Source organism: Streptomyces sp. NPDC001668 (assembly GCF_042893155.1).
Taxonomy (GTDB): Bacteria; Actinomycetota; Actinomycetes; order Streptomycetales; family Streptomycetaceae; genus Streptomyces.
The window spans coordinates 213,474-328,816 of sequence record NZ_JBIAUQ010000003.1; the positions used below are offsets into that span (position 1 = coordinate 213,474).

Sequence of the window (115,343 nt, forward strand, 5' to 3'; positions counted from 1 at the left end):
ACGCCGGCCTGCCGGGCACGGTCGCCGGGGTGCCGGCCCTGATCGCGCGCACCGGGTACACCGGGGAGGACGGCTTCGAGCTGTTCGTGGCGCCTTCCGACGCGGAGGCGCTGTGGCAGGCCCTGTCCAAGGCGGGCGAGGGCGTCGGCCTGATCCCCTGCGGGCTGTCCTGCCGGGACACCCTGCGCCTGGAAGCGGGCATGCCGCTGTACGGGCACGAGCTCTCGCGGGAGCTGACGCCCTTCGACGCCGGGCTCGGCCGGGTCGTGAAGTTCGAGAAGGACGGGGACTTCGTCGGGCGGGAGGCGCTCCAGCGGGCCGCCGAGCGCGCCGCCGCCGCGCCGCCGCGCGTCCTCGTCGGGCTGGTCGCCGAGGGGCGTCGCGTCCCGCGGGCCGGGTACGCCGTCATCGCGGACGGCGAGGTGATCGGCGAGGTCACCTCCGGCGCCCCCTCCCCCACCCTCGGCAGGCCGATCGCGATGGCGTACGTCGACGCCGCGCACGCCACGCCGGGCACGGCCGGTGTCGGTGTGGACATCCGGGGCAGTCACGAGCCGTACGAGGTCGTGGCTCTGCCCTTCTACAAGCGCCAGAAGTAGCCGCCCAGAAGTAACCGCCGTAGGTGATGCTGAGCACAGAGTCGCTGCTCACGCACGCCTTTCGCAGTCCCCCTTCATCAGCACTCCCCCGCGTACAGGAGAATTCAGGCCATGAGCAACCCCCAGCAGCTGCGTTACAGCAAGGAGCACGAGTGGCTGTCGGGCGCCGAGGACGGCGTCTCGACGGTCGGCATCACGGAGCACGCGGCCAACGCGCTCGGCGACGTCGTCTTCGTCCAGCTCCCGGAGGTCGGTGACACGGTGACCGCGGGCGAGACCTGCGGCGAGCTGGAGTCGACCAAGTCGGTCAGCGACCTGTACTCCCCCGTCTCCGGTGAGGTCACCGAGGTCAACGAGGACGTCGTCAGCGACCCGGCGCTGGTGAACTCCGCCCCCTTCGAGGGCGGCTGGCTGTTCAAGGTACGCGTCGCGGAGGAGCCGGCCGACCTGCTCTCCGCCGACGAGTACACCGCCTTTTCCGCCGGCTGAGGAGTCCGCACCTGATGTCCGCACTGAACACGCCCCTGCACGAGCTCGACCCGGAGATCGCCGCCGCGGTCGACGCCGAGCTGGTCAGGCAGCAGTCCACCCTCGAGATGATCGCCTCGGAGAACTTCGCTCCGGTCGCGGTCATGGAGGCCCAGGGCTCGGTCCTCACCAACAAGTACGCCGAGGGCTACCCCGGCCGTCGCTACTACGGCGGCTGCGAGCACGTCGACGTGGCCGAGCAGATCGCGATCGACCGGGTCAAGGAGCTGTTCGGCGCCGAGTACGCCAACGTGCAGCCCCACTCCGGCGCCTCCGCGAACCAGGCCGCCCTGTTCGCGCTGGCCCAGCCCGGTGACACCATCCTGGGCCTGGACCTGGCCCACGGCGGTCACCTGACCCACGGGATGCGGCTGAACTTCTCCGGCAAGCAGTTCGACGTGGTCGCGTACCACGTGGACCCGGCGACCGGTCTGGTCGACATGGCCGAGCTGGAGAAGCTCGCGCGCGAACACCGGCCGAAGGTGATCATCGCCGGGTGGTCGGCGTACCCGCGGCAGCTGGACTTCGCGGAGTTCCGCCGGATCGCCGACGAGGTCGAGGCGTACCTGTGGGTCGACATGGCCCACTTCGCGGGTCTGGTCGCGGCCGGGCTGCACCCGAACCCCGTCGAGCACGCGGACGTGGTCACCTCCACCACCCACAAGACGCTGGGCGGCCCGCGCGGCGGGATCATCCTCGCCAAGCAGGAGTTCGCGAAGAAGCTGAACTCCTCCGTCTTCCCGGGCTTCCAGGGCGGTCCCCTGGAGCACGTGATCGCGGCGAAGGCGGTGTCCTTCAAGGTCGCGGCGGGCGAGGAGTTCAAGGAGCGCCAGCGGCGTACGGTGGACGGTGCGCGCATCCTCGCCGAGCGTCTGACGGCCGACGACGCCCGGGAGGCCGGGGTCAATGTGCTCTCCGGCGGCACCGACGTCCACCTCATCCTCGTCGACCTGCGCGAGTCCGAGCTGGACGGGCGGCAGGCCGAGGACCGTCTCCACGAGGTCGGCATCACGGTCAACCGCAACGCCGTCCCGAACGACCCGCGCCCGCCGATGGTGACGTCGGGCCTGCGGATCGGCACGCCCGCCCTGGCCACCCGCGGCTTCACGGCCGAGGACTTCGCCGAGGTCGCGGACGTCATCGCCGAGACCCTGAAGCCGTCGTACGACGTGGAGTCGCTGAAGGCCCGGGTCAAGGCCCTCGCCGACAAGCACCCGCTGTACCCCGGCCTGAACAAGTAGTTCGAGCAGTTCCACGGTGGGGGCACCCGACGCCGTGTGCCCCCACCCTTTGTGAAGGAGTTCCCGTGGCCATCTCGGTCTTCGACCTGTTCTCGATCGGCATCGGCCCGTCGAGCTCCCACACGGTCGGCCCGATGCGCGCGGCCCGCATGTTCGCCCGCCGCCTGCGCAACGAGGACCTGTTGCCGGCCGTCGCCTCGGTCCGCTGCGAGCTCTACGGCTCCCTGGGCGCGACCGGCCACGGCCACGGCACCCCGAAGGCGGTGCTGCTGGGCCTGGAGGGGGCGTCTCCTCGTACGGTCGACGTGGAGGGCGCGGACGGCCGGGTGGCGGAGATCAAGGCCGCGGGCCTGCTGAAGCTGCTCGGGGAGCACGAGATCCCCTTCTCCTTCGACGACGACCTGGTCCTGCACCGCCGAAAGGCCCTCCCGTACCACGCGAACGGCATGACGGTGTGGGCGTACGACGCCTCGGGCGCGGAGCTGCTGTCCAAGACGTACTACTCGGTCGGCGGCGGCTTCGTCGTGGACGAGGACGCGGTCGGCGAGGACCGCATCAAGCTCGACGACACCGTGCTGAAGTACCCCTTCCGCACGGGTGACGAGCTGCTGCGCCTGACCAAGGACACCGGCCTGTCGATCTCCTCCCTGATGCTGGAGAACGAGCGCGCCTGGCGCACGGAGGACGAGATACGGACCGGGCTCCTTGAGATCTGGCGCGTGATGCAGTCCTGCGTGTCCCGGGGCATGGCCCAGGAGGGCATCCTGCCGGGCGGTCTGCGGGTGCGCCGGCGCGCCGCCATGACGGCCCGTCAACTGCGGGCAGAAGGCGACCCGTTGGCCCACTCCATGGAGTGGATCACGCTGTACGCGATGGCGGTCAACGAGGAGAACGCCGCCGGCGGCCGGGTGGTGACGGCCCCGACGAACGGCGCGGCCGGCATCATCCCCGCGGTCCTGCACTACTTCATGAACTTCGTTCCCGGCGCGGACGAGGACGGCGTGGTCCGCTTCCTCCTCGCCGCCGGCGCCATCGGCATGCTCTTCAAGGAGAACGCGTCCATCTCCGGCGCCGAGGTCGGCTGCCAGGGCGAGGTCGGCTCCGCCTGCTCGATGGCCGCGGGCGCCCTCGCCGAGGTCCTCGGCGGCTCCCCCGAACAGGTCGAGAACGCGGCCGAGATCGGCATGGAGCACAACCTGGGCCTGACCTGCGACCCGGTCGGCGGCCTGGTCCAGATCCCCTGCATCGAGCGCAACGGCATGGCCGCGGTCAAGGCGGTCACGGCGGCCAAGATGGCGCTGCGGGGGGACGGCTCACACAAGGTGTCCCTCGACAAGGTCATCAAGACGATGAAGGACACCGGGGCGGACATGAGCGTGAAGTACAAGGAGACGGCGCGCGGGGGGCTCGCGGTGAACATCATCGAGTGCTGAGGAAACGGGCCCTGACCAGCTCGTTCGTGTCTTTCAGCGCTGTCGGGGGCTTCCCTGCTTACGCGGCGGAAAGTCCCCGGAATGTCCCTGGGACAGACGTGAAAGTCCCCGAAAAGTCCCCGTTAAATCCCACGGGATGGGCGCTTGACCTGGGGGTTCGCGGCACCCTCGATCACTGTTCCGACCCGCCACGACCGCCGACCGTCGCCAGAACGTATCAAATCGATCCCCTGATCTCACCTGAGGGGTATCATTCGATACATGAGTGCTTCGGCGAACTCGCGCCTGGAGCAGCGGCTGGCCGGCCTGCCCCCTACGTTCACGACGGCGCAGGCACGTCAGGCCCTGCTCTCCCCTCGTGATCAGGCGTTCTTGGTGGCGGAGGGGGAGATAGACGAACTATCCCGTGGGGTGTACCGGCGGGCAGACGCCCCAGAGACCGCACATTCAGACCTTTTGGCCGTGTGCGCGCGGGCTCCTCACGCTGTCGTGTGCGGCGAGTCTGCCTTGGCCCTGCATGAGCTGATCGACGACATCCCCGCAGCGGTACACATCGCCGTGCCTCGCGGAACACGCCGCCCCACGATTTCGTACCCGCCGACCGTGGTGGCGCAGTACGCCTCGACGACCTTCACCCTCGGCATCGAACGGTTCGAAGCAGCTCCGGGAGAGACCGTCCCTGTGTACAACGCAGCCCGCAGCGTCGTCGACGCGATGCGCCACCGCAGCCGCATCGGCGAGACCCTCGCCCTGTCCGCACTCGGCCGCTACCTGCGCCGAGACGGACGCAGCGGTGTCAGCGAACTCCAGCACATCGCACGCGAGTTGGGCGCCCTCTCCGTCATCCGCCCCGCCGTAGAGGCGGTGCTCGCCTGATGGCCAACCCCACACGCGACACCACCGCCGGCCGCGTCTACAACGACCTGCGTAACCTGGCCCGCCGCACCGGCCGGTCCACGGACGAGATCATGGTCGAGTACATCCTGGAACGGTTCCTCTATCGCTTGGCCGCATCGCCGCTTGGCCGGGACCACTTCGTACTCAAGGGCGGCCTGCTCCTCGCCCAGTTCGGCGCACGCCGGATGACCCGGGACATCGACATCCTCGGCCGCTCGTTCCCAGGCACCGAAACGGAGATCGTCCACAGGATCGCAGTCATCGCCGCCACCGAGATCGACGACGGAGTCGTATTCGATCCCGCGACGCTCAAGACCGTGCCCATCCGCGAGGAGGACGAGTATCACGGTCTACGCCTGTCCTTGGCTGCATCCATCGCCCGAGCACGACTCAAGCTCCAACTCGATGTCAGCTTCGGCGATCCCGTCACCCCCGCCCCGCGGATCATCGACTACCCGCAGCAGCTCGCAACGGAGACTGAAACCGCTCAGCACCGCCATCACCGACCTCGGCGAGCGTCGCCAGACCTCGTACACCGCCTGGCGGCGTCGGCAGGGCTCCGCTGCAACTGGCTACCCTGAACACTTCATTGACGTCGTCCGGCAGGTCACCGAGTTCGCAGACACTCTCCTCAACGGCGAGGCCGCCACCCGTACATGGAGTGCAGCAACCCTCACATGGTCATGAACCAGTCCTGACTGGCCGAGTAGAGCGTCAGGGTTCGAACCCGAGACCTACGCATTACGAGACCGTGAGCGTTCGTGCCGCGTGGTGCCCGGTCGTGTTGCTGAGTGACGTTTCACCTGATCAGAGCATGCGCGGCTGGTTAGTCTGCGCTACTTCGTGTTACGTCGTCCAAAGGCGTCCGGCCACCGGATGGCCACCGGGAAGGGCACCTCGGGTGACAAAGAGCCGAGGTACCGGGGCTGTCTTCTTCTCACAGACGGCGAAAACCCTGCGGGCAATCGTCTGCCACCCCATGGCCGGCTCCACTCGAAATCCTCTTCAGGAATCCTGCAGCAACCGAGACGGTCAGGTTCACGGCGCCTGCAACAGATGTCCAGCCGTTCGGCGCGGACTGGCCGCCGTCATGGCGGCGAAGCTGTCCGGGGCTTGAGTACGGCACCCGCGCCGGTCGGGAACCGCAGCACAGCGGACCGAGCAGTTTCGAGGGGAGTTCCTGGCCGACCACCACGACGTCGCGCTCCGCGGCGATGGCGTGCTGTACGAAAGAGGACTGGCCGAGCCACCGGTTCGTGACCGGCTGTCCGCGCTCGTCGGACGCGCCGGTGCTGCCGTCGGGGTAGCGGCCGCTGAGATTTCGGGCGTCGAATTCCTCGCAGTAGACGGGAGCACCCTGGAGGCGTTCGCGACAGAAGGAACCGACGGCTGTCACGACCCCGCTCCCCCTCTCACGACCCCGCTCCCGTCGTGGCGAGCACCATCGGTGTGAGCGTCTCTCGGGCAGGGGAGGGAACATCGACGGCCGGCTGCCGATTCGGACACGTTCAGACCGGGACCGCGGTTTCGGCGGCGGACCACAGGCCGCGCTCGGTGATGAACCTCCGGTATTTCATGATCTTGCGGGGTTCGTTGAGGGTCGCGGCGCCGACGAGTCGGTCACCGCGTCGGTAGAGGGCGACGAGGTGATCCGATCCCTCGTCCGGTCCGCCGCCGACGACAACGCTCACGTCATCCGCGTCGGCGGTGCCCACGAACTGGATCCGCTGGCCGTACCAGTCGCTCCAGAAGTAGGGCACGGTCTCGTAGGGCCGACGCCGGTCGGGCCGTACCGCGTTCTCGGCGGCGTGTGCGGCCTGCGACGCGGCGTTCGTCCAGTTCTCCAGGCGCATGGTGCCGTCGCCCTCGAACACTCCGTTGGGCCAGTGCGCGACGTCTCCCGCGGCGTAGACGCCGGGGATGGACGACTCCAGGTACGCGTCGCAGACGACGCCTCCGTCGCGGGGGTCGAGGGCGATGCCGGAAGTCTTCAGCCACTGCGTCGCCGGAGCGGCGCCCACGCCGACGACCACGGCGTCGGCGCGCAGGACCTCGCCGGTCGACAGACGGACGCCGCTCACGTGTCCGTCCCCGATCAGTTCCTCGACCGTCGTGCCGCAGAGCAGGCGTGTGCCGTGCCGTTCGTGCAGGGTGGAGAGCACGCGGCCGACCACCTCGCCCACCGCGCGGACGAGCGGTACGGCGGCTGCCTCCACGATCGTGACCCGGGCACCGCCCGCCCGCGCCGAAGAGGCGATCTCCGCCCCGATGAAGCCGGCCCCGACGACCACCACGTCAGCCGCCCCCCGGAGCGAGGCTCGGAGAGCTGTCGCGTCGTCCAAGGTGCGCAGGGTCCACACGCCGTCCAACGCCGGCAGGTGGGCCAGCGTCCGGGCGTGCGCGCCGGTGGCCACGAGCAGCCTGCGGTACGGCACAGGCCCGGCATCAGTGATCACCGTGCGGGCCTGTGGGTCCAGCGCGCGGGCGGTGACTCCCAGGCGAAGGTCGACCGAGAGGTCCCTGCGCAGGACGTCCTCGCCGAGGTAGTAGGTGGCCTCCACGTCGCCGGTGAGGAACGCCTTCGACAACGGCGGCCGGTCGTACGGCAGATGCGGCTCGGCTCCGATGAGAGTGATCGCGCCGCCGTATCCCGCCCGGCGAGCGGCCTCGACGGCGCGCAGGCCGGCGAGCGACGCTCCGACGACCACCAAGCCCGGCTCGTCGCCTGTGCCGGCAACGCCCGGCGTCAAGGCACCTGAGGTCACTGTTCCACCAGGGTCAGAGCGAGCGCGGGGCAGGCGCGGACGGCCTCGGTGACGTCCTCGGCGGTGCTCTCGTCGGTCGTCTCGCGGTGCAGGACGAGGCGGCCGTCGTCTCCGACTTCGAAGAAGTCGGGGGCGACCGACTCGCAGATACCGATGCCGGTGCAGCGCCCGCGGTCGACGTGGATCTTCATGGCTGTCCTCTCTGTATGGCTGTGTGGCTCTGCGGTTCCCTGGCTCCGCTGGTGCGCGGGCGCAACTCGCGGGCAGGGCTCAGCGGGTGCTTGCGGGCAGGTGGGTGACGCCGTTGATGAACTCGCTGCGCATCAGTGCGGGCTCACCTGTGATCCGCAAGTCGGGGAGCTTGGTGAGGATCTGCCGGAACAGCGCGCGAAGCTGGGCCTTGGCCACGCCGTTGCCGAGGCAGAAATGCACACCACCGCCGCCGAACCCGACGTGCGCGCTGCGAGGGCGGGTCAGGTCGAACTTGTGCGGGTCGGGGAACACCGACTCGTCACGGTTGCCGGAGCAGTAGAAGATCACGACCTTGTCCCCGGCCGTGATCTTCTGGCCGGCCAGTTCGGTGTCCCGCGTGGCGGTGCGGGCGAACTCGACGACCGGCGACGCGTGCCGGACGAACTCCTCGATCGACGCCATGATGCGGCCGTCGAAGTCCTCGGCCAGCCAGGCCCGTTGATCTGGGTTCCGGTCCAGGTTGTACGCCGTCCATGAGGTGGTCTGCTTCGTCGTGTCGTTGCCCGCGACGCTGAGCAGCACCATCAGCGACTGGATGTCGTCCTCGCTCAACGGCCGACCGTCGATCCGCGCGGTGGCCAGGGCCGTCGCGATGTCGTCGGCAGGGTGCTTCCGGCGGTGCTCGACGAGATCGACACCGATCTGCCGGAGCACGGTCATCTGCTGGAACATGTACTCGAGCAGGTTGGCGCCCTCGGGAGGACCGCCGCCCATGGCCGAGATGAGGTCGTCGCCGGCGCGCGCGAACTCCTCGGTCAGGCTCTCCGGCACACCCACCATGTCTGCGACCGTCAGCATGGGCAGCTTCGCCGCCACGCGTTCCACGAAGTCGAAATCCCCAGCGCCCGCCACCGCGCCGACGATCTTCTCGGCCCGTTCCTCGATCTGCGCCGTCAGTCGCTTCACGGCCTTCGGTGTGAACGCGGCGCTCATGATCTGCCGGTAGTGGGTGTGCTCCGGCGGGTCCATCTCCAGGAAGCTGGGCGGCATGGGCAACGCCGGGTCGCGTGGGCGGAATTCGACACCGCCGACGGCCGAGCTGAAGATGTCCTGGTTCTGGCTGACGTAGCGGATCTCCTCGGCGCGTGTCACCGCCCAGAAGCCCTTCTCACCGTGTACATCGGCCGGAAGGGCCGGGTTCTCGAGCGGCGGATGCCAGCTGACGGGGGCGTTGGCCCGCAGCCAGGCGAAGGTCTTGTCCCGCTCGGCGAATGGCTGGTCCCAGAAGACCGTGCTCGAGATGTCCTGGTCCGTTGTGAAGGGATGTTCGGTGGCGAACGGCATTGTCATCTTTGACAGCTCCGAATTCCGGCGACAACTTGCTCTTGATCTTGCTGTGGGCCCTGTGATGCGGGAAACAGCTTCCGCCTGGCTCGGACCGACGACCCGTCAGAGCGGGGGAAGGGGGAGCCCCACTACCTTAGTAAATATTCACTAAGTAGGGAAGACGGGTGCCCCGATGCGGATGGCTTGCTGGGGAATCTGCTGCGGCCCGTGCGGGAAGGGGCACCGGCGAGCCCGTCGGATCGCGGACGGATTGAGGGGTTCAGGGGATGAGAACCGGCTTGATCGCCCCACCTGACAACGAGTCGGCCTCCGCCGCGTTGATTTCCGCGAGCGGATAGGTGCGGACGAGCCGGTCGAACGGGAACCGGCCTTCCCGCCAGAAACGGATCAGCTGCGGGAGGAACACCCTGGGAACCGCACCACCTTCCAGGACGAAGGTGACCTTGCGGCCCGCGAGCTGCGGCGGCGGCACCGACAGCAGTCCGGTGCCCACACCGACCAGCACCGCGGTGCCACGCCGCGCGAGGACCGCGACGGCGTCGGTGATGACCTTGCCGACGGCGGTCGTCTCCAGGCTGAAGTCCATGCCCGGGCCCGCGTCGATGACCTGCTCGACAACGCCTTCCCCGCCTCCCAGCACTGTGCGGGTGGCCCCCAGCTCCTTCGCCAGGTCGAGCCGGGACTCGTTCAGGTCCACCACGACGATGTCGCTCGCCCCGGCGAGCTTCGCCGCCATCACGGCGGCCAGTCCGACGGCGCCCGCCCCGAAGACGGCGAGGGACTGGCCCGGCGCGAGCCGCATCTCGTTGAGTACGGCACCCGCGCCGGTCTGGATGCCGCAGCCCAGTGGGCCGAGCAGTTCAAGGGGGAGATCCTTGTCGACGACCACGACGTCGCGCTCGGCGGCGATGGCGTGTTCGGCGAAGGAGGACTGGCCGAACCACCGGTTGGGGACCGGCCGACCCTGCGCGTCGGTCGCGCCCGTGCTGCCGTCGGGGTAGCGGCCGGTGACGTTGAGGGCGTCGAAGTTCTCGCAGTACGCGGGAGCGCCCTTGAGGCACTCTCGGCAGGCACCGCAGGACGCGAAGCTCAGCAGCACATGGTCACCGGGGTGTACGGCGGTCACCGCGGAGCCGACGGCCGTCACGACCCCGCTGCCCTCGTGGCCGAGCACCATGGGCGTGAGCAACGCCCCGAGGGCGGGGTCACGCGCCATCATGTCGGTGTGGCACATTCCGGTCCCGGCGATCTTCACCAGTACCTCGTCCGGGCGGAGGTCGGCGAGGGTGATCTCCTCGATGACGTGCTCTTTGTCGGCGGAGCGCAGCACAGCCGCTCGGGTTGTTGTCATGTCGGTGAGCCTTTCGAGCAAGGGTGCGGGTGGCGCGAGAAACGTGAGATCAAGGCGGTCGGGGGTCGGCGTGGCAGGCCGGGGCCATGTGGGGTCGCGCAGCGTCGGCGTAGGTGAGCTGTTCAAGACGCGGAAGAGGCTGTTCGCGACCGGTCGGCGGCCGGGGCGGGGCGCGCTCGAGGAACGCCTGCCGGGGCAGCTTCCTCGGTCGGCGCCGACGAGGCGCAGGTATGCGGCCGTCTCAGGCGGAGCTGGTCGCGCAGGTCGCGGCAGGTGGCGCGGCCTCTTCCCGCCGCGGAAGGCGAAGGCCTCGTAAGCGCGCAGCATGAGCGCATCTCGGTGAGCGCGACCCATATCGCCTCGCGAGGCTCGTTTGCCGCGTACCGCCCAGTTCGAGGTGGGTGATGTCGATGCCGTCACCGACCGCCGTCCGGTCGCTCTTCGTGCCGCCCTGGCCCGCGGTGACCATGCTCATCTTCGCGAACTCCTTCGTTCACTCCCCAAACTAGTTCCCGGCCGGGAATTGCATGGAAGCAAGCTAAGCTCGCCAGTACGGCCGGTCAAGCCCCCGGGCAGAGGAGAGCGAAAGTCGTGGTTGCCACAGAACGGACACCGTCCGCCGGGGGCCGGCGCCCCGTCGGCCACAGGGCCGGGCTCGACCTGCGGCGCATCATCGACGCGGCCCGCTCCCTCGGTACGGAGACGCTGACCGTGCAGGCCGTAGCCGACAAGCTCGGCGTCGACCGCAAGGCCGTACGACACCACGCCACCGACCGCGAAACCCTCCTGAAGCTGATGGCTCTGGACGCGTTCTCGGAGAACTCCTCGGACATCGACATCCCGGCCGACTGCTCGTGGCAGGAAGCGTGCCGCGCCTACGCCCTGGGCTTCGCGGACAACGTGATCGCCACGGACGCGCTCGCCGAACACCTGCGCCTCGACCACGCGCTCCTCGCGAAGCTCGGCGTACCGACCGAGGCCGTCGCCAAGAAGCTGACGGAGGCGGGCTTCGACGACGAGTCCGCACTGCGGGCGCTGGCCCTGCTGTCCAACGTCTGCATGGCGTACGCGCAGGACGTCGTCTTCGTGTCACGCAGCGGCGAGCGTCCCCGGCGACTCATGGCACGCGAGGCGCTCAGCGGGCATGAGCGGGAGTTCGAGAACTTCGCGCGGATGGTCGACCTGTCCATCGACACGTACGACCGGAAGCAACTCGAGATGAGCGTCGAGATCTTGCTGCACGGCATCGAAGCGGTCCTGCTGCGCGGACGGGACACCCGCGTCCCGACGCGCGACTGACGTCGGGTCCGGCCGAAGAACCACAAGCGCGCCCCTGGCCCGCCCTCGAGGTCAGCGCACCGGCGACGCGTCACGGGTCGCCGAAAAGTCGCCCTCAGGCCGCCGTGCGGACGCGGTCGGCAACCCGCGAGTCCTCCCGATCACCGGACAGTCATGTCCGTTCTGTGATGTTCGCGGCTTTTTGCATCTCAAGCCCTCGCGGGGGTTGACGCGGCACACCCCCGAGCATAGCTTGCTGGCGACTTGAGTTCCCGGGCGGGAACTCAAGTGGTGTCGAGTCAAGGAGTTCGAGATGAGCACTGTCGCCGCAGGTCACGGCAGCCAGACGGGAAAAGTGAAGATCACCAGGGAGGACCTGCTCGGCACGGAGAGGCGCTGGCGGCGCTTCGGCGAGCCGACCGCGGCAGGTGAGTCGCTCAACGAGGACGGCACGCCGGACTACGGCCTCTTCGGCCCGGGCAGCGTGGTCTGGGAGGTCCTCCTCCACCCGGCCACCGTCGTCTTCCTCAACGCCGTTCAGGGTGCGGTGCAGACGAAGGGCTACAACCCGATCGTCGCCGGCCTGCGCGACCGCGATCCGGTCTCCCGCAAGGCGCGGGAGGGGACGTTGAACATGCTGGACGTGTTCGACCGGCTCTCGCGCAACTCCGGCATGCACGCCCCGATGTGGCTCGGTGACTCCAAGACCGCCAAGCTGATGTACAAGCACCTCCACAACATCCATAAGAGGGTGGCCGGCGACGTCATCGACACCGCCCGGCCCGAGCTCGGCGGCTACGCCGCGAGCGAGCCGCGGGACGCCATGTGGGCGGCGCTGACGGAGATGCACCCCATGCTGCGTGTGTACGAGGCGTTCGCGTTCCGCGACGGAAAATTCCCGCACCGCCTCTCCCCCGAGCAGCGCGACCAGTTCGTCGCCGAGACCGGGGCGTACCTGAGGCTCGTCGGGGCGGCCGAGGAGGACATCCCCGCGAACATGGCCGAGCTGGGGGCCCTGTACGAGAAGTACGCCGACCTCTTCGAGCCCAGCACGACGGTGAACAACCTGCCGGACACCGGCGAGGACTGGACCGAGCTGGCCAAGGAGGCGGTGAAGAAGAACTTCCACATCTCACAGCTCCGCGCGCTCGTCCCGTATCTGCTGCAGACCACGCTGATCGAGCTGCCCGTCATGGGCACGCTCCCGGCCAGGATGCGCCGGTCGATGGGGCTCAGCCCGCGCAAGGACAAGGCCGCCGTCCGTGCCGCGAAGCTCTTCCTCCCGATCGCCTGGCTGATGCAGCAGGGCCCCTACGAGCGCTACATCCTGCGCCGCATGTGGGGCCCGGACAGCATCCGGCTGCTGGAGTCCGCCCGCCGCCTGCACGAGCAGACACTCGCGCGACGAGCCATGGACCAGCTCGTCGCAGGCGCGAACAGTGCGGGAGCGCCCGCCCCCGCCTGACCTGCCTGCCGAGCCGGGGGCGGTCCTTTCGCTGCACCGCCCTGCGCAGGCCGCCCTCTCGGGCACCGCACGCCCCTCGGGGGCCGCATCGAGACGCCGTGTCAGTCAACGATCCGAGGAGTACCCGCATGTCCTCTCTCACCCACGCCTCCCCACCCCCCGCGCCGACCCACGTGGACCGCAAGGAACTGGACCGGCTTGTCGCCCTGCAGCGCGCCGCCTTCCGGGCCGAGGGCGACCCCAGCGCGGACGTTCGCCGCCATCGCGTCGACCGGCTGCTGCTCGCCGTACTCGACGCCGCCGACGAGATCGCCGACGCGCTGGCCGAGGACTACGGGCGGCGACCGGCCACCCTGACCAAGGCCACCGAGCTTCTCGTCCTGATCGAGGAGGCGGCACACCTGCGCGACAACCTCGGCGAGTGGATGAAGCCGACCCCGGTCGACGGCCCCGTCCCCGCTTTCGTCCAGCACAAGCCGCTCGGCGTCGTCGGGGTCGTCACCGCCTGGAACTTCCCCATCGGCCTGGCCGTCCAACCGGCGCTGGACGCACTGGCCGCCGGCAACCGCGTCATCATGAAGTTCACCGACGTGCACCTCCGCACCGGTGAGGTCTTCGCCCGGGCCGTCGCCAAGTACCTGCGCGAGGACGAGGTCGCCGTCGTGTGCGGCGACGTCGAGACCGCGCGGGAGTTCGCCGACCTGCACCTCGACAAGATCATCTTCACTGGGTCGCCGGCCGTCGGCAAGCTGGTCGCCGCGGCCGCCGGCGCGAACCTCGTGCCCGTCACGCTGGAGCTGGGCGGGAAGAACCCCGTCGTCGTCGCCCCCGACGCCGACCTGCAGCTGGCCGCGCACCGCATCGCCACCACCCGCATGCTCAACGGCGGCCAGGTCTGCCTCTGCCCCGACTACGTCTTCGTGCCCCGCAGCCGCGCCGAGGAGTTCACCGCCGCGCTCCAGGCCGAACTCGCCGGGCTCTTCCCCACGTACGCCGACAATCCCGCCGCCGTGCCCCTCGTCAACGAACGCAATTTCGACCGCGTGCTGGGCCTGATCGAGGACGCCGTCGAGAAGGGCGCCAGGAGAATCACGCCCAACGCGGAGGAACCGTCCCGCGCGGACCGCTTCATTCCGCCGACGCTCCTGCTCGACGTCCCCGCCGAGGCGCGGATCGAACGCGAGGAGGTCTTCGGACCCGTCCTGACGATCCACGTCTACGACGATGTCGCCGAGCCGATCTCCTACATAGCCGACCGGCCGTCGCCGCTGGCCGCCTACTGGTACGGCGAGGACAGCGACGACTTTCACCGCTTCCTGCAGCGCACCACCTCCGGCGGCGTCACCCGCAACGACGGCCTGCTCCACCACTCCGTCGACGCTCCGTTCGGCGGAGTCGGCAACTCCGGCACCGGCGCCTACAGCGGCAAGGCGGGATTCGACGAGTTCAGCCACCGCCGGCCGGTGGCCGCCCAGCCAGGCCCCAGCGGCACCACCGACATCATCGTCGGCGCCCCGCTCCTCGACCCCGCGGTGAAGTTCGGGATCGACCAGGCGATCAGTGGAGCCGCGGCCGACATCCGAGCCCGGCTCGGGCTGTGAGCTGGTGGGCGGCTGTGTCCCCGGCCGCCCACCAGCCCGTTTCCCCTACGACGGACAGCACCCGGAGCATCGCGGCCCCGGCGTAGGGCATGGCATGGCACTCAACGGTGGGGCGAAGCCACGAGGGGCCGGTCGGCCGGATGGTCTTGCCTCGTTCTCCGTAGCAGCCCCGTCCGCTGGTCAGGTGAGCGACGAGGAAGAGGCCACGCCCCCTTCGGTCGGTGCTGCGAGCATGCCGTAGGCGTGGCTGCGTGTTGCTGGGGTGTGCCGAGCCGGCGTCTTTTCGCGGGCATCAACAACGAGTGCCGCGACGCCCGCGAGGCCGCCTCTCGCGTTCTCCGCCCACTGCGTGCTTCCGGCAATCGTCTGCCGAGGCGGGCGCCGCGATGACCGGCAGCTCTGGGCGTCCTGCCGGCCGCAGCGCCAGCAACGCGACATGGCCGGGCGCCCCGTGCCCGCCTCCATGGCGGAACGGGCACCCGGCACCGCCGAGAGGAGGTCCTGACCGGCTCCTTGCGGAGTCCGCGGAGTCTCCCCTCGGCTCTTCTATCAGGTGGTGGTCTTCGTGTCGGTCCGGCGGCCCGGCTGCGCGATCACCGGCCGTTTCGCCGATCGGTGACAGGGCGTGTGCACGCGGCAGCGAGGGAGTCAGCGGTACTGCTGGGCCAGTCGGCCCCGGTGGTGAAGTCGGCCAGATCGGGCCAGCGTTCGAGCACGGCGGCGGGAGTCAGCTCGGCGGCTGTGAATCGCACGCCGGCCGACCGCTGCCAACGCACTTCCGCCGCCCAGCCGCCGCCGGTCTCCACGACGGCGCCGGACCTGGTGCCGGCCGGATGGGCCAGCGCGAGGACGAAGGGTGACACCTGTGCGGCGGAAAGGCGGGCGCGCAGCTCGTCGTCGAAGACACCGTCGGTCATACCGGTGTGCGCCATCGGGGCGACCGCGTTGACCCGTACACCGTGCCGCTGCCCCTCGGCCGCCAGGGTCTTGGCGAAGCCGATGAGGCCGGCTTTGGCGGCGGCGTAGTTCGCCTGGCCGAAGTTGCCGTGCAGGCCCGCGCCCGACGTCGTCAGGACGATGCTCCCGCGCTGCCGCCGCACCATGTGCGGCCAGGCAGCCGCCGTGACCTCGTAGGCGCCGCCCAGGTGTACGTCGACGACGTCGGTCCATTCCTCCTTGGTCATCTGCTGGAACGTGTGATCGCGCACATGGCCGGCGTTCACCACCAGGGCGTCGATCCGGCCGTATGCGTCGACGGCCGCGGTGACGATCGCCGCCCCGTCCCGGGCGTCGGCCACCACGGCAGTGGCCGTGCCGCCGTCCGCCCGAATGCGGTCCGTCAGCTCCTCGGCTGCCGCCGCCCGGCGTGCGTGTACCACGACCCGGGCTCCTGCTGCTGCGAAATCCAGTGCGTACTGTCGGCCGAGACCGGATCCGGCTCCGGTGACGACCACCGCCAGATCACGGAAATCCAGCGGTCCCGGCTCGTCTGTCATGTTCGCTCCCTGCGGAGAGGTGGTGACCCGTCGGCGTCATCATGGGGTCCGAGGACTGTCTCCTGCGGATCGCGGAAGGTCCGCCTGCCGGACACAGGCGGCTTGGCCGCGGGCGGCCAGCTGCAGGCTTCGGTCGGGATCCGGCTCGGACAGCGCCGCCTTGGTGTGGGCGATGCCGGATCGCGGTACGCGCGCGATCTCTGCGGCGTACGCGCTCGCGGCGGATGGAACGTCCGCGTCCGGGTGCGAGCTCAGGGCGAGCCCCATCTGCACCGCCTGCGCTCCCGTGAACTCCCGGCCCGTGAGGATCAGGTCCAGCGCCCGTTCCCGCCCCACCGTCCTCGGCAGCGAGACCGTGGCCCCCATGTCGGGTATCAGTCCGTACCGCACCTCGCGCAGAGCGAACCGTGCCGTGTGCGCGACGATGCGTACATCGCACGCGAGGGCGAGCTGGCAGCCGGCGCCGAAGGCGACCCCGGTCACCGCGGCGATCACGAGGAACGGAGCCCGCTCCATCCAGCGGAACGCCTCCTGGGCCTTGGCGATGGACGGCAGCATCGGGTCGGGGTCGCCTTCGGGATGAGCGGCGAGGCGCTGGAGAAAGCCGGCCGGTTTGCGTATCTCGTCGAGATCGATGCCCGAGCTGAAGGACTTGCCGCTACCGCTGACGACGACGCACCGCACCTGCGGGTCCGCCGCCAGTTCCGCTCCGGCTTCCGCCAGTTCGGCCCACATCAAAGGGGTCTGCGCATTGTGACGGGCGGGCCGGTTCAGGGTGAGACGGCGGATCGCGCCGCCGCCGTCGACGCTGATGTGTCTGGTGGTCATCCTCTGCTCCTTCAGGTGCGGGGCCGGATCACCGGGCGTGGTGCCGTCCTGTCACGGTCGCGCTGACGCACTGCCGCCCGGAGTTGTCGGTTCCCGTTACCTCGACCACGCCGAACGACTGGCCGAGGTGTACCGGCCGTGCCACCGCGGCTACCGATGTCCTGTCGGTCCGCCGCAGGTAGGAGACGCTGACCGTCGCCGTTCGCAGGTCGCTCCCGTGGTGCGCGAGCGCGGCCGATCCCGCCAGTTCCGCCAGCCCCGCCCAGACGCCGCCGTGGAGCGTTCCGTATCCGTTGTTCCACGGCTCGGCCCGGGGAAGCTCGGCCCGGGTGTCCTCGCCGTCCACGGTCAGTCGGGCGCCGAGGTGGTCGGTGAAGTTCGCGGCGCCGCTGCCGACGGCGTCCTCCGTCGCGGCATCCGCGGCCGCCGGGTGCAGAGGGCCGGAAGCCGCCACGTTCTGGACCCAGGTGGAGCCCACCGCCACGAGCTCGCCTCGCTCGTCCGTCACCTCGCACTGGGCGAAGCCGCCGCTCCGATCACTTCGCGGCACCCAGGACGTGGCGTACAGCGCGGCGGTCCGCCACGGTGACGGGGCAACGATGTCGTACGCCAGCCGGGTGGTGAGCGACCAGCGTCCCGGTCCTGCCGCGTTGTAGATGGTCTCGGCCATCGAGTGGTCGAGGAGCACCGCCAGAGCTCCTGCCTGATGCCCGTCGGAGCCGTCCATCCACGGACCGGTGCGCATCACCGTTCGCAGAAAGCCGTCCTGGACGCGACACCCCAGGACGCCGAAGCGTCTTTCCGCCGCACCCGGGGTGCAGGCGTGGGGTGCGTTGTCCAGCCGCGCGTGCTCCCGGGGAGTGAGGGCGCTGGGGGCATGTGGTCTGGGCAGGAACAAGGACATCGGGCTCCTCGGGTGGATGTGCCGCCGGCCGTCCGCTACTTGTTCCTGATCTTGCGGTAGGCGTCGTTGATGCGGCCCACGATGTCGGGGTGCCAGATCACCTCGCGGTAGGCGAGGGTCTCGTAGGTGAGGGCGCTGACCGGGTCGAGTCCTGGCGAGGTCCGGGCCATCTCCTTGTTGTTGACGGCCGACTTGACGGTCGTCCCCGCGATGGAGGCGGCGAGGTCGCTCGCCTGCGCGACGACCTGGCCCTCGGGCGCCAGCCGGTCGATGAGGCCGATCCTCAGCGCCTCGTTCGCGTCGATCCGGTCGCCGGAGAAGGTCAGCAGCTTCGCCTGGCTCAGTCCGACGATCCTCCAGAGGGGGGAGAAATAGGGGGTGAGGCCGAACTTGATCTGCGGGTATCCGAAGAGGGCGTTCTCGCTGCCGATCCGGATGTCGGTGAAGACGGCGATGTCGCAGCCGCCGCCCAGCGCCGGGCCGCCGACCGCGGCGATGGTGGGCTTGCGGTAGTTCAGCAGGGTGCCGTACGCGCGCAGGCAGGCCTCGGAGTAGACCGCGCGGGTCTCCTCGGTGAACTCGGACTGCAGGTCCAGGTCCAGGCCGGCGCAGAAGATGTCCTCGCCGCCGGTCAGGACCACGGCGGCGACCTCGTCGTCGTACGCCCACGCGTCCAGCTGATCGCTCATCTCCGTCATCAGCTCGACGCTCAGCGCGTTGCGGCGGTCGAGGCGGTCGAAGGTGATGGTCCCGACTCCGTCCTTGACGACGGAGGTGATGTTTTCGAACGTGGTCATGTGCGTTTCCCTATCTCCGGGGAGTTTCCTGAGGTCAGTTCTCTTGGTGCGGAAGACGTGCGCCGATGTTGAGGTGGTGTTTCTGGACCTTGCCGGTGGCGGTCCGGGGGATCTCGGGGATCACTTGCCAGTGCGTGGGGATTTTCTGTCTGGCCAGCTTCTTGCCCTCGAGGTGTGCGATCAGCGCCTGGGGACCGTGCCAGACGGCTCCCGGTCTCAGGACGATCCAGGCGCCCACGCCCTCGCCCATGCGCGCGTCGGGCACGGCGGTGACCGCCGCCGCCTCGACGTCGGGGTGTGATGCGAGGGCGAGCTCGATGTCCATCGTGGAGAACTTCTCGCCGCCGCGGTTGATGATGTCCTTGACGCGGCCTGTCATCCGCACCCAGCCGGAGGGGTCGACCTCGCCCACGTCGCCGGGGTAGAACCAGCCTTCGCCGTCGATCTGTGCCGTTGTCAGGTCGGGGTCGGTGTAGCCGGACAGCAGCTGCGGTCCCCGGATCCGCAGCTCACCGACGGTTCCCGGCGGCACCGGCCGCCGGTCGGCGTCGACGGCCTGGATCTCCATGCCCCGCTGCATCCGTCCGTCCCACTCCCGGCGCCGGGCGAGCGGGTCGTCCGCGGAGGCGGCGGCGCACACACCAGCCGTCTCCGTCATGCCGTAGGCCCGGACCACCGCGACGCCGACGTTTCCGGCACGGTCGACGAGGGACGGCGGGATCGCGGCACCGGAACAGGCGTACGTCGGCAGGCGGTAGTCCGGTGACAGGTCTCGCTCGTAGCGCTCCACGAGGTCGGAGACGAACACGGTGGCCCCCATCATGAGCGAGACCCGGTGCTGCTCGATCAGCCCGAGGGCCTCGTCGGGCTGCCAGCCTCGTGTGATCACGGACCGCCCGCCGAGGAAGGCCGGGAAGATCACAGCCGCCAGGAAGCCGCCGAGATGGGAGAGCGGCGTCGGGGTGAGCGTCACGGTGTGTTCGTCGGCGCCGAGCACCTCCTGGAAGTTCCGCATGTGTGCGAACAGCGCGCGGCTGGAGAGCAGTGCGCCCTTGGGCAGCGACGTCGTCCCCGACGTGTACAGCAGCAGAGCGGGTTCCTCCGCCGCGAGCGGCTCGGGCAGCGGCCCGGCCTCGCCCGAGGCGTCGGGCACCTGCGCCCAGCCGTCCGGATGGCCGCCCACCACGTAGCGCACGGCCGGGGAGAGGCCGAGCTCGGCGAGCAGGCCGTCGAGTTCCTCGGTCGGCCGCCGCTTGCCGAGTTCGGCCGCGGCGGCCACCGCGCTGGGGCGGCAGTCGGCCAGGATGCGGCGCATCTCGTGCTCGCGGTAGATCGGCACCACGGGGACGTCGATCGCGCCGATCCGGAATGCCGCGACCTGGAGGACCAGGGCTTCGAGGCAGTTGGGCAGTTGCACGAGAACCCGGTCGCCCCGGCGGACACCGCGGCGGACGAGATCGGTGGCCACCGTCGTGGTCCAGAGGTCGAACTCCCGGTAGGTCAGGCTCCGTCCCTCGAAGGAGAACAGCTCCCTGTCCGGAAACCGCTTCGCCTGCGCGGAGAGCAGATCACCGATCCGGTCTTCGGTCCACAAGCCGATCGCCCGGTAACCGGCATGCCGGTAGGCCGTGGCCAGGTCGGACACCGTCGTCATCGAGGTGCTCCCTTCGGATGTGCGGGGCCCCGTGCGGCTAACGGGCGGGGCCAGAGACCCGTGTGGAGGGACGTTCAGCGGAAGATCGCTGAACGGCTGGCTGTCAGTTGTCAGGTCCTGACGAGAAGAGAGGAGCAGAGGCGCCCCGCGCGGAGGGCTGGCGACTCGCCATGGGTACGTGGCTGACTCGTTGCGCCGAAACTTACCTAGTTAATATTCACTAAGCAAGGTCTCCGGGTCGACCATCGGGTGGCTGTTTGCCCCCGAGGAAGGTCTCGGCGCGGCAGGCTGCTTTGCCCGGCGCCCTCGCCCGGACGGCCCCGCGACAGCCGGACCGAGGGCGATGGTCGGGGTTCGGAGGCAGTCCTACCGCCGAAGCCACTCGCCTGTCAGGCGGACTCGCCCACCCGTCAATCCAGTTGAACCGCGCCGTGTGGGCGGCGCACAGGAAGCCGATGGCCTCACTGACGCCGATGAGGTCTTCGACCCGGCGGACAACGGGTCTGCGTTGGTCGAAGCATCGGTACGGATCAGAACGATCACCCGTCGGCGTCCGGTCCTGCGGGTCTGTGCCGGGGCGGCGGCCCGACCCACTCTTCGCGATGCTCCACGGCGCGGGCACGCGCCATCGGTCATGAGGGACTTCACCGGGAGGCTGGGCCGGCACCCACTCCAATCCCCGCCCCGGCTTGGCCTTACGCCGCGTCCGCGTCCGCCAACCGGAATCCGCCGAAGGCCTGAGTCAGACCTCGTCAGGCGCGATCCGGGCCGGATCCGCTTCAAGCACCGCGCGCAGGAGTGCGCCGAGCTCGCTCTCTATCTGCCGTCGCCCGTGCAGGTCTCCGACGCGGACCACGTCATTGACGACTCCTCGTGCCGCGTAGACCAGTGCGCGATCCTCGCCGGCGGACAGGTCGGCACGCAGCAGCCGCAGTGCGGCCGTCCACTCCTCGACGTTCGCGTCCAGCTCGGCGCCGATCCTGTCCGCGGCCTCCCGCGGGAGGTTGATCGCCTCGGTCACGTAGACGCCGAAAAGGTGGCGCTGCTGGACGCCGGCGCGGATGTAGTCACGTACCAGATCCTCGAGCGGGACCCCCGCCCCTCCGTCCCCCTCATGCGCGGCGAGTCCGTGCGCGGCCTGGGCGAAGGCCGTCACGAGGATCTCGGACTTCGTCTCGAAGTGGTAGTAGATGCTGGGCCCCGACAGGCCCACCGCCGCACCGATGTCGTCGAGACTCACCCCCGTGTAGCCGTGCTCGTGAAAGAGCTCGATCGCCGTTTCCAGCAGCTCTTCGGCACGTGACCGCGCGTCCTGCGGGCGGCGGGGCTTGGCGGGCAGCCCTGCTTGGCCGTCCTCCCCCGTCGGCAGCCGTGTGTGGGCGGCGGCGATCGCGGCGGCGGCGAGAACGCGCTGATGTTCGGTGCGGGGCAGATGTACGCCGCTGACCGAGGCGCTCGCCAGCGTCGCCAGCGCGGCCGTGACGAGCAACTTGCTCTGGCCGAGGTCGACGTCGGGGCGAGCGCGCCTCAGCTGCTCGGAGAACCGCAGGGTGAAGCGGGCGAACCTCGCGTCGATCGCCGCCCGCTCCTCACCACCGAGATGCCGCTTCTCCCTCTGCAGCAGAACCCACAGGTCACGCCGGTCGAGGGCGGCGCCCGCCAGGCGGAAGAGGGTGTCGTCGAGCGACTGCCCGGCACCGTCGAGAGCCGCGTCCGCGACATCGAGCCCACTGTCGATGGCGCCTGCGAGCAGAGCGTTCTTGTTCCGGAAGTGCCGGTAGACGGCCGGGGCCGTGACCCCGACCTCGGTCGCCACGTCGGCGAGGGCGACCGCATGGAAGCCGTAGCGGTAGAACCGCCGCGCCGCGGTCTCCGCCAGCTGCCTTCTGCGCTCCTCCGCTCCCAGTCGGGGTGCGCGCTGACCACTTCGTGTCGTCGCTCTAGCCACAGCTCATCTTCCCATCGCCATGCCGGCGTGATTCGCCGGACCCGAAACGAACACACATCAGGGTCTTGTTTAGTGAATATTAACTAAGCTACGGTCCGGGGGACAACCTGCTCCCACTCCCGGAAGGAAGCCCAGGTATGTCCTCCCGCACACCGTCATCGCCGGAAGCGTTCATCTACGACGCCATCCGCACCCCGCGAGGCCGGGGTAAACGGTCCGGGTCCCTCCACACGATCAAGCCCGTGTCGCTGGTCGTGGGACTCGTCCAGGAACTGCAGGCACGCCATCCACGCCTTGATCCCGCCGCCGTGGACGACCTGGTCCTGGGCATCGTCTCGCCCGTCGGCGACCAGGGCTCGGTCCTGCCCCGTACGGCGGCGCTCGCGGCCGGTCTGCCCGACACCGTGTCCGGCCTTCAGCTCAACCGCTTCTGCGGGTCCGGACTGGAAGCCGTGAACACCGCCGCGCAGAAGGTGCGTTCCGGATGGGACAACCTGGTGATCGCCGGCGGCGTCGAATCGATGTCGCGCGTACCGCTGGGCGCCGACGGCGGCGCCTGGATGAACGATCCCGAGACGAACCTCGCGACGTCCTTCATCCCCCAGGGCGTGAGCGCGGACCTGATCGCCACGATCGAGGGCTTCACCCGCGAGACCGTCGACTCCTACGCGGAACGCTCGCAGCGCCTCGCCGCGGCCGCCTGGTCCGGCGGTTACTTCACGAAGTCCGTCGTGCCGGTGCACGACCGCAACGGCATCCCGGTCCTGGACCACGACGAGCACATGCGACCGGACACGACCGCCGCATCGCTCGCCCCGCTCACACCGTCCTTCGCGAAGCTCGGCACCCAAGCCGGCTTCGACGCCGTGGCCCTCCAGCGCTACCACTGGGTCGAGCGGATCGAGCATGTGCACCACGCCGGCAACTCCTCGGGCATCGTCGACGGCGCGGCCCTGGTGCTGATCGGCGACGAGCACGTCGGCGAGCGGTACGGACTGACCGCCCGCGGACGCGTCGTCGCCACCGCCACCTCGGGCGCCGATTCGACGATCATGCTGACCGGCCCCATCCCGGCGACCCGCAAACTCCTCGACCGCACAGGCCTGACCGTCGAGGACATCGACCTCTTCGAGATCAACGAGGCGTTCGCGGCGGTACCGCTCAAGTACGCCAAGGATTTGGCGATCCCGATGGAGAAGGTGAACGTCAACGGCGGCGCCATCGCGATGGGACACCCGCTGGGCGCGACCGGAGCGATGTTGGTGGGCACCGCGCTCGACGAACTCGAGCGACGTCAGGCCCGTCGCGCCGTCGTCACCCTGTGCATCGGCGGCGGCATGGGCGTCGCCACCCTCATCGAGCGTCTGTGACGCCCCCTCACCAGCCCACGGAGGCACACATGACCACGCAGCACGACCACTCCATGTTCCGCTGGGAACGTGACGCGGACGGCATAGTCACCGTCACCATGGATGATCCCGGCCAGTCGGCCAACACCATGAACGACCGGTTCATCCGCGAGCTCCCCGCCCTGGTCGACCACCTGCACGCCGAGCGCGAGGCGATCACCGGAGTCGTCATCACGTCGGCCAAGAAGACCTTCTTCGCCGGCGGCGACCTCGGCATGATGATGCGCTGCACCACGGACGACCTCGCCGACGTGACCGCCATGCTCGACGGGGTCAAGGAGGCCCTGCGACGCCTGGAGACGCTGGGGCGGCCGGTCGTCGCCGCGCTTCAGGGCGCGGCTCTCGGCGGTGGCTACGAGATCGCGCTCGCCTGCCACCACCGGATCGCCGTCGACCGGCCCCACGTGAGCGTCGGCCTCCCCGAGGTCACCCTGGGCCTGCTGCCCGGCGGCGGCGGAACCACCCGCACGGTCCGCATGTTCGGCGTGCGCACGGCCCTCCAGCAGATCCTGCTCCCGGGCCGGAAGTTCCGCCCCCAGGCCGCTCTCGAGGCGGGGCTGGTCGACGAACTCGTCACCGGACCCGAGCAGTTGGCGGCAGCCGCCCGCACGTGGATCGCCGCGAACCCCGAACCTGCTCAGCCCTGGGACCGGCCGGGCCATCAGATACCCGGAGGCACCCCGGACAGCAAGGAGCTGGCGGCCATCCTGCCCTCGCTGCCGGCCGTCCTGCGCAAGCAGACCCACGGCGCCCCCGCCCCCGCCGCCCGCAACCTGCTCGCCGCGGCGGTCGAGGGCGCCCAGGTGGACATCGACGACGCGATGGCCATCGAGTCGCGCTACTGCGCGGAGCTGATCTGTGGACAGATCTCCGCGAACATCATCCAGTCGATGTTCTTCGACATGCAGGCGATCAACCGAGGTGCCAGCCGGCCGGAGGGCTACCCGCCGTACCAGGCACGAAAGCTGGTCGTCCTGGGGGCGGGCATGATGGGCGCCGGGATCGCCCACGTCGGTGCGGCGGCCGGTCTGGAGGTCGTCCTCAAGGACATCTCGCTGGAGGCCGCCGAACGCGGCAAGGGCTACAGCGCCAAGATCCTGGACAAGGCCGTCGAGCGGGGCAGCACCACTCCCGAGCAGCGGGAGGCGATCCTGGCCCGCATCCGTCCCACCGACGACCCGGCCGACGCCGCCGGTGCCGACCTGCTCATCGAGGCGGTGTTCGAGGATCCGGGGCTGAAGCGGAAGGTCATCGAGGAGGCGGCTGCCCATCTCGGCCCGGACGCGGTGCTGGCGTCGAACACCTCGACCCTGCCCATCACTGGCCTGGCCGAAAGCGCCCCCAGGGCGGAGGACTTCATCGGGCTGCACTTCTTCTCGCCGGTCGACAAGATGGCGTTGCTGGAGATCGTCGTCGGTGAGAAGACGAGCGACGCCACCCTGGCCAAGGCCGTCGACATCGCGCGGCAGATCGGCAAGACGCCCATCGTCGTCAACGACAGCAGGGGCTTTTTCACCAGCCGCGTCATCCTGGAGTTCGTCAACGAGGCCGTCGCACTGCTCGGTGAGGGCGTACCGGCGGCGTCCATCGAACAGGCGGCCACCCAGGCCGGCTACCCGGTCGGCGCGCTCGCGCTCGTGGACGAGCTGACCCTGACCCTGCTGCGCAAGATCCGCGAGGAGACGGCCGCCGGTCACCGCGCGACAGGAAACGAGAGGCCCGCCCACCCGGCGGCGCCGGTGATCGACCGGATGATCGACACGTTCGACCGCAGGGGAAGGGCCGCGGGCGCCGGTTTCTACGACTACGCCGACGGCCGCAAGACCGGCCTGTGGCCCGGGCTGAAGGACGCCTTCGGCGGTACGAACACCACGATCCCGCTGATCGACATGCAGGAGCGCATGCTCTTCGCGGAAGCCCTCGACACGATCCGCTGCCTCGACGAAGGCGTGCTCCGCTCGGTCGCGGACGCCAACGTCGGCTCGATCCTCGGCATCGGCTTCCCCGCCTGGACCGGCGGTGTCCTGCAGTACGTCAACCAGTACGCCGACGGCGTGCGCGGGTTCGTGAGCAGGGCCCTGGAACTCACCCATCAGTACGGCGACCGCTTCGCGCCGCCGGACTCACTCGTCCGCAAGGCGCAGAACGGAGAGGACTACCGATGACCACCGCAGACCAGGCCCGTCCGCTGGCAGGCCGCACGATCCTCATGTCCGGCGGCAGCCGCGGCATCGGACTGGCCATAGCCACCCGGGCCGCCCGGGACGGCGCGAACGTCGTCCTGCTGGCCAAGACCGACAAGCCCGACCCCCGGCTGCCCGGCACGGTCCACACCGCCGTGGCCGAGATCGAGGCCGCCGGCGGCAAGGGGCTCGCCGTCGTCGGCGACGTACGCCGCGAGGAGGACGTCACCGCGGCCGTCGAGCAGGCCGTCGCCGCCTTCGGGGGCATCGACGTCGTGGTCAACAACGCCTCGGCCATCGCCCTGGCGCCGATCGGGAAACTCCCGCTCAAGCGCTACGACCTCATGCTCGACATCAACGCCCGCGGCACGTTCACCCTGATCAGCGCTGCCCTGCCGCACCTGTACAAGTCCGAGAACCCGCATGTGCTGACCCTGTCCCCGCCGCTGAACCCCGACCCCGTGTGGCTGCACCAGCACGCGCCCTACACGATCAGCAAGTACGCCATGACCATGCTGACCCTCGGCCTCGCCGGGCAACACCACCCCCAGCCGCTGGCCGCGAACTGTCTGTGGCCCCGCACCACCATCGCCACCGCGGCGGTGCAGAACATCGTCGGCGGCGACGCCGCGATGGCCGTGTCCCGCCGCCCCGAGATCATGGCCGACGCCGCCCACGCCGTCCTCTCCCGCAAGGCGGCCGACCGCACGGGCCACTGCCTCATCGACGACGACGTACTGCGCGACGAGGGGATCACCGACTTCAGCGCCTACCGCTACGGCGACGCCGCCGAAGCCGACCTCAAGCCCGACCTGTTCCTGCCCGGAGGCGAACATGCCTGACGCCACCCGCACGGTGTACGACGAGGATCACGAGCTGTTCCGGCAGACCGTGCAGTCGTTCATCAAGGCGGAAGTCGCCCCGTACGACGAGGAATGGGAGCAGCGCGGCATCGTCGACCGCTCCCTGTTCCGCAAGGCCGGCGAGGCAGGCCTCCTGCTGTTCGCCACCCCGCAGGAACATGGCGGGGCGGGCATCGACGACTGGCGCTTCAACGCGGTCCTGGACGAGGAGTTCGGCCGCGCCGGCCACGCCTCGGCCGGCCTCGGACTCGCCCTGCAGAACGACGTGGTCGGCCCCTACCTCCTGGAGCTGACCGACGAGGAGCAGCAGAGCCGATGGCTGCCCGGAATGACGTCGGGCGAACTCGTCGGGGCCATCGCGATGACGGAACCGGGCACCGGCAGCGACCTGTCCGGCATCGCGACACGCGCCGTGCGCGACAAGGACACCTACGTCCTCAACGGCTCCAAGACGTTCATCTCCAACGGGCAGAACGCCGACCTGGTCGTCGTGGCGGCCCGCACCTCCGAGGACCGGCATCGTGGGCTGACGCTGTTCGTCGTCGAGAGCGACATGCCCGGCTTCGAGCGGGGACGCAACCTGGAAAAGCTCGGGCTGCACGGCCAGGACACCAGCGAACTGCACTTCACCGACGTACAGGTCCCGGTGACGAACCGGCTCGGCGCGGACGGCGAGGGCTTCTTCCAGCTCATGCGCAACCTCCCACAGGAGCGGCTCTCCCTGGCCGTCACGGCTGTCTCCGCCGCGGAGGGCGTGCTGGCCCGCACCATGGAGTACGTCACCGAACGCCACGCCTTCGGACAGAAGATCGGAAGCTTCCAGCACAACCGCTTCCTGCTCGCGGAACTCCACACCGAGGTCGACATCGCCCGCGTCTTCGTGGACCACTGTGTCGCCCTCCACGCCCAGGCACGGCTGACACCCGTCCAGGCCGCCAAGGCCAAGTGGTGGTGCACCGAACTACAGGTCCGCGTGGCCGACCGCTGCCTCCAACTGCACGGAGGCTACGGCTACATGCGCGAGTACCCCGTCAGCCGCGCGTTCGCCGACGCCCGCATCCAGACCATCTACGGCGGCACGACCGAGATCATGAAGGAGATCATCGGCCGCGACATGGGCCTGTGAGGACGCCGATATGACTGCACCAGTCACCTTCGAAACGACCGACGGCATCGCGCTGGTCGGCCTGTCCCGGCCGACCGTGGGCAACGCGATCAGCCTGCCGATGGCGCGAGAGCTGCGGAACGTCGTCACCGAGATCCGTTCGCTGCCCGACGTCGGAGCGGTGGTCCTGTTCGGACACGGTGAGCAGTTCTCCGTCGGCGGCGACCTCGAAGAGTTCGCGGCAGCGGCCGCCCCAGGCGCGTTCCTCGCGGAACTCGCCGGTACCGCGCACGAGGCCGTCCTCGGGTTCCGGGCCCTTCCCATGCCGGTGATCAGTGCCGTCCACGGCGCCTGTGCCGGCGGCGGCATCGGATTCGCTCTCGCCGCGGATCTCGTACTGGCCGAGGACACCGCCCGCTTCGTGGTCGCCTACACCGCCGCGGGGCTCTCGCCCGACTGCGGAGTGTCCTGGACCCTGGCCAGGCTGCTCGGACCCGCCCGCGCCAACGACCTGATCCTGACCAACCGGAAGGTCACCGGAACCGAGGCGGAGACCCTGGGGCTGGCCAGCCGGGCGGTCAGGCCCGGCACCGCCTTCGAGGAGGCACGCCGGCTGGCCCGCTCACTCGCCGCCGGCCCCCGTGAAGCATTCGCACGGTCGCTCCAGCTGGTACGCGACGCCCCGGCCACCCCGCTGACGGAACATCTCCGGCGCGAAGCCGCGTCCATTTCCGCTCTGGTCGAGACACCGGACGCCGCAGAGGGCATCACCGCCTTCCTCCACAAACGGCGGCCGGACTTCACCCACACCCCATCGAGGAGCTGACACGCCATGAGCCCTGACGCCACCACCAGTCCCGCCTTCCTGCGCCGCTTCGCCACCGAGTGGCTGGCGGCCTGGAACTCCCACGACACCGAGCGGGTTCTCGCGCTGACGCATCCGGACGTCACCTGGGACGACACCGTCTTCTGGACGGAGGTCATCCACGGCCGAGAGGCCCTGCGGGGCTACGTCGACCGGATCTGGCGGGCGATGCCCGACGTGTCCTTCGACGAGGTCCAGCTGTTCACCGCGCCCGAGGACGGCCGGGCGGTCGTCCTGTTCCGTCAGGAGGGCAGCGGACCGCCCCAGTTGGACCCCTCCCGCCGGTTCTCCACCCACGGCTGCGACATCTTCCTCGAGTTCACCGACGGCCTGCTCTCCCGCTACCTGGCGCAGTACGAGATCAACGACATGATGCGCCAACTCGGCGCACTGCCTCCCCGCAACGGAAAGATCGGAGGCGCCTACCTCCTCTCCCTGCTCGGCGCCGGCCATGGCTGAGACCGCGCCGAACACGAGGGACTCTCCTCCGCGGGCTTCTCGCCGAGCTGATGACGGCTGAGCGGGAGGACCGCGACCGGCGTGGGGCGACCGCCCGGATCCGGTCCGTCACATCCCGCGGAGAGAAGTCCCCACGCCCCGCCGAGCGGCGGCCGGCACCCGATTTCAGCCACTCCCCCATGTCGTGCTCGCTCTGTAGAGGGCTCCCGTCCGCTGAGCCTGCCGGTCACCGGCCCGGCGACGACGGTCCGACCGTGTCCGAGGTCGGCGATCCCGTCCGCCTCGCCATGGACACCCAGCTGTGCGACGCAACTGCCTCTGCTGTCACGGCCTCCACGGCACCCCATCGCCTCCATGGGCATTACCTTCTGGCTGCTGAGCACCAACTGTTGCAGGCGCAGGAGCCGCTCTACGAGCGGGTTGCTCGATGGGGCCCCAGGCGGAGCGCGTTGATCCTGGGATTGTCCGGATGGCACAACCCCATGGCCTGCGCGGTCGCCTGCGCGCTCCCCCGGGTGCGCCCCGCCGATCGGAGGAGCGGCGCCCACCCGATCAGTCACCATCCGTGCGCCCCGCCGTCCTGGCTCCCGGTACGGCCAGGGGGCAGCGGAGATGCTGAGCCCTCCTGGAACACCCGTTCCTCACGGCGAACGGTCATCGGAGGCGACCATGGCGCAACTGGATCCCGTCGACCACAAGGTCAAGCACAAATCGACTGTCCCGGCGAACTCCGGCGAGGAGATCGAGCTCTTCGTACGGGAATACAAGAAGGCCACCGGGCCCGCCGGCACCCCCAAGCCGGTCCTCATGCTCCACGGCAGAAGCGTTCCGGCCCTTCCCGGCTTCGACCTCGTGCTCCCTCCCAAAGGCGGCTCCCCGAACCCGGACACCAGCTACAGCTGGGCACAGTTCCTGGCAGGCAAGGGCTACGACGTGTACGTCATGGACCTCCAGGGCTCCGGGCTCTCCCCCCGCCCGAAGATGGAGGACCCGTGCAACGCCAACCCGGCCCAGCGCGGCCTGCTGCAGACCAATCCCGGCACCGGGACCTGCTCCCCGACGGCGCCCTACCCGCATCAACTGGGCAACTCCCAGAGCGAATGGGACGAGCTGGCCACCGTCGTCAAGTTCATCAGGGCGCGGTGCAGCAACGAGAAGGTCTCCTTCATCGGCTGGTCTGCGGCCTCGTTCGTCATGGGCCCGTACGCGCTGCAACATCCCGGGGACGTGGCGGGCATGTTCCTTCTCGCGCCCATCTTTCCCCCGGCGGGCCGCTGGTCGACGCACCCCGAGGCACCTTTCGACCCGCCTCCCGGGACGGGACTGCCGACGCAGCCCGAGTCCAAGCCGGCGGCGGTCTTCGGTTTCCCGATGAACCTGACCAGCAAGGCGAGCCTGCAGGCCACCATCAGCGACAAGGACCTGGCCGGCCACGTGTGGCAGACCATCATGGACTGCGACAGCGTCGGGCAGAAGTGGGGCGGCACCACGGCGGGGACGCCCGAAGGCGTCATGCGGTGGCGCAACTCCTACTGGTGGGGCTGGAATACGAGCACCGTGCCGTACGGCTCCACGCTCGGCACCGCCGTGCCGGTGTGCATCGTCTACGGCGACCGGGACACGACGGCCAACACCGCGGTGGAGCTGGGGCCGGTGCTGCACTTCTCCGTTCCGGACCTCTACCAGGCGATTCCGGGCGCCGACAAGCTGATGATCCGGGTCGAGGGCTGGGACCACCAGCCGGTCTGGGAACGTCGGCCCAGCCAGACCCTCCAGCAGATGTCCTGGAAATGGCTCGACGACAAGAAGGTGTACGGCGTCGAGAGCGGAAGCTGGGTCATGGACGCGGACGGCGTGGTGAGCGAAGTGGAGTGAGGCCCCCGGGCCTCGGCGACACGAGGGTATGAGCCGGGGTCGGGCCGTGGAGACGCTCCATCTCCTGGCCCGGCCGGCCAAGAGGGACGTGGGGCCGTGCGAGCGTCGACGTGGTTCAGGTGCCAGTCCGTGGCCCCAGGCGGCTGTTCCAACGTTTGGCTTCGGCGTCCCACGCAAACACGAACGGGGCCCAATTCCCGTACAGGCCAGTCGTCGCCCAGTGGTCCCCGTGCCAGTAGATGGCTCCTCGAGTGCCAGGACTCAGCTCGTGTGCGGGAACCGGCGGGGCTGCCTGACACAGATCGAACAGCTGGACCAAGCCCTCGGCGGGCAGATCGTCGTCGAAGGCGACAGTCCAACCATGTTCCGTCTGCAGGTGGATCTGCCTCGGTCCGCTGGGATTGAGCGAGCGTGGTGCCGACCCGCTGACTCCATGCTCGTCCACCTGCCCGCGCAGGAAGCGCCGCACGATCCTGGTTGTTCTCTCATCTACGGCCGTCGCAAACCGGTTACCCAGGTGCGTGGCGACCGCCTGCAGAAAAGGGACGGCGGCCATGGAGGCCACGATGACTTCCCAGGAAGTAATCGCACGCTCTTGTTCACGCTCGTACCAGGGCACATCGTCGTCGGCCTCTGGCTCTACCTGGTCACCCATCCCGTACCCCCTCGTCTCCTGAGTGTGCCAGAGGCTGACGCTTCGATCCTGACGTTCAGGCTGTCCATCGCCCTCGGTACCCGTGCTCTCGCCGGGACCACAGAAGCGGGCATTGCGGGCCCTGACGTTCCAGCATCACGTCGGCGAGCCCGCTCCGAGCCGCAGCCCCAGATCGTGGTGCACACGACCTGATGCCGGCCGGCAAGTTCACTGCCGCGGGTGGCCTCGTGCATGGCGCGGGCGAGGGTACCTGCTCCAGGCGCCACCCGTGATCGTCGCGCGACAGACGGCCGACGGATTCTCCAGCTTGTCCTGCACATAGCCCCCTTGGCTGGCTATCGTCGGAATATGACGTGGTGGCAGGCAGCGCTGTGGGGCCTGGCCGGCGGTGGAGCTGCCTCAGTGGTGTCTCTGTGTGCGGCTGTCGTGTCGGCTGGGTACACCTGGCCTTGGGAGAAGGAGGGCCAGCTGGGACCGCGGCTGTTCGTCCTGGGCGCCGGGCTCGTGCTGGGATCCCTGGTGGCCGCTGCCGCGCATGGTCAGATCAGCGGGCCATGGCCGGCCTTCATCTTCGGGATCGGTGCCCCCGCTACGATCCGGGGCGTCCTGTCCGGCGTAGAGGTTGGACCGCGGCCCGATCCTGGCCGTCGGGCACCCCTGTCTGCACCGCTTCCGCCCGTGGCCGAGGAAGGGGGGGTCCATGAAGACGCGCCCTGAGACTCTCCTTGGCCGTATCGCCGAGGCTGCCCGCCCTTCCCGTCCCTGGCTGCGCATCGAGGCATCCGAATGGTGGACTCGCGTGCTTCTGGCTGGCGGCGCCCGCCCCCGTTCTCTGCTTGGTGCGAACCTGCCCGGCGCCGACCTGCGCGGGGCAGACCTGCGCGGCGCGAACCTGCGCGATGCCTGTCTGACTGGCGCGGACCTGCGCGACGCGGACCTGACCGTGGCGGACCTGCCCGGCGCGCATCTGACCGGCGCGGTCCTGCGCGTCACGGACCTGTCCGGCGCGGACCTGACTGGCGCTGACCTGCGCGACGCGGACCTCACCGCCGCAAACCTGACCGCCGCGGGCCTGACCGGCGCGGACCTGCGCGACGCGCACCTGCGCGGCACGGTCCTCACCGGCGCGGACCTGACCGCCGCTGACCTGCGCGACGCGGATCTCACCGGCGCGGACCTGACCGGCGCGCACCTGCGCGACGCGGATCTCACCGGCGCGGACCTCACCGGCGCAGACCTGACCGACGCAGACCTGACCGGCGTGACGTTGGTTGAGGCAGCCTGGTCTGAGCAGACGCGCTGGCCTACGGCCGTGGTGACGGTAATGCGGGAGCGGTCTGTGCCGATCGGGGGCGGCCGGTATCGGGTGCAGGGTGCCGGGAACAGTGGAGCGGATGTATCCGTACCTCCGGTACCGGTGTCCTGAACGCTGCGACAAACGATCAGAGCGGACGGCGCGGGGCGGGTTGGCGGTCGGCATCATCGAGTGCTGAGGAAACGGGGCTCGACACCTGGCCCAATTCGCCACACTCCGTGCATGGCGGACCTGTACGGCGTGTCTCCCGTAATCTGCTCCGCCGGCCGCACAGACATTGAGGTCGGCGCAGGCTGTCGGTCGCTCGGGGCGGGGCACTGGCCCGGTCGGGGTTCCCTCGCCGGGTATGTGGGGCATCATCAACTCCCGTCCCCCCACTCTCACTTCACTCTCACTCAGGGAGCCCCCACATGCTCCGCGGCATCGATGTCAGCGCCTACCAGTCCTCCAGCTTCAGCACGGAGGGGCTCTCCTTCGTCTTCATCAAGGCGACGGAGGGCCGCTCCTACACCAATCCGAAGCTGGCCGCCCAGACCAAGCACGCCCGTGACGCCGGGCTGGTCGTCGGCTTCTATCACTTCCTGTGGCCCGGCAACCTCACCGCCCAGGCCGAGTACTTCGTCAAGCACGCCCCGGAGAAGGGGGGCGACATCCTCGCGGTCGACTGGGAGACCACGGGCGAGGGCACCCACGCGAGCAACGCGGAGAAGGACTCCTTCATCCGCAAGGTGCGGCAACTGCGCCCGAACAACCGGGTCGTCCTCTACACGAACAGGCACTACTGGCTGAACGTCGACACCACGTCGTACGCCGGCGACGGCCTCTGGATCGCCGACTACGTCACGGCCGGCAAGCCCCGTATCAAGGCGAAGTGGCGCTTCCACCAGTACACCGACGACCCCGTGGACAAGAACGTCGCCGACTTCGCGAGCAAGGCGGCCCTGCGGGAATGGGCCACCGACGCCTGACCGGCGGCCCGGCTCATAGGCTGACCCCATGGGCGGGAAGATCACTGCGGTCAGCAGCAACGGGACGTACTCCTTCACCAAGCCGAACCGCGAGAGCATCACGCTGCTCGCCGGGTTCGGCGTGGAGGGGGATGTCCATGGCGGGGCGACGGTCAAGCACCGTTTCCGGATGAGGAAGGACCCCTCGCAGCCGAACCTCCGGCAGGTGCACCTCATGCACGAGGAGCTGTTCGAGGAGCTCCGGGAGGCCGGGTTCGAGGTCCGCGCCGGGGAGCTGGGCGAGAACGTGACGACCCGCGGCGTCGATCTGCTGGGGCTGTCGGCGGGGACCCTGCTGCACCTGGGCGACGAGGCCGTTGTCGAGGTGACCGGGCTGCGGAACCCGTGTGCGCAGATCGACGGCTTCCAGAAGGGGCTGCTGAAGGAGGTCGTCGGACGGGGGCCCGACGGAGGCCCCCGCTTCAGGTCCGGGATCATGGGCGTCGTCGTGACGGGAGGCGCGGTGCGTCCCGGCGACACGGTCGGGATCGAGCCCCCGGAGGGACCGCACCGCCCGCTCGACATCGTGTGACCGCCGGGGGCAGGTGGCGCCCCCCAGGGTGCTCAGCCCGTGCTCAGCCCGTGCTCAGCCCGTGCTCAGCCCGTGCTCAGCCCGTGCTCAGCCGCGGAACGGGTCCTCCAGTTCCGCCCGCAGAATCTCCGCCGCCGCCTCCGCGTTCCCCTCCGCCACCGCCCGCACCAGGGCCGCGTGCGCCTCGTCCGCGGTGTTGGGGTCGTCGTCGCGCAGGCCGGTCAGGGCCAGCAGCTCGACCAGGCCCTCGCGCAGGACAGGGGTGAACTCCCTGAACAGGTCGGCGAGTACGGGGTTGTGGGCGGCCGCGACCACCGCCGCGTGGAAGGTGATGTCCGCGTCGACGAACGCCGCGTCGGAGGAGCCGGCAGCCGTCCGGCGGCCCTCCAGCGCGAGTTCCATCGCCGCCACGTCCTCGGGCGTACGGCGGCGCGCGGCGAGGCGGGCCGCATGGACCTCCACCGCCATGCGGACCTCGTACACGTCCGTGACCGCGGCCCGGCGCAGACGTGTGGGCCAGTCCGCCGCGGCCTCGGTCGCGGTGACGAAGACCCCCGAGCCCTGCCGCGGCCGCACCAGCCCCGCCCCGGCCAGCGCCCGCAGCGCCTCACGGACCGTGGAGCGGCCGACGCCGAGTTCCTTGGCGAGCGTGGTCTCACCGGGCAGTCTCGTGCCGACCGGCCAGTGTCCGGCGGTGATCTGCTCGCGCAGCCGTTCGGCGGCCTGCTCGACGAGGGGGCTGGGGCGGACGGGGCCTAGCGGCATCTGCGGTTCACCAACTCGCGCGGGAGACGAATACGGGGTCTGAGGACTGCGGGGTCTGAGGACTGCGGGGGCTGAAGACTGCGGGGCTGAAGGCTGCGGGAGCAAAGGGTTCCTCAGTCGATTCTCACTTGTCTGAGGAGCTGAGGAGTGGCTAGCCTACCTTCCGTGATCTTCCGCGGGCTTCTTCTTCTCGGCTGCCGCGGCGGGGCCTGACGCGACCGGCACCCCGCCGCGGGACGCCGTGCTGCCGGTCTCCGTCGACCGACCGAGCCGAAGGACACACCGTGACCACCGTCTGGAACCCCCAGCGACCCAGCCCGATGCCGTTCCACCGCTACCGCCCCTTCCAGGACCGCGTCCACGTCCCCGTCACCGCCCGCGCCTGGCCCTCCGCCCGCCTCGAACGCGCCCCGCTCTGGGTCCCCGTCGACCTGCGGGACGGCAACCAGGCCCTCGCCGAGCCGATGGACACCGCCCGCAAGAGCCGCCTCTTCGACCTGCTGGTGCGCATCGGCTTCAAGGAGATCGAGGTCGGCTATCCGTCCGCGAGCCGCACCGACTTCGACTTCGTACGGCACCTGGTGACCGGCGGCGCCGTCCCCGACGACGTGACCCCGGTGGTCTTCACCCCGGCCCGCGCCGACCTGATCGACCGGACCTTCGACGCGATCGCCGGCCTGCCGCGTGCCGTCGTCCACCTGTACATCGCGACCTCACCGGTGTGGCGGGACGTCGTCCTCGGCCGGGACCGGACGCAGGTGTGGCGGACCGTGCGGGAGGCGGCCGAGCACATGGCGCGGCGGGCCGGCATCCTCCAAGGCACAGCCGTCCGTTTCCAGTTCTCCCCCGAGACCTTCAACCTCACCGAGCCGGACTTCGTCCTGGAGCTGTGCGACGGGCTGACGGAGCTGTGGGACGCGAGCCCGGACCGCCCGGTCACGCACAACCTGCCCGCGACCGTCGAGATCGCCACCCCGAACGTCTACGCCGACCAGATCGAGTACGTCCACCGCCACCTGGCCCGCCGCGACTCGGTGATCCTCTCCGTCCACCCGCACAACGACCGCGGCACCGGCGTCGCCTGCGCCGAACTCGCCGTGCTGGCCGGCGCCCAGCGGGTGGAGGGCTGTCTGTTCGGCAACGGCGAGCGCACCGGCAACGTCGACCTGGTGACCCTCGCGATGAACCTGTACGCCCAAGGGGTCGACCCCATGGTCGACTTCGGCGACATCGACGCCGTTCGCGAGACCGTCGAGCACTGCAACCGGCTGCCGGTGCACCCCCGCCACCCCTACGCCGGCGACCTCGTCCACACCGCGTTCTCCGGCACCCACCAGGACGCCATCAGCAAGGGCCTCGCGCACCGGGACAGGCACCCCGACGAGCCCTGGCAGGTCCCGTACCTGCCGATCGACCCGGCCGACATCGGGCGGACGTACGAGGCGGTCATCCGCGTCAACTCGCAGTCCGGCAAGGGCGGAACGGCGTATCTGCTGCGCACGCACCACGGCATCGACCTGCCGCCCCGCATGCGCCCCGACTTCTCGCGGGTCGTCCAGGAGGCCACCGACACCAGCGGCCGGGAGATGAGCCCGAAGGAGCTGTACGAGCTGTTCCTGGCCACCTATCTCACGGAGGGCGAGGTCCGGCTGCACGACGGCACGGCGTACGAGGAGGCGCCCGGCGTCCACCGCTTCGTCGGCACGCTGGAGTGCGGTGACCGCGTCGGCGACCACGAGGGCACGGGCAGCAGTCCGCTCTCGGCCTTCGTGGACGCGCTCGCCGGTACCGGGTACGCGGTCGAGGTCGTCGACTTCGCCGAGGACGGCACGGCGGCCTACGCCGAGTGCCGTCTCGACGGCCGTACGACGGCCTGGGGCGCCGGCGTGGGTCCGGCCGCCGCCGTCCGGGCGGTGCTGGCGGCGATGAACCGGGCGATGCGGTGAGCGAGGTCCTGCGTGTCGAGGACGTGCATCTCGTCCGGGACGGGAGGCCGATCCTCCACGAGGTCTCCCTGACCGTCCGGACGGGCGAGCACTGGGCGCTGCTCGGCGCCAACGGCGCGGGCAAGTCCACCCTGCTCGGCCTGTGCGGCGCGCTGGCCCACCCCACCCGCGGCACGGTCGAGGTGCTGGGCCGCCGGCTCGGCCGGGTCGATCTGCGGGAGCTGCGCGCCCACGTCGGTCATGTCGACCCGCGTCACCCGCTCACCGCGCCGCTGCGGGTGAGGGACGTCGTCCTGACCGGACTGACCAACTCCGTTGCGCCGCTCCCCCGTTGGCAACCGACCCGGGACCAACGGGACAGGGCCGACCGGCTCATCGGCACGCTCGGCCTCGCCGACCTCACCGACGCCCGCTGGCCGACGCTCTCGCAGGGGCAGCGCGGCCGTACGCTCATCGCTCGCGCCCTGATGCCGGAGCCGCGGCTCCTGCTGCTCGACGAACCGGCGACCGGCCTCGACCTCCCGGGCCGCGAACAGCTGATCGACGCGCTGGGCACCCTGCGCCGGGAGCATCCGGATCTGGCGACGGTCCTGGTCACCCACCACCTGGAGGAGCTCCCGTCCGGCACCACCCACGCGATGCTGCTGCGGGCGGGGCGGGTCCTCGCGCAGGGCCCGGCGTCACAGGTCCTCACCGGCGACCGGCTCGGCACGTGCTTCGATCTGCCGCTGGTCCTGGAGCGTCACGACGGCCGCTGGACGGTACGGCTCGAGGGACGGGGACGGGAACGGGCATGACGAAGGGGGCGTCCCGGACTTCCGGGCGCCCCCTTCTCCGTACGCCCTACTTGTTCAGGTAGGCCCAGAACTCGTCGAACGACAGGAGCTTGTCGCCGTTCAGGTCGCGGCTCTTGATGATCGCCTCGGCGACCGACTCGGTCACGTTCCAGTCGCCGCCCTGGGCCAGGGCGGACTTGAACTCGGCGGCGGTGATGGTGCCGTCACCGTCCGCATCGATCCGCTCGAACTGCTTGCGTGCTTCCTCGATGTCGATGTGCGCCACCGGTCCGCCCCTTTTCTTGCCTTTGTCGTGTCCTGCTGGCTTGTGCCGCAGGTCAGATTAGCGGTCCGCCCCGACCTCCGGCGCGGCGACCACCGTGGTCTGCGAGTGTGGACCCTGCAGTGGGAGCGGACTCGGGGAGCGGTGTGATGGAGACCTTGCGGGACATTCTCGACGCGGCGGCCCGCGGGGTGTTCCCGCCCGCGGACGGCTCCACGACGGTCGTACCGCAGGCGTGCCACCGGGACGCGGGCGTGCTGTCCTTCACGGCGCACTCGGTCGTGTTCACCGACGAGGACCCGGAGTGGATCCACGCCACCCTGCGCGGCCTGGACTGCGACGCGCTGGCCGCGACCATGAACCCGCGGTTCCTGACCGCCCTCCTGGACCGGACCGGGCGCAGGTCCGAGACCATCGACGCGATGCTGGTCGCCGACCCGCTGCCGGGCGAACCGCCGCTCGCGCTCAGGGAGATCGAGGACGCGAGCCATCCCCGCATCACCTACGCCCGCAGGCGGCGCGACGACATCCGTGCCTGGACGGCCGAGGGCGGGGTGCTGGTGACGGGGCGCGGGGTCGGCGGCCGGCTGGAGGTCTCGGTCGAGGTGGACGAGGACGTACGGCAGCGGGGGCTGGGGCGGGCACTGGTGACCGCGGCGAGGCATCTCGTCGAGGAACCGCTGTGGGCCCAGGTCTCCCCGGGGAACGCCCGCAGCATGCGGGCGTTCCAGGCGGCCGGTTACCGTCCGGTGGGCGCGGAGGCGGTACTGCTCGCCCCGGCCCCGCGGGGCGGCGGCGGTTCAGCGGAAGATGCCGGTGTGGCCGAGTGAGTACCGCCCCGGCTGCGGGTACACCGCGAGCCCGTGCGGCCCGCTGCCGACCTTGACGCGGGCCAGCTGGGCGCCGGTGCGGGTGTCGATGGCGTAGACCTCGGAGTTGTAGCGGCCGGACAGCCACAGGACCTTGCCGTCGGCGGAGACGCCGCCCATGTCGGGGCTGCCGCCGTCGGGGAGGTGCCACTTCCTGGTGATCCTGTTCTGGGTGAAGTCGAAGACGGAGACGGTGCCTTCGCCGCGGTTGGAGACGTACATCTCGCGGGAGTCGCGGCTGACGTAGAGGCCGTGGGTGCCCTTGCCGGTGGGCAGCAGGGTCGGTTTGCCGAAGGTGTCGCCGTCCAGGACCCACATCCCGTTGGCCTTCATGTCGGCGACGTAGAACCGCTTGCCGTCGGGCGAGACCTTGACGTCCTGCGGCATGGCCCCGTCGAGGGGGAGCTTCTGCTGTCCGATCACCTTCATCTTCTCGGTGTCGACCTTCAGCAGCTCTCCGCTGAACTCGCAGGACACGATGAAGTACCTCCCGTCCCGGGAGAAGTCGGCGTGGTTGACGCCGTAGCAGCTGACCGGGACCGTCTTCCTGCGCTCCATGGTGTGCGGGTCGCGGAAGACCAGTTCACGGTCGAGGGAGGCCATCACGACGGCGTACCTGCCGTTCGGAGTGAAGTAGAGGTTGTACGGGTCGTGCACCTCGACCGGCTTGCCCGCCTCGCCGGTTCTCGGGTCGATCGGCGTCAGGGTGTGCCCGCGGTCGTTGTTGACCCACAGGGTCTTCATGTCCCAGGAGGGCACGACGTGTTGGGGCTGCCGTCCGACGTGGATCGTCTCGATGACCTCGTACGTCTTCGGGTCGATCACGGAGACGGTGTCGGACTCGGTGTTGGGCACGTAGACCCGCGACGGGAAGTCCTTGACCACCGGCGACAGCCTGTTCGGACGGTCGGCCGCGTACACGTCCTTCGGATCGAGCAGGGGCGGCATCCCGGGCAGCCCCGGGGCCGGTTTCCGCACCGGTTTCACCGGGGCCGGGACGGCGGCCCGGGTGCCGCGATGCGCGGAGGCGGACGGGGCGTGGTGCTCGGTACCGCAGGCGGCGAGGGCGGCGAGCGCGGCGCCCGCGATCAGGGCGTGCTTGACAGGGGTGCGGTGCATCAGCTGAACAGCTCCGTGGTGGTCACGGCGGCCAGGCCGCGGCGGTCGAGTTCTTCCAGTACGGCGGGGAGGGCGGCGACCGTGTCGGCGTAGCCGAAGTGCAGGCTGACCACGGATCCGGCGCGGGCTTCGCCGAGCACCGTGCGGGCGACGGCCGCGGCACCGGGCGAGGTGAAGTCGAGGGAGTCGACGTCGTAGGACAGGACGTGCGGGTAGCCGGCCTCGAGGGCGAGGCGCTCGACGAGCGGGGAGGCACGGGGGGTTCTGGAGGGCCGGAACCAGCCTCCGATCGACCCGGTGAGCCGCCTCAGCCGCTGCGCGCAGCCGGCGATCTCCTGCCGGGCGTCGGCCTCGGACATCGTGTTGATGTCGAGGTGGCGCAGGGTGTGGTTGCCGAGTTCGTGTCCGCCGTCGAGGATGCGGCGGGCGATGCCGGGGTGCTCGTCGAGCCAGGTCCCGACGGCGAACACGGTGACGCGCGCGCCGTGCCGTTCGGCTTCGGTGAGGAGGGCGCGTGCGGTGGCGGGGTCGCCGGCGCCGTGGAAGGTGAGGGCGAGGCGGGGGCGGTCGCGGGGGCCGTGGGCGAGCTGGACGGGGAGGGGGTCGGGACGAGAGCTGGCGGTGGCGTGCGCGGGATGGGCGACGGCCCCGGTGGTGCCACATCCGGCGGTCAGCGCGAGACCGGCGGTGGCGAGCAGCAGGGCCCGACGATCGGTCGTAGTCACCGTCCCATTTAAGGGGTTTTGCCGTCTCTTACCGGTCAGCCACCCGCATCTCGAACCAAGTCGTCTTCCCGCGGGGCAGCAGATCGACGCCCCAGCGGTCCGACAGCTTGTCCACGAGGAACAGCCCGCGCCCGCTGACGTCCATGTCCTGCACCGGCATCAGACAGGGCAGTCCGCGGGAGGGGTCACGGACCTCTATGCGGATCCATCCGCGACGCCGTCGCATCCGCAGGCCGAACACCCGTGCCCCGGTGTGCCGTACGGCGTTGCCGACCAGTTCGGACACGAGTAACACCACATCCTCGGTCATCTTCGGAGTGAGGCCCCAGTGACGGAGGACGATCACCTGGGTCAGGCGCCGCGCGGCCGCCGCGGACTCCGGCCGGGACGGCAGCGGAACCTCGGCCTCCGTAGGGTTTCCGAACAGTTCGAGCGCCTTCAGTGCGTGCTCGTCCTCGACCGCCGGAGACCAGCGCGCCGCCGTCGTACGGCCGTCTCCCCGCGGCTGTTCGAAACCCTCCAGCCCCGCCATGCCCCCATCATGGCCGCCCACAGCGCTCCCCGGGGCCGTTCCCGACGAATACGCCCCCCGGAATGCGTCGTTCCGAAGAGGGCGATCGGCATATGCCCCAGGCACTTCGGAGCCTGCGGCAACCCTTCCGACCTGCGGTGGAGGCTCGCTGGGAGGCAATCGACGGACTCCCTCGACAAGGCAGACTTAAGGTTGCGTTAAGGCTCCCATAAACCGCCCCATCGAGGGACCCGGATCAGACATCGTGTCAATTGCAAGGGGTTCAGAGGAATTTCGCCTTGCCGGGGCCCTCTTCGACGAAGCTCTTCATGCCCCGCTCGCGGTCCTCGGTGGCGAACAGGCCCGCGAACCAGTTCCGTTCCACCGCGAGGCCCGTCTCCAGGTCGGCCTCCAGGCCCGTGTCGATCGACTCCTTCGCGGCGCGCAGCGCGATCGCCGGTCCCTGCGCGAGCTTCGCCGCCCAGGCGTGCGCCTCGCTGTACACCTCGTCGGCGGGCACGACCCGGTCCACGAGGCCCAGGGTCAGCGCCTCGTCGGCCTTGACCATACGGCCCGTGAAGATCAGGTCCTTCGCCTTGGACGGGCCGACCAGCCGGGCCAGTCGCTGGGTGCCGCCCGCGCCGGGGATCAGGCCGAGCAGGATCTCCGGCTGCCCCAGCTTGGCGTTCTCCGCGGCGATCCGGAAGTCCGCGCACAGCGCGAGTTCGCAGCCGCCGCCCAGGGCGTAGCCGGTGATGGCCGCGACGACCGGCTTGGGGATGCGGGCCACGGCCGAGAACGAGTCCTGGAGGGCGCGGGCGCGCAGGACCATCGCGGTGTGGTCCATGGTCTGCATCTCCTTGATGTCCGCGCCGGCCGCGAACACCTTCTCCCCGCCGTACAGGATCACGGCCCGCACGTCCTCACGCCGGGTCGCCTCCTCGGCGAGCTCCTTGAGCCGGTCCTGGGTGGCCACGTCCAGCGCGTTCATGGGCGGCCGGTCGAGACGGATGGTGCCGACGCCTTCGGCGACTTCGAGATTCACGGTCATGCGAGCAGGTTAACGCCGGCTAACGGGAACGGTCCCGGTGCCGTATATCACAACACCGGGACCGCTCGTCGGCGTAAGGAGTACGCCCCTTGAAGACCTACGCCTTCCACTTCTCCCACGACATGTTCCAGCCGTTGAGGCCGTTGTCCGGTGCGACCGTCGCGTCGTCGGAGTTCCTGACCACGACCACGTCGCCGATCAGCGAGTGGTTGAAGAACCAGGCCGCCGGCACACCGCTGTCGTAACCGCCCTTGACGTCGCGCAGACCCACGCAGCCGTGGCTGGCGTTGTAGTTGCCGAAGGCGTCGCCGCCCCAGTAGTTGCCGTGGAGGAAGGTGCCGGAGTCGGTGAGGCGGGAGGCGTGCGGGACGTCCTTGATGTCGTACTCGCCGCCGTAGCCGACCGTTTCGCCGTTCATCCGGGTCACCGTGAGCTTCTCGCTGATGACCATCTGGCCGTTCCAGGTGTCGTAACCGGGCTTGCCGGTGGTGACCTTGAGGGTCTTGATGGTCCTGCCGTCCTGGGTGATCTTCATCGTGTGCTTCTTGGCGTCCACGACGGAGACCTGGTTGCGGCCGATGGTGAAGGAGACGGTCTTGTCCTGCTTGCCGTAGACGCCGTCGCGGCCCTCGACCCCGTTGAGGTTGAGGTCGACGGTGACCTTGGTGCCTTCCTTCCAGTACTGCTCGGGGCGGAAGTCCAGGCGGTCGTTGCCGAACCAGTGGCCCTGGACGTCGACGGCCGGCGTGGTCTTGATGGTGATGGCCTTCTCGACGTCCTCGGGGCTGGTGATGCCCCGGGTGAAGCGGATGGAGAACGGCATTCCGACGCCGACCGTCGAGCCGTCCTCGGGCGTGAAGGTGCCGATGAAGGTGTTCTTCGGGGTGAGGGTGGTGAAGCTGGAGTCCTCGGCCGCCGTACGGCCCTCGGAGTCCTTGGCGACCGCGTGCACCGAGTACTTGGTGCCCGAGGCGAGATGGGTGGACGGCGTCCAGGAGGCGCCGTCGGCGGCTATCTGCCCGGCTATCGCGGTGCCCTTGGCGTCCTTGACCTGGACCTCGGTCAACTTGCCCTTGGTGGCACCGACCTTGAGGGCGCCACTGGTGTCCACGGACTTCGCCCCGTCCTTCGGGGTGATGGAGACGACCGCCTCGGACTGCTTGGTCCCGGTGGCGGACGAGTCGCCCTTCTCCGCCTTGGAGTCACCGCTTCCGGAACCTCCCCCGCCGCAGGCGGTGACGGCCAGCAGCAGAACGCCGAGTATCAGCGCCAGCAGCCCCTTGGTCCCGCGCCCCCGCGCGTCAACCGACGCCCCCGATATCGGTCGCACGTTCAAGTCGTTTCTCCCCTCGAAGGGCCTGGTCAGGCCCGCTCCCCGGCGTGTTCCACGAACACGTCGGCGAATATTAACCGCAGACTTTTGAGCAACGTGTCAGTCCAAGGTCACCATTCCGTCCCAACTGCGACGGAAGGCCGGGCCGGCCCACCCCCCGGTCGGGTCACTTCACCGCACTGCCCGCTTTCCACTCCTTCCATCCCATGTTCCATCCCCCGAGGCCATTGTCGGGAGCGACCTTTTTGTCATCGCTGTGGACGACCTCGACGACGTCCCCGACGAGGCTGCGGTCGAAGAACCAGCCCGCGGGCGTGTCCGAGCTGCCGCCCTTGACGTCCCTGAGCCCCACACAGCCGTGGCTGACATTGACCCTGCCGGGGGCGGTGGGAGCCCAGTAGTTGCCGTGCAGGAAGGTGCCGGAGTCGGTCAGCCGCAGGGCGTGCGGGACGTCCGGGATGTCGTACTCGCCGCCGAAGCCGACCGTGCGGCTGTTCATGCGGGTCACTTCGAGCATCTCGGTGATGACCATCTTGCCGTTGTACGTGGTGGTCTTCGGGGCACCGGCGGTGACCGGCACGGTGGCGAGCAGTTCACCGTCCCGCCTGACCTGCATGGTGTGTTTCGCGGCGTCCACCAGGGAGACCTGACTGCGGCCGACGGTGAAGGAGAAGGTCCTGTACTGGAGGCCGTAGACGCCCGACGCGCCCTCCACGTCACGGAGCCGGAGCGCGACCGTCACCCGCGTGCCCGGCGTCCAGTAGTGCTCGGGGCGGAAGTCGAGGCGGCCGTTGCCGAACCAGTGCGGGCGGATCTCGACGGGCGGCTTCGCGGTGACGCGTACGGCGCGTTCGACGGCGGCGCGGTCCTCGATCTCCCGGTTGAACTCCAGGGAGACGATCATCCCGGTGCCGACCGTGGAGCGGTTCTCGGGGCTGACGTACCCGATGAAGCGCTCCTCGGGGACGTAGGTGGTGAAGGTGGTGTGCCGGGCCGAGCGGCGGCCGTGGGCGTCGAGCGCGACCGCGTCGACCGTGTACTTGGCGGCCAGCCCCAGCTGTGCCTCGTCGGGTTCCCAGCGCAGGCCGTCGTCGGAGATGCGCCCGGGCACCGGGAACTCCTGCGCGTCCTGGGACTTGACGACGGTGACCGACTCCAGCCGCCCGCTGGGCACCCGGACCCGCAGCTTCTCCTCGGGCGGCACGCCCTTGGTGCCGTCGTCGGGGGCGACCCGGATGACGTCCTCGGGCGCGGGAGGCTTCCCGAACCCGCCGACGCCGCCGATCCCGCCACCCCCGTCCGCCGTGCAGCCGGCGGCTCCGGCCAGCAGTCCCGCCCATGTCAGTACGGCGGCCAAAGCGGCCCCCACGCGCCGAGCGCGCCCATGTCCATGCCTCACGAGGAACTCAACGACGCGGCCCACCAGGGGGAAACGTGACCTCTGGATCTACGACAACGAGGACATACCACCTTTTCTTCCTCGGGAGTCCGGCCCAACCCGGCGGAGCGAACCCGTGAGTGCGAGGCGAGCGCTGGGCAGAACAGTGGGGAGAACGACGTGAGGGGGTGCCGCGGCCGGGACGCCGTGCGCCCTTTTGCACCTCGTTCCACGAGCCGTGGGAGGCCGACCGGTGTCCAGCGCAGCCGAGCAGGAGGCGGTGACGGAAGCCGCCGAGGAGCGCCCCGCCGCGCTGGTGAACGGCGAGCGGCGGGGGATGCCGGCCGTGCCGGTGTGGCCCGGTGCGCCGACGCCGCTGGGCGCCCGCTTCCGGGTCGGCCCGGACGGGGTGGCGGGGACCAACTTCGCGCTGTGGGCGGGCGGCGCCGAGGCCGTCGAGCTGTGTCTGTTCGACGCGGACGGCAGGGAGACCCGGGCCCGGCTCAGCGAACTCACGCACGAGATCTGGCACGGCTTCGTGCCGGGTGTGATGCCCGGCCAGCGTTACGGCTACCGCGTGCACGGCCGCTGGGACCCGTGGACCGGCGGCCGCTGGAACCCGGCGAAGCTGCTCCTCGACCCGTACGCCCGCGCGGTGGACGGCGACTTCAGCCTGCCGCCCGAGGTGTACGGCCATGTCCGCGACTGGCCCGAGCAGCAGGTCGCGGACACCGTACGGGACGACCGGGACTCGGCGCCGTACGTACCGAAGGGCGTGGTCGTCCACGACGACGCCACCGACGACGAATGGATGGAGGACCGCAGGCCGAAGACGCCGTGGGCGGACTCGGTGATCTACGAGGTGCACGTACGGGGGTTCACGGCCCTGCACCCGGACATCCCGGAGGAACTGCGGGGCACCTACGCCGGGCTGGCGCACCCGGCCGCGATCGAGCACCTGGTGAAGCTGGGCGTCACGGCCGTGGAGCTGCTCCCCGTCCACCAGTTCGCGCACGAGGACCATCTGCTGCGCCGGGGCCTGAAGAACTACTGGGGCTACAACTCCATCGGCTACTTCGCGCCCCACGCGGGCTACGCCGCCTCCGGTACGACGGGCCAGCAGGTCGGCGAGTTCAAGCGCATGGTGCGCGCGCTGCACGCCGCCGGGATCGAGGTCATCCTCGACGTGGTCTACAACCACACCGCGGAGGCGGGTGAGTTGGGTCCCACGCTGTCGCTGAAGGGCATCGACAACCGGGGTTACTACCGCCTCCAGTCGGACGCCCGGCGCTACGCGGACTACACGGGCTGCGGCAACACCCTGCACGTGGTCCAGCCGCACGTCCTGCGGCTCATCACCGACTCCCTGCGCTACTGGGTGACGGAGATGGGCGTCGACGGCTTCCGCTTCGACCTCGCCGCCGCGCTGGCCCGCTCGATGCACGACGTCGACATGCTGTCCCCGTTCCTCGCGGTCATCGCCCAGGACCCGGTGCTCCGGCGCGTGAAGCTGATCGCCGAGCCGTGGGACGTGGGCTCCGGCGGCTACCAGGTGGGCGCCTTCCCACCGCTGTGGACGGAGTGGAACGACCGCTACCGCAACGCCGTACGCGACTTCTGGCGGGGCGCGCTGCCGGACGTGCGCGACCTCGGCTACCGGCTGTCGGGCTCCAGCGACCTGTACGCGTGGGGCGGGCGGCGGCCGTACGCCTCGGTCAACTTCATCACCGCGCACGACGGTTTCACCCTGCGGGACCTGGTGTCGTACGAGAGGAAGCACAACGAGGCGAACGGCGAGGGCAACCGGGACGGCACGGACGACAACCGGGCGTGGAACTGCGGGACGGAGGGGGAGACCGACGACGAGCGGGTACGGGCGCTCCGGCGGCGGCAGCTCAGGAACCTGCTCACCACGCTGCTGCTGTCGACGGGTGTGCCGATGCTGGTCGCGGGCGACGAGCTGGGCCGCACCCAGCGCGGCAACAACAACGCGTACTGCCAGGACAACGAGATCAGCTGGGTGGACTGGGCGCTGCTGGAGGACCCCGGCTGGAAGGCCCTGTTCGACCTCACCGCCCGGCTGATCGACCTGCGTCACCGGCATCCGGTGCTCAGGCGGCGGGCCTTCTTCTCGGGGCGGGCGCACTCGGCGGACGGGCTGCGCGACCTGGCCTGGTTCACGGCCCGCGGCTCCGAGATGACGGAACGGGACTGGTACGCGCCCGCCGCCAGTCTCGGCATGTATCTGTCGGGGCGGGACATCCCCGGCCGGGACGAACGCGGCGCGCCGATCGTCGACGACAGCTTCCTCGCCGTCCTGCACGCCGGCGACCGTCCGACGAGCTTCCTGCTGCCGGGGCCGCCGTGGGCGGAGCGGTACGAGGTGGTCGTCGACACGTCGAGGGAGGAGCAGGGGGAGGCGCCGGGGGTGGTGCACCGGGCGGGAGCCTCGATCACCGTTCCGGCGCGGGCCGTTCTGCTGCTGAAGGTCGGCTGAGGCGGGCGCAGGGGCCCTAGCCGAGGATCCCCCGCTGGTACGCCGTCGCGACCGCGGCTGCCCGGTCCTTCACGCCCAGCTTGGCGTACAGGTGGGTGAGATGGGTCTTCACGGTCGCCTCGCTGATGAAGAGTTCGCGGGCGATCTCGCGGTTGGAGGTGCCCTTGGCGACCAGGGCGAGCACCTCGCGCTCGCGGGCGGAGAGGGGTTCGTTGCCGTGCGCCCCGGGGGTGCGGACCGCGGAGACCAGGCGGGAGGCGACGGCCGGGGAGAGGACGGTACGGCCGTCCGCGGCGGCCCGCACGGCTGTGAACAGTTCGTCGCGCGGGGCGTCCTTGAGGAGGTAGCCGGTGGCGCCCGCCTCGATGGCGGGCAGGGTGTCGGAGTCCGTGTCGTACGTCGTCAGGACCAGGACCTTCGCGCGGGCCCGGGCGCGGGTCAGTTCCCGGATGGCGTCCACCCCGCCCCCGCCCGGCATCCGCAGGTCCATGAGGATCACGTCGGGGTCGAGCGCGGCGGCCCGCTCGACGGCCTCGACGCCGTTGCACGCCTCGCCGAGGACGGTGAAACCGGGCGCGGACTCGAACATGCCGCGCAGACCGTCCCGTACGACGGGATGGTCGTCGACGATCAGCACCGAGATGTCACCGGTCATGGCGGACCAACGGTACGCGAGCCGACAGCGCGGTGCCGTGGCCCGGTTCGGACTCGACGGTCAGGGAGCCCGCGATGCGTTCGGCGCGGGCCCGCATGCCGTCGAGGCCGAAGCCGCCGGCGCGGGTGCGGGGCGCCAGGGCGAGGGGGTCGAAGCCGACGCCGTCGTCGCGGATGTCGAGGATGACCTCGTCGGTCAGGAAGCTCAGGGTGACACCGAGGCGGGTGGCCCGCGCGTGCCGGGCCGCGTTCGAGAGGGCCTCCTGGGCGATCCTGAGCAGGGTCGCGGAGACCTCGTCGTGGAGCTGCTCGGCGGTGCCGGTGAGCGTGAACTCGGCCCGTACACCGGTGCGTTCGCCCCAGTCGGCGACCGTCTGCTTCAGCGCCTCGGGAAGCCCCGCGTCGTCCAGGGCGACCGGGGCGAGGTTGTGCACCGAGCGGCGGGCCTCGCCCAGGCTGTCGCGGGCGAGGCCCATGGCCCGGTGGACGTGGGCGCGGGCCTGGTCCTCGTCGGGGGTGTTCACGACGACCTGGAGCTGGGCGATGATCCCGGTGAGCCCCTGGGCGAGGGTGTCGTGGATCTCGGCGGCGAGCCGGCGGCGCTCGTCGGCGACGCCCGCTTCCCTTGCCTGGACGAGGAGTTGGGCGTGCAGGGCGGCGTTCTCGTCGAGCGCCTGCTGAAGGGCCTCGATGGTCGAGGCGCGCTCGCGGGAGCGCTGCTCCTCCTGCTCGGTGATGTGGGCGACCACCGACTGGAGGCCGAAGTTGGCGGCGAGCAGCGCGGCGAACCCGAGCCACTGGGCCGTGCTCGCCGGCATCAGCCCGCCCGCCTGCGCGCCCGCCACGGTGACCGCGCTCGCGAACAGTCCGAGCCGCCGCCACCGGCCCGGGATCAGCTCGTCGGCGTCCATGTAGCCGCTGGCGGCGTAGAACGCGAAGAACGGGTTGAGCCAGGTGAGGACGAAGGCGATCGCCCAGCGGACGGCGTAGTACACGGTCCCGGTCCGGGTGGGGACCCGGCCGCGGCGGGGGCGGCGGTACCGGGTGCCGTGCCACCACGTCTGGAGCAGGAGCGCGGCGCCGACCAGGGCCGCGATGAGATACCAGTCGACGGGGCCGTCCATGATGCCCGCGGAGACGACCGCGAGGACGAGACCGGTGCCGAGCAGTCCGTACGGCCCCCAGACGTGCAGCCGCTCCCAGTACCTGTCGATCCGGGCGTCCGACGCGTTCATCTCCCCAGTCTGCACGGCCCCTCCCCTACTTCCAGCGGAACCAGCGCGAGGCGGCGGCCGTGAGCAGCACCGTCCAGGCGACGAGTACGCCCAGGTGGGTCCAGCCCGGCCAGTGGCCGGCCGCGGCCCGGTTCAGCGCCTCGGCGGCGGCCCCGAACGGGGTGTACCCGACGATCCGGGCGAGGATGTCCGGCATGGTCTGCACCGGCGCCCACACGCCCGCGCAGAACATCGCCGGGAAGAACACCGCGGACCCGATGGCCCCGGCGATCTTCGTGGTCCGGGACAGCGCGGAGACCACCGCGCCCAGCGCGAGGGCGGCGAGCACGGCCAGGACCAGCGCGAGCAGATATCCGAGGGGCTGCTCGGGCAGTCGTACGGCGAAGGCGAACCGCCCGACGAGGAGGGCGAGCAGCGCGGACGCCAGGGCGGCGGCGCCGTAGACGGTCATCTGCGCGGTGAGCAGGAGGGCCGGGCGGACCGGGGTGGTGGACATGCGGCGCAGGATGCCGCGTTCGCGGTAACCGGTGAGGGTCTGCGGCATGGACTGGAGGCCGCCGACGATCAGGCCGAGGAGCACGGCCACCGGGACGTAGACGTCGATGGTCCTGAGGCCGCCGAGGTCGGGGTCGTGGTTCCGGAAGGACGGGATCGAGCCGAGGATCACCAGGAGCAGGGTCGGGAACAGCAGGATCCAGAAGAGGGCGCCGGGTTCGCGGCGGAAGAGCCGGACCTCGGTCCGCAGTACGGCGGTGTTCATGCCGTGGCCTCCTGGGTGCCGGTCTTCGTGAGGTCGAGGAACGCGTCGTCGAGGGTGGCGTCGACGACCCGGAGCTGGTGGGCGGTGACGTGCCGGCGGGCGAGCAGGGTGATCACGGCGTTCACGGTCTCGTCGGTGCCGGAGAGGGTGAGGCGGCCGTCGTGGTCCTCGATGGAGGCGAGCGCGGGCAGGGTGTTGAGCTCGTGCGCGTCGAGCGGGGCGGACGGGGTGAAGCTGATGACGGTGGCGCCCGCCGAGCGGTGGATGAGCCCGGCCGGGGTGTCCAGGGCGGCGATCCGGCCGTGGTCGATCACGGCGATCCGGTCGCAGAGGCGCTGCGCCTCCTCCATGAAGTGCGTGACGAGCAGGACGGTCACACCGCCCGCGCGGACGTCCTCGATGAGCTTCCAGGTGTCGCGGCGGGCGCGCGGGTCGAGGCCGGTGGTCAGCTCGTCCAGGACGACGATTTTCGGGTTGCCGACGAGGGCGAGCGCGATGAACAGGCGCTGTTTCTGGCCGCCGGAGAGCTTGCCGAACCGGGTGGTCAGCTTCTGGGTGAGCCCGAGACGCTCGGCCAGGGGCCGCCAGTCGAGGGGCTTGTCGTAGAAGGTGGTGTAGAGCTCCAGCGCCTCGCGGACGGTGAGTTTGGCCTGGAGTTCGCTCTCCTGGAGCTGGGCGCCGAGGACGCGGGCCACGCGCGCGTGGTCGGCGACGGGGTCGAGGCCGGTGACCCGGACGCGGCCCGCGTCGGGAATCCGCAGCCCCTCGACGCACTCGACGGTGGTGGTCTTGCCGGCGCCGTTCGGGCCGAGGATCCCGAAGATCTCGCCCTCCTCGACGGTGAAGGAGACACCGTCGACGACGGCCCGGCCGCCGTAGGACTTTCGCAGTTCGCTGACTTCGATGACGGACATGGCATCAGCGTCCCGGGCCGGGCCCCGCCGCCACATCGCCCGTCCCGCTCGACCCGGCGTCAACCGATCGGTGGATGCGGGCGTACGACCCCTCGAACACGCAGGTCGTAGGTCCATCGACGGATTCCGGTACGGCCAAAACTCGGTGGGCGTTGTCAGTGCCGATCCGTAGGCTCGCAGCTGATGTCCCTCACACATGCAACCACCCAGGACCGGTCGGCCGTGAAGACCCTGCTGCGCCTGTGGCCGTATGTCCGGCCGGTCCGCGCGCGGCTGTCGGCCGCCGCGCTCGTGGCGATCCTCGCCTCCTGTACCGGGCTGGTGATCCCGCTCGTCCTGAAGTGGATGGTGGACGGCCCGGTCGCCGACGGGGACACCGCCGGCGTCTGGCTGGGGTCGCTGTACCTGCTGCTGCTCGGGTTCGCGGAGGCCCTGCTGTTCGGGCTGCGCCGGTGGCTGGTGGCGAGACCGCTCTCCCACGTGGAGGCGGAGATGCGGGCGGACCTGTACCGGCACCTCCAGCGCCTCCCGGTGGCCTTCCACGACCGCTGGGCGTCCGGCCAGCTGCTGTCCCGGGCCACCACGGACCTCATGCTGCTGCGCATGTTCCTCGCCTTCCCGCTGACGTTCCTGCTGGTCAACGCGGTCACCATCGTGGTCGGCGTGATCATCATGCTGCTCCAGGACTGGACCCTGGGCCTGGTGATCCTCGGGCCGGCCATCCCGGTGATGGTCACCTGCGTGATCTTCGAGAAGCGGTACCACCACGTGGCGCGGCTCGCCCAGGACCAGGTGGGAGACCTCACCACGGTCGTCGAGGAGAGCGTGCTCGGCATCCGCATCATCAAGGGGTTCGGCCGTCACCGCTCCCAGGCGAGGGCGTTCCGCGAGCTCTCGGGCACCCTGCGCGGCACGGAACTGCGCAAGGCGGGCCTCCTGGCCACGATCTGGGGCGTCATCGTGACGCTGCCCGAGCTGGCGATCGGGGCGGCGCTGGTACTGGGCTGTGTGCAGGTGGCGGACGGGGATCTGTCGGCGGGAACACTGGTCGCGTTCCTGTCGACGGCTCTGGCGCTGCGCTGGCCGGTGGACTCGATCGGCTTCCTGCTGGCGATGAGCCAGGAGGCGGCGACGGCGACGGAGCGCTATTTCGAGGCGATGGACGAAGTACCGGAGGCCAACACCCCCTCCACCCGACCCCGTCGGCCCGTGGCCGCCGACGCCGGCCTGCAGTTCCACAAGGTCCGGTTCCGCTACCCGGACGCCCCCGAGGGCTCCCCGCCCGTCCTCGACCAGATCGACCTCCACATCCGGCCGGGCGAGTCCATGGCCCTGGTCGGCGCGACGGGAAGCGGCAAGACGACGCTCACCGCCCTCGTCCCCCGCCTCCACGAGATCACCTCCGGTCACATCACCCTGGACGGCGAGGACATCACCGCCATGCCCAGGGAAGAGCTGCGCTCGAAGGTCGCCGTCGCCTTCGAGGACCCCACCCTCTTCTCCGCCGCCGTCGCCGACAACGTCCTGATGGGCGCGGACGAACAGGAACTGGACCGCGCCCTCTCCGTCGCCCAGGCCGACTTCGTGCACGCCCTCCCCCAGGGCACCGGGACACAGGTCGGCGAACAGGGCCTCAGCCTCTCGGGTGGCCAGCGCCAACGCCTCGCCCTCGCGCGGGCCGTCGTGGGCAGGCCGAGGTTCCTGGTCCTGGACGACCCGCTGTCCGCCCTCGACGTCCACACGGAGGCCGCCGTCGAGGCGGCCCTGCGGGACGTACTGGCCGACACCACCGCCCTCATCGTCGCCCACCGCCCCTCCACCGTGCAGCTCGCCGACCGGGTCGCCCTGCTGTCGAACGGCCGGATCACGGCGGTCGGCACCCACCACGAACTCCTGCGCACGAACGCCGAGTACGCCCACCTGATGTCCGGTGACCCGCTGGAAGGGGAGGACGCCCGATGACGGCCCCCACGACGTCCGCGCCCGCGTCGGACGAGGAGCCCGGCCTCCCCGGGCCGAAGGACACCGACGACGCCTTCGACCAGGACCGGCTGCCCGCGCCTCCCGGAGCCACGGCCCTCCTCCTGCGCTCCCTGCTGGCCCCGATGAGGGCGCGGGTCGCCGTCACCACACTCCTGCTGCTGCTCCAGCAGGCGGCCGTGCAGGCGGGCCCGCTGCTGGTGGCGTACGCCATCGACCGCGCGGTCCCCGCCTTCCGGGACCACGACAACGGCCCGCTGATCGCGGTCGGCGCCGGCTATCTGCTGTGCGCGCTGGCCTCCGGCGGGCTCCAGTACGCGTTCATCCTGGCCTCCGCGCGCGTCAACCAGGACGTGCTGCTCGACCTGCGCGGCCGGATCTTCCGCCACGCGCAGGCGCTGAGCATCGACTTCCACGAGCGCTACACCTCGGGCCGGCTGATCTCCCGCTCGACGACGGACGTGGAGTCGCTGCGCGAACTGCTCAGCGAGGGACTTCAGGAACTCGTCACCGTCATCCTGTCGTTCCTCTACATCTCCGCCCTGCTGCTCTGGCTCGACCTCGGGCTCGGCGCGGTCGCGGTGGCGTCCTTCGTGCCGCTGTACCTGCTCGTGCGGGGCTACCGGCGGCGCGCGGGCCGGGTGTACCGGAAGCGGTCGACCGCGATCGCCGCCGTGATCGTGAAGTTCGTGGAGACGATGAACGGCATCCGGCCGGTGCGCGCGTTCCGCCGCGAGGCCGCCAACGACGCCGACTTCGCGGTGCTGAACAAGCGGCACGAGCGGGTCAACGGCGACGCGCTCCTGGAGATGGCCCGCTATGTGGTCTGTTCCCGGCTGGTCGCCAACACGGCCGTGGCGGGGATCGTGCTGTGGGGCGCCTACCGGGTGGCGCAGGACTCCCTTGAGCTGGGTGTGCTGGCGGCGGCGGTGCTGTACCTGCGGCGGCTCTACGACCCGATCGACCGGCTCGGGATGTTCCTGAACTCCTACCAGTCGGCGGCGGCCTCCCTGGAGAAGATCGCGGGCCTGCTCGCCCAGACCCCGACCGTGCCGGAGCCCTCGACGCCCAAGCAGCTCCCGGCGCTCGAGTCCTCGGACCGTCCCGGCCGCGAGGTCGTCTTCGACGGTGTCTCGTTCGGTTACCGCACCGGCGGCGAGGTGCTCCCCCGCTTCGACCTCACCCTGCCCGCCGGACAGACCGTCGCGGTGGTCGGCTCGACCGGCGCCGGGAAGTCGACCCTGGCCAAGCTCCTCGCCCGCTTCTACGACCCCTCCGACGGCCGGATCCTGCTCGACGGCGTCGACCTGCGCGAGCTCGCGATGCCCGAACTGCGGCGCGGGGTGGTCATGGTGACGCAGGAGGCCTTCCTGTTCTCCGGCACGGTCGCCGACAACATCGCGATCGGCCGCCCGGACGCCGGCCGCGAGGAGATCGAGCGGGCCGCGAAGGCGATCGGCGCGCACGACTTCATCAGCGCGCTGCCCGACGGGTACGACACGGACGTACGCAAGCGGGGCGGCCGCATCTCGGCCGGGCAGCGCCAACTCGTGGCGTTCGCACGGGCGTTGCTCGCCGACCCCGCGGTGCTGATCCTGGACGAGGCGACCAGCTCGCTCGACGTCCCGGGCGAGCGAGCGGTGCAGCGCGCGATGGCGACGGTCCTGAAGGGCCGTACGGCGGTGGTGATCGCGCACCGGCTGTCGACCGTGGAGATCGCCGACCGGGTGCTGGTCATGGAGCACGGCAGGATCGTCGAGGACGGCACACCGGCCGAACTCGTCGCGGGTACGGGCCGGTTCGCGGATCTGCACCGGGCGTGGCGGGACAGTCTGGCGTGAGCCATCACATGGGTGACCAGGGGGATGTGTGATCGACGCGTACGAGGATCCCGGCACGCCCGATGTCCGCGGTGGCCGGCGGTACCTGTGGTGGCTGGTGCGCTGTCAGCCGGGGCGGTCGGTGGCCGGGGCGCTGCTCGGCAGTACCTGGATGGTGCTGCTGGCGGCGACGCCGTATCTGATGGCCAGGGCGATCGACGAGGGTCTGGAGCCGGGTGACTGGGGGGCGCTCGCCGGCTGGAGCTTCGCGCTGTTCGCGGTGGGCTCCTTCAACGCCTGGCTGAGCATCATGCGGCACCGCACGATGACCCGGGTGCGGATGGACGCCAACTTCCGCACGGTCAAGGTGGTCGTCGGCCAGGCGGTCCGTCTCGGCGCCGCGCTCTCGCGCCGGACCGGGGCCGGGGAGGTCGTCACGATCGGCGTGGGCGACGTGCAGACGATCGCCCAGGCCCTGACGGTCGTCGGCCCGGGTGTGGGCGCGTGTGTCGCCTATCTGACGGTGGCCGCCCTGCTGGTCTCGGTCTCCCCGGTCCTCGCCACCGTGGTCCTCCTGGGCATTCCGGCGATCGTCCTCCTCGTGGGCCCCTTCCTGTCCCGCCTCCAGGGCGCCGAGACGGAGTACCGCGACCGCCAGGGCGTCCTCACGGCCCGCATCGCCGACCTCGCGGGCGGCCTGCGGGTTCTCAACGGCCTCGGCGGCAAGAGCCTGGTCGCCGACGCCTTCCACCGCGACTCCCAGCACCTGCGCGCCCAGGGCTACCGGGTCGGCGCGGTCACCAGCTGGGTCCAGGCCCTCGGCGTGGGCCTGCCCACCCTGTTCCTGGGCGTCGTCACCTGGCTCGCGGCCCGCCTGGCCGCCCAGGGGGACATCACCGTGGGCGAGCTGGTCGCGGTGTACGGCTATGTCGCGGTCCTGGTGGGACCGGTGGCGTTCTGGGTGGAGTGCGGGTACCAGCTCAGCCGGGGCGTGGTGGCGGCGCGGCGGGTCGTACGGTTCCTGCGTCTGGAGCCGCTGGAGGACCGGGGCACGCGGGACGCCCCCGCGGAGCCCTCGGTACTGCACGACCCGGAGTCGGGGGTCAGCATCCGCCCGGGCCGCCTCACAGTCCTGGCCTCCGCGCGCCCGGCAGACGCGGCAGCGGTACTGGACCGCCTGGCCCGCTACACCCCGTCCCGGGCGACCTGGGCCGGAGTCCCCCTGGACGAGATCAGGCTGCCCGAGATCCGACGGCACATCCTGCTGGCGGACCACGAGGCCGACTTGTTCGCTGGAAACCTACGCGAGGTGATCGCGCCCTTCAGGGGCGCGGGGAACGGCGCGACAAGCCCCCACGCAGCCGCAGCCGCAATACACGCAGCCGTGGCGGACGACATCGTCCAAGGCCTCCCGGACGGCCTCGACTCCCCCATCGACGCCCAGGCCCGCAACCTCTCCGGCGGCCAACGCCAGCGCGTCCGACTGGTACGGGCCCTCCTCGCCGACCCGGAGATCCTCCTCGCCACAGAACCCACCTCCGCCCTGGACGCTCACACAGAAGCCCTCGTGGCCGAACGCCTACGCGCGGCGAGAGACGGGCGCACCACAGCCGTCACCACCACCTCCCCCCTCGTCCTCGACCACGCCGACACGGTCCTCTACCTGGTCGACGGCAAGCTCGCGGCGACCGGAACCCACCAGCAACTGCTCGCCGGGGAACCGGGATACCGCTCCCTGGTCGCCCGGGACGTGGAGGTCATGAAGTGAGCGTGAGCAAGGGCCACCTCCCGGTCGCCGACCAGGCCACCGTACGGCGGGCCGCCGGCCGGCTGATCCGCAAGGACACCCGCGCCTTCGCCGCCGTACTCGCCCTGAACGCGCTCGCCGCGCTCACCGGCCTCGCCGGCCCGTGGCTGCTCGGCCGGATCATCGACGAGGTGCGCGCCGGAGAGGGCGTGGCCGCGGTGGACCGGCTCTCGCTCGTCCTCGTGGGGTGCGCGAGCAGCCAGCTCCTGCTCGCCCGCTGGGCCCGCTACGTCGGCCACCGCTTCGGCGAACGGACCCTCGCCCGCGTCCGCGAGGAGTTCGTGGACCGCACCCTCGCCCTGCCCTCCTCCGTCGTGGAACGCGCCGGGACCGGGGACCTGACGGCCCGCGGCACCGCGGACGTCGCCACCGTCGGCACCACGCTGCGCGACGCGGGACCGGAACTCCTCATCAACTCCGTGCAGTTCCTGTTCCTGCTCGCCGCGGTGTTCCTCCTGGACCCGCTGCTGGGCGCGGTCGGCGTCTTCGGTCTGCTGCCGATCTGGTTCGTGCTGCGCTGGTATCTGCGGCGGGCCCGGGACGGCTACCTGGCCGAGGGCGAGGCCACCTCCGACGTCGCCGAGATCCTCGCGGCCACCGCCTCCGGCGCCCGCACGGTGGAGGCGCTGCGGCTGGAGGAGCGGCGCGTCCGGGCGAGCCGGGAGGCCCTCGACACGGCCCGCCGCACCCGCCTGTACACGCTCTGCCTGCGCAGTGTGTTCTTCCCGCTGGTGGAGGTGGCGTACATCCTGCCCGTGGCCGGTGTGCTGCTGATCGGCGGGATGCTGCACGCGCGGGGCGTGATGAGTCTGGGCTCGGTCGTGGCGGCCGCCCTGTATCTGCAGCAAATGGCCGGTCCACTCGACCAGATCCTGATGCGGGTCGAGCAACTCCAGTCCAGCGGCGCCTCGTTCGCCCGCGTCGAGGGCCTGGCCGCAGCCCCGCGCGCCGATGCGAAGGGCTCCCCCACCCCCACCGACGACCGCATCGACGTCACCGACGTGCGCTACTCCTACGGCCGCGGCGGTGAGGTCCTGCACGGCGTCGACCTGACCGTGCGCCCCGGTGAACGGCTCGCGGTGGTCGGCCCGTCCGGGGCCGGGAAGACCACGCTCAGCAGGCTGCTCGCGGGGGTCGACGCCCCGACCTCCGGATCGGTGACCGTCGGCGGGGTCCCGGTCGTCGGCCTGGACCCCGAGCAGCTGCGCCGCCAGGTCGTCCTGGTCACCCAGGAGCACCACGTCTTCCTGGGCACGGTCCGCGACAACCTCCTCATCGCCGAACCCGGCGCCGGGGACAAGGAGTTGTGGGCCGCCCTGACCGCCGTGGGGGCCGATGCGTGGGTGCGGGAACTGCCCGACGGGCTCGACACCGCGCTCGGCGCGGACGGGTGGCGTACGGACGGCTCGCAGGCGCAGCAACTCGCGCTGGCCCGCGTGGTGTTGGCGGACCCGCACACGCTGATCCTGGACGAGGCGACCGCGCTGCTGGATCCCACGACCGCGCGGCACACCGAGCGCGCCCTGGCCGCCGTCCTCGAAGGGCGCACGGTCATCGCGATCGCGCACCGGCTGCACACCGCGCACGACGCGGACCGGGTCGCGGTGATGGAGGACGGGCTGCTGACCGAGCTCGGCACGCACGAGGAGCTGGTGGCGGCCGGCGGGGCGTACGCGGCGCTGTGGGGGTCGTGGCACGGGGACCGGCCGGCGTCCGGTCAGGGTGGAAAGTCCGTATAACGAACATGAACTCCCGGACAACGAACGATTTCCGGCCAACTTCCTGACGCGCTCCTGACAGTACGGGCTTTCCGGTGCCACTCTTCCCACGGCCGCTTCACAGCAACCTCACAGATCTCTCTTGCTGTGGCGTCTTCGCGGCCGCCTGCACCTCGTTCCGCGTACCGCCCGGACGGTCGACCCATCGTCCGGTCTCCCCTGGCCGCGCGATCCGCGGCCGCGCAGAAGGAGTCAGTGTTGAGAGACAGTTCCTCCCACAGACGCGCCCCCCGCACCCCCCACCCCCTGCACCGCAGGGCCGCCGCCGTGGCCCTCGTCGGTGTCTCGGCCCTCATCGCCGCGGCCGTCCAGTCGGGCGCCGCCACCGCAGCCCCGGAGAAGGCACCGTCGGCCGCGGGCAAGGTGCTCCCGGGCGCCGAGTCCCTCAAGCTCACCCCGTCCCAGCGCGCCGAGCTGATCCGGCAGGCGAACGCCGGCAAGGCGGACACCGCCAAGGACCTCGGCCTCGGCGCCAAGGAGAAGCTGGTCGTCCGTGACGTCGTGAAGGACGGCGACGGGACCCTGCACACCCGCTACGAGCGCACGTACGACGGCCTGCCCGTCCTCGGCGGCGACCTCGTCGTCCAGACCACGAAGTCCGGCGCGACCGAGGGTGTCGTCAAGGCGACCGCCAAGGCCATCAAGCCGGCCACCACGACCGCGGCTCTGCCCGCCGCCAAGGCGGAGAAGCAGGCGCTCACGCTCGCGAAGGCCGCGGGCGCCGACAAGACCGCCACCGACCGTGCCCCGCGCAAGGTGATCTGGGCCGGCAACGGCACCCCGACCCTGGCGTACGAAACCGTCGTCGGCGGTCTCCAGGAGGACGGCACGCCGAACGAGCTGCACGTCATCACGGACGCGGCGACCGGCGCGAAGCTCTTCGAGTACCAGGGCATCGAGACCGGCACCGGCAACACCATGTACAGCGGCACGGTCACCCTCGGCACCACCCAGTCCGGGTCGACGTACAACCTGACCGACGGGGCGCGCGGCAACCACAAGACGTACAACCTCAACCGCGGCACCTCCGGCACCGGCACCCTCTTCTCGGGCCCGGACGACGTCTGGGGCAACGGCAGCGCCTCCAACGCGGAGACGGCCGGCGCGGACGCGCACTACGGCGCCGCGCTCACCTGGGACTACTACAAGAACGTGCAGGGGCGTTCGGGCATCCGTGGCGACGGGGTGGGCGCGTACTCCCGGGTCCACTACGGCAACGCGTACGTCAACGCGTTCTGGGACGACAGCTGCTTCTGCATGACGTACGGCGACGGGTCGGGCAACACCCACCCGCTGACGTCGATCGACGTGGCCGGTCACGAGATGACCCACGGTGTCACGTCGAACACCGCGGGGCTCAACTACTCGGGCGAGTCCGGCGGGCTGAACGAGGCGACCTCCGACATCTTCGGCACGGCCGTCGAGTTCTACGCCAACAACTCCTCCGACGTCGGTGACTACCTCATCGGCGAGGAGATCGACATCAACGGCGACGGCACGCCGCTGCGGTACATGGACAAGCCGAGCAAGGACGGCGCGTCGAAGGACAGCTGGTACTCGGGGATCGGGTCGGTGGACGTCCACTACTCGTCCGGCCCGGCGAACCACTTCTTCTACCTCCTGTCGGAGGGCAGTGGCACCAAGACCATCAACGGTGTCACCTACAACTCGTCGACCTCGGACGGGCTTCCGGTCACCGGCATCGGCCGGGACAAGGCGGAGAAGATCTGGTTCCGCGCCCTGACCACGAAGTTCACCTCGACGACGAACTACGCGGCGGCCCGCACCGGGACCCTCGCGGCGGCCGGTGAGCTGTACGGCACCACGAGCGCCGAGTACACGGCCGTGGCGAACGCCTGGGCGGGCGTGGCGGTCGGCTCGCGTCCCGGTGGCGGCGGTGGCGGTGGCACCTCGTTCGAGTCCACCACCGACGTATCGATTCCGGACAACGGGGCGGCGGTCAACTCGCCGATCACCGTGTCGGGGCGTACCGGCAACGCGCCGTCGAACCTCCAGGTCTCGGTCGACATCGTGCACACCTACATCGGTGACCTGAGGGTGCAGCTGATCGCCCCCGACGGCACGGCGTACACCCTGAAGGCGTACGGCACCGGTGGCAGCACCGACAACCTCAACACCACGTACACGGTGAACGCCTCCTCCGAAGTCGCCAACGGCACCTGGCAGTTGCGGGTCCAGGACAACGCGGCCCAGGACACCGGCTACATCAACGGCTGGAAGCTGACCTTCCCGTAGGCCGGCCTCCACCCGGACAGGGTGCCGCCCCGGTGGTTCGAACCCACCGGGGCGGCACCCTCGCTCTTTACCGTCCCATGACCGACGGCTTGTTGGGGCTTTGCCCAGGTCAAGTCGGTTTACATGCCTGCAATGTTCATCCAGCCGTCGACTTTCGGCCAACATCACTTGAGGGTCATGACATGTACGCGCCTTGATGCCACGCTTCCTCACAACCGCCGCACAACTTCACAACCACCCCGGAAGGCAACCCCACGCCGTCCGGGCTCCCCCACGAAGGAGCTTGTGTGACCCCCCTCTACGCGCGTCACAAGAGCACCACCCTGGCCATCGCCACCGCCGTCGCGGCCGGGGCCCTGCTCACCACCGGCCTGACCGCCGGAGCCGCCTCCGCCGAGACCCCGGCGAAGACGAGCGGCAAGGCCACCCTGGCCGCCGCCCCGCTCCAGCTCTCCTCGGCCGCGCGCACCTCGCTCATCAAGGAGCGGCAGGCCTCCGCCGCCGACACGGCCCAGGAGATAGGCCTCGGCACCAAGGAGAAGCTGGTCGTCAAGGACGTCGTGAAGGACGCCGACGGCACGCTCCACACCCGCTACGAGCGCACCTACGCGGGCCTGCCGGTCCTCGGCGGCGACCTCGTCGTCCACGAGTCGAAGTCCGGTGCCACCCAGGGCGTCTCCAGAGCGACGAAGGCCACCATCAAGGTCGCCTCCGTCACCCCGAAGATCACCGTCGCCAAGGCCGAGAAGCAGGCGCTGACCGTCGCCAAGGCCGCGGGCTCGGACAAGGCCGCCGCCGACGGCGCGCGCAAGGTGATCTGGGCCGGCTCGGGCACCCCCGTCCTCGCCTACGAGACGATCGTCGGCGGCTTCCAGGACGACGGCACCCCGAACCAGCTGCACGTCATCACCGACGCGGCCACCGGCAAGAAGCTCTTCGAGTACCAGGGCATCGAGAACGCGACCGGCACCGGCAAGAGCCTGTACTCGGGCACGGTCAGCCTGGAGACCACCCTGTCGGGCTCGACGTACCAGCTGACCGACGGCACCCGCGGCGGCCACAAGACGTACAACAAGGCCCACGCCACCAGCTCCTCCGCCGGCACCCTGTTCACGGACGCCGACAACGTGTGGGGCACCGGCGCGGCCTCCAGCTCCACCACCGACCAGACGGCGGCCGTCGACGCGGCTTACGGCGCGGCGGAGACCTGGGACTTCTACAAGTCCACCTTCGGCCGCAGCGGCATCAAGAACAACGGTGTCGCGGCCTACTCCCGGGTCCACTACGGCAACGCGTACGTCAACGCGTTCTGGGACGACAGCTGCTTCTGCATGACGTACGGCGACGGCGAGGGCAATGTCAGCCCGCTGACCTCGCTGGACGTGGCCGGCCACGAGATGAGCCACGGTGTCACCTCGAACACGGCGGGCCTGAACTACTCCGGCGAGTCCGGCGGCCTCAACGAGGCGACCTCGGACATCTTCGGCACGGGTGTCGAGTTCTTCGCGAACAACTCCAACGACGTCGGTGACTACCTCATCGGCGAGGAGATCGACATCAACGGCGACGGCACCCCGCTGCGCTACATGGACAAGCCCAGCAAGGACGGCGGCTCGGCGGACTCCTGGTCCTCCTCGGTCGGCAACCTGGACGTCCACTACTCGTCGGGCGTCGCGAACCACTTCTTCTACCTGCTGTCCGAGGGCAGCGGCGCGAAGACGATCAACGGCGTGTCCTACAACTCGCCGACGTCCAACGGCTCCACGGTCACCGGCATCGGCCGCGCCAAGGCGCTGCAGATCTGGTACAAGGCGCTGACGACGTACTTCACGTCGACGACCAACTACAAGGCGGCGCGCACCGGCACGCTCTCGGCGGCGTCCGCGCTGTACGGCTCCACCAGCACCGAGTACAAGGCGGTGGCGGCGGCCTGGTCGGCGGTCAACGTCAGCTAGTTGCCGCAAGGGTCTGACGGGCGGTACCCGGAGCGAAGGCATCTCCGGGTACCGCCCTACTCTTGGGTCCCATGTCCTTCACGTACGACGACGTCGGCGCGACCCGGCGGAGCGGCTTCTGCCCGCCCGGCTTCCACCCCCTGCACGTCCGCACGCGCATAGGCGAGGGCCACGACGTCTTCCGGAAGGCCTCCGAGGCGGTCCTGACCTGGGAGATGCACCGCGCGCTCGGCGTGGGCATCGACGCCACGGCGGACCGCGCGGCCCCCGACGTGGACGTGACGGTGACCCTGGCGGGCGTGATCAAGGCCCCCTGCCGGGTGGTCTGGACCGTCGAGGAGCACCGCCGCGCGGGCTGGGCCTACGGGACTCTGACCGGCCACCCCGAGTGCGGCGAGGAGTCCTTCGTCGTGGACCGCACCGGCGACGGCACGGTGTGGCTGACGGTGTCGGCCTTCAGCAGGGGCGCCAAGTGGTACTCCAGGGCGGGCGGCCCGGCGACGAGGGGCTTGCAGCACGCGTACGCCCGCAAGTGCGGGACGGTTCTGCGGAAGCTGTGCGGCGGAGAGGACGCGGGCTGAGCCGCGAGGCCCCGGCCCGCGTCCCCGTCGTTCACCGCAGGAGCACCCCCGCCCCCTCCACCACGTCCTCCGAGGGCACCGCCACCATCCCCAGCTCCGCGCCCGACGCCAGCAGCCGGTGCGAGGGCAGGATGCGGACCGTGTAGCCGAAGGGACCCGTGCGGTCCAGGGACAGCGGGCCCTCGTACACCCAGCGGCCCTCCTCGTCCGGGCCGCCCACCGACTTCAGCGGGACCGTCGCCGCGTCCGCGATGCGGTCCTCCTCGTCCACACGGCCGGAGACCGCCTGGACCTCCACGTCGTCCGGGCCGAGGGCGCCGAGGCCGACGCGGACCCGCAGGCCGAGCGTGGTGCCGAGTTCGGCCGTGGTCGTCGTGACGGTCGTCTCCACGTGGTCGACCGTCACCCCGTGCCACTGCTCGCGCACCCTCGCCTTCCACTCCGCGAGCTCGCGTGCCGCGTCGGGGACCATCGTGCGGTGGGCGTGGGCCGCGGGCGCGTAGAGGCGCTCGACGTACTCGCGTACCATGCGGCCGGCCAGGACCTTCGGGCCCAGCAGGGTGAGCGTCTGGCGGACCATCTCGATCCAGCGGTCGGGCAGGCCGCCCTGGCCGCGCTCGTAGAAGCGGGGGGTGACCCGCTGTTCGAGGAGGTCGTAGAGGGCGTCGGCCTCTATGTCGTCGCGGCGGTCGGGGTCGGTGCCCACGCCGTCGGCCGTCGGGATGGACCAGCCAAAGTCGGGCTGGAACCACTCGTCCCACCAGCCGTCCAGGACGGACAGGTTCAGGCAGCCGTTGAGAGCCGCCTTCATCCCGCTCGTCCCGCACGCCTCCAGCGGCCGCAGCGGGTTGTTGAGCCAGATGTCGCAGCCCGGGTAGAGCTTCTGCGCCATGGCCATGCCGTAGTCGGGCAGGAACACGATCCGGTGCCGGACCCTCGGGTCGTCCGCGAACCTGACCAGCTCCTGGACCAGCCGCTTGCCACCGTCGTCCGCCGGGTGCGCCTTGCCCGCCACCACGATCTGGATCGGGTGCTCGGGGTGCAGGAGCAGGTCCATCAGCCGGTCGCGGTCCCGCAGCATCAGCGTCAGGCGCTTGTACGACGGGACGCGGCGCGCGAACCCGATCGTGAGGACGTCGGGGTCGAGGACGCCGTCGATCCAGCCCAACTCGGCCGTACCGGCGCCGCGTTGGCGCCAGGAGGCGCGCAGCCGTTCCCGCACCTCCGCCACCAGCTGCTCGCGCAGGGAGCGGCGCAGGTCCCAGATGTCCTGGTCGGGAATCTCCCCCACGGCGTCCCAGCGGTCGGAGCCGCCGACGGTCATCGCGTCCTCGGTGCGCTGGGCGCCGATCTGCCGGGCGCCGAGCCGGAACACCTCGGGCGCGACCCAGGTCGGGGCGTGCACCCCGTTGGTCACGGAGGTGATCGGCACCTCCTCCGGGTCGAATCCGGGCCAGAGTCCGGAGAACATCTCCCGGCTGACCTGCCCGTGCAACAGGGATACCCCGTTGGCGCGTTGGGCGAGCCGCAGACCCATCACGGCCATGTTGAAGAGGTTGGGCTCGCCGCCGGGATAGGTCTCCATGCCGAGGGCGAGGATCCGGCCCACGTCGATGCGCGGGAGTTCGGCTTCAGGGCCGAAGTGCCGGGCGACCAGTTCGCGGTCGAAGCGGTCGATGCCGGCCGGGACGGGGGTGTGCGTGGTGAACACGGTCCCCGCGCGGACCGCCTCCAGGCCCGCGTCGAAGTCCAGCCCCTGGTCGCAGAGTTCGGCGATCCGCTCCAGGCCGAGGAAGCCGGCGTGGCCCTCGTTGGTGTGGAAGACCTCGGGGTCGGCGTGACCGGTCAGCCGGCAGTACGTCCGTACGGCCCGGACACCCCCTATCCCGAGCAGCATCTCCTGGAGCAGCCGGTGTTCGCTGCCGCCGCCGTACAACCGGTCGGTCACCCCGCGTTCGCCGAGGTCGTTCTCCTCGACGTCGGAGTCCAGCATCAGCAGGGGGACGCGGCCGACCTGGGCCAGCCAGATCCGCGCGTGCAGCTGCTTGCCGCCCGGCAGGGCCAGCGAGACCTGCGCCGGGGCGCCGTCGGCCTCCCTCAGCAGGGCCACCGGCAGCTCGTTGGGGTCCAGGACCGGGTAGTGCTCCTGCTGCCAGCCGTCCCGGGACAGGGACTGGCGGAAGTAGCCGTGGCGGTACAACAGACCGACCCCGATCAGCGGTACGCCCAGGTCGCTGGCGGCTTTCAGATGGTCGCCGGCCAGGATGCCCAGACCGCCGGAGTACTGCGGCAGGGCGGCCGTGACGCCGAACTCGGGCGAGAAGTAGGCCACGGCGGCCGGGAGTTCACCGGTGTGCGCCTGGTACCAGCGCTCACCGGTGACGTAGTCGTGGAGATCGTCGGCGACCGTGGCGAGCCGGCGCAGGAAGCGGCGGTCCTCGGCGAGTTCGGCGAGCCGGGCGGGGCGCACGCTGCCGAGCAGTCGTACGGGATCACCACCCGAGGCGGCCCAGTGCTCCGGATCGACGGACTGGAACAGGTCGCGGGTCTCCGCGTGCCAGGACCAGCGCAGATTGCGCGCCAGGTCGCTGAGCGGCCGGAGGGGTTCGGGGAGAACAGGACGGACGGTGAATCGGCGGATCGCCTTCACATTCCACCTCGGCGAGCGTGCGGAGTGGGACACACGGCGGTGTGCGTCCCGTCGTCAACTCCGACGGTATCCGGGCGGGGGGCCTCGTCACCACGGCGCGGTGCGATGCGGACGGTCGTGTCACCCTCGAGCCGTTCCGGATCGAACAGTCCGGAAATCACCGCAACCTCCTCACGTCTCCCATAGCCGATATGGCCGATTCACCCCCGTAGGCGTCCTTGTGGTGCTTCACCCCACACGAGAGGCTTCCCCATGGCGTACCGGCCGGCGCCGGGTGCACCCGGCGGTCCGCGGCTGCCGTACGCCGAGTTGAGGAGGGGGGACACGAAGCCATGGCACGGACGCGAAACCGGCGTCTGCGCCGGGTGGGGGGCCTGACCGCGGTGAGCTGTGCCGCCGCGCTTTCGGCCATCACCCTGCCCGCGCACGCCGTACCGGAAGGGCGGATACTCGGCGCCGGAGAGCCCGGTTCCGTCAGCGGGAGTTACCTGGTGACACTCAAGGGGGGAACGAAGGCCCCGTCGGCGGCCGGAAAAGGTCTCGCCGAGAAGTACGGGGCGAGAATCAGCCATACCTACGGCACGGTACTGAACGGCTACGCGATCCGGGCCGACGAGAGACAGGCCCGTCTGCTCGCGGCCGACCCCCGGGTCGCCGCGGTCGTCCAGGACACCCGGGTGACCCTGGAGGGCACCCAGAAGAACCCGCCGTCCTGGGGCCTGGACCGCCTCGACCAGCCGAAGTCGGCGCTGGACAGGTCGTACAGCTGGCCGCGGTCCGCGGGCGCCGGGACGACGGTGTACGTGATCGACACCGGCATCCGGATCTCCCACAAGGACTTCGGGGGCCGGGCGTCCTACGGCTGGGACTTCGTCGGGGGCGACCGATCCGCGGGGGACGGCAACGGCCACGGCACCCACGTGGCGGCCACCGTCGCCGGCACCCGGTACGGCGTGGCCAAACAGGCCAGGGTGGTCGCCGTACGCGTCCTCGACAACGCGGGCGCGGGCACGACGGCCCAGGTCATCGCGGGTATCGACTGGGTGACGAGGAACGCCCGCAAGCCCGCGGTCGCCAATCTCAGCCTGGGTGGTCTCCACAACACCCAGCTGGACGCGGCCGTGCGCACCTCCATCGCGTCCGGGGTGACCTACGCGGTCGCCGCGGGCAACGACGGGCTGTCGGCCGGGCTCTACTCCCCCGCCGACGTGCCCCAGGCGATCACGGTCGGCGCGACCGGCACCGACGACAGGCGGGCGGGCTTCTCCAATCACGGACCGGCCCTCGACCTGTTCGCCCCGGGGGTCTCGATCACCTCGGCGGGCATCACGAGCGACACCGCCAGGGCGACCTACTCGGGTACGTCGATGGCGACCCCGCACGCGGCGGGCGCGGCCGCGCTGTATCTGGCCGACCACCCGAGGGCCACTCCGGCACAGGTCGGCAAAGCCTTGGTGAAACTGGCGGCCTCGGGGAAGGTGTCCGGTCGGGGGTCCGGTTCGCCGGACAAACTTCTCCAGGTGCCCGGTTCCTAGGGGAAGCGTCCGCAATCCGGCCCCGTTCGGCCAGAACGGGGCCGGTTTTGTGTAAAGACATACGCGTGAGTAGTTAGCAAAGTGCCGGATTGCCCACCCGAATAGGGTGGGAAGGCTCCACCGGTACACGCCTCAGGTAGGTTCACTGAGACGCCACGCAGGACCCCCTCCCCACACCCATCCGCCTACCCGAAGTTGACGCGGACAGGAGCGGTCATGCCCGCCACGCACCACTCGTCAGCACCCCTGACGTCCAGCACCGACCCGACCACCACGCGCCCCGTCGACCCCGGCCCCCCGCCTCAGGAGCGACCCTCCACGCCGGCGGGGCCGGCTCCGGCCGTCGGGCGCATACCCGTCCTCGACGTCCGCCCGGTCGTCCAGCGCGGACGCCGGCCCGCCAAGGCGGTCACCGGCGAGACGTTCGAGATCTCGGCCACCGTGTTCCGTGAGGGCCATGACGCGGTCGCCGCCAATGTCGTACTGAAGGATCCGGAAGGCCGCGCCGGACCCTGGACCCCCATGCGGGAACTGGCCCCGGGCACCGACCGCTGGGGTGCCACCGTCACCGCGGGCACGCCCGGCCCGTGGACCTTCACCGTGGAGGCCTGGGGTGATCCGATCACCACCTGGCGGCACCACGCCCAGATCAAGATCCCCGCGGGCATGGACACCGAGCTGGTCCTGGAGGAGGGCGCCCGGCTCTACGAACGGGCCGCTGCCGGAGTCCCCGACGACGGGCGCAACGGCGTGATCCTCGCGGCCATCCGCGCCCTCCGCGACGAGACCCGCCCGGCCGCCGCCCGCCTCGCCGCGGCCCTGACACCCGAGGTGGACGCGGTGCTGGCGCAGTTTCCGCTGCGGGAGTTGATCACGGCGTCGGAGACGTTGCCGCTGCTGGTGGAGCGGGAGCGGGCGCTGTTCGGGTCGTGGTACGAGTTCTTCCCGCGTTCGGAGGGCACGGTGGAGCGGCCGCACGGCACGTTCCGCACCGCGGCCCGCCGGCTGCCGGCGATCGCCGCGATGGGCTTCGACGTGGTGTACCTGCCGCCGATCCATCCGATCGGCAGCACGTTCCGCAAGGGCCGCAACAACACCCTGTCCGCCGGTCCGGACGATGTGGGGGTGCCCTGGGCGATCGGCTCCCCGGAGGGCGGCCATGACGCGGTCCACCCGGATCTGGGCACGATCGAGGACTTCGACTGGTTCGTCCAGCAGGCCGCGGCCCACGGGCTGGAGATCGCGCTGGACTTCGCCCTGCAGTGCTCCCCGGACCATCCCTGGGTGCACAAACACCCCGAGTGGTTCCATCACCGTCCCGACGGCACGATCGCCTATGCGGAGAACCCGCCGAAGAAGTACCAGGACATCTACCCGATCGCCTTCGACGCCGATCTGGAGGGGCTGATCGCGGAGACGTGCCGGGTGCTGCGGCACTGGATGGACCACGGGGTGCGGATCTTCCGCGTGGACAACCCGCACACCAAGCCGGTGGTGTTCTGGGAGCGGGTGATCGGCGACATCAACGCCACCGACCCGGATGTGATCTTCCTGGCGGAGGCGTTCACCCGGCCGGCGATGATGCACACGCTGGCGCAGATCGGCTTCCAGCAGTCGTACACCTATTTCACCTGGCGCAACACCAAGCAGGAGCTCACCGAGTACCTGACGGAGCTCTCGGGTGAGGCGGCCTCCTACATGCGGCCGAACTTCTTCGCCAACACCCCGGACATCCTGCACGAGTTCCTTCAGCACGGCGGCCGTCCGGCGTTCGCGCTGCGTGCGGTGCTGGCCGCGACCCTCTCGCCGACCTGGGGCATCTACTCCGGCTACGAACTCGCCGAGAACACCCCGCTGCGCGCGGGCAGCGAGGAGTACCTGGACTCGGAGAAGTACCAGCTCAAGACCCGCGACTGGGACCGCGACGACAGCCTGTCCCCCCTGATCACCCAGCTCAACACCATCAGGCGGGACAACCCGGCCCTACGGCAGCTGCGCGACCTGCACTTCCATCACGCGGACAAGGACGAGGTGATCGCGTACTCGAAGCGGAGCGGCTCGAACACGGTTCTGGTGGTCGTGAACCTCGATCCGCACCACACCCAGGAGGCCACGGTCTCGTTGGACATGCCGCAACTCGGCCTGGAATGGCACGAGTCGGTACCGGTGCGCGACGAGCTCACCGGTGAGACCTATCACTGGGGCAGGGCGAACTACGTGCGACTTCAGCCCGGCGGGGCACATGTCCTCGTGGTCGGCCGGAGGCCCGGGGGTCACCCCACGGGTGAGCACAGCACCGTCCTGCGACCGTCCACCCCGCAGATCGGAGGGTCACCCACAACATGATCGTCAACGAGCCCGTCCACGACACCTTCGAGGACACCCCGGCCAAGGACCGCGACCCGGACTGGTTCAAGCGGGCCGTCTTCTACGAGGTCCTCGTCCGCTCCTTCCAGGACAGCAACGGCGACGGCGTCGGCGACCTCAAGGGCCTGACCGCCAAGCTCGACTACCTGCAGTGGCTGGGCATCGACTGCCTGTGGCTGCCGCCCTTCTTCAAGTCCCCGCTCAGGGACGGCGGGTACGACGTCTCGGACTACACCGCCGTCCTGCCGGAGTTCGGCGACCTCGCCGACTTCGTGGAGTTCGTCGACGCCGCCCACCAGCGCGGCATGCGCGTGATCATCGACTTCGTCATGAACCACACCAGCGACCAGCACCCGTGGTTCCAGGAGTCCCGCAAGGACCCCGACGGCCCCTACGGCGACTACTACGTGTGGGCCGACGACGACAAGCAGTTCCAGGACGCCCGGATCATCTTCGTCGACACCGAGGCCTCCAACTGGACCTTCGACCCGGTCCGCAAGCAGTACTTCTGGCACCGCTTCTTCTCCCACCAGCCGGACCTCAACTACGAGAACCCGGCCGTCCAGGAGGAGATGATCTCCGCACTGCGGTTCTGGCTGGACCTGGGCATCGACGGCTTCCGTCTCGACGCCGTGCCGTACCTGTACCAGGAGGAAGGCACCAACTGCGAAAACCTTCCGGCAACCCACGAGTTCCTCAAGCGGGTCCGCAAGGAGATCGACGCCTCCTACCCGGACACGGTGATCCTGGCGGAGGCCAACCAGTGGCCGGAGGACGTCGTCGACTACTTCGGCGACTACGAGTCCGGCGGCGACGAATGCCACATGGCCTTCCACTTCCCGGTCATGCCCCGCATCTTCATGGCGGTGCGCCGGGAGTCCCGCTACCCGGTCTCGGAGATCCTCGCCAAGACCCCGGCCATCCCGCAGAACTGCCAGTGGGGCATCTTCCTGCGCAACCACGACGAGCTGACGCTCGAAATGGTCACCGACGAGGAACGCGACTACATGTGGGCCGAGTACGCCAAGGACCCACGGATGCGCGCCAACATCGGCATCCGGCGCCGGCTCGCCCCCCTGCTCGACAACGACCGCAACCAGATCGAGCTGTTCACCGCCCTGCTCCTGTCACTGCCCGGCTCGCCGATCCTCTACTACGGCGACGAGATCGGCATGGGCGACAACATCTGGCTCGGCGACCGCGACGCCGTACGCACCCCCATGCAGTGGACACCGGACCGTAACGCAGGCTTTTCCTCCAGCGACCCCGGGCGGCTCTATCTGCCGACCATCATGGACCCCGTCTACGGCTACCAGGTCACCAATGTCGAGGCGTCGATGGCGTCGCCCTCGTCGTTGCTGCACTGGACCCGCCGCATGATCGAGATCCGCAAGCAGAACCCGGCGTTCGGCCTCGGCTCCTACACCGAGCTGCCCTCGTCGAACCCGGCGGTGATCGCGTTCCTGAGGGAGTACGAGGACGACCTGGTCCTGTGCGTGCACAACTTCTCCCGGTTCGCACAGCCGACGGAACTGGATCTGAGCGCCTTCGACGGACGGCACCCGGTCGAGCTGTTCGGCGGGGTGCGGTTCCCGGCCATCGGTGAGCTGCCGTATCTGCTGACCCTCGGCGGGCACGGTTTCTACTGGTTCCGGCTCCGCAAAGAGGCCGCATAACCGACGAGGACCCGGGCGGGCCGGTTTCCACCGCTCCGCCCGGGGCACGCATCAGTAGCACCCCGACCAGCCAGCCCGGGGAAAGGACGCCACGCCATGTCGGAAGCCGTCACCCGTACCGCCACGACAAGTCCAGGCCTCCTCGCCTCGCTTGATCCACTCCTGCGCGAGTGGCTGCCGCGGCAGCGCTGGTTCGCGGGCAAGGGGCGCCCGGTCACCGGGTTCTCCCTGGTGGCCGCCACCGAGCTGCTGCCACCCACCGCCAAGCTCGGCCTGTACCACCTGCTGGTCCGCGCCCACCAGCCCCTCACCGTCGGCGCGGCGCCGCACCCCGGGGACTGCTACCAGCTGCTCATAGGCGTGCGCGAGGCGTTGCCGCCCCGGCTGGCGCCCGCGCTCATCGGCCATGTCGAGGAGGGGCCGCTCACCGGCCGCACCGCGTACGACGCCCTCCACGACCCACTGCCCGCCGAACTGCTCCTGGAGGCCATCCGCTCCGGGACCCGGATCGGCGGGCTGTGTTTCGAGCGGGACCCGCACCAGGAGATCCGGGAGGGTCTGGTGGCCAGGGTCATGACCGCCGAGCAGTCGAATTCGTCGATCGTCTACGGAGATACGTTCATCCTGAAACTCCTGCGCCGGGTTCTGCCCGGCGTCAACCCCGACCTGGAGCTCCCGCTGGCGCTGGCCCGCGAGGGCTGCCCCCGGGTGCCCGCGCCCACAGGCTGGCTGCGGGCCGAGCTGGCGGGTGAGCCGTACACCCTGGGCGTGCTCCAGCCCTTCGTGCAGGGTGCTTCGGACGGCTGGGAACTGGCCCTGCGGGAACTCGCCAAGGGTGAGGACTTCACCGCCGAGGCGCACGCGCTGGGACGGGCCACCGCCGAGGTGCACACCGCGCTGGCCCGGGCGCTGCCGACCGTGACACTCGGCCACCAGCAGCTGCAACCGCTCGTCGACGGCATGATCGAGCGGCTGGAGGCGGCCGTACAGGCGGTGCCCGCGCTCCGGCCGTACGCGCCGGGGCTGCGCTCCGCGTTCACCGCGCTGGGCGATCTCGCCGCCGAGGGCTCCACCTGGACCGCGCAGCGCATCCACGGCGACCTCCACCTCGGCCAGTGCCTGCGCTCCGCCGCCGGGCACTGGTCGCTGATCGACTTCGAGGGCGAGCCGTCCAAGCCGCTCGCCGAGCGCCGGCTGCCGCAGCCCACGGCCCGGGACGTCGCCGGGATGCTGCGCTCCTTCGACTACGCGGCCCACTCGACCGACCTGCCGGTACCGGGCTGGGCCGAGGCCTGCCGGGCCGCGTACTGCTCCGGATACGCAGAAATCAGCGGCGTGGACCCGCGGACCGATCCGGTGCTGCTGCGCGCGTACGAGACCGACAAGGCGATCTACGAGGTCGTCTACGAGGCACGGCACCGCCCGGACTGGCTGCAGGTGCCGATGGCCGCGGTGGCGCGGTACGCGTCCACCGACCTGATCTGACCCGACCTGACCTTCGCCGAGGAGGCTCCGCCAGTGACCCCCCGCCCCACCCCCAGCGGTTCGGACCCGAAGAAGTCGGCCGCGAAAGCGGCGAAGAGCGTGAAGAAGGCCGCGGAGAAGGCGGTGACCAAGAAGGCCACCGCGAAGACGCCGGATGCGGTGGCTGAGAAGGCGCCCGTGAAGAAGACGGATCCGGTGGCCAAGAAGGCGGCCGCGAAGAAGGCCGCGACCAAGCAGGCCGTGGCCAAGAAGGCCGTGACGAAGAAGGTCGTGACGAAGACGGCGGCCGAGCCGAATGCTGTCGGCGCGGCTGTCACCAAGAAGGCCGCGGCGAAGAAGGGGACCGCCAAGAAGGCGCCCGCGAAGAAGGCTCCGGCGAAGAAGGCTCCGGCGAAGGCGAGGAAGGTCGCCGCACCGGTCCAGGCGTCCTCGCCGGAGGTGTCCGCCCCGGCCTCGCCACCGGAGACGCCCGCCGTGGTTCCGGCCGCCTCGCCGGAGGTGCCCGCCGGTGACCGCGAGCGGCTGCTGTCCGGCACGCACCACGATCCGCACGGGGTGCTCGGCGCGCATCCGGTTCCCGGCGGGGTGGCCTTCCGGGCGTTCCGTCCGTACGCCCGGGCCGTCACGGTCGTGGCCGGGGAGGTGCGGGCCGAGCTGCACGACGACGGCGACGGCTTCTTCTCCGGCCTGCTGCCGCTGAGCGAGGTCCCCGCCTACCGGCTGCTCGTGGCGTACGAGGAGACGGTCCAGGACACCGAGGACGCGTACGCCTTCCTGCCCGCGCTCGGCGACCTCGACCTGCATCTGATCGGCGAGGGCCGGCACGAGCAGCTGTGGACGGCGCTCGGCGCGCAGCCCATGACCCACCAGGGCGCCACCGGCACGCGCTTCACGGTGTGGGCGCCGAACGCCCGCGGAGTGCGGGTGGCCGGCACCTTCAACTTCTGGGACCCCTCGGCGTACGCCATGCGCTCGCTCGGCGGCACCGGTGTCTGGGAGCTGTTCGTGCCCGGTGTCGGCGAGGGCGAGCTGTACAAGTTCGAGATCACCCGCCCCGACGGCTCCAAGACCCTGCGCGCGGACCCGCTGGCCCGCCGCACGGAGGTCCCGCCCAACACCTCCTCGATCATCCACGCCTCGCACCACGAGTGGCAGGACGGGGAGTGGCTGGCCCGCCGCGCGGAGGGCGCCCCCGCGCACGAGGCCCCCTTCTCGGTCTACGAGATCCATCTCCCGTCCTGGCGACCCGGCCTGACCTACCGTCAGCTCGCGGAGCAACTGCCCGCCTACGTCAAGGAGCTGGGCTTCACCCACGTCGAGCTGATGCCGGTCGCCGAACACCCCTTCGGCGGCTCCTGGGGCTACCAGGTCACCGGCTTCTACGCGCCCACGGCCCGCCTCGGCACCCCCGACGACTTCAAGTACCTCGTGGACGCGCTCCACCAGGCCGGGATCGGCGTGCTGATGGACTGGGTGCCGGCCCATTTCCCGCGCGACGACTGGGCGTTGGCGGAGTTCGACGGCCGCACCCTGTACGAGCACGAGGACCCGCTGCGGGCGGCGCACCCCGACTGGGGCACGCTGGAGTTCGACTACGGCCGCCGGGAGGTGCGCAACTTCCTGGTGGCGAACGCCGTGTACTGGTGCGAGGAGTTCCACATCGACGGCCTGCGGGTCGACGCGGTGGCCTCGATGCTCTACCTCGACTACTCGCGCGAGCCGGGCCAGTGGGTCCCGAACGTGCACGGCGGCCGGGAGAACCTGGACGCGGTGGACTTCCTCCAGGAGATGAACGCGACGGTGTACCGGCGGGTCCCGGGCGTGGTGACGATCGCGGAGGAGTCGACGGCCTGGGACGGCGTGACGCGCGCGACGCACCACATGGGTCCCGGGGGCTTCGGCGGTCTCGGCTTCGGCCTGAAGTGGAACATGGGCTGGATGCACGACTCGCTGGACTACATGGCCCATGAGCCCGTGCACCGCAAGTACCACCACCACGAGATGACGTTCTCGATGGTGTACGCGTACAGCGAGAACTACGTCCTGCCGATCTCCCACGACGAGGTCGTCCACGGCAAACGCTCCCTGGTCTCCAAGATGCCGGGCGACTGGTGGCAGCAGCGGGCCAACCTCCGCGCCTACCTGGCCTTCATGTGGGCGCACCCCGGCAAGCAGCTCCTCTTCATGGGACAGGAGTTCGCCCAGGGCGCGGAGTGGTCGGAGGCGCACGGCCCGGACTGGTGGCTGCTGGACCCGGCGTACGGCGCGGAGGCCGACCACCGGGGTGTGCGCGACCTGGTCCGCGATCTGAACGCCGTCTACCGCGCGACCCCGGCCCTCTGGCAGCGCGACACGGACCCCTCGGGCTTCCAGTGGATCGTGGGCGACGCGGCCGAGGACAACGTCTTCGCCTTCCTCCGCCACGACGCGGAGGGCTCCCCCCTCCTCGCGGTCACCAACCTCTCCCCGGTGGTCCGCCCCGGGTACCGGCTGGGCGCCCCGGACGACGTCCCGGCCTGGCTGGAGACCCTCAACACCGACGCCGCGCGCTACGGCGGCGGCGACGTGACCAACCCCGACGTGGTCAAGCCGGACCCCCAGGGCTGGCACGGCCGCCCGGCCAGCATCCAGGTGACGCTGCCGCCACTGGCCACGGTGTGGCTGCGGCCGGCGTAGGAGGCGTGGGGCGGACCTCTTCCTCGAACGCCGGGCGGGCTCGCATCAGCCCGTCCGGCGTTCGAGGAGCGGGGGTCGAAGAACTCTCAGCGCCCGACGAACATCAGCTTGCGCAGGATCGCCAGCAACCCGCGGGATTCGTGCTCCGTCGCCGGAGCAGCCAACGACGCCGTACGCCGGGGCACGGCCGACGCCCCTGTCCCCAACTCATACCGAACCGGCAACAACCGCAACCCCCGCACCACCGGCCCCGACCGCCACGGCAACTGGTCCGGCGGCAGGGTCAGCTCCGCCCGGACGAAGTGATCCAGCACCCTCCCCACCGCGGTCGCCACGATCGTCCCGCCCAACTCCCGGGCCGCACTGGGACATTGGTGCACCCCCGCCCCCCACCCCAGATGCGCCCGCGTGGACACCGTCGACCCCACCAGGTGCGAGGAGCTGATCGCCAGCAGGTCACGGTGAGCGGCCGCGGCGGAGGGCGACACCGCGTCCCCCGCCCGCACCCACGCCTCCCCCAGCCGCACGTCCCGCGCCGCGAACCGGAAGCACATGTTGGCCACCGGAGGGTTCGCAAGGGCCGCCCGGTTGACCGTCTCGCCGAGCTGCCCCGCCGACAGGCTGCGCCGGACCGTCGCGTTCCCCCGCAGCACCTCCAGCAGGGTGTTGAGCACCATGTTCCCGGTGATGTCGTTCAGGTACACGGCGTTCATGAACAGCTCCCGCCCGAGCTGCTCGTCGCTCAGCGACGGATCCGCGAGCAGCATGTAGGAGGTGAGGTCGTCGCCCGGCAGGGCCCTGCGGTGCTCGGCGAGCCGGGTGAACGCCCCCAGCGCACGCGCCGTCGCCGGTCCCGAGTCCGGTCCGCCGTCCAGCATCCGCCACAGGTCCATGACCAGCTCGTCGCCCAACTCCACGGGACAGCCGAACAGTCTGGTCGTGACCATGAGCAGCAGCGGCCGCGTGTACTGGGCCCCGAGGTCGGCGAAACCCGACCTGCCCGACTCCGCGGCCAGCATCCCGACCAGTTCGTCCGCGTACCGGGCGACGGCGGTGCGCAGTCCCCACCCCTCCGGGCTCCGCGCGTCCTGGAAAGGGCTCAGCGCCGAGTGATGGGTGCGCCGGGCCGCCAGATGCTCCTCGTCGTCCATGAACATCGTCTGCCGTACCTCGTAACCGGCCAGCAGCGGCCAGTCGCGCGGCAGCCGCCCCTCCGCCCGTGCCCGCCAGTACCGGACGTCCCGCCGCCACAGGTTCTCGTTCCGCAGTACCTCGGTGACCTCGGTGTAGCCGAGCACCAGCCACACCGGCACCCCCATCAGACCGACCGGCGCGACCGGCCCGTAGGTGCCGCGCAGCCGTTCGTACACCGCCCCGGGGTCGACGTCGAACTCGGCGGTGAGCAGCGGCTCGACGGGCAGCGACCCGAGGGTGGGGCCGTCGGCCGGCGGGGTCGCGTGCGATTGGGCTTCCATACGCACACGCATACCGCACCGGCCGTGCACACGCAGTGACCATGGCGTGAACTGTTACGCCCCGGTGATGTGTGGGACGGATGTGTCGACCAGCGCCTTCGGCAGCCGGCCCGTGTGCAGCACCCCCAGCCGCTGGGTCGCCCGGGTCAGCGCCACGTACAGGTCGCTCGTGCCGTACAGCCCCGGCTCGACCACGAGCACGGAGTCGAATTCGAGCCCCTTGGACTGCCGGGGGTCGAGGAGTACGACGGTCCTGGTCAGGTCGGGTTCGGCGCCCGCCGTCACTCCGTCGAGGCGGGCCGCCAGCCTGCGGTGCAGATGGCGGGGGGCGATGACGGCGAGGCGCCCCTCGGCGGGGGTCAGCTCCTTCACGGCCTCGGCGACCGCGCCGGGCAGGTCGTCGGTGGCGCGCACCCATGGCCGTACGCCGGTGGAACGGACCGAACTCGGCGGCTCGAAACCGGGGTTCTCCGCGCGCACCACCGCCGCCGCCAGGTCCATGATCTCGGCGGGCGTACGGTAGTTGACGCCCAGCCGGGTGTGCTCCCAGCGGTCCTGGACGTACGGCTGGAGGATCTCCTGCCACGAACCCACGCCCGCCGCCTCCGCCGTCTGCGCCGGGTCGCCGACCAGGGTCATCGAGCGGGTGGGACTGCGACGCATGAGCAACCGCCAGGCCATCGGGGACAGTTCCTGCGCCTCGTCGACGATGATGTGCCCGAAGGCCCAGGTGCGGTCGGCCGCCGCGCGCTCGGCGGCGCTGCGGTGGTCGTCCTCCTCCTGGCGTTCGGCGAACCGTTCGGCGTCGATGATGTCGTGCGCGGACAGGACCTCGGAGTCCTCCTCGTCCTTGTCGTCGAACTCGTAGGTGCGCGAGGCGTAGGACACGTCAAGGACGCCCTGTGCGTACGCGACCTGGGACTCGCGCTCGCGCTCGGCCCGGGCCCGCGCCAACCGCTCGTCCACACCGAGGAGTTCGGCCGCCTCGTCGAGCAGGGGCACGTCCGCCACGGTCCAGCCCCGGGTCACCGGACGGCGGATCGCGGCCGCGTCCTCGTCGGGGAGGTAGCCGACGGGGTCGGCGAGGAAGTCGGCGACCAGCCGCTGCGGGGTCAGGCGCGGCCACAACTGGTCGATGGCGGCCCAGACCTCGGGGTTCTCGGCGAGTTCGTCGCGGATCTGGGTGATGTCGCTCGGGTCCAGCAGGTTGGTCCCGTCGAAGGGGTCCGTGCCGATGCGTTCGGCGACCATGTCGGTGAGCGTGTTGAGGATGTGGCCCTCGAAGTGCTCCCGGGCCACGTTGTGCGGCAGCCGGGCGGCACGCGTCTTCTCGCGGGCGACCTTGACCAGCCCGTCGTCGAGCATCAGGATCTCGCGGTCGTGCTCGATCGCGATCACCGGGTCGGGCAGCGCCTGCCAGTCGCGTACGACGTCGGCGAGGACGTCCGCCATGGCGGCGCGCCCCTTCACCGCGGCCGCGGCACGGCTGTCGGTCGCCGTCGCCTTCACACCGGGGAAGAGCTCCCCGACCGTCGCGAGCAGCACGCCCGTCTCGCCCAGCGAGGGCAGCACCTCACCGATGTAGCCGAGGAAGGCCGGGTTGGGGCCGACGATGAGCACGGCCCGCTTGGCGAGCAGCTCCCGGTGCTCGTAGAGGAGATACGCGGCCCGGTGCAGGGCGACGGCGGTCTTGCCGGTGCCCGGTCCGCCCTCGACCACCAGGACCCCGCGGTGGGGTGCGCGGATGATCTCGTCCTGCTCGGCCTGGATGGTCTGCACGATGTCGCTCATGCGGCCGGTGCGCGCGGAGTTGAGGGCGGCGAGCAGGACGGCGTCGCCGGTCGGGTCCTCGTGGCCGGTGCGTTCCTGGTCGCCGAGGTCGAGGATCTCGTCGTGCAGGTCGGTCACCCGGCGGCCCTCGGTACCGATGTGCCGGCGGCGGCGCAGGCCCATCGGGGTGTGACCGGTGGCCAGGTAGAAGGGGCGGGCGACGTCGGCCCGCCAGTCGATGAGGATCGGAGTGCGTTCGGCGTCCTCGGTGCGCAGGCCGATCCGGCCGATGTGGTGCGTGGTGCCGGAGGTGAGGTCGATCCGGCCGAAGCAGAGGGAGCCGTCGACGGCGTTCAGCGCGGCCAGCAGCCCGGAGCGCTCGGCGACCAGGATGTCCCGCTCGAGGCGGGCCTGCATGGGGGTGTTGCCCTGGGCGAGCGCGTCCGTGACGGAGGCCTCGGTGTCGCCGCGCAGGGCGTCCACATGTGCGTACAGCCCGTCGATGAATTCCTGTTCCTGCCGCAATTCATCGTCCGGAAAACCGGTGTTTGACAATTCCACTCCCGCCCGGATATACTGTGCTCACTGAACTTCTTTACGACTACTGCTTTTATGGGCACAGCAGTGAAGTCGCGAATCATTGAATATACGCAGAGAAATCCCCCGGGCGCAATCGCCCGGGGGATTTCTCTGTATTGGCTCAGCTCACAGGACGTCGCTCAGTTCCTCCAGCAGCCGTCGCTTGGGCCGCGCCCCCACCATCGACCGCACCGGCTCCCCACCCCGGAACACCATGAAGGTGGGCATCGACAGCACCTTGTAGGCGTTCGTGGTCAGCGGATTGGTGTCGACGTCCAGCTGCACCACCCTGAGCCGCTCGCCCTCCTCCGCGGCGAGAGCCGTGAGCACCGGCCCCATCTGCCGGCACGGCGGACACCAGTCGGCGGTGAACTCCACCAGCACCGGCAGCTCCGACGCCAGCACCTCCGCCTCGAAGTCCGCGTCCGTCACCTCGGCCACACCCGCTGCCCTGATCACCTGTGATCCCCTCCCAGTTCGCACACCGGCTCCGGTCCGCCCGGAACCTCCGCGTCGGCGGCCAGCTCGGCACGCGCCCGCTCGGCCCGCTCCAGCTGCTGCCCGACCTGGGCGCGCACGGCCTGCAACTCGCCGATCAGCGTGTCCAGTTCACCGAGCTTGCGCCGGTAGACCGCGAGCGACGCCGGGCACGAGTCACCCTCGGGGTGACCGGCCCGCAGACACTCCACGAACGGCCGCGTCTCCTCCAGGTCGAACCCGAAGTCCTGGAGCGTCCGGATCTGCCGGAGCAGCTTCAGGTCGTCCTCGTCGTAGGTCCGGTAGCCGTTGTGGCCGCGCCGCGCGGGCAGCAGGCCCCGCGCCTCGTAGTAGCGCAGCGTCCGCGTCGTGGTCCCGGCCCGTGCGGCCAGCTCGCCGATTCGCATGTCCACGAACCTAGTCCTTGACGCCGACGTCAAGGCAAGGACGGTTTGCTCCGCAGCCGGGAGCCCGGCTCCTCGATTCCCGTCACGGACAGGGCAGGGGCAGGCGGAAAATCCCGACGGCGAACGCCGGCACCGCGAGGCACTCCACGGGGGCCCGCCCAGGCCCCGCCCCCCGTCACCGGGAAGCCGTGACCCCCGTCCACGGCTCCCCGGTGCGTTCGGCCCACTCCCGGGCCGCTTCCGGGCGGCCGGTGAGCAGCAGCAGGAGGGAGGTGATCGGACCGCGGATCTCCTCCCCCGCCCCGCGGGTCCAGTCGATGTCGGTGGCGGCCAGCCGGGCCTTCGGCAGGGGCCAGGGGCGTGGCGGGAACCGCATGGTCCACACCCGCTCGGCGGCGTCACGGGCGGCCACCGGCGGCACCGCGCGCTCGCGGCCCAGGGCGAGGGCGATGTCCTGGCCGTGGACGAGGAGGTCGAGGAGGGGTTCGTGGGGGGAGGTGGTCGGTGCGAGGCGGCGGGAACCGATGATCGAGCGCAGGTTCGCGACGATCTCCGTGGTCGGCAGCCCTGCCTCACGGACCGCCGAGTCATGGATCATCCGGTTCCAGTCCCCCCGGGCGCGGACCATCTCCCGGACGACCTGGCCAAAGGAGAAGCGCGCCGCGATCGTCAGGTGCGCGGCGACATCCCTGACCCGCCAGTCCCCGCACCGCGTCCGCGTCTCCCACTGCTCGGGGCTCAGCCCCTCCAGCAGGTCGGCCAGGCTCGCCCGCTCCCGGTCGGCGATCTGCCAGAGCTCGTCGGTGTCCAGCACTGCACCCACGGGAATCACCCACTCAAGTGGTAAGCTTCTCTGACCAAAGTAGTCAGAGACTCTGACCAATGTCAAGCAGTGCGAGGGAGCGTCGACCATGGTGACGGAGAGCGAGCTCAACACGGGGCTGCTCCTGTTCCTGCCGTACCGGGCCCTGGAGAATCGAATCTTCGCCGCGCTCGCGGAAGCCGGCTTCGACGACTTCACGCCCGCCCAGGCCCGGGTCATGCAGCGGATCGGCCCCGACGGCACCCGGCTGACGGAACTGGCCGAGCAGGCCCAGATCACCAAGCAGACCGCCGGCTTCCTGGTCGACCAGCTGGAGAAGGCGGGCTACGTCACCCGCGTCCCGGACCCGACCGACAAGCGGGCCCGGCTGGTGCGCGGCGCGGCGAAGGCGTGGGCGGCGAAGGAGGTCGCGGACGGGGTGGTCGCGGAGGTGGAGAAGGAGTGGCGGGAACACCTCGGTGCGCGTCGTATGAAGCAGCTGCGCGAGGCGCTGACCCTGCTCCGGGAGATCACGGATCCGTGGGCCCAGGGTGTGGCTCGGAGCAGATACAGGGAGGGCACCGTTGACGACCCCGGCGTGGTGGGAAGAACTGGTGGGCGTTCATGAGGTCCTGGCGGAGGCCGACCGTGCCGAGATCCAGGGCTGGCGCGGCCCCGCGGCACAGGAGGGCGACGACGACGTCCCGCCCCTCACCGTCCGGCTGGGCACGCTCGGACGCGTCTTCGCCGAGCACTCGGCCGGCTTCACCCCGGAACAGACCCGGCGGCTGTTCCGGCTCCTGGAGGAGATTCAGGTGAACGACGGCGGGCGATACGCGAACGCCGTCGCCACCGGCTTCTTCGAGGCTCTGCTCAACGCCTGGGACAACGGCTTCGACCTGCGCTCCGTCTGGCCCGCCCTCGGCCCGGACTCGCGCGCCCACTGCCGCGCCTGGAACGACTTCACCGCTGTCGAGACCCCTGACTGGATGCGCTGAGCTCACGCAGTCCGCCGGCCTCCTCCACCTCCAGGAGCGACGCGCTCTGCCGTTCCTCCTCGAAGGCGCGGTGGCCGCCGCGCAGGCCGAACAGGCGCTTGGCCAGGAGGATGTAGAGAACGGCGAGGATGTTGAGGAACAGCGTGGCGATCTTCAACCAGCTGACGCGCTCGGTGAGTTCGTAGATCTCCAGCGGGAGGAAGGCGGCGGTCGCGACCACCGTCAGGTACTCCGCCCAGCGCTTGGCGTACCAGAGTCCGACCGCCTCGACGAGTTCGATCAGGGCGTACGCCAGCAGCAGCACGGCCACCAGGACCAGGGTGTTGTGCTTGTACCCGAACGTCTTCTGGACGGTGTCGACGATCGGCGAGTGGTCGAGGTCGTAGTGGAAGTGCTTGAACACCGGCCGGAAGACGTCCAGATACTCGTCGAAGAGCCGGCGCACCGCGTCCTGGCTGTTGCTGAACTTCCACACCGCCACCGCGGCCAGCACGATGAACACCCCGCGCACCGCCCGCTCCAGCGCGAGGAAGCGCAGCACGAACAGGTCCCTGAGCACCTTGCCGCGCGGCACGAGGGGCGCGTGGTCCGCGGGGCCCGAGCCGTGCGGCTCACCGAGGGCGAAGTCGCCGCAGCGCAGGCAGCGCCACGCCCCGCCCAGGGCGGTCTCGGCGTGCAGCCGCTCCCTGAGGCGGGGTTCGTCCGGCGCGTAGGTCACATGGCCGCGGCGCGCACAGGTCCGCCGGTCCCAGTCGATCTTCATCCCCCGTGTGCCTCCGATGGAAAAGCGTGCCGTCCGGGGACGGCACGCTAGTGGGGCCGGGTAAGAATCCGGTGAGTCAGCGGGTGCCGACCAGCTCCTTCCCCTCCTCGGCCCGAGCAGCCGGTTCGGCGGGCTTCCGGCCCGGCAGCAGCACCGCCACCAGAACCGTCCCGACGCCCAGCACGATCGCCCCGATCAGGCTGGTGTGCGCCACCGCGTCCGAGAAGGAGGAGCCCACCGCGTCGGCCATCTGCCGGGCGCCGTCGGCGAGTTGGCCCGCCTGCGCCTTCAGCTGGGCCGCCTGCTGGGGGTCGGTGGCCTTCGCGGCCCGGGCGGCGGCCTGCTGGGCCTTCTCGCCGATGCCCTGCGCGACCGTGTACCCGGCGCCCACCGAGTCCTGCGCCGCGTCCAGCGTCGAGGCGGGGAGCTGGCTCCCGGCGGTGGCGTCGGAGAGGTGGTCCGAGTAGGAGGTCGCCAGCAGCGAGCCGAGGATCGCGATGCCGAGCGAACCGCCGAGTTCGATCGAGGTGTCGTTCACCGCGCCGCCGACGCCCAGCTCGGACTCGGGGAAGGCCCCCATGATCGCGTCCGTGGCGGGCGAGAGGGCGAGGCCGATCGCCAGGCCCAGCACCATGAGGGGCGCGACGAAATCGCCGTACGACGAACCCGCGTCGACCCGGGTGAGCAGTGCGAGGGCCGCCGTGCCGCCGACCATGCCCGCGGTGACCGTCCACTTCATGCCGACCCGCGGGGTGAGGAACCCGGTCAGGGCCGAGCCGACGAAGACCGCGCCGGCGAGCGGCAGCATGCGCAGGCCGGTCTCCAGGGCGCTGTAGCCGAGGACGAACTGGAGGTGCTGGGTGAGGTAGTAGAAGGCGCCGAAGACGGCCAGGAAGAACAGGGCGACGGCGAGGTTGGAGCCGGCGAAGCCGCGGTCGGTGAAGCGGCGGACGTCGATCACGGGGCGCGGGTGGCGGAGCTCCCACCCGATGAACAGCGCGAGGCCGACGCCCGCCACCACCGCGGCGGCCACGGCCTTGACGTGCCAGCCGAAGTGCGGGCCCTCGATGATCATGTAGACCAGCGCGCCGATCCAGACCACCGACAGCAGGCCGCCGACGTAGTCGATACGGCCGTGCTTCGCGGCCTTGGACGGCGGGACGAGGACGAGGGCGGCCACGATCGCCACGGCGGCGATGGGGACGTTGATCAGGAACGTCGAGGTCCAGGCGTGGTGCTCCAGCAGTGCGCCCGCGACCAGCGGACCGGCCGCGATCGCGACGCCGGAGGTGGCGGTCCACACCGTGATCGCCTTGGCACGCTCACCGCGCGGGAAGGTCGCGGCGAGCAGGGACAGCGTCGCCGGCATGATCATGGCGGCGCCGGTGCCCATCACCGCGCGGGCCGCGATGACCGTCGTGGCGCTGTCGGCGAGGAAGCCGAAGACCGCGCCGCCGCCGAACACTCCGAGCCCCAGCAGCAGCGCGCCGCGGCGGCTGTACTTGTCGCCGATCGCGCCGAACAGCAGCATCAGCGCGGCGTAGGGGACGGTGTAGCCGTCGATGACCCACTGGAGGTCGGCGCTGGACAGGCCGAGGTCCTGGGTCATGTCGGGGGCCGCGACCGTGAGGGCGGTGTTGGCCATCACGATGATCAGCAGGCTGAGGCAGAGGACGAGTAGTGCCCACCAGCGGCGGGCGTAGGGGCGCTCCATCTTCTCGACCGGTTCGGTCATGACGAGTCGCATGGCAGGGGTGGCCTTCCTCAGCTTGTCATTGCACAGTCATGTGCACTTGCTCAGCACTGTGCAATGTACGCTTGCTGCACAACACTGTGCAAGTCCAGCCGGGAGGGGCACAATGGCGGCCATGACCACGGGCCACTCCAGCCGCGCCGACGCCAACCGCCGCCGCATCCTCGACGTCGCACTCGCCGAGCTGCTGCGCGACCCCGACGCGTCCATGGACCAGATCGCGCGCGCCGCGGGCGTCGTACGACGGACCGTGTACGGCCACTTCCCCAGCCGCGAGGCACTGATCGGCACGCTCGTCGACGGTGCCGTGGAGGCGGTGGCGGCCGCCCACGCCGCGGGACGCGAGGGCACCGAGGACCTGGCCCAGGCCGTGGCGGGCTCCGTGCTCGCGGTCTGGAAGGTCGCCGACCGCTATCGGATCCTGGTCGCCCTCGCCCAGCGCAGCGTCACCGTGCAGGGCATCCGCGAGCGCCTCGCCCCCGTCCGCGCCGCCTGCACTGAACTGCTCCAGCGCGGCCTGGACGAGGGCGTCTTCGTCTCGGCCCTGCCCGCGCCCGCGCTGGCGTACGTGCACGAGCAGATGATGTTCGCGGTGATGGAGGCGGTGAACGACGGGCTGCTGGACGCGGAAGAGGCGGGCCGCTCCGCCGCGGTCACCGTTCTGACCGCGGCGGGCGTACCCGCCTCTCTGGCCACCGCGCTGGTGGCGAAACTGAGCGACTGAACCTTTCGGGAAGGGGGCCGGGCGGCCGAGCTACGGGGGAGTACTCGGCCGCCCGGGGCGGGAGCCGGGCCCGGGTTCAGGTCGGGCCCGGCTCGGCTCTGCGTGGCCCTACGGCCACTGCTGTCCGGCCGCTCAGGCCTTGGCCAGCTCCTTCTCGCCGCCCTGCTCCGGGATGTCCGCCGCCGGGGTCTCCTCGTCGTGGTCGAGGAGCGTCGTCTCGTCGAAGGGCAGGTGACCGGCGAGCACCTGGTCGACGCGCTCGCGGTCGATCTCCTTGGTCCAGGTGCCGATCAGGACGGTGGCGACGGCGTTGCCCGCGAAGTTGGTCAGGGCGCGCGCCTCGCTCATGAAGCGGTCGATGCCGACGATCAGGCCGATGCCGTCCACCAGGGCGGGCTTGTGCGACTGGAGACCGCCGGCCAGGGTCGCGAGACCGGCGCCGGTGACACCGGCGGCGCCCTTCGAGGCGACGAACAGGAAGAGCAGCAGCGGGATCTGCTCGCCGATCGACATCGGCGTGCCCATGGCGTCGGCGATGAACAGCGAGGACATGGTCATGTAGATCATGGTGCCGTCGAGGTTGAACGAGTAGCCGGTCGGGATGGTGATGCCGACCACCGGCTTGCTGACACCCAGGTGCTCCATCTTCGCGATGATCCGCGGCAGCGCGGACTCGGAGGACGAGGTCGACAGGATCAGCAGGAACTCGCGGCCCAGGTACTTGAAGAGCGTGAGGATGTTCAGGCCCGCGACGATCCGCAGCAGGGCGCCGAGCACGATGAAGACGAACAGGAAGCAGGTGATGTAGAAGCCGACCATCAGCAGCGCGAGATCCTTGAGCGCGTCCACGCCCGCGGAGCCGACGACGGCGGCCATCGCGCCGAAGGCGCCGACCGGGGCGGCCCACATCACCATGGCGAGGACCCGGAAGACCAGCCGCTGGATGTGCTCGACACCGCGCAGGACCGGCGCTCCGACCGGGCCCATGGCCTGCAGCGCGAACCCGACGAGCAGGGCGACCAGCAGGGTCTGGAGCACCTCGCCCTCGGTGAAGGCGGAGACGAAGGTCGTCGGGATGATGCCGAGCAGGAACTCGGTGGTGTCCTTGGCCTCCGCGCTGACCTGCGCATGGCCGGCGTCCTTGACCGCGTCGGTCACGGCGAGGCCGGTGCCCGGGTCCAGGATGTTGCCGACGACCAGGCCGATGCCCAGCGCGACCAGCGACATGATCATGAAGTAGAGGAGCGCGATACCACCGACGGCGCCGACCTTGGCGGCCTTCCGTACCGAACCGATACCGAGCACGATCGTGCAGAAGATGATCGGCGAGATCATCATCTTGATCAGGTTCACGAACCCGGTGCCGATCGGCTTCAGCTCGACCGCGAAGTCGGGTGCGACCAGGCCGACGGTGATGCCGAGGGCAACCGCGATGATCACCGCGATGTACAGGTAGTGCGTGCGGTCCTTTTTGACTGCGGGTGCCGTATCGGGGGTGCTGGCGGCCACGGCTGCCCTCCTTGACGTCGTCGTCGGCATGACCGGCGTGCGGCTCACGTCCGGGCTTTTGAAGGAATGCCAGTGACTATCTCCCGCCCTGTGAGAGCGGTCACCCTTCCGTTCATTTAGTTCACAATCAGCCAGGGAGGCAGACTGACGACATGCGCATACCCGTACCGAGACCCCGCAGCCTCGCGGCCCAGCTCTTCGCCATGCAGGCCGTGCTGATCGCCGTGGTCGTGGCGGGGTACGCGCTGTTCACGTACGTCAGTGACCGGGCGCAGGCCGAGGACGCGGCGCGGGTTCAGGCCAAGGCCGTGGCGCGGGCGGTCGCGGACTCGCCGTCCGTGCGGGAGGCGATCGGCACGCCGGATCCGACGGCCCGGCTCCAGCCGTACGCGCTCAGGGTGATGGCCGACACCGACGTCGACTTCGTCACGATCATGAGCCCGCGGGGCATCCGCTGGACCCACCCCGACGAGAAGCAGATCGGCAAGCACTTCCTCGGCAACACCGAGCGGGCGCTCAAGGGCCACACCTTCACGGAGACCTACAAGGGCACCCTCGGCTACTCCGTCCGCGCGGTCACCCCGGTCGAGGACGACAAGAAGCACGTCATCGGCCTGGTCAGCGCCGGCATCCAGGTCGAGAAGATCAGCGAGCGGGTGCAGGGCCAGCTCACCGCCCTGCTCGCCGTCGCGGGCAGCGCGCTCGCGCTCGGCGCCGTCGGGACGTACGTCGTCAACGCCCGCCTGCGCCGCCACACCCACGGCATGAACGCGGCCGAGCTCAGCCGCATGCACGACTACCACCAGGCCGCCCTGCACGCGGTACGCGAGGGGCTGCTGATGCTGGACGGGCAGTACCGTGTCGCGCTGATCAACGACGGTGGACGGGAGTTGCTGGGGGTGTCCCCGAAGGACAGGGTGATCGGGCGGTCGGTGGCGGACCTCGGGCTGCCCGCGCCGCTGACGGGTGCGCTGCTGTCCTCGCAGCCGCGGGTCGACGAGGTGCATCTGACGTCCACGCGGGTCCTGGTCGTCAACACTTCCCCGGTCTCCGGCGGGGAGCAGCGCGGCACCGTGGTCACCCTGCGCGATGTGACCGAACTCCAGTCCCTGATGGGCGAGTTGGACTCCGAGCGGGGCTTCACCCAGGCGCTGCGCTCCCAGGCCCACGAGGCGGCGAACCGGCTGCACACGGTCGTCTCCCTGATCGAACTGGGCCGCGCGGAGCAGGCGGTGGACTTCGCGACCGCCGAACTGGAGCTGGCGCAGGCGCTGACCGACCAGGTCGTCGCGGCGGTCGGCGAGCCCGTCCTGGCCGCCCTCCTGCTGGGCAAGACCGCGCAGGCGAACGAGCGGGGCGTGGAGCTGGTCGTGTCGGAGGACAGCCGGCTGGACGACGGGTTGCTGCCGGACAGCCTTCCCGCCCGGGACCTGGTCACGATCCTCGGCAACCTCATCGACAACGCGGTGGACGCGGCGCAGGGCAGCGTGCGGGCGCGGGTGACGGTGACGGCGTACGCGGAGGGCTCCGAGGACGCCGCCGACTCCGAGGGCTCCGAGGGACCCGGGCTGGTCCTGCGGGTCTCGGACACCGGCGCGGGCGTCGACCCGGCCCACGTCGAGACGGTCTTCCAGCGCGGCTTCTCGACGAAGCCGGCCGGGCCGGGCGGGCGGGGACTCGGCCTCGCGCTGGTACGGCAGACGGTCAACCGCTGCAAGGGCACGCTGACCGTGGCGGAGGCCGAGGGCGGCGGCGCCGAGTTCGAGGTACGGCTGCCCCTGGGGAGCGAACCGCGGGCTCCCGGGTCCGCCGCCACCGCTCGCGTGGACGCGGGCGCCACCGTCCCCGAAGGTGCCACGGTTCCCGGAGGGGACGTATGACCACTGAGCAGCCCATCCGTGTCCTGGTCGTCGAGGACGACCCGGTAGCCGCCGACGCGCACGTCATGTACGTCAACCGCGTCCCCGGCTTCACGGCCGTCGGCAAGGCCCACACCGGCGCCGAGGCCCGCCGTCTCCTGGACCGTACGGCCGTCGACCTGCTGCTGCTCGATCTGCACCTGCCGGACGGGCACGGCCTCCAGCTGGCCCGGCAGCTGCGCGCGGCCGGGCATCAGGCGGACGTGATAGCGGTGACGTCGGCCCGGGACCTGACGGTCGTGCGCGAGGGCGTCTCGCTGGGGGTCGTGCAGTACGTGCTGAAGCCGTTCACCTTCGCCACCCTGCGGGACCGGCTGATCCGGTACGCGGAGTTCCACGCGGCGGCCGGTGAGGCGAGCGGCCAGGACGAGGTGGACCGCGCTCTGGCCACGCTCCGGGCGCCGGGCCCGGCCGCCCTGCCCAAGGGACTCAGCGCGCCGACCCTGGAGCGGGTGACGGTGGCGCTGCGGGACTGCGCGGAGGGGCTCACGGCGACCGGTCTCGCCGAGGTGGTCGGCATATCCCGGATCACGGCCCGCCGTTACCTGGAGCACCTGGTCGACGCGGGCCGGGCGGCACGCAGTCCGCAGTACGGGACGGTGGGGCGGCCGGAGTTGCAGTACCGGTGGGTCAGGAACCCGTAAGTCCGAGCTGCTGCACGCTCATTGACGGGACTAGACCACTCCTCTTACGTTCACACGGCAGCCGTCCCGGCCACAACGACGTGAGCCCGTAGGAGGACATGCCCGTGCGCCCCACCGCCGTACTCCCCTCCCTGCTCGCCACCGCCCTCGCCGCGTCCGCCCTGACCGCCTGCGGCGGCGGTTCCGGCAGCGATCCGGACACCGTGAAGGTCTCCTACAAGCAGTCCACGGACAACTCGATCCATGTGATGGACGACTATCTCGCGGACATCAAGAAGCAGTTCGAGAAGGCGAACCCCGGCAAGAAGGTCGAGCTCGTCCCGATCAAGGCGCCGGACTCGGAGTACTACACCAAGCTCCAGCAGATGCTCCGCTCCGCGAAAACCGCGCCCGACCTGGTCTACGAGGACACCTTCCTCATCAACTCCGACATCACCAGCGGGTACTTGAAGCCGCTGGACGCCTATCTCGCCAAGTGGCCGGACTGGAACCGGTTCATCGACACCGCCAAGGCCGCGGCGAAGGCCGAGGACGGGAAGACGTACGGCGTGCCGGACGGGACGGACACCCGCGGGCTCTGGTTCGACAAGGGCATCTTCGCCAAGGCCGGCCTGCCCGCCGACTGGCAGCCGAAGACCTGGGACGAGGTCCTGGACGCGGCCCGCACCATCAAGCGCAGGGTCCCGGACGTGACGCCCCTGAACGTCTACACCGGCAAACCCGCGGGCGAGGCCGCCACCATGCAGGGCTTCGAGATGCTGCTCTACGGGACCGAGGACCGCCTGTACGACGAATCCGCCAAGAAGTGGATCGCCGGCAGCCAGGGCTTCAAGGACGCCCTGTCCTTCGTCGAGACGGTCTACCGGGAGAAGCTCGGCCCGGACGTCTCCACCGCCCTCGACCCCAACATCCAGACCATCGTCCGCGGGGACCTGCTCCCCAAGGGCAAGCTCGGCATCAACCTGGACGGCTCCTGGCTCCCGCAGGACTGGCTGCCCGGCAGCGGCCACGAATGGCCCGAGTGGTCCAGCGAGTTGGGGCTCGCGTACATGCCGACCCAGCACGGGCAGGCCCCCGGCAAGGTGAGCATGTCCGGCGGCTGGACCTGGGCGGTCCCGGCCAAGGCGGGCAACCCCGACCTCGCCTTCGAGTTCGTGAAGACCATGCAGACCAAGGCGAACGCCCAGAAGTGGTACGTCGCCAACTCGGGCATCTCGGTACGCGAGGACGTGGCCGAGGACCCGGCGTACGCCAAAGCCCAGCCCGGCATCAAGTTCTTCACCGACCTGGTCGCCAGCACCCACTACCGGCCCGCCTACCCGGCCTATCCGAAGGTCTCCACCGCGATCCAGGAGGCCATGGAGGGCGTGACGACCGGGGACGTCCCCGTCGAGGAGGCGGCCAAGGCCTACGACGACACCCTCAAGGAGGCCACGGACAACCAAGTGATCGACAAGTGAACCCGCGCTCCCTGACCCGTGCCCTGCCCCTCACTCCCGCCCTGGTGCTGCTGCTCCTCTTCCTCGCCGGGCCGATCGCCTACTGCGCGTGGATCGCCTTCACCGACCTGCAGTTGACGGGCCAGGCCGAGTCGTCCTTCGTCGGCTTCGAGAACTTCCGTACGGCCTTCCAGGACGAGGAGTTCCTCAACGCCGTATGGCTGACGCTGGTGTTCACGGTCGTGTCGTCGCTCGTCGGGCAGAACACCCTGGGCCTGGCCCTCGCTTCACTGATGCGGCGCGCCTCGAAGCCGGTGCGCACGCTCACCGGGGGCATCGTCATCACGGCGTGGGTGCTGCCGGAGGTGGTCGCGGGTTTCCTGCTCTACGCCTTCTTCCGCAGGGAGGGCACCCTGAACGCGCTGCTCGACCTGCTCCATCTCCCGTCCCAGAACTGGCTGTTCACCCTGCCGATCCTGGCGGTGTCCTTCGCGAACGTGTGGCGGGGGACGGCCTTCTCGATGCTGGTGTACACGGCCGCGCTGGGCGAGATCCCGAAGGAGATCACGGAGGCCGCCGAGGTCGACGGCGCGGGCGGCTGGCGCCGGCTGTGGCACATCACCCTGCCGATGATCCGGCGTTCCATCGGCACCAACCTGATGCTCAACACCCTTCAGACGCTGTCGGTGTTCGGGCTGATCTGGGTGATGACCCGGGGCGGTCCGGGCGACAGGAGCCAGACCCTGCCCCTGTTCATGTACGAACAGGCCTTCCAGAACAGCATGATCGGCTACGGCACCGCGGTGGCGCTGCTGCTGCTCCTGGTGGGGTCGCTCTTCTCCGTGGTCTACATGCGTCTGCTGCGGACGGAGGTGTGAGCATGGTCCGGGCACCTCTCGCCGACCGCCGCCGCAATCGCCGACTGGCCGCCGACGCGGGGCTGTTGGCGGTCGCCGCCGCCTTCGTGCTGCCGCTGGCCTGGGTGGTCCTGTCGGCGCTGGACCCGCACGCCGACCTGAGGGTGAAGGTTCCCGACGGGATCACGCTCGACAACTTCGACGCGATCCTCACCTCGGAGATCACCTTCACCCCGCTGCTCAACAGCCTGATCCTGTGCGGCGGGGCGACCTTGCTGACGGTGGTCTGCGCGGCCCTCGCCGCCTATCCGCTGTCCCGGTTCCGCTCCCGCCTGAACCGGCCGTTCCTGCTGTCGGTCCTCTTCGCGACCAGCCTGCCCATCACGGCGATCATGGTGCCGGTGTACGCGCTGTTCGTCCAGGTCGACCTGATCGACACCCTCCAGGGCACGATCCTGTTCTTCGCGGCCTCTCAACTCCCCTTCGCGATCTGGCTGATGAAGAACTTCATGGACGGCGTCCCGAAGGAACTGGAGGAGGCCGCCTGGACGGACGGCGCGGGCTCCCTCCAGTCACTCACCCGGATCGTGCTGCCCCTCATGGGGCCCGGGGTCGCGGTCGTGACCGTCTTCTCCTTCGTCATGATGTGGGGCAACTTCTTCGTCCCCTTCATGCTGCTGCTCACCCCGGACCAGATGCCGGCGTCCGTCAGCATCAACGAGTTCTTCGGCAACCGCGGCATGGTCGCGTACGGCCAGCTCGCCGCGTTCTCGATCGTCTACTCGACACCGGTGATCCTGCTGTACGTACTGATCGCACGACGGCTGGGCGGGGGGTTCGCGCTGGGCGGGGCGGTCAAGGGGTGACGGGACGGCGACGGCGATCGGGCACGCGGGGTTCGTGGTCGCCCTCCCGCGCCGAGAGCATCGGGCGGCTCGGTCCTGGTCCGGACCCCGGGTCGCCGCCGAGCACGACGCGGTCGTGGCCGACCCGCCCCCTGCGGACCAGCACCGGGGCCGGCAACAGCACGGGGCTTCGACCCCGACGAACCGGGCGCGCAGGGCGCGGCGATGCACTGGCTGCAGGCCCGCATCCCATCGGCCACCGGCCTCCCAGCGGTCGGCCCCGCCGGCCCAACCCGACCCAGGCCCCCGGCCCGTGCTGCCCTGCGAGCCGCCGCAACCCGAGACAGAGCCGGATCCCAGACCCCGACGCCGCACTCCGACCGCCAGCCACCGACCGCGAGACGCCCCCCGACGGTCCGACCCCACGGCCCAAACCCGACTCAAAACCCCCACCGTGGAAAAGCCCCGCAAGCCCGCGCGACCCAAGGCAGAGCCCGATCCGACACCGACGCCCCACTCTGACCGCCAGCCACCGACCGCGAGACGCCCCCCGACGGTCCGACCCCACGGCCCAACCTGACTCAAAACCCCCACCGGGGAGAAGCCCTGCGAGCCCGCACGACCCAAGGCAGAGCCCGATCCGACACCGACGCCCCACTCCGACCGCCAGCCACCGACCGCGAGACGCCAGTCCCGCCCGCCACCCCCGGACCCCGGCTCGAGCCTGGACTGCGTGCCCGCGCGACCCGGAGCCCGTTCTTGGAGGCCCGGCTCGCGAGCCGGTCGGGGCGTCAGGATCCCCAGGGGTCAGCGTCGGCACCGCTCACTCCTGCGGCAACACCCCGGGACGAAACGGCTCCACCCCCACCACCCTGCGCACCCGCACCGGCTCGATCAGCAGCATGACCCGGCGTTCGCCCTTCAGGAGCCAGGGATAGCGGTCCTCGCCGATGTACTTCCGGGTGAGCCGGTCCATGGAGCGTTCCGCCTCCTCGCCCTCGACGAAGCGGACCACCCGGCCCCGGATCTCGACGCGGTCGTAGGGGCTCTCGGGGTCGTGGTGGGAGAGGGAAACGTTCGGATTGCGCCGCAGGTTTTCCTCCTTCACCCGTCCGATCGCCGTGTTGACCATGACGTACTCACCTTCGATGTCCGCCCACATGGGCGAGACCTGCGGCGCGCCGTCCGGACCGACCGTCGCGAGATGCCAGAAGTTCGGCGCCAGCAGCCGCTCGCGAATATGCCCCTCTACCTTGCCATTCACTTCGTACACGAAGATCACACCTCTTTCCGGCCACCCCTGCGGGCACCCGGCGCCATCCTCGCCACCGCGTCCGCGCCGCCGACAGAGGATCTTCGGCCAGCCCGAATGCGCACTCGAAACCGTAGGTTCGCACAATCCGTGATCCTGGCCGAACAGACCGTAGTCACCGCACTCCCCCGCCCCTAGCTTGTGGGCCGTGCGCCGACCCCCAGCCCTGCCGAGCCAGCCCGGACCGCCCTTCGACAACCTCACCGCCCGCAGACTCCGTGTCGCCCTCGGCATGGGGCCCGAGCACGTGGCCTACGGGCTGCGCGTCTCGTACGGGCTCCCCTACGTCACCCCGGATCTCGTGGTCGCCTGGGAGCGCGGGACCGTGTGCCCCACGAGTCCGGAACTCACCGCTCTCGCGGGCGTGTTGTGGTGCTCCCCCGGTGAACTCATCGGCCGCCCCCGCACCCTGCGCGAGCACCGCGTCTCGCGCGGCATCGCCCCCGAGGACGTCGCCCGCGCCGTGGGGGTCGAACTGCGCGACTACCTCGGCATGGAGGAGCGCGACGAGTGGCGCGGCACCGACCGCCAGTCGGCCGCCCTCGCCGACCTGCTGGAGCTGAGCCTGCCGGACTTCGTCGCCGTCACCGGACGCGAGAAGCGGCTCACCGAATGCCTGCGCGGCGCGGTGTGCACCCGCTGGCAGGCCTACGTCCGTCAGGTCGCGAAGATCGTGCCCCTGGACCGGCGCCTGGTGGAGGAGACCCTCATGGACCTGCACCGGCAGTACCAGGGACAGATGGTGTCCACCCTGAGCTGGGGCGGGGGCGGCGAGCGCTCGGGCGAGGCCGGCCAGGAGTTCCTGGAGGAGATCGTGGAGCGGTTCTGGGACGCGGTCGAGGGACGGCCGTAAGAGCCGGTCGGGAGACGGCCGTAAGAGCCGATCGGGAGACGACCGTAAGGGCGCTTCGGAAGGACTGGAGGGCCTAGAAGACCGACTCCGCCTCGTCCATCCGGTCCTTGGGGACCGTCTTCAGCTCGGTGACCGCCTCCGCGAGCGGCACCATCACGATGTCGGTGCCCTTGAGCGCCGTCATCCTGCCGAACTCGCCCCGGTGCGCGGCCTCCACCGCGTGCCAGCCGAAGCGGGTGGCGAGGACCCGGTCGTAGGCGGTGGGGACGCCGCCGCGCTGGACGTGGCCGAGGATGACCGGCTTGGCCTCCTTGCCGAGCCTGCGCTCCAGCTCGTACGCCAGTGCCGTTCCGATGCCCTGGAAGCGCTCGTGGCCGAACTTGTCGATCTCGCCGGTGCCGTAGTCCATGGTGCCCTCGGCGGGGTGGGCGCCCTCGGCGACGCAGACCACGGCGAACTTCTTGCCGCGGGCGAAGCGCTCCTCGACCATCTTGACCAGGTCGGCCGGGTCGAAGGGTCGCTCGGGCAGGCAGATGCCGTGGGCGCCGGCGGCCATGCCGGACTCCAGGGCGATCCAGCCCGCGTGCCGGCCCATGACCTCGACGACCATCACGCGCTGGTGGGACTCGGCGGTGGTCTTGAGGCGGTCCATGGCCTCGGTGGCGACGCCGACCGCGGTGTCGAAGCCGAAGGTGCGGTCCGTGGAGGAGATGTCGTTGTCGATCGTCTTCGGGACGCCGACGACGGGCAGACCGGCGTCGAACAGCATGCGGGCCGCGGTGAGCGTGCCTTCGCCGCCGATCGGGATCAGGGCGTCGATGCCGAACTCGTGGATCATGTCGGAGGCGCTCTCGCACGCCTCGCGGAGCCGGTCGCGCTCCAGGCGGGAGGAGCCGAGGATGGTGCCGCCGCGGGCCAGGATGCCGCTGACGCTGTCCAGGTCGAGGACGCGGTAGCGGCTGTCCAGGAGGCCGGAGTAGCCGTCCTCGAAGCCGATGACCTCGTCGCCGTAGTTGTCGACCGCGCGGTGCACGACCGACCGGATCACGGCGTTCAGGCCGGGGCAGTCGCCGCCTGCGGTGAGAACTCCGATGCGCATCGTGCTGTGTCTCCTGCTCGCTGTTGATACCGGGGAGCCAGATTCCGATTCTTTCACGTCCTGCGGGGCCCCGTCGCATCCCGTACTGACGGGCGCCTTATCCATCGACCGGGGTACTGTCAAGAGGGTTTCCGCTCACCTCGGTGGGCGATTTTCATGACAGCGACTTGACAGCGACTTTTCGCAGGCGATGGCACTTCGCAGGCGATGGAACGGAGATCAGGCGTGACCCGCAGCGTGTACGTGACCGGGATCGACCGCGGCGACGGCCGCCAGGTCGTCGAGCTGGGGGTCATGGAGCTGCTGACCCGCCAGGTCGACCGGGTGGGGGTGTTCCGGCCGCTGGTGCACCACAGTCCCGACCGGCTCTTCGAGCTGCTGCGCGCCCGCTACCGGCTCTCCCAGGACCCGGCCACCGTCTACGGCCTCGACTACCACGAGGCCTCCGCGCTCCAGGCCGAGCGCGGCACCGACGAGCTGGTCTCCACCCTCGTCGACCGTTTCCACCTGGTGGCCCGGGACTACGACGTCGTCCTGGTCCTCGGCACCGACTTCGCCGACACCCAGCTCCCGGACGAGCTCTCCCTCAACGCCCGGCTGGCCAACGAGTTCGGCGCCTCCGTGATCCCGGTCGTGGGCGGCCGCAAGCAGCCCGCCGAGTCGGTGCTCGCGGAGACCCGCAACGCCTACCGGGCCTACGACGGCCTGGGCTGCGACGTGCTCGCCATGGTCACCAACCGGGTGGCCAGGGAGGACCGGGACGAGATCGCCGAGCGGCTCTCGGGCCGGATGCCGGTGCCCTGCTACGTCGTGCCGGACGAGCCCGCCCTCGCCGCGCCCACCGTCGCCCAGATCGGGCACGCCCTCGGCGCCAGGGTGATCCTCGGCGACGACTCCGGGCTCGCCCGGGACGCGCTGGACTTCGTGTTCGGCGGCGCGATGCTGCCGAACTTCCTGAACGCGCTGACCCCGGGCTGCCTGGTGGTCACGCCGGGCGACCGCGCGGACCTGGTCGTCGGCTCGCTCGCCGCGCACAGCGCCGGTACCCCGCCGATAGCCGGGGTGCTGCTCACCCTGAACGAGGTCCCGAGCGACGAGGTCCTCACCCTCGCCGCCCGTCTGGCCCCCGGCACCCCGGTGCTCTCGGTGGCCGGCAACAGCTTCCCCACCGCCGCGGAACTCTTCGCCCTGGAAGGCAAGTTGAACGCGGCCACCCCGCGCAAGGCGGAGATGGCGCTCGGCCTGTTCGAGCGGTACGCCGACACCGCGGAGCTCGCCCGCAGGGTCTCCGCGCCGAGCAACGACCGCCTCACGCCGATGATGTTCGAGCACCAGCTCCTGGAGACGGCCCGCTCCGACCGGCGCAGGGTCGTGCTCCCCGAGGGCGCCGAACCGCGCGTTCTGCACGCGGCCGAGGTCCTGCTGCGCCGGGGCGTGTGCGACCTCACCCTGCTCGGCCCGGTCGACCAGATCCGCAAGAAGGCCGCGGACCTCGGCATCGACCTCGGCGACTGCCAGTTGATCGACCCGGCGACCTCCGGACTGCGCGACGCCTTCGCCGAGAAGTACGCGGCCCTCAGGGCCCACAAGGGCGTCACGGTCGAGCTGGCCTACGACGTCGTCTCCGACGTGAACTACTTCGGCACGCTGATGGTCCAGGAGGGCCTCGCCGACGGCATGGTGTCCGGCTCGGTGCACTCCACGGCCGCCACCATCCGCCCGGCCTTCGAGATCATCAAGACCAAGCCGGACGCCGACATCGTCTCGTCGGTCTTCTTCATGTGCCTCGCCGACAAGGTGCTGGTGTACGGCGACTGCGCCGTGAACCCCGACCCCGACGCGGTGCAGCTCGCCGACATCGCCATCCAGTCGGCGGCGACCGCCGAGCAGTTCGGTGTGGAGCCGCGGATCGCGATGCTGTCGTACTCCACCGGTACGTCCGGCTCGGGCGCCGACGTCGACAAGGTGCGCGAGGCCACCGAGCTGGTGCGGCAGCGGCGGCCCGATCTCAAGATCGAGGGGCCGATCCAGTACGACGCGGCCGTCGAGCCGACCGTGGCGGAGACCAAGCTGCCGGAGTCGGAAGTGGCCGGGCAGGCAACGGTTCTGATCTTTCCGGACCTCAATACGGGTAACAACACCTACAAGGCCGTGCAGCGTTCGGCCGGGGCGATCGCCGTCGGACCGGTGCTCCAGGGTCTGCGCAAGCCCGTCAACGACCTGTCCCGGGGCGCCCTGGTCTCGGACATCGTCAACACCGTCGCCATCACGGCGATCCAGGCCCAGAACCCGACCGTCACGACCGTCACGACCGCTTCGACAGAGAAGGCTTCCGCCCAGTGAGCGCCACCCGCGTCCTCGTCCTCAACTCCGGCTCCTCGTCGGTGAAGTACCAGCTGCTCGACATGCGGGACAGCAGCAGGCTCGCGGTGGGACTCGTCGAGCGCATCGGTGAACAGTCCTCGCGGCTCAAGCACACCCCCGAGGGCGGCGAGTCCCGTGAGTGGACCGGCCCGATCGCCGACCATGACGCCGCGCTGAAGGCAGTGGCCGAAGAACTGGCGAAGGACGGGCTCGGCCTGGACTCCCCCGAGCTGGCCGCCATCGGCCACCGTGTCGTGCACGGCGGGAAGACGTTCACGGAGCCGACCGTGATCGACGACGCCGTGCTCGCCGAGATCGAGCGGCTGATCCCGGTGGCGCCGCTGCACAACCCGGCCAACCTCACCGGTATCCGCACCGCGCGGGCGCTGCGCCCGGACCTGCCGCAGGTCGCCGTGTTCGACACCGCGTTCCACACCACGATGCCGGAGTCCGCCGCGCGCTACGCGATCGACGTGGAGACCGCCGACGCGCACCGCATCCGCCGCTACGGCTTCCACGGCACCTCGCACGCGTACGTCTCCCGGGCGACGGCGGAGCTGCTGGGCAAGTCACCCGACGAGGTGAACGTGATCGTTCTGCACCTCGGCAACGGCGCGTCCGCTTCCGCCGTGCGGGGCGGCCGGTGTGTGGACACCTCCATGGGGCTGACGCCTTTGGAGGGACTCGTGATGGGTACGCGCTCGGGAGACATGGACCCTGCCGTCATCTTCCATTTGATGCGTGTTGGCAAAATGTCCACGGACGAGATCGACACTCTTCTCAACAAGAAGAGCGGGTTGATCGGGTTGTGCGGGGACAACGACATGCGGGAGATCCGCCGCCGGGTCGACGAGGGTGACGAACAGGCGAAGCTCGCATTCGACATCTACATTCACCGGTTGAAGAAGTACATCGGCGCCTATTACGCGGTGCTCGGCCGGGTGGACGCGATCGCGTTCACGGCCGGGGTCGGGGAGAACGCGGCGCCGGTGCGGGAGGCCGCCGTGGCGGGCCTGGAGGAGCTGGGACTGCTCCTCGACCCGGAGCGGAACGCCGTACGCGCGGACGGGCCGCGGCTGATCTCGCGGGAGAACTCGCGAGTAACAATCGCGGTGGTGCCGACCGACGAAGAATTGGAAATCGCGACCCAGACTTACGCACTGGTCGGAGACAACTGAGCACCCCTCCCCTCATTTGTTTCTTCCGCCAGACGGAATATTCCGTTGCGAAACAAACCGATAGGATCGCCCCATGCGCCGTTCGAAAATCGTTTGTACTCTCGGCCCCGCGGTCGACTCCCACGAGCAGTTGGTCTCGCTGATCGAGGCCGGCATGAACGTGGCCCGTTTCAACTTCAGCCACGGCTCGCACGCCGAGCACCAGGGGCGGTACGACCGCGTCCGTGCCGCCGCCAAGGAGACCGGCCGGGCCATCGGTGTCCTCGCCGACCTCCAGGGCCCGAAGATCCGCCTGGAGACCTTCGCGGAGGGTCCGGTCGAGCTGGAGCGCGGTGACGAGTTCGTCATCACCGCCGAGGACGTCCCGGGTGACAAGACCATCTGCGGGACGACCTACAAGGGCCTGCCCGGTGACGTCTCCCGTGGCGACCAGATCCTCATCAACGACGGCAACGTCGAGCTGAAGGTCCTGGACGTCGAGGGCCCGCGGGTCCGGACGATCGTCATCGAGGGCGGTGTCGTCTCCGACCACAAGGGCATCAACCTGCCCGGCGCGGCGGTGAACGTCCCCGCGCTGAGCGAGAAGGACGTCGAGGACCTCCGTTTCGCGCTGCGCATGGGCTGCGACATGGTCGCGCTGTCCTTCGTGCGGGACGCCAAGGACGTCGACGACGTCCACAAGGTGATGGACGAGGAGGGCCGCCGGGTCCCCGTCATCGCCAAGGTGGAGAAGCCGCAGGCGGTGGACAACATGGAGGGCGTCGTGATGGCGTTCGACGCCGTCATGGTGGCCCGTGGTGACCTGGCCGTCGAGTACCCGCTCGAGAAGGTCCCGATGGTGCAGAAGCGCCTCATCGAGCTGTGCCGCCGCAACGCCAAGCCGGTGATCGTGGCGACCCAGATGATGGAGTCGATGATCACCAACTCCCGCCCGACCCGCGCCGAGGCCTCCGACGTGGCCAACGCGATCCTGGACGGCGCGGACGCGGTCATGCTGTCGGCGGAGTCGAGCGTGGGCGCGTACCCGATCGAGACCGTGAAGACGATGTCGAAGATCGTCGTCGCGGCCGAGCAGGAGCTGATGTCGAAGGGCCTGCAGCCGCTGGTCCCGGGCAAGAAGCCCCGCACCCAGGGTGGTTCGGTCGCCCGCGCGGCCTGCGAGATCGCCGACTTCCTGGGCGGCCGCGGCCTGGTGGCCTTCACCCAGTCCGGTGACACCGCCCGGCGTCTCTCGCGCTACCGCGCGTCGCAGCCGATCATCGCCTTCACCACCGACGAGAACACCCGCAACCAGCTCACCCTCAGCTGGGGCGTGGAGTCGCACGTGGTGCCGTTCGTGAACACCACGGACGAGATGGTCGACATGGTCGACCAGGAGATCGCCAAGATCAGCCGCTTCAACCCGGGCGAGATCGTCATCATCACCGCCGGCTCGCCCCCCGGCGTCGCGGGCACCACGAACATGCTCCGGGTGCACCACATCGGCGGCGCACAGCAGTAGGCAGTCGTACGGCACCGAGGGCGCCCCCTGTGGCAGGGGGCGCCCTCGGTGTTCTGGGGTGGGCTACGGCAGCTCGCCGGCCAGTCCCTCCCATTCCTCGAAGTCGCCCCAGCGGGGGTGGCCTTCGAGCAGCGGGGCCGGCGACCGAACCGGGGCGAGCAGCCGCCGGATCATCCGCAGCGCGATGATCCGCTCACGGTCCGGCTCCCGCCGGCGCGGGGCCGCAGCAGCCGCTTCCCGGGGCGACATCGGCATGGCCGCCGGCGCGCGTTCCAGCACAGGCCCGGATCGAGCAGGGCCACGCCCGGGCGCGGCCCCCCGTGCTCCCGGAGCCAGGACCGCAGCCACAGGTCCCGCAGCAGCCTCTCGTCGCCCTGCGGCCCGGTCGCCCGCTCGGCGTCGGCCAGCAGCGCCGCCCACGCCCGACCGACCTCGTGCCACTGCTCGTCGGTCAGCCCGGCCGGCCCGCCCGGATCAGCCCGCAGCCGAGCGGCGAACTGCTGAGCCGCGGCCATCCACTGACTCACGTCCCCCTCGACCGCGGCGACACCCGGCGCCGACCAGCGCCGCACATGGCCGTCGAGGTCGAGCCGGTCGAGGCCGTCGAAACACCCGGTCACCGAACATCACCCCCGCCGCCTCGAACAGCGTTGCCGGCAGCAAGTTGCCCTGCCGCTTGGCGAGGGCGTGGACGTACGGGCACGGGTCCTGCTGGGCCGGGGCGGGTGGCTGCCGGGCGACGGGCGGCTGACCGCGACTGTGCCCCGCCGGGTCGGGCCCGGCGGGGCACAGTCTTCTTGCGGCTCCCGGAAGGGTTCGTGAGGGGTCCCTGTCAGCTCTCGCTGTACTGGCGCATCCCCGGCACGGTCAGCGTTCCGCCGTACTGGGCGGCCTGCTGGACCGTCACATTGGTGAAGTAGATGATCGGGATGTTCAGCGGCGGCGGGTTGTCCGGGCTGAAGGTGATCGGGATCAGCCCCAGCAGGTTGCCGGAGATGCTCTCCGTGTACATGGTCGTCTTGCCGCCGGTGATCGTCGACTTCGTGCCCTTGGCCGCCTGCACGTGGTACGTCGTGCCGCCCTGGGTGACCGTCTGGTGGAGGTCGTCGATGTCGGTGCCGCCGGAGACGACGTACTTCAGCACCTTCTTGGTCTTGCCGCTCGCGGTCCTGACCTTGACGATGCCCTGGTAGTCGGCGCCCTTGAGGAGCAGCCCACTGGCCTTGAGGGTCCAGGCGTTGTCCGCCACGGTGATACCGGGCTCGGTGTCGCCCACCTCGTCCGTGGCGGCCGGGCAGTCCTCCGGGTCCGTGCTGGAACTCGCCGACGGGCTCGGGGAGGCCGTGGCGTCCGCCGCCGCCTCCTCGGCCGCCTTGGTGGTGTCCTCCACGGCCTTGCTGGTGTCCTTCGCCGCCTTGGACGCCGTGTCGGTGGTGTCCTTCACGGTGTTCTTCACCGTGTCGGTGACCTTGTCGGTCGTCTCCTTGACGGTGCCGCCCGCGCTGTCGCCCGCACTCTTGGAGGCCGAGGCCGAGGGGGTCGGCGTCGGGCTCGGGCTGGACGACTCACCGGACTTCGAATCGCCCGTGAAGATCCCGGTGATCGCGTCGCCGATGTCCGTCAGGAGGTTGCCGTCGTCACTCGCGGAGGCGGAGGGAGCCGGCGTGGCGGTGTCGGAGCCGGAGCTGCCGGAGGAGGAGCTGCTCTCCTGCTTGCTCGCGGAGGCGGACGGTGACGGCGTGGGCGTGGCCTTGTCGTCGGAACCTGAATCCGACGAAGAGGAACCGCCCGAGCCCGAGCCGGAATCCGAGCCGGAACCCGCCCCCGAGCCGGAGGAGGCCGAAGGAGACGGCGTCGCCGTGGTGTCACCGGTGGAGGGTGACGAACTCGCCGACGCGGTCGGGGAGGCGCTGCCGTCCAGTGCCGCGACGCAGTCCTTGTACTCGTCCGCCGTCAGGCTCTTCGCGGTCGGCGCGTCATCGGCCAGCGCGAGCGTGGGTGTGAGGCCCATCCCCATGAGAACCGCCGTCGGCATCGCCGCCAGGGCTATCGCCTTGCCCGCGGGCACGTGGAACCTGGTGAACAGTGGCTTCCTGGGTGCCGCGTGGCGGGGCCCGGATCTCGCACGGGACGCGTCCACGTCAGCCCCGTGGGTCACCTCGTCAGCCGGCACTGTGCCTCCCGTTCGCCCCGTTGACCGGGCTCGTTCCTGACAGATCGTTCGGCTCGCCCACCGGGTCCACCGGCCGCAGGAGCGTGGTGTCGTAGTCCGTGCCCTCGGGCGCGCCACCCTCACCGGTCGTGTCCCGCGTGGCCGGCTCCTCCGCGGGCGGTGCGCCCGGCGCCCACGCCACGGCCATCGCCCCGCCGAACAGCGCGAAGAGGAAGCCGACGATGAAGCCGCCGAAGTTGGAGACGGGGAGGGACACCAGCCCCAGCAGGATCGCCGCGATACCCGCGAAGGTGCGTACGTGCTTCTGGAACCAGAGGGTGAAGCCCAGGACGACGAGCAGCACGCCGATGATCAGGGATCCCGCGCCCGCCGTGGTGGCCATGGCCACGGTCAGGCCACCGAGCTTGAGGTGCGCGTACGGGAAGTACATGATCGGAAAGCCGCTGATCATGACGAACAGCCCCGCCCAGAACGGGCGGGTGCCCCGCCAGGCGCGGAACTGCTGCCTCCGGCGGGCGAACTGGCCGGGCGCGGCAGGACTCTCGGCGCTCATGGAAAACAGCTCCCTGGTGCGGCGTTGCTCTTGATGAGGGTGTTTCGCGATGAAGAATGTGGGGGGATGTGAAAGCGACGAGCGAGAGATGGCAGGCGGGGGACCGTAACGGCTCCCCCGCCCGTCACTGAGCGCCTAGTAGCACTCGATTCCGTCGCCGCTGCCCCAGCTCAGCCCCATGTGGAGGCCGGAGAGCTTGAAGGTGCCGGCCGTGGTGGCCCACGCCGTCTGCTTCACATCGGTCAGTTCGGCCGTCTTGGCCTGCTGGGCGAACCCGAACGGGCTGGCCTGCTCCCCGGACGCCGTCTTGGGCTTCGGGGTGTCCCCGCTGGTGGTCCCGGCCGGGACACCGATGTTGATGTCCGAGAACACGGCCTCTGTCGAGTCGAGTTGCGCGACATCGATGTAGATGTTCTCGGCCTTTACAGCCGTGCCCTTGTCACCCGCGGTGAGCTTCAGGGTGACCGACTTGTTCAGGAACGGGACCGGGGTGACCACGGACTGACACATGTTGGTGATCTCGGCGGTGCTGAACGCCGACACCGACACCGGGTGCGCCTGGTCCTTGCCGTCAAGACCCTTGCCCGTGTCTATGGCACCGTACTGGTTCATGTCATGACCGACGAGCTTGCCGGCCCGGACCTTGAACTCCTGCCCCGACACACTGAACGACGCGGCAAGCGCGCCCTGCGCGAGGGCGACACCTATCACAGCCGTGGCGGCGACGCTGGGCACCATGACCACAGCGAACCGCTTCCATCTTGTCCCGCCACGCACCTGGGACTCCATATTTCCTCCTTCTCGGACGTACATCTCCTGGCCCTGACTGCCCTCCGAAAGGACGGCTCAGCCGGGCAGGGATGGGAGAAGTGCTACGTCCTCGGGAAGGAGAGCGCCTGCCTTCGGAGGCGCGAACCCGCGCACCGATCACCGGCGATCACCCCCGAGCGACAACCACTGGTCGCGCCTGACACGCATCACGCACAACCTTGCTGGACAGGCTTCGCCGGTTGGGCGAAGACCCCCCTGTCCAAGAACCGGCGCACCTGTCGCCGGCTCTGCTCGGTGGGGACCCACGGAATCCCGCGTCCCGACCGGCTGTCGGGGTACGGGAAAGGACCGAGCGTCGCCGATCGTGGTGCATTCTCGCCGCCCGCACAAGGGCCTTCGTTACTCGGTAGTAACGGCCGGATAACCGAACAACGACCCGCTGGTCTCGGTCGGCGACGCTGGGTGGCAAACCGAGGGAGGACAAAGCAGTTGATCGATGGACAGAATCCGACAGATCAACGCCTCGGACTTACTGGAAGTAACAGCGGCCGCGATTGCCAAGTTTTGGCAAAGCGCGGCCGCAGTGACACTCTCACGGCAAATTTTTCACTCCGGCATCACATGCCGTGGTGTTTAGCGACTGGTCAGAACAGGGCCCGGGACAGCGCCCGGCGCGCGGCCGACACCCGCGGATCGTCGGCGCCGACCACCTCGAAGAGCTCAAGCAGCCGAAGCCGTACGGTGTCCCGCTCGTCGCCCGCCGTGCGGCGCACGGTGTCGATGAGCCGCCCGAACGCGTCCTCGACATGACCGCCGACCAGATCCAGGTCGGCGGCGGCGATCTGCGCCTGCGCGTCACCCGGCTTCTCGGCCGCGTCCTTGCGCGTCCGCGCCGGGTCGAGGCTCTGCACCCGCTGGAGCAACTCGGCCTGGGCGAGCCCCAGTTTGGCCTCGCTGTTGCCGGGGTCGTCACTCAGTACGTTCTTGTAGGCCTGGACGGCACCGCCGAAGTCCCCGGCGTCCAGGGCGTGTACGGCGGCTTCGAGGAGTGCGTCGTACGGCCCCGCGGGCACCGGCGCGGCCTGCTGGGCCCCGGCGCCGCCGCCCGGCTGGGCGTCCGGGTCGACCGTGAGACCGGTGAGCCCGAAGCGCTGCTCGGCGACCTGCACCAGCTGGTCCAGGGTCTGCTGGATCTGCTCCTTGCCGGCCGCCCCCTGGAAGAGCGGCAGGGCCTGGCCGGCGACGACGGCGAACACCGCCGGGATGCCCTGCACCCCGAACTGCTGCATCAGCATCTGGTTGGCGTCGACGTCGATCTTGGCGAGGAGCAGGCGGCCGTTGTACTCGACGACGAGCTGTTCCAGCACCGGGCTCAGCTGCTTGCACGGCTCGCACCACTCGGCCCAGAAATCGATGACGACCGGGACCTCGGTGGACCGCTGCAGGACATCGCGCTCGAAACCCGCCTCGTCTACGTCGATGACGAGATCGGCCGGGGAGACGGCACCCGGGCCGCCGCCGTGCCGGGCCGCTTCGGCGCGCGCCTGCTCCGCCTTCGCCTTGGCCTCCTGGGCCGCCTTCACCGCGGCGAGGTCGACGACACCGCTCATGGACATGTTCCGTGGCTGCATGCGCCTATCCTCCCCCGTACACGCGCGTGTGTGAAAAGCGATGTGAAAGCCGGTCGTGCAGCGCGGCCCGGCCGCCGGGTCCCCACCCGCCGCCGTGTGTGCCGTCACCCGCGTACGTCCGCCGCGAGCTTTCGCTACGAGTCGTAGCGTAATGGCACTGCGTGCCTGCCCGGTACCCCACCCCCGTGATCTCCCTCACTGCGCCACTCGAACCGCCGGTTATGGTCGGAGGATGCAGAGCCGCACCCCCGCCCCACGCGCCACAGGGCGCCCGCGCAGCGCCGCCGCGGACACCGCGATCCTCGCGGCGACGAGGGCGGCGCTGGTGGAACTGGGCTGGTCCAAGCTCACGCTGGGAGATGTGGCTACCCGCGCGGGGGTCGCGAAAACCACCCTCTACCGCCGCTGGGCCGGCAAGAACGAACTCGTCGTCGACGCGGTGGCCGAACTCTTCGACGAACTGGAACTCCCCGACAGCGGCACCCTGGCCGACGACATCGAGGGCGTGGTCCTGCAGTTCGCGGCGATCCTGGAGCGACCGGAGACGCAGAGCGGTCTCATGGCCGTGATCTCGGAGTCGACACGGGACGACGCGCTGCGCGGGCGCATCCGCGAGTCCATCGTCGAACGGCAGAAGCGGCTGGTCCTGGAGGGCCGCTCACGCGCCCAGTCCCGCGGCGAACTCCCGCCGGAGACAGACCCGTTGGAGTCCGCCCGCACGGTGGACCTCATCTTCGACATCGTCGCGGGCTCGGTGGTGCACCGCTGCCTGGTGAGCTCGGAGCCGGCCGACGCGGCATGGGTGCGCAGCCTGACGCGCGTGCTGCTGCTGGGACTTCGAGGGGCCGCGGACGCGGACGGTTCCGTGTAGTCGAAACGTAGTAGTCAAAACGTAATGAGGAAAGCCGTATTCCGTCGGTAAGATCTTTTCACCGATGCCCGCTGCCGCGTACCGCGACAAGTGTCAGGAAAAAGCATGAGATTGCGAAAGGCCCTTCCGGTGGTCGCCGTACTGCCGGCCCTGTTGGTGATAACCGCGTGCAGCGGGGATTCCGACGACGCCGCGGACAAGAAGGCGTCGTCGAGCGCGGAGAGTTCACCGACGAGCGCGGCCGAGAAGGCGGAGGCCGAGGCGAAGCGCATCGGGGCGATGGATCCGCAGTCGCTGGAAAAGGCGACCATCTCCGGTAGGAGCACCGGCTTCGAGTTCAAGAAGGTCTCCGAGGCGGACACTTTGGCGGGCCAGGACATGGAGGCCGACAAATCCGAGTGCCAGCCCCTCGCGAGCCTCGCCGGCGGCTACACCCACATCAAGGCGGTGAGCGTCGAACACCGCTCCCTGCAGCCCTCGCAGGCCACGAACGCCACCATCGGCTCGATGTGGCTGGCCTCGCATTCCGAGAAGAACGCCGAGCGGGTCATGTCCGACCTGCGCACCTCTCTGAAGAAGTGCGCCAAGGGCTTCAAGACCCTCGGCCTCACCTACAAGGACGTCAAGCGGCTCAAGGACCCGTCCCTCGGTGACGACGCGGTCGGCTACCGCATCACGAACGTCGTCGCCAAGCAGACCGTGCCGATGACGTACACGATCGTCCGCAAGGGCGGGGTGATCGCCGCGTTCTACGGGGTGAACATGCTGACGCCGGAGAAGAGCGCGATTCCGGAGGCGGCGATCGAGGCGCAGTTGGAGAAGCTGGGCTGACAACGTAATTCCGGTTCCCGGAGGAGTTTTCCGCGGGCGTCAGCACGAGGGAAACTCCGACATCATTTCGATGACGTGCACCGTGGTCCGCAGCGGCGGCGTCATCGCCGCCTTTTACGGCGTCGCATCCGAGCCCGCAAGGGAAAAAAGGCCTCCCCGATGCTCCGCGCACCGAAGAGGCCTTCTCTCCTCGTCCGCTCAGGCGGTTCGAATGGCCCGGTCGATCTCCGCGCCGGTGCGGGCGACGACCGTCGGGCAGTCATCCGCCAGGGCGTCCGGCAGGTGGCGCCGGATCTCGTCGCTCCGGATCACGACCGGCCCACCCGGGATGACGAGCACGGCGTCCAGGCGGCGCAGCAGGTCGGCCAGGAGGTCCATGATCCCGCCCCCTCCGAAACGGTTGAAGGTGATGCCGTCCGGGGGGTTGAGGTAGACATCCGCCTCCTCTCCCTCCGCCGTCCGCACCGACAGGACGTCCAACTCGGGGTCCCGCGCCACCGCGAAGGGACCGAGGACCTCGTGGGCGACGGCCATGTCCAGCGGGACCGTCTCTCCGTTCTCGAACCGCATCACGAAGATGTCGTAACTCACGTCTCTCCCGACGGGAAGGAACACGGGGTCGGCGCCCCCGGAGGCTCCAGGGGCGCCGGCGCGCCGGTCAGGGGGTGGTGGCCGGAGTGTAGACGACCGTGATCCGCTTGAGGTCGTCCGTCTCGCTGAAGACCTGCTTGGCCTTCTCGTAGACGTCCCGCTCGGCGATGTGCCAGGTGATCGGCGTGTTCGGCGCCGCTTCGACCTGATATCTCGCCTGCTTGACGAAGTCCACCTCGACGACGGTCTTGTTGTACGAGTTCATCATGGCGGAGTATCCGGGCCCCTTGGCCTCCAGGAGAACGCCTCCGATGTAGCCGTCGAACTTGAGCACGCCCTTCGGGTTCGGCGTGTCCCTGACCAGATAGCCGAAGCCTTCCGGAACTCCCGTGATCTGGAACTCGTAGGCAACGGCGCGCGCGCTCTTGCCCCCTTCCTTGGAAATGTTCCAGACGCCTGGGCCGCCCATCTCGACCCAGCACCGCGGATTCGGGGTGCTGGAGACGGAGAACGCGGCGAGGGAGAAGGAGGCCGGGGTGACCTTGCCGACCGTCTCGCAGGCCTTCTGCAGCCGCTGGATGATCTTCGTGCCGATGCCGGCGATGGCGCCCTCGGTCAGACCGATGGAACGCAGCGCCACCCACGCCTCGGTGAAGCCGATGCCGGTCTTGACAGCGGCGTCCAGCGACATCAGCGCGGCCTTGGCCCCCTTGAACAGGGCGCCGCCGACGAACCAGCTCGCCGCCCAGGCGCAGTCGCCCCAACTACCGCCCGAGACCCCCGGGGTGATCAGCTTGGCGCAGCCGATGAAGTCCCCGAGCAGGATGTCGACCGGATCGATGCCCGAGTTGAACTCGACCATGGAGATGACGTTCGTCAGACGCTCGGTCTTGGGGTCGGTCACGTCGGGGCCGAGGTAGACGGTGTCCGCGCCGGGGCAGCCGTACTGGTACGAGCCCGGCTCCGCCAGACACATGTACAGGTCGACGTGCGACCTGTACGTGATGTCGGCGGTGACGGTGCAGTCGCCGACGTGGTAGATCGGGTTGCAGTTCTCCTTGACGACGTTCTGTGGCTCGCCGATGTACTCGATGTGGTCGAGGACCGCCCACACGCCACCGATGCCGGTGGTGACGCCCTGCTGGATCTGTTCGCCGTTGCCGGCCGACTCGGTGCGGTCCGCCGCGTCCTGGGCCTCCTGGGCGGCGTCGCGCGCCCCCTCGGCGGCCTTCTCGGCGGCACTCGCGTCGATCTCCGCCTTGTCGGCGGCGGTACGGGCGGCGGCCGCGTCGGACTCCGCCTGGGTGGCGGCCTCGCGGGCGTGGGCGGCGTCGTGCTCCGCCTCCGTCGCCGCGTGGTCGGCGGCGACGGCGTCCTGCTCGGCGTCGTTCGCCGCCCAGTTCGCCGCCATCGCGTCGACGCCTGCCGCGTACGCGTAGCCGTCGGCACGGGTCGCCGACGCCTGCGCGGCCTTGGCGTCGGCCGCGGCCTGGTTGGCCGAGGCCTGGGCCCGCTGATACGCCTTGGCGGCGCGCAGCGCGTCGGCGGCGGCTGCGGCCGACGCCTCCAGGGCCAGCTTCATGTCGGCCGCGGCCTGCGCCGCGAGGGCCTTCGCCTCGGTCGAGAACTCCTCGGCGAGACCGGCCGTGGCAGCCGCGGCGGTCGCCTGCTGCTGAGCCACCGTCAGGGACGACTGCCCCGTCAGGACCGCGAAGGCGGCGGAACTGTCCTCCTGCCGGTACGGCGTGCCGAGGGCGATCGCCTCCTGTGCCGGTCGGGTCACCGCGGCGGCGGTGTCGCGGGCCGCGAGCGAGGACGCCACGGCCGCCTGCGCCTTGCCGGCGGTCACCGCCGCCCAGTTCGCGGTCTGCTGCGCCTCGCTACGTGCGGCCGCAGCCTCGGTCTTGGCGGTCTTGGCCGCCGCGTTCGCCTTGTCGGACTCCGCCTTGGCGCCCTTGGCGTCGGACGCGGCCGCCTCGGAGGCGTCGATGGCTTCGGCCGCCTTCGCGTGCGCGGTGGCGGCGGATCCGGCGGCGATCAGGTACGACGCCCAGGTGGCGTCGGCCGCGGACCGGGCCCGGGCCGCGGCGCCCTGTGCCTTGGTCGCGGCCTCGCGCGCGTTGACGGCGGCGGCCGTGGCCGCGTTCGCCGACGCGCGGGCGTTGGTGGCCGCCGTGGTGGCGGTGTTCGCGGCCGAGCGGGCGTCGGTGGCGGCGGCACGGGACGCCGTGGCCGCCTCCGTCCCCTCGTCGGCGGCGGCGTTTGCCTCCAGGGCCTCGGCCTTCGCGATCAGCGAGTCGCGCCGCTGCTCCGCCTCCAGGGCGCCGTCGCGGGCGGCGACGGCATCCTTCTCGGCCTGTTCGGCCACCTTTCGCTTGTCGGAGGCGACCGTGCCGGACGCCTCGGCCGAGGCGCGGGCGTCGCTCGCGATCCGGCCTTGGGCGACGGCGTCGGCCTCGTGGCCGGAGGCGATGTCCCGCTCGTGCTCGGCGGTGGCCCGGTAGGCCGCCGCGTTGGCGCGCTCCAGCTCGGCGACTGCGCGGGTCCGCTGCGCGTCGGCGGCGGCCTGGCGGGCCTCCTCCTCCTCGCGGGCCGCGTCCTCCTTGGCCTTCTTCGCGATGGCCGCGTTGTCGGCTGCGGAGGTGGCGTATGCGTCGGCCTTGTCTGCGGCGGCCTTCGCCTGGGCGGCGGCCTCCTGGGCGGCGATGCGGCGGAACTCGGTGTTCACCGCGTGCGCCTCGGTCTTCGCCAGCGCCAGCAGCGCCTGCGAGGTGGAGACCGTGGCGTCGGCCGCGTTCAGGGCCGTCTCCGTCGCCTTGGCGGCGGCGGTCGCGGCGGCCCCGGAGGCTCGGGCCACCTGCACCGACTGCTGGGCGTACATCAGACCCCGGCCGCGCGGCACCTCAGCCGCGTCCGCGATGCCGTACGCCTGCTGCTGGGCCGTCACCGCGCGCGTGGCCGCGGTCTGGGCCGCCGTCGCCTGCTGCTTGGCCGTGGTGACGAGGGCCTGTACCTTCCCGCGGGCGCGGGCCAGGTCCGTGTTGGCCCGGTCGAACAGCGCCTTCTTGGGCTTGAGGATGCTGTGGGGGTCGTTCTCGAGGGTGTCGTGCCAGTACTTCTGCCAGAGCAGGATCTGCTCGGCGAGCCAGGCCTGGCCGATCGCCTCGATCATGGTGTCGGTCGCGACCCGGGTGGCCGCGGCGGCGTCCGCCTCGGCCTGCAGGATGGCGGCGCGCGAGGCGCCCTGGGCGGCGTACTCCGCGTTCCACTCGGCGGTCGCCGTGGAGACGACCGCGCCCAGGGCGTTGTGCGGGTCGACCGGGTCCTGGTGGTCGCAGGACGACCAGGCCTGCTTGAGGTTCTCCACCTCGAAGCGGAACTCGGCCGAGTCCGCGGCGGGTGCCTCGCTCAGGAAGCCGCCGTGCCGGAGGTAGGACGCGACGTCGGTGGCCGTGGTCCCGCCGGCGAACCTCATCTGGTCGACCGAGGAGTCCCGCAGCATCTGGTCCGCGGCCCAGTCGTTCCAGATGTCCTTGCCGCGGTTGTCCGCGGTGATCTGCCGGGCTCGCGCGACGGACTCGGGGCCGGCGTTGCTGTGGCCGTCCCAGCCGAGCCGTCCGGCGAGTTCCGCTTGCGTGGACAGGGTGAACTTCAGGACATCGGCGTCGAACTTGGGTGCGTGCAGCGAGATCTCGTCGGTGTACGAGCTCATCGCGTACGGGCGGTTGGCGTCCTCCAGGCCGGAGGTGCGGGCGGCCGAGGTGTCCCGGTAGACGAGGGCCGCGTCACGGTCCTTGTCCCGGGCCCGGCCGAGCGGTCCGAGCCCGATCCAGCCGATGTCGCCCACGACGGCGTGCAGCTCGGCGGCGGTGCCCGTCAGCCCCTCGATGGCCTTGGCCTTCATGCCGGCGCCGCCGACGTGCAGGGCGACCCCGGCGACGCACTGGTCCAGGCGGGGCGTGCTGCGCTTGTCGCTGATGAGCCGGGTCAGCTCGACCAGCTTGCCCCTGCCGTCATAGGCGTCCAGGAAGATCCGCCGGACTCCGGTGGCGACCTTCTCGATGGCCTCGGCGAGGGCGGGAATCCGGCCGACGATCACCGCGGAGGACGGGATGTCCACAAGGGACCACAGGCAGTCCTCGGTGCCGTCGACGGCCAGGCACTGCTTGACCTTGGCGGTGCCGAACTCGTCGAGGAGGATCTGCCCGCCGTTCGCGGACGTCCACTCGACCAGGTCCACCGCGACCGCGGTCAGCGCGTCTTGGTAGGCGTCGAGACAGGTCTGACCGCAGGCGTCCAGGAGGATCTGCTTCTCCTGCGCGCCCAGCACCGCCCAGTTGTCCGAACCGCCCTCGATCGGCGTGTTGCCGTCCTTCAGGGCGTCCTGCCGCTCGGCCTCGTTCTGCTCGCGCTGTTCCTGTTCGGCCTGAGCGGCGGCGTCCTCGGCCGCGTTGCTGTCGGCGTCGGCGTCGGCCGCCTTGGCCTCGGCGTCCTTGGCGTTCTGCTCGGCCTCGGTCGCCTCGTTCGCGGCGTCGCCCGCGGCGCCGGACGCCCGCTCGGCGAGCTCGTCGGCCTGCGCGGCGCTGCGTTCGGCCTCGGTGGCCTCCCGGTCGGCCTGGGTGGCCTCGGTCTCCGCCTCACCGGCGGTGTTACGGGCGCTCACGGCGTCCGAACCGGCCTGCTGGGCGTGGCCGGTGGCGGACTCGGCCGCCTTCCGCGCGGCCGTCTGCGCGTTCTGGGCCTCGGTCGCGGACGCCTGGGCGCGGGCGACTGCCTGGGTGGCGCGCGCCGAGTCGGTCGCCGCCCGCGCGGCGGCCTCTGCGGCGAGCTTGGTGTCCCCGAGCGCCTGGTCGGCGGCCCGCTGTGCGGCTTCGGCGGCTTCCGCGGCCTCGTCTGCCTTGGCCTCGGCCGCGGCGGCCTGCTGCTCCGCGAGGGTCTTCGAGGTCTGTCCGACCAGTACGGCGAACGCGGCGGAGGCGTCCTTCTCCTGGTACGGAGTGCCGATGGCGACGGCATCGTTGGCGGCGGCGACGGCCTGACCCGCGCTGTCGCGGGCGGCGAGCGCGGCCTGTCCGGCGGCGTAGGCGCGGCCGGACGCGGTGGCGGCCGTGGTGACGGCGGACGCGGCCCCGATGCCCGCGGCGGCGGACTCCTCGGCGGCCTTCTTGGCCGACTCGGTGGCGTTCTCCGAGGCGGTGGCGGCGTTGTCGGCGCGCAGCGCTGCGTCCTGGGCGGCGTCCAGGGCCTTGGCGGCCGCGGCGTGCGCGTTCGCGGCGGCTCCGGTCGCCTTCAGGTACGACGACCATGCCTCGTCGGCGTTCGCCCGGGCGCGCTCGGCGGCCGCCTCGGCCTTGGTGGCGGCGGAACGGGCGGCGACCGCGGCGGCCTTGGCCTCGTCGGCGGCGGTCTGTGCGGCGGCGGCCGCGGTGGCGGCCTCCGACGCGGCCGTGCGGGCCTTGTCGGCGGCCTCGCGGGTCTCCCCGGCGGCCGAAGTGCCCGCGGCGGCCGTCGCGGCTGCCTGGAGTGCGGCGGCACGGGCCGCGGTGGCCCGCTTCTTCTGGAGCGCGGCGACGGCGGCGGAACGAGCGGTGGCCGCGGCCTTCGCCTTGGCGTCGGCGGCGGTCCGCTTGTCCTTGGCGGTGCCGGCGGACGTCGTGGCGGCCGACTTGGCCGCCTCGGCGGCGGTCTGCCGGGTGGCCGCCTGTGCCTCGGCCTCGCCGGCCTTGGCGCGCTCGGCCGCGGCCTGGGCGCGGGAGGCGACGGCGGTGGCCTTCTCCACCTCGGCCGCGGCGCGCTTGGTCTGCGCGGTGGCCGCGGCCTCGCGGGCCTCGTCGCCCTCCGACTCGGCGGTGGCCTTGGCCTGCTTCGCGGTGGTGGCGCTGTCCGCGGCGGCCTTCGCCTCGGCGTCAGCGGTGTCCGCGGCGGCCTTCGCCTGGGCGGCGGCCTCCTCCGCGGCGATCCGGCGGAACTCCGTGTTCACCGCGTGGGACTGGGTCTGCGCCTTGGCCAGCAGGGTCTCGCTGTCGGCGACGGTCGCGTCGGCCGCTGCCAGCGCGGTGCGGGTCGCCTTGGCGGCGGCCTCGGCGGCGGCGCTGGAGGCGCGGGCGACCTGGACCGACTGCTGGGCGTACATGAGACCGCGCCCGCGCGGCACGTTGTCGGCGTCGGCGATGCCCCACGCCTGCTGCTGCGCGGTGGACGCCTTCTGAGCGGCGGTCGCGGCCTCGGCGGCGTGCCGCTCGGCCGAGGGCACCAGTGCGGCCACGTTGTCGCGGACCTGGGCGAGGTCGGCGTCGGCCTTGTCGTAGAACGCCTGGTCGGGCGGGCTGAGGGCGCCCGGGTCGGCGGCGAGCTTGTCCTGCCAGTACTTGCGCCAGGTCAGGATCTGCTCGGCCCGCCACGCCTGGCCGATGGCCTCGATCATGTCGTCCGTGGCCTCGCGGGTGGCGACTGCGGCGTCCGCCTCGGCCTGGATGATCGTGGCGCGTGGGGCCGCCTGGGAGGCGTACTCCCGTTCCCACTCGGCCATCGCGGTCATCACCGGGGCGTTGAGCACCCGCCGGACGTCGACCGGGTTCTGGTGGTCACACGCGGCCCAGGCCTGCTTGAGGTCCTCGACGAGGATGCGGTACTGGGCGGATCCCTCGGCAGGTGCCTCCTTCGCGAAGCCACCGAACTTG

At 70.6% G+C, this 115,343-nt stretch carries 90 protein-coding genes and 1 pseudogene (2 of these 91 cut by a window edge); 49 read left to right on the top strand and 42 right to left on the bottom strand.

Annotated elements, in window-relative coordinates; genetic code table 11:
* The 6 genes from gcvT to ACFYZ8_RS10680 all read left to right on the top strand — a co-directional run.
* A protein-coding gene (gcvT, locus tag ACFYZ8_RS10655; RefSeq protein WP_388534246.1) for a glycine cleavage system aminomethyltransferase GcvT crosses the window boundary here: on the top strand, window positions 1-599 show its 3' portion. 520 nt of this gene lie to the left of the window's left edge; only the last 599 of its 1,119 coding nucleotides appear in the window; the start codon falls outside the window, past its left edge; its stop codon occupies window positions 597-599.
* 111 nt (window positions 600-710) lie between these two features.
* On the top strand, window positions 711-1,088 hold the full coding sequence (gene gcvH, locus ACFYZ8_RS10660; protein ID WP_007384830.1) for a glycine cleavage system protein GcvH: 378 nt from the start codon (window positions 711-713) through the stop codon (window positions 1,086-1,088).
* Between the two features lie 14 nt (window positions 1,089-1,102).
* Window positions 1,103-2,368: a serine hydroxymethyltransferase gene (gene glyA, locus ACFYZ8_RS10665; RefSeq protein ID WP_359030906.1), complete on the top strand. Its 1,266-nt coding sequence runs from the start codon at window positions 1,103-1,105 to the stop codon at window positions 2,366-2,368.
* A 65-nt stretch (window positions 2,369-2,433) separates the two neighbouring features.
* Window positions 2,434-3,801, top strand: a complete 1,368-nt coding sequence (locus ACFYZ8_RS10670; RefSeq protein WP_388534250.1) for an L-serine ammonia-lyase — start codon at window positions 2,434-2,436, stop codon at window positions 3,799-3,801.
* A 507-nt stretch (window positions 3,802-4,308) separates the two neighbouring features.
* Window positions 4,309-4,677, top strand: coding sequence for a hypothetical protein (locus ACFYZ8_RS10675; RefSeq protein ID WP_388534253.1), 369 nt, complete (start codon window positions 4,309-4,311; stop codon window positions 4,675-4,677).
* The gene (locus ACFYZ8_RS10680) at window positions 4,677-5,279 is read left to right on the top strand and encodes a nucleotidyl transferase AbiEii/AbiGii toxin family protein (RefSeq protein ID WP_388534255.1); all 603 of its coding nucleotides are present in this window, start codon (window positions 4,677-4,679) and stop codon (window positions 5,277-5,279) included. Before ACFYZ8_RS10675 ends, ACFYZ8_RS10680 begins: the two co-directional genes overlap by 1 nt.
* Window positions 5,280-5,635: 356 nt before the next feature.
* On the opposite strand, the gene ACFYZ8_RS10685 is transcribed toward ACFYZ8_RS10680, so the two are convergent.
* From ACFYZ8_RS10685 to ACFYZ8_RS10705, 5 genes are all read right to left on the bottom strand, one after another.
* Entirely contained in the window at window positions 5,636-6,094 is a 459-nt protein-coding gene (locus ACFYZ8_RS10685) for a hypothetical protein (RefSeq protein WP_388534258.1), read from the bottom strand.
* 112 nt (window positions 6,095-6,206) lie between these two features.
* Entirely contained in the window at window positions 6,207-7,406 is a 1,200-nt protein-coding gene (locus tag ACFYZ8_RS10690) for an NAD(P)/FAD-dependent oxidoreductase (RefSeq protein ID WP_388535052.1), read from the bottom strand.
* Between the two features lie 53 nt (window positions 7,407-7,459).
* Complete coding sequence (locus tag ACFYZ8_RS10695; protein ID WP_330266290.1) at window positions 7,460-7,654, bottom strand: ferredoxin; 195 nt, start codon at window positions 7,652-7,654, stop codon at window positions 7,460-7,462.
* Between the two features lie 79 nt (window positions 7,655-7,733).
* Window positions 7,734-9,005 (bottom strand): cytochrome P450, encoded by a 1,272-nt coding sequence (locus ACFYZ8_RS10700; protein ID WP_388534262.1) that lies wholly within the window; start codon window positions 9,003-9,005, stop codon window positions 7,734-7,736.
* 256 nt (window positions 9,006-9,261) lie between these two features.
* Window positions 9,262-10,353 carry an NAD(P)-dependent alcohol dehydrogenase gene (locus ACFYZ8_RS10705; protein WP_388534264.1) on the bottom strand — a complete coding sequence of 364 codons (1,092 nt, stop codon included), beginning with the start codon at window positions 10,351-10,353 and terminating at the stop codon, window positions 9,262-9,264.
* A 591-nt stretch (window positions 10,354-10,944) separates the two neighbouring features.
* Here ACFYZ8_RS10705 and ACFYZ8_RS10710 point away from each other — a divergent pair.
* The 3 genes from ACFYZ8_RS10710 (at window position 10,945) to ACFYZ8_RS10720 (ending at window position 14,697) form a co-directional block, all read left to right on the top strand.
* Entirely contained in the window at window positions 10,945-11,652 is a 708-nt protein-coding gene (locus tag ACFYZ8_RS10710) for a hypothetical protein (RefSeq protein WP_359030899.1), read from the top strand.
* Window positions 11,653-11,944: 292 nt separating this feature from the next.
* Entirely contained in the window at window positions 11,945-13,096 is a 1,152-nt protein-coding gene (locus ACFYZ8_RS10715; RefSeq protein WP_388534267.1) for an oxygenase MpaB family protein, read from the top strand.
* A 128-nt stretch (window positions 13,097-13,224) separates the two neighbouring features.
* Window positions 13,225-14,697 (top strand): aldehyde dehydrogenase family protein, encoded by a 1,473-nt coding sequence (locus tag ACFYZ8_RS10720; RefSeq protein WP_388534269.1) that lies wholly within the window; start codon window positions 13,225-13,227, stop codon window positions 14,695-14,697.
* A gap of 593 nt (window positions 14,698-15,290) precedes the next feature.
* On the opposite strand, the gene ACFYZ8_RS10725 is transcribed toward ACFYZ8_RS10720, so the two are convergent.
* The 6 genes from ACFYZ8_RS10725 to ACFYZ8_RS10750 all read right to left on the bottom strand — a co-directional run bounded on the left by ACFYZ8_RS10725 (window position 15,291) and on the right by ACFYZ8_RS10750 (window position 22,324).
* A complete protein-coding gene (locus ACFYZ8_RS10725; protein WP_388534271.1) occupies window positions 15,291-16,193 on the bottom strand; it encodes an SDR family NAD(P)-dependent oxidoreductase in 903 nt (300 codons plus the stop codon).
* Between the two features lie 39 nt (window positions 16,194-16,232).
* Window positions 16,233-17,021 carry an enoyl-CoA hydratase/isomerase family protein gene (locus ACFYZ8_RS10730; protein ID WP_388534273.1) on the bottom strand — a complete coding sequence of 263 codons (789 nt, stop codon included), beginning with the start codon at window positions 17,019-17,021 and terminating at the stop codon, window positions 16,233-16,235.
* A 28-nt stretch (window positions 17,022-17,049) separates the two neighbouring features.
* The gene (locus tag ACFYZ8_RS10735) at window positions 17,050-17,925 is read right to left on the bottom strand and encodes a PaaI family thioesterase (protein WP_389049796.1); all 876 of its coding nucleotides are present in this window, start codon (window positions 17,923-17,925) and stop codon (window positions 17,050-17,052) included.
* 35 nt (window positions 17,926-17,960) lie between these two features.
* Entirely contained in the window at window positions 17,961-18,722 is a 762-nt protein-coding gene (locus ACFYZ8_RS10740) for an enoyl-CoA hydratase/isomerase family protein (protein ID WP_388534275.1), read from the bottom strand.
* Window positions 18,723-18,756: 34 nt separating this feature from the next.
* A complete protein-coding gene (locus ACFYZ8_RS10745; protein WP_388534278.1) occupies window positions 18,757-20,376 on the bottom strand; it encodes a class I adenylate-forming enzyme family protein in 1,620 nt (539 codons plus the stop codon).
* 742 nt (window positions 20,377-21,118) lie between these two features.
* Complete coding sequence (locus tag ACFYZ8_RS10750) at window positions 21,119-22,324, bottom strand: TetR/AcrR family transcriptional regulator (RefSeq protein ID WP_388534280.1); 1,206 nt, start codon at window positions 22,322-22,324, stop codon at window positions 21,119-21,121.
* A gap of 137 nt (window positions 22,325-22,461) precedes the next feature.
* Between ACFYZ8_RS10750 and ACFYZ8_RS10755 the strand changes: the two genes are divergently transcribed.
* From ACFYZ8_RS10755 to ACFYZ8_RS10785, 7 genes are all read left to right on the top strand, one after another.
* A complete protein-coding gene (locus ACFYZ8_RS10755; RefSeq protein ID WP_388534282.1) occupies window positions 22,462-23,694 on the top strand; it encodes an acetyl-CoA C-acetyltransferase in 1,233 nt (410 codons plus the stop codon).
* 29 nt (window positions 23,695-23,723) lie between these two features.
* The gene (locus ACFYZ8_RS10760; protein ID WP_388534284.1) at window positions 23,724-25,898 is read left to right on the top strand and encodes a 3-hydroxyacyl-CoA dehydrogenase NAD-binding domain-containing protein; all 2,175 of its coding nucleotides are present in this window, start codon (window positions 23,724-23,726) and stop codon (window positions 25,896-25,898) included.
* Window positions 25,895-26,758 carry an NAD(P)-dependent oxidoreductase gene (locus tag ACFYZ8_RS10765; protein WP_359030888.1) on the top strand — a complete coding sequence of 288 codons (864 nt, stop codon included), beginning with the start codon at window positions 25,895-25,897 and terminating at the stop codon, window positions 26,756-26,758. The genes ACFYZ8_RS10760 and ACFYZ8_RS10765 overlap by 4 nt, the downstream gene beginning before the upstream one ends.
* A complete protein-coding gene (locus ACFYZ8_RS10770) occupies window positions 26,751-27,905 on the top strand; it encodes an acyl-CoA dehydrogenase family protein (RefSeq protein WP_388534287.1) in 1,155 nt (384 codons plus the stop codon). The genes ACFYZ8_RS10765 and ACFYZ8_RS10770 overlap by 8 nt, the downstream gene beginning before the upstream one ends.
* 10 nt (window positions 27,906-27,915) lie before the next feature.
* Complete coding sequence (locus ACFYZ8_RS10775) at window positions 27,916-28,710, top strand: enoyl-CoA hydratase/isomerase family protein (protein WP_388534290.1); 795 nt, start codon at window positions 27,916-27,918, stop codon at window positions 28,708-28,710.
* A gap of 6 nt (window positions 28,711-28,716) precedes the next feature.
* A complete protein-coding gene (locus tag ACFYZ8_RS10780; RefSeq protein ID WP_388534292.1) occupies window positions 28,717-29,208 on the top strand; it encodes a nuclear transport factor 2 family protein in 492 nt (163 codons plus the stop codon).
* A 669-nt stretch (window positions 29,209-29,877) separates the two neighbouring features.
* Window positions 29,878-31,083 carry an alpha/beta hydrolase gene (locus ACFYZ8_RS10785; RefSeq protein ID WP_388534295.1) on the top strand — a complete coding sequence of 402 codons (1,206 nt, stop codon included), beginning with the start codon at window positions 29,878-29,880 and terminating at the stop codon, window positions 31,081-31,083.
* Window positions 31,084-31,198: 115 nt separating this feature from the next.
* Here the strand turns inward: ACFYZ8_RS10785 and ACFYZ8_RS10790 are convergent, their stop codons facing one another.
* Window positions 31,199-31,738 carry a hypothetical protein gene (locus ACFYZ8_RS10790; protein ID WP_359030883.1) on the bottom strand — a complete coding sequence of 180 codons (540 nt, stop codon included), beginning with the start codon at window positions 31,736-31,738 and terminating at the stop codon, window positions 31,199-31,201.
* Window positions 31,739-32,438: 700 nt separating this feature from the next.
* On the opposite strand from ACFYZ8_RS10790, the gene ACFYZ8_RS10795 reads away from it, so the two are divergent.
* The 3 genes from ACFYZ8_RS10795 (at window position 32,439) to ACFYZ8_RS10805 (ending at window position 34,592) form a co-directional block, all read left to right on the top strand.
* On the top strand, window positions 32,439-33,164 hold the full coding sequence (locus ACFYZ8_RS10795; protein WP_388534298.1) for a pentapeptide repeat-containing protein: 726 nt from the start codon (window positions 32,439-32,441) through the stop codon (window positions 33,162-33,164).
* Between the two features lie 299 nt (window positions 33,165-33,463).
* Window positions 33,464-34,021, top strand: coding sequence for a glycoside hydrolase family 25 protein (locus tag ACFYZ8_RS10800; protein WP_359030881.1), 558 nt, complete (start codon window positions 33,464-33,466; stop codon window positions 34,019-34,021).
* 28 nt (window positions 34,022-34,049) lie between these two features.
* Window positions 34,050-34,592: an MOSC domain-containing protein gene (locus tag ACFYZ8_RS10805; RefSeq protein WP_359030880.1), complete on the top strand. Its 543-nt coding sequence runs from the start codon at window positions 34,050-34,052 to the stop codon at window positions 34,590-34,592.
* Window positions 34,593-34,679: 87 nt separating this feature from the next.
* Here ACFYZ8_RS10805 and ACFYZ8_RS10810 read toward each other — a convergent pair whose 3' ends face one another.
* Complete coding sequence (locus tag ACFYZ8_RS10810; protein WP_359030879.1) at window positions 34,680-35,357, bottom strand: FCD domain-containing protein; 678 nt, start codon at window positions 35,355-35,357, stop codon at window positions 34,680-34,682.
* 320 nt (window positions 35,358-35,677) lie between these two features.
* Between ACFYZ8_RS10810 and ACFYZ8_RS10815 the strand changes: the two genes are divergently transcribed.
* Window positions 35,678-37,303 (top strand): 2-isopropylmalate synthase, encoded by a 1,626-nt coding sequence (locus ACFYZ8_RS10815; protein ID WP_388535055.1) that lies wholly within the window; start codon window positions 35,678-35,680, stop codon window positions 37,301-37,303.
* Window positions 37,300-38,100 carry an ABC transporter ATP-binding protein gene (locus ACFYZ8_RS10820; protein WP_388534302.1) on the top strand — a complete coding sequence of 267 codons (801 nt, stop codon included), beginning with the start codon at window positions 37,300-37,302 and terminating at the stop codon, window positions 38,098-38,100. Before ACFYZ8_RS10815 ends, ACFYZ8_RS10820 begins: the two co-directional genes overlap by 4 nt.
* Before the next feature lie 46 nt (window positions 38,101-38,146).
* Here ACFYZ8_RS10820 and ACFYZ8_RS10825 read toward each other — a convergent pair whose 3' ends face one another.
* Complete coding sequence (locus ACFYZ8_RS10825; RefSeq protein WP_007384825.1) at window positions 38,147-38,365, bottom strand: EF-hand domain-containing protein; 219 nt, start codon at window positions 38,363-38,365, stop codon at window positions 38,147-38,149.
* A 146-nt stretch (window positions 38,366-38,511) separates the two neighbouring features.
* On the opposite strand from ACFYZ8_RS10825, the gene ACFYZ8_RS10830 reads away from it, so the two are divergent.
* A complete protein-coding gene (locus ACFYZ8_RS10830) occupies window positions 38,512-39,192 on the top strand; it encodes a GNAT family N-acetyltransferase (protein WP_388534305.1) in 681 nt (226 codons plus the stop codon).
* Here the strand turns inward: ACFYZ8_RS10830 and ACFYZ8_RS10835 are convergent.
* From ACFYZ8_RS10835 to ACFYZ8_RS10860, 6 genes are all read right to left on the bottom strand, one after another.
* Entirely contained in the window at window positions 39,163-40,350 is a 1,188-nt protein-coding gene (locus ACFYZ8_RS10835; protein WP_388534308.1) for a hypothetical protein, read from the bottom strand. The genes ACFYZ8_RS10830 and ACFYZ8_RS10835 overlap by 30 nt on opposite strands.
* Window positions 40,350-41,075, bottom strand: a complete 726-nt coding sequence (locus ACFYZ8_RS10840; RefSeq protein ID WP_388534310.1) for a polysaccharide deacetylase family protein — start codon at window positions 41,073-41,075, stop codon at window positions 40,350-40,352. The genes ACFYZ8_RS10835 and ACFYZ8_RS10840 overlap by 1 nt, the downstream gene beginning before the upstream one ends.
* A 28-nt stretch (window positions 41,076-41,103) precedes the next feature.
* Window positions 41,104-41,607 carry an ATP-binding protein gene (locus ACFYZ8_RS10845; protein ID WP_388534312.1) on the bottom strand — a complete coding sequence of 168 codons (504 nt, stop codon included), beginning with the start codon at window positions 41,605-41,607 and terminating at the stop codon, window positions 41,104-41,106.
* A gap of 262 nt (window positions 41,608-41,869) precedes the next feature.
* On the bottom strand, window positions 41,870-42,637 hold the full coding sequence (locus ACFYZ8_RS10850; protein WP_388534315.1) for an enoyl-CoA hydratase/isomerase family protein: 768 nt from the start codon (window positions 42,635-42,637) through the stop codon (window positions 41,870-41,872).
* A 97-nt stretch (window positions 42,638-42,734) separates the two neighbouring features.
* Window positions 42,735-43,973: an Ig-like domain-containing protein gene (locus tag ACFYZ8_RS10855; protein WP_388534318.1), complete on the bottom strand. Its 1,239-nt coding sequence runs from the start codon at window positions 43,971-43,973 to the stop codon at window positions 42,735-42,737.
* Between the two features lie 163 nt (window positions 43,974-44,136).
* Window positions 44,137-45,369, bottom strand: a complete 1,233-nt coding sequence (locus ACFYZ8_RS10860) for an Ig-like domain-containing protein (RefSeq protein WP_388534319.1) — start codon at window positions 45,367-45,369, stop codon at window positions 44,137-44,139.
* 232 nt (window positions 45,370-45,601) lie between these two features.
* Here ACFYZ8_RS10860 and glgX point away from each other — a divergent pair, with 232 nt between their 5' ends.
* Window positions 45,602-47,845, top strand: coding sequence for a glycogen debranching protein GlgX (glgX, locus tag ACFYZ8_RS10865; protein WP_388534322.1), 2,244 nt, complete (start codon window positions 45,602-45,604; stop codon window positions 47,843-47,845).
* 16 nt (window positions 47,846-47,861) lie between these two features.
* Here the strand turns inward: glgX and ACFYZ8_RS10870 are convergent, their stop codons facing one another.
* From ACFYZ8_RS10870 to ACFYZ8_RS10885, 4 genes are read right to left on the bottom strand one after another with little or no spacing between them, the layout of a single operon-like run.
* Entirely contained in the window at window positions 47,862-48,500 is a 639-nt protein-coding gene (locus tag ACFYZ8_RS10870) for a response regulator transcription factor (RefSeq protein WP_359030869.1), read from the bottom strand.
* The gene (locus ACFYZ8_RS10875) at window positions 48,490-49,734 is read right to left on the bottom strand and encodes a sensor histidine kinase (RefSeq protein ID WP_388534324.1); all 1,245 of its coding nucleotides are present in this window, start codon (window positions 49,732-49,734) and stop codon (window positions 48,490-48,492) included. The genes ACFYZ8_RS10870 and ACFYZ8_RS10875 overlap by 11 nt, the downstream gene beginning before the upstream one ends.
* Window positions 49,735-49,759: 25 nt before the next feature.
* The gene (locus ACFYZ8_RS10880; protein ID WP_388534326.1) at window positions 49,760-50,494 is read right to left on the bottom strand and encodes an ABC transporter permease; all 735 of its coding nucleotides are present in this window, start codon (window positions 50,492-50,494) and stop codon (window positions 49,760-49,762) included.
* Window positions 50,491-51,408, bottom strand: coding sequence for an ABC transporter ATP-binding protein (locus tag ACFYZ8_RS10885; protein ID WP_388534327.1), 918 nt, complete (start codon window positions 51,406-51,408; stop codon window positions 50,491-50,493). The genes ACFYZ8_RS10880 and ACFYZ8_RS10885 overlap by 4 nt, the downstream gene beginning before the upstream one ends.
* Before the next feature lie 183 nt (window positions 51,409-51,591).
* Between ACFYZ8_RS10885 and ACFYZ8_RS10890 the strand changes: the two genes are divergently transcribed.
* From ACFYZ8_RS10890 to ACFYZ8_RS10920, 7 genes are all read left to right on the top strand, one after another.
* Entirely contained in the window at window positions 51,592-53,370 is a 1,779-nt protein-coding gene (locus ACFYZ8_RS10890) for an ABC transporter ATP-binding protein (RefSeq protein WP_388534329.1), read from the top strand.
* On the top strand, window positions 53,367-55,229 hold the full coding sequence (locus ACFYZ8_RS10895; RefSeq protein WP_388534332.1) for an ABC transporter ATP-binding protein: 1,863 nt from the start codon (window positions 53,367-53,369) through the stop codon (window positions 55,227-55,229). Before ACFYZ8_RS10890 ends, ACFYZ8_RS10895 begins: the two co-directional genes overlap by 4 nt.
* A gap of 28 nt (window positions 55,230-55,257) precedes the next feature.
* Window positions 55,258-56,976: an ABC transporter transmembrane domain-containing protein gene (locus ACFYZ8_RS10900; RefSeq protein WP_388534334.1), complete on the top strand. Its 1,719-nt coding sequence runs from the start codon at window positions 55,258-55,260 to the stop codon at window positions 56,974-56,976.
* A 2-nt stretch (window positions 56,977-56,978) separates the two neighbouring features.
* Window positions 56,979-58,754: an ABC transporter ATP-binding protein gene (locus ACFYZ8_RS10905; RefSeq protein WP_388535058.1), complete on the top strand. Its 1,776-nt coding sequence runs from the start codon at window positions 56,979-56,981 to the stop codon at window positions 58,752-58,754.
* Window positions 58,755-58,991: 237 nt separating this feature from the next.
* The gene (locus ACFYZ8_RS10910) at window positions 58,992-61,049 is read left to right on the top strand and encodes a M4 family metallopeptidase (RefSeq protein ID WP_388534337.1); all 2,058 of its coding nucleotides are present in this window, start codon (window positions 58,992-58,994) and stop codon (window positions 61,047-61,049) included.
* Between the two features lie 287 nt (window positions 61,050-61,336).
* A complete protein-coding gene (locus tag ACFYZ8_RS10915; protein WP_359030861.1) occupies window positions 61,337-63,004 on the top strand; it encodes a M4 family metallopeptidase in 1,668 nt (555 codons plus the stop codon).
* Window positions 63,005-63,075: 71 nt separating this feature from the next.
* Window positions 63,076-63,585 (top strand): DUF1990 domain-containing protein, encoded by a 510-nt coding sequence (locus ACFYZ8_RS10920; RefSeq protein ID WP_356026941.1) that lies wholly within the window; start codon window positions 63,076-63,078, stop codon window positions 63,583-63,585.
* A 31-nt stretch (window positions 63,586-63,616) separates the two neighbouring features.
* On the opposite strand, the gene glgP is transcribed toward ACFYZ8_RS10920, so the two are convergent.
* The gene (glgP, locus tag ACFYZ8_RS10925) at window positions 63,617-66,235 is read right to left on the bottom strand and encodes an alpha-glucan family phosphorylase (RefSeq protein WP_388534341.1); all 2,619 of its coding nucleotides are present in this window, start codon (window positions 66,233-66,235) and stop codon (window positions 63,617-63,619) included.
* Between the two features lie 332 nt (window positions 66,236-66,567).
* Here glgP and ACFYZ8_RS10930 point away from each other — a divergent pair, with 332 nt between their 5' ends.
* The 5 genes from ACFYZ8_RS10930 to glgB all read left to right on the top strand — a co-directional run bounded on the left by ACFYZ8_RS10930 (window position 66,568) and on the right by glgB (window position 75,974).
* Window positions 66,568-67,770 carry a S8 family peptidase gene (locus tag ACFYZ8_RS10930; protein ID WP_388534344.1) on the top strand — a complete coding sequence of 401 codons (1,203 nt, stop codon included), beginning with the start codon at window positions 66,568-66,570 and terminating at the stop codon, window positions 67,768-67,770.
* Window positions 67,771-67,986: 216 nt separating this feature from the next.
* Window positions 67,987-70,116 (top strand): alpha-1,4-glucan--maltose-1-phosphate maltosyltransferase, encoded by a 2,130-nt coding sequence (locus ACFYZ8_RS10935; RefSeq protein ID WP_388534347.1) that lies wholly within the window; start codon window positions 67,987-67,989, stop codon window positions 70,114-70,116.
* A complete protein-coding gene (gene treS / locus ACFYZ8_RS10940) occupies window positions 70,113-71,813 on the top strand; it encodes a maltose alpha-D-glucosyltransferase (RefSeq protein WP_359033436.1) in 1,701 nt (566 codons plus the stop codon). Before ACFYZ8_RS10935 ends, treS begins: the two co-directional genes overlap by 4 nt.
* 96 nt (window positions 71,814-71,909) lie before the next feature.
* Window positions 71,910-73,298 carry a maltokinase gene (locus ACFYZ8_RS10945; RefSeq protein ID WP_359033438.1) on the top strand — a complete coding sequence of 463 codons (1,389 nt, stop codon included), beginning with the start codon at window positions 71,910-71,912 and terminating at the stop codon, window positions 73,296-73,298.
* Window positions 73,299-73,331: 33 nt separating this feature from the next.
* Window positions 73,332-75,974, top strand: a complete 2,643-nt coding sequence (glgB, locus tag ACFYZ8_RS10950; RefSeq protein WP_388534351.1) for a 1,4-alpha-glucan branching enzyme — start codon at window positions 73,332-73,334, stop codon at window positions 75,972-75,974.
* A gap of 86 nt (window positions 75,975-76,060) precedes the next feature.
* Here glgB and ACFYZ8_RS10955 read toward each other — a convergent pair whose 3' ends face one another.
* From ACFYZ8_RS10955 to ACFYZ8_RS10975, 5 genes are all read right to left on the bottom strand, one after another.
* Window positions 76,061-77,449 carry a cytochrome gene (locus ACFYZ8_RS10955; RefSeq protein ID WP_359033442.1) on the bottom strand — a complete coding sequence of 463 codons (1,389 nt, stop codon included), beginning with the start codon at window positions 77,447-77,449 and terminating at the stop codon, window positions 76,061-76,063.
* 54 nt (window positions 77,450-77,503) lie between these two features.
* The gene (locus ACFYZ8_RS10960) at window positions 77,504-79,744 is read right to left on the bottom strand and encodes a UvrD-helicase domain-containing protein (RefSeq protein WP_359033709.1); all 2,241 of its coding nucleotides are present in this window, start codon (window positions 79,742-79,744) and stop codon (window positions 77,504-77,506) included.
* 180 nt (window positions 79,745-79,924) lie between these two features.
* Complete coding sequence (locus ACFYZ8_RS10965; protein ID WP_359033711.1) at window positions 79,925-80,239, bottom strand: thioredoxin domain-containing protein; 315 nt, start codon at window positions 80,237-80,239, stop codon at window positions 79,925-79,927.
* 14 nt (window positions 80,240-80,253) lie between these two features.
* On the bottom strand, window positions 80,254-80,682 hold the full coding sequence (locus tag ACFYZ8_RS10970; protein ID WP_388535060.1) for a MerR family transcriptional regulator: 429 nt from the start codon (window positions 80,680-80,682) through the stop codon (window positions 80,254-80,256).
* 175 nt (window positions 80,683-80,857) lie between these two features.
* The gene (locus tag ACFYZ8_RS10975; RefSeq protein WP_359033444.1) at window positions 80,858-81,514 is read right to left on the bottom strand and encodes a maleylpyruvate isomerase family mycothiol-dependent enzyme; all 657 of its coding nucleotides are present in this window, start codon (window positions 81,512-81,514) and stop codon (window positions 80,858-80,860) included.
* A 79-nt stretch (window positions 81,515-81,593) separates the two neighbouring features.
* Between ACFYZ8_RS10975 and ACFYZ8_RS10980 the strand changes: the two are divergent.
* Window positions 81,594-82,031, top strand: a pseudogene (locus ACFYZ8_RS10980) (MarR family winged helix-turn-helix transcriptional regulator); the annotation flags it as partial.
* A gap of 67 nt (window positions 82,032-82,098) precedes the next feature.
* On the top strand, window positions 82,099-82,482 hold the full coding sequence (locus tag ACFYZ8_RS10985) for a hypothetical protein (protein WP_388534354.1): 384 nt from the start codon (window positions 82,099-82,101) through the stop codon (window positions 82,480-82,482).
* On the opposite strand, the gene ACFYZ8_RS10990 is transcribed toward ACFYZ8_RS10985, so the two are convergent.
* Both ACFYZ8_RS10990 and ACFYZ8_RS10995 read right to left on the bottom strand, forming a co-directional pair.
* Window positions 82,448-83,245 carry a DUF2127 domain-containing protein gene (locus ACFYZ8_RS10990; protein WP_388534357.1) on the bottom strand — a complete coding sequence of 266 codons (798 nt, stop codon included), beginning with the start codon at window positions 83,243-83,245 and terminating at the stop codon, window positions 82,448-82,450. The two genes, ACFYZ8_RS10985 and ACFYZ8_RS10990, sit on opposite strands and share 35 nt — an antisense overlap.
* A gap of 76 nt (window positions 83,246-83,321) precedes the next feature.
* Window positions 83,322-84,992, bottom strand: a complete 1,671-nt coding sequence (locus ACFYZ8_RS10995) for an MFS transporter (protein WP_388534360.1) — start codon at window positions 84,990-84,992, stop codon at window positions 83,322-83,324.
* 121 nt (window positions 84,993-85,113) lie between these two features.
* On the opposite strand from ACFYZ8_RS10995, the gene ACFYZ8_RS11000 reads away from it, so the two are divergent.
* A complete protein-coding gene (locus tag ACFYZ8_RS11000; protein WP_359033455.1) occupies window positions 85,114-85,722 on the top strand; it encodes a TetR/AcrR family transcriptional regulator in 609 nt (202 codons plus the stop codon).
* Window positions 85,723-85,854: 132 nt separating this feature from the next.
* Here the strand turns inward: ACFYZ8_RS11000 and ACFYZ8_RS11005 are convergent, their stop codons facing one another.
* The gene (locus ACFYZ8_RS11005) at window positions 85,855-87,261 is read right to left on the bottom strand and encodes a cation:dicarboxylate symporter family transporter (RefSeq protein WP_359033715.1); all 1,407 of its coding nucleotides are present in this window, start codon (window positions 87,259-87,261) and stop codon (window positions 85,855-85,857) included.
* 122 nt (window positions 87,262-87,383) lie between these two features.
* On the opposite strand from ACFYZ8_RS11005, the gene ACFYZ8_RS11010 reads away from it, so the two are divergent.
* The 5 genes from ACFYZ8_RS11010 to ACFYZ8_RS11030 all read left to right on the top strand — a co-directional run bounded on the left by ACFYZ8_RS11010 (window position 87,384) and on the right by ACFYZ8_RS11030 (window position 92,956).
* Window positions 87,384-89,111, top strand: coding sequence for an ATP-binding protein (locus ACFYZ8_RS11010; protein WP_388534363.1), 1,728 nt, complete (start codon window positions 87,384-87,386; stop codon window positions 89,109-89,111).
* A complete protein-coding gene (locus ACFYZ8_RS11015) occupies window positions 89,108-89,794 on the top strand; it encodes a response regulator (protein ID WP_359033461.1) in 687 nt (228 codons plus the stop codon). The genes ACFYZ8_RS11010 and ACFYZ8_RS11015 overlap by 4 nt, the downstream gene beginning before the upstream one ends.
* A gap of 98 nt (window positions 89,795-89,892) precedes the next feature.
* The gene (locus tag ACFYZ8_RS11020) at window positions 89,893-91,254 is read left to right on the top strand and encodes an extracellular solute-binding protein (RefSeq protein ID WP_388534367.1); all 1,362 of its coding nucleotides are present in this window, start codon (window positions 89,893-89,895) and stop codon (window positions 91,252-91,254) included.
* Window positions 91,251-92,111, top strand: coding sequence for a carbohydrate ABC transporter permease (locus tag ACFYZ8_RS11025; RefSeq protein ID WP_388534370.1), 861 nt, complete (start codon window positions 91,251-91,253; stop codon window positions 92,109-92,111). The genes ACFYZ8_RS11020 and ACFYZ8_RS11025 overlap by 4 nt, the downstream gene beginning before the upstream one ends.
* Before the next feature lie 2 nt (window positions 92,112-92,113).
* Window positions 92,114-92,956, top strand: coding sequence for a carbohydrate ABC transporter permease (locus ACFYZ8_RS11030; protein ID WP_388534373.1), 843 nt, complete (start codon window positions 92,114-92,116; stop codon window positions 92,954-92,956).
* 802 nt (window positions 92,957-93,758) lie between these two features.
* Here the strand turns inward: ACFYZ8_RS11030 and ACFYZ8_RS11035 are convergent.
* Window positions 93,759-94,217 (bottom strand): PPOX class F420-dependent oxidoreductase, encoded by a 459-nt coding sequence (locus ACFYZ8_RS11035; RefSeq protein WP_388534376.1) that lies wholly within the window; start codon window positions 94,215-94,217, stop codon window positions 93,759-93,761.
* A gap of 178 nt (window positions 94,218-94,395) precedes the next feature.
* Between ACFYZ8_RS11035 and ACFYZ8_RS11040 the strand changes: the two genes are divergently transcribed.
* Window positions 94,396-95,100, top strand: a complete 705-nt coding sequence (locus tag ACFYZ8_RS11040) for a helix-turn-helix domain-containing protein (RefSeq protein ID WP_388534379.1) — start codon at window positions 94,396-94,398, stop codon at window positions 95,098-95,100.
* A 73-nt stretch (window positions 95,101-95,173) separates the two neighbouring features.
* On the opposite strand, the gene ACFYZ8_RS11045 is transcribed toward ACFYZ8_RS11040, so the two are convergent.
* A complete protein-coding gene (locus ACFYZ8_RS11045; protein WP_359033471.1) occupies window positions 95,174-96,199 on the bottom strand; it encodes an ATP-dependent 6-phosphofructokinase in 1,026 nt (341 codons plus the stop codon).
* 225 nt (window positions 96,200-96,424) lie between these two features.
* Here ACFYZ8_RS11045 and pta point away from each other — a divergent pair, with 225 nt between their 5' ends.
* The 3 genes from pta to pyk all read left to right on the top strand — a co-directional run bounded on the left by pta (window position 96,425) and on the right by pyk (window position 101,242).
* Window positions 96,425-98,542: a phosphate acetyltransferase gene (gene pta, locus ACFYZ8_RS11050; protein WP_388534382.1), complete on the top strand. Its 2,118-nt coding sequence runs from the start codon at window positions 96,425-96,427 to the stop codon at window positions 98,540-98,542.
* Complete coding sequence (locus ACFYZ8_RS11055) at window positions 98,539-99,741, top strand: acetate kinase (protein WP_388534385.1); 1,203 nt, start codon at window positions 98,539-98,541, stop codon at window positions 99,739-99,741. The genes pta and ACFYZ8_RS11055 overlap by 4 nt, the downstream gene beginning before the upstream one ends.
* Window positions 99,742-99,814: 73 nt before the next feature.
* On the top strand, window positions 99,815-101,242 hold the full coding sequence (pyk, locus tag ACFYZ8_RS11060; protein WP_359033477.1) for a pyruvate kinase: 1,428 nt from the start codon (window positions 99,815-99,817) through the stop codon (window positions 101,240-101,242).
* A 170-nt stretch (window positions 101,243-101,412) separates the two neighbouring features.
* On the opposite strand, the gene ACFYZ8_RS11065 is transcribed toward pyk, so the two are convergent.
* The 5 genes from ACFYZ8_RS11065 to ACFYZ8_RS11085 form a co-directional block, all read right to left on the bottom strand.
* Entirely contained in the window at window positions 101,413-101,862 is a 450-nt protein-coding gene (locus ACFYZ8_RS11065) for a hypothetical protein (protein WP_388534389.1), read from the bottom strand.
* A gap of 212 nt (window positions 101,863-102,074) precedes the next feature.
* Window positions 102,075-103,415 (bottom strand): hypothetical protein, encoded by a 1,341-nt coding sequence (locus tag ACFYZ8_RS11070; RefSeq protein ID WP_388534392.1) that lies wholly within the window; start codon window positions 103,413-103,415, stop codon window positions 102,075-102,077.
* On the bottom strand, window positions 103,405-103,968 hold the full coding sequence (locus ACFYZ8_RS11075) for a DUF6114 domain-containing protein (RefSeq protein WP_359033483.1): 564 nt from the start codon (window positions 103,966-103,968) through the stop codon (window positions 103,405-103,407). Before ACFYZ8_RS11075 ends, ACFYZ8_RS11070 begins: the two co-directional genes overlap by 11 nt.
* 135 nt (window positions 103,969-104,103) lie before the next feature.
* The gene (locus ACFYZ8_RS11080; protein WP_359033486.1) at window positions 104,104-104,757 is read right to left on the bottom strand and encodes a DUF6230 family protein; all 654 of its coding nucleotides are present in this window, start codon (window positions 104,755-104,757) and stop codon (window positions 104,104-104,106) included.
* A gap of 626 nt (window positions 104,758-105,383) precedes the next feature.
* Window positions 105,384-106,370, bottom strand: a complete 987-nt coding sequence (locus tag ACFYZ8_RS11085) for a tetratricopeptide repeat protein (protein ID WP_359033488.1) — start codon at window positions 106,368-106,370, stop codon at window positions 105,384-105,386.
* Window positions 106,371-106,602: 232 nt separating this feature from the next.
* Here ACFYZ8_RS11085 and ACFYZ8_RS11090 point away from each other — a divergent pair, with 232 nt between their 5' ends.
* Complete coding sequence (locus ACFYZ8_RS11090; RefSeq protein WP_388534395.1) at window positions 106,603-107,241, top strand: TetR/AcrR family transcriptional regulator; 639 nt, start codon at window positions 106,603-106,605, stop codon at window positions 107,239-107,241.
* Window positions 107,242-107,346: 105 nt separating this feature from the next.
* Window positions 107,347-108,072, top strand: a complete 726-nt coding sequence (locus ACFYZ8_RS11095; protein WP_359033492.1) for a hypothetical protein — start codon at window positions 107,347-107,349, stop codon at window positions 108,070-108,072.
* 198 nt (window positions 108,073-108,270) lie between these two features.
* Here the strand turns inward: ACFYZ8_RS11095 and ACFYZ8_RS11100 are convergent, their stop codons facing one another.
* Both ACFYZ8_RS11100 and ACFYZ8_RS11105 read right to left on the bottom strand, forming a co-directional pair.
* Window positions 108,271-108,663, bottom strand: a complete 393-nt coding sequence (locus ACFYZ8_RS11100; protein ID WP_359033494.1) for a hypothetical protein — start codon at window positions 108,661-108,663, stop codon at window positions 108,271-108,273.
* A gap of 67 nt (window positions 108,664-108,730) precedes the next feature.
* Window positions 108,731-115,343 carry the 3' portion of a hypothetical protein gene (locus ACFYZ8_RS11105; protein ID WP_388534399.1) on the bottom strand. 674 nt of this gene lie beyond the right edge of the window, so 6,613 of the gene's 7,287 nt are visible here — the last part of the coding sequence; its start codon lies off the right edge, out of view; it ends in the stop codon at window positions 108,731-108,733.

What these genes read in the sequence shown, in the direction of transcription:
- ACFYZ8_RS10870 (WP_359030869.1), bottom strand. Translation starts at nt 48,500, where the DNA reads ATGACCGGTGACATCTCGGTGCTGATCGTCGACGACCATCCCGTCGTA.
- ACFYZ8_RS11075 (WP_359033483.1), bottom strand. Translation starts at nt 103,968, where the DNA reads ATGAGCGCCGAGAGTCCTGCCGCGCCCGGCCAGTTCGCCCGCCGGAGG.
- ACFYZ8_RS10730 (WP_388534273.1), bottom strand. Translation starts at nt 17,021, where the DNA reads ATGACCACCAGACACATCAGCGTCGACGGCGGCGGCGCGATCCGCCGT.
- ACFYZ8_RS10785 (WP_388534295.1), top strand. Translation starts at nt 29,878, where the DNA reads ATGGCGCAACTGGATCCCGTCGACCACAAGGTCAAGCACAAATCGACT.
- ACFYZ8_RS11030 (WP_388534373.1), top strand. Translation starts at nt 92,114, where the DNA reads ATGGTCCGGGCACCTCTCGCCGACCGCCGCCGCAATCGCCGACTGGCC.
- ACFYZ8_RS10810 (WP_359030879.1), bottom strand. Translation starts at nt 35,357, where the DNA reads ATGCCGCTAGGCCCCGTCCGCCCCAGCCCCCTCGTCGAGCAGGCCGCC.
- glyA (WP_359030906.1), top strand. Translation starts at nt 1,103, where the DNA reads ATGTCCGCACTGAACACGCCCCTGCACGAGCTCGACCCGGAGATCGCC.
- ACFYZ8_RS10695 (WP_330266290.1), bottom strand. Translation starts at nt 7,654, where the DNA reads ATGAAGATCCACGTCGACCGCGGGCGCTGCACCGGCATCGGTATCTGC.
- ACFYZ8_RS10880 (WP_388534326.1), bottom strand. Translation starts at nt 50,494, where the DNA reads ATGAACACCGCCGTACTGCGGACCGAGGTCCGGCTCTTCCGCCGCGAA.
- ACFYZ8_RS10835 (WP_388534308.1), bottom strand. Translation starts at nt 40,350, where the DNA reads ATGCACCGCACCCCTGTCAAGCACGCCCTGATCGCGGGCGCCGCGCTC.
- ACFYZ8_RS10890 (WP_388534329.1), top strand. Translation starts at nt 51,592, where the DNA reads ATGTCCCTCACACATGCAACCACCCAGGACCGGTCGGCCGTGAAGACC.
- ACFYZ8_RS10775 (WP_388534290.1), top strand. Translation starts at nt 27,916, where the DNA reads ATGACTGCACCAGTCACCTTCGAAACGACCGACGGCATCGCGCTGGTC.
- pyk (WP_359033477.1), top strand. Translation starts at nt 99,815, where the DNA reads ATGCGCCGTTCGAAAATCGTTTGTACTCTCGGCCCCGCGGTCGACTCC.
- ACFYZ8_RS11080 (WP_359033486.1), bottom strand. Translation starts at nt 104,757, where the DNA reads ATGGAGTCCCAGGTGCGTGGCGGGACAAGATGGAAGCGGTTCGCTGTG.
- ACFYZ8_RS10740 (WP_388534275.1), bottom strand. Translation starts at nt 18,722, where the DNA reads ATGACCACGTTCGAAAACATCACCTCCGTCGTCAAGGACGGAGTCGGG.
- ACFYZ8_RS10715 (WP_388534267.1), top strand. Translation starts at nt 11,945, where the DNA reads ATGAGCACTGTCGCCGCAGGTCACGGCAGCCAGACGGGAAAAGTGAAG.
- ACFYZ8_RS10725 (WP_388534271.1), bottom strand. Translation starts at nt 16,193, where the DNA reads ATGACAGACGAGCCGGGACCGCTGGATTTCCGTGATCTGGCGGTGGTC.
- ACFYZ8_RS10945 (WP_359033438.1), top strand. Translation starts at nt 71,910, where the DNA reads ATGTCGGAAGCCGTCACCCGTACCGCCACGACAAGTCCAGGCCTCCTC.
- ACFYZ8_RS10760 (WP_388534284.1), top strand. Translation starts at nt 23,724, where the DNA reads ATGACCACGCAGCACGACCACTCCATGTTCCGCTGGGAACGTGACGCG.
- ACFYZ8_RS11045 (WP_359033471.1), bottom strand. Translation starts at nt 96,199, where the DNA reads ATGCGCATCGGAGTTCTCACCGCAGGCGGCGACTGCCCCGGCCTGAAC.
- ACFYZ8_RS10815 (WP_388535055.1), top strand. Translation starts at nt 35,678, where the DNA reads ATGCCGTTCCACCGCTACCGCCCCTTCCAGGACCGCGTCCACGTCCCC.
- ACFYZ8_RS10830 (WP_388534305.1), top strand. Translation starts at nt 38,512, where the DNA reads ATGGAGACCTTGCGGGACATTCTCGACGCGGCGGCCCGCGGGGTGTTC.
- ACFYZ8_RS11005 (WP_359033715.1), bottom strand. Translation starts at nt 87,261, where the DNA reads ATGCCGACGACGACGTCAAGGAGGGCAGCCGTGGCCGCCAGCACCCCC.
- ACFYZ8_RS11095 (WP_359033492.1), top strand. Translation starts at nt 107,347, where the DNA reads ATGAGATTGCGAAAGGCCCTTCCGGTGGTCGCCGTACTGCCGGCCCTG.
- ACFYZ8_RS10800 (WP_359030881.1), top strand. Translation starts at nt 33,464, where the DNA reads ATGCTCCGCGGCATCGATGTCAGCGCCTACCAGTCCTCCAGCTTCAGC.
- ACFYZ8_RS11015 (WP_359033461.1), top strand. Translation starts at nt 89,108, where the DNA reads ATGACCACTGAGCAGCCCATCCGTGTCCTGGTCGTCGAGGACGACCCG.
- ACFYZ8_RS10970 (WP_388535060.1), bottom strand. Translation starts at nt 80,682, where the DNA reads ATGCGAATCGGCGAGCTGGCCGCACGGGCCGGGACCACGACGCGGACG.
- ACFYZ8_RS11000 (WP_359033455.1), top strand. Translation starts at nt 85,114, where the DNA reads ATGACCACGGGCCACTCCAGCCGCGCCGACGCCAACCGCCGCCGCATC.
- ACFYZ8_RS11085 (WP_359033488.1), bottom strand. Translation starts at nt 106,370, where the DNA reads ATGCAGCCACGGAACATGTCCATGAGCGGTGTCGTCGACCTCGCCGCG.
- ACFYZ8_RS10990 (WP_388534357.1), bottom strand. Translation starts at nt 83,245, where the DNA reads ATGAAGATCGACTGGGACCGGCGGACCTGTGCGCGCCGCGGCCATGTG.
- ACFYZ8_RS10770 (WP_388534287.1), top strand. Translation starts at nt 26,751, where the DNA reads ATGCCTGACGCCACCCGCACGGTGTACGACGAGGATCACGAGCTGTTC.
- ACFYZ8_RS10995 (WP_388534360.1), bottom strand. Translation starts at nt 84,992, where the DNA reads ATGCGACTCGTCATGACCGAACCGGTCGAGAAGATGGAGCGCCCCTAC.
- ACFYZ8_RS10755 (WP_388534282.1), top strand. Translation starts at nt 22,462, where the DNA reads ATGTCCTCCCGCACACCGTCATCGCCGGAAGCGTTCATCTACGACGCC.
- ACFYZ8_RS10720 (WP_388534269.1), top strand. Translation starts at nt 13,225, where the DNA reads ATGTCCTCTCTCACCCACGCCTCCCCACCCCCCGCGCCGACCCACGTG.
- ACFYZ8_RS10805 (WP_359030880.1), top strand. Translation starts at nt 34,050, where the DNA reads ATGGGCGGGAAGATCACTGCGGTCAGCAGCAACGGGACGTACTCCTTC.
- ACFYZ8_RS10705 (WP_388534264.1), bottom strand. Translation starts at nt 10,353, where the DNA reads ATGACAACAACCCGAGCGGCTGTGCTGCGCTCCGCCGACAAAGAGCAC.
- ACFYZ8_RS10735 (WP_389049796.1), bottom strand. Translation starts at nt 17,925, where the DNA reads ATGTCCTTGTTCCTGCCCAGACCACATGCCCCCAGCGCCCTCACTCCC.
- ACFYZ8_RS11090 (WP_388534395.1), top strand. Translation starts at nt 106,603, where the DNA reads ATGCAGAGCCGCACCCCCGCCCCACGCGCCACAGGGCGCCCGCGCAGC.
- ACFYZ8_RS10850 (WP_388534315.1), bottom strand. Translation starts at nt 42,637, where the DNA reads ATGACCGTGAATCTCGAAGTCGCCGAAGGCGTCGGCACCATCCGTCTC.
- ACFYZ8_RS10895 (WP_388534332.1), top strand. Translation starts at nt 53,367, where the DNA reads ATGACGGCCCCCACGACGTCCGCGCCCGCGTCGGACGAGGAGCCCGGC.
- ACFYZ8_RS10920 (WP_356026941.1), top strand. Translation starts at nt 63,076, where the DNA reads ATGTCCTTCACGTACGACGACGTCGGCGCGACCCGGCGGAGCGGCTTC.
- ACFYZ8_RS10930 (WP_388534344.1), top strand. Translation starts at nt 66,568, where the DNA reads ATGGCACGGACGCGAAACCGGCGTCTGCGCCGGGTGGGGGGCCTGACC.
- ACFYZ8_RS10790 (WP_359030883.1), bottom strand. Translation starts at nt 31,738, where the DNA reads ATGGGTGACCAGGTAGAGCCAGAGGCCGACGACGATGTGCCCTGGTAC.
- ACFYZ8_RS10765 (WP_359030888.1), top strand. Translation starts at nt 25,895, where the DNA reads ATGACCACCGCAGACCAGGCCCGTCCGCTGGCAGGCCGCACGATCCTC.
- ACFYZ8_RS10795 (WP_388534298.1), top strand. Translation starts at nt 32,439, where the DNA reads ATGAAGACGCGCCCTGAGACTCTCCTTGGCCGTATCGCCGAGGCTGCC.
- ACFYZ8_RS10745 (WP_388534278.1), bottom strand. Translation starts at nt 20,376, where the DNA reads ATGACGACGGTGTCCGACCTGGCCACGGCCTACCGGCATGCCGGTTAC.
- ACFYZ8_RS10845 (WP_388534312.1), bottom strand. Translation starts at nt 41,607, where the DNA reads ATGGCGGGGCTGGAGGGTTTCGAACAGCCGCGGGGAGACGGCCGTACG.
- ACFYZ8_RS10935 (WP_388534347.1), top strand. Translation starts at nt 67,987, where the DNA reads ATGCCCGCCACGCACCACTCGTCAGCACCCCTGACGTCCAGCACCGAC.
- ACFYZ8_RS10700 (WP_388534262.1), bottom strand. Translation starts at nt 9,005, where the DNA reads ATGACAATGCCGTTCGCCACCGAACATCCCTTCACAACGGACCAGGAC.
- treS (WP_359033436.1), top strand. Translation starts at nt 70,113, where the DNA reads ATGATCGTCAACGAGCCCGTCCACGACACCTTCGAGGACACCCCGGCC.
- ACFYZ8_RS10875 (WP_388534324.1), bottom strand. Translation starts at nt 49,734, where the DNA reads ATGAACGCGTCGGACGCCCGGATCGACAGGTACTGGGAGCGGCTGCAC.
- ACFYZ8_RS11020 (WP_388534367.1), top strand. Translation starts at nt 89,893, where the DNA reads ATGCCCGTGCGCCCCACCGCCGTACTCCCCTCCCTGCTCGCCACCGCC.
- ACFYZ8_RS10955 (WP_359033442.1), bottom strand. Translation starts at nt 77,449, where the DNA reads ATGGAAGCCCAATCGCACGCGACCCCGCCGGCCGACGGCCCCACCCTC.
- ACFYZ8_RS10680 (WP_388534255.1), top strand. Translation starts at nt 4,677, where the DNA reads ATGGCCAACCCCACACGCGACACCACCGCCGGCCGCGTCTACAACGAC.
- gcvH (WP_007384830.1), top strand. Translation starts at nt 711, where the DNA reads ATGAGCAACCCCCAGCAGCTGCGTTACAGCAAGGAGCACGAGTGGCTG.
- ACFYZ8_RS10780 (WP_388534292.1), top strand. Translation starts at nt 28,717, where the DNA reads ATGAGCCCTGACGCCACCACCAGTCCCGCCTTCCTGCGCCGCTTCGCC.
- ACFYZ8_RS10885 (WP_388534327.1), bottom strand. Translation starts at nt 51,408, where the DNA reads ATGTCCGTCATCGAAGTCAGCGAACTGCGAAAGTCCTACGGCGGCCGG.
- ACFYZ8_RS11010 (WP_388534363.1), top strand. Translation starts at nt 87,384, where the DNA reads ATGCGCATACCCGTACCGAGACCCCGCAGCCTCGCGGCCCAGCTCTTC.